The organism is Methylophilus sp. 14 (assembly GCF_015354345.1).
GTDB lineage: Bacteria > Pseudomonadota > Gammaproteobacteria > Burkholderiales > Methylophilaceae > Methylophilus.
Genome location: NZ_JADKYS010000003.1, coordinates 288357 through 403699, shown reverse-complemented (window position 1 = coordinate 403699; position 115343 = coordinate 288357). Strand labels below are relative to the sequence as shown.

99 protein-coding genes, 1 tRNA gene and 1 pseudogene (2 of these 101 cut by a window edge) are annotated in these 115343 nt (G+C 48.9%); 77 read left to right on the top strand and 24 right to left on the bottom strand.

Annotation, left to right across the window (positions count from 1 at the left end; all coding sequences use genetic code 11):
• Positions 1-84 (bottom strand) — tRNA-Leu (locus INP78_RS10200); it reaches 1 nt to the left of the window's first position.
• 35 nt (positions 85-119) lie between these two features.
• On the opposite strand from INP78_RS10200, the gene rnr reads away from it, so the two are divergent.
• The 3 genes from rnr (at position 120) to INP78_RS10185 (ending at position 5328) form a co-directional block, all read left to right on the top strand.
• Complete coding sequence (gene rnr, locus INP78_RS10195; RefSeq protein ID WP_194742073.1) at positions 120-2636, top strand: ribonuclease R; 2517 nt, start codon at positions 120-122, stop codon at positions 2634-2636.
• Positions 2637-2784: 148 nt separating this feature from the next.
• Positions 2785-3546 (top strand): 23S rRNA (guanosine(2251)-2'-O)-methyltransferase RlmB, encoded by a 762-nt coding sequence (gene rlmB, locus INP78_RS10190; protein WP_194742072.1) that lies wholly within the window; start codon positions 2785-2787, stop codon positions 3544-3546.
• Positions 3547-3555: 9 nt separating this feature from the next.
• Positions 3556-5328 carry an ABC transporter ATP-binding protein gene (locus INP78_RS10185; protein ID WP_194742071.1) on the top strand — a complete coding sequence of 591 codons (1773 nt, stop codon included), beginning with the start codon at positions 3556-3558 and terminating at the stop codon, positions 5326-5328.
• A gap of 76 nt (positions 5329-5404) precedes the next feature.
• Here INP78_RS10185 and INP78_RS10180 read toward each other — a convergent pair whose 3' ends face one another.
• The 3 genes from INP78_RS10180 to mqo all read right to left on the bottom strand — a co-directional run bounded on the left by INP78_RS10180 (position 5405) and on the right by mqo (position 9997).
• Positions 5405-6331, bottom strand: a complete 927-nt coding sequence (locus INP78_RS10180) for a hypothetical protein (RefSeq protein WP_194742070.1) — start codon at positions 6329-6331, stop codon at positions 5405-5407.
• Positions 6332-6575: 244 nt separating this feature from the next.
• Entirely contained in the window at positions 6576-8321 is a 1746-nt protein-coding gene (locus INP78_RS10175; RefSeq protein ID WP_228522801.1) for an adenylyl cyclase, read from the bottom strand.
• Between the two features lie 122 nt (positions 8322-8443).
• Positions 8444-9997, bottom strand: coding sequence for a malate dehydrogenase (quinone) (gene mqo / locus INP78_RS10170; RefSeq protein WP_194742068.1), 1554 nt, complete (start codon positions 9995-9997; stop codon positions 8444-8446).
• 364 nt (positions 9998-10361) lie between these two features.
• Between mqo and INP78_RS10165 the strand changes: the two genes are divergently transcribed.
• From INP78_RS10165 to cimA, 5 genes are all read left to right on the top strand, one after another.
• The gene (locus tag INP78_RS10165) at positions 10362-10853 is read left to right on the top strand and encodes a urate hydroxylase PuuD (protein WP_194742067.1); all 492 of its coding nucleotides are present in this window, start codon (positions 10362-10364) and stop codon (positions 10851-10853) included.
• Between the two features lie 62 nt (positions 10854-10915).
• Positions 10916-12106 carry an aspartate aminotransferase family protein gene (locus INP78_RS10160; protein WP_194742066.1) on the top strand — a complete coding sequence of 397 codons (1191 nt, stop codon included), beginning with the start codon at positions 10916-10918 and terminating at the stop codon, positions 12104-12106.
• 22 nt (positions 12107-12128) lie between these two features.
• Complete coding sequence (gene argF, locus INP78_RS10155) at positions 12129-13043, top strand: ornithine carbamoyltransferase (RefSeq protein ID WP_194742065.1); 915 nt, start codon at positions 12129-12131, stop codon at positions 13041-13043.
• A 267-nt stretch (positions 13044-13310) separates the two neighbouring features.
• Positions 13311-14534: an argininosuccinate synthase gene (locus INP78_RS10150; protein WP_194742064.1), complete on the top strand. Its 1224-nt coding sequence runs from the start codon at positions 13311-13313 to the stop codon at positions 14532-14534.
• Positions 14535-14539: 5 nt separating this feature from the next.
• On the top strand, positions 14540-16108 hold the full coding sequence (cimA, locus tag INP78_RS10145) for a citramalate synthase (RefSeq protein WP_194742063.1): 1569 nt from the start codon (positions 14540-14542) through the stop codon (positions 16106-16108).
• A gap of 37 nt (positions 16109-16145) precedes the next feature.
• On the opposite strand, the gene pagP is transcribed toward cimA, so the two are convergent.
• Together pagP and INP78_RS10135 are read right to left on the bottom strand one after the other, a co-directional pair.
• On the bottom strand, positions 16146-16703 hold the full coding sequence (pagP, locus tag INP78_RS10140) for a lipid IV(A) palmitoyltransferase PagP (RefSeq protein ID WP_228522800.1): 558 nt from the start codon (positions 16701-16703) through the stop codon (positions 16146-16148).
• A gap of 35 nt (positions 16704-16738) precedes the next feature.
• Positions 16739-17539 carry a helix-turn-helix transcriptional regulator gene (locus INP78_RS10135; protein ID WP_194742062.1) on the bottom strand — a complete coding sequence of 267 codons (801 nt, stop codon included), beginning with the start codon at positions 17537-17539 and terminating at the stop codon, positions 16739-16741.
• 119 nt (positions 17540-17658) lie between these two features.
• On the opposite strand from INP78_RS10135, the gene leuC reads away from it, so the two are divergent.
• The 29 genes from leuC to INP78_RS09990 all read left to right on the top strand — a co-directional run bounded on the left by leuC (position 17659) and on the right by INP78_RS09990 (position 49284).
• Positions 17659-19065 carry a 3-isopropylmalate dehydratase large subunit gene (gene leuC / locus INP78_RS10130; RefSeq protein WP_194742061.1) on the top strand — a complete coding sequence of 469 codons (1407 nt, stop codon included), beginning with the start codon at positions 17659-17661 and terminating at the stop codon, positions 19063-19065.
• Positions 19066-19077: 12 nt separating this feature from the next.
• Positions 19078-19716: a 3-isopropylmalate dehydratase small subunit gene (gene leuD, locus INP78_RS10125; protein WP_194742060.1), complete on the top strand. Its 639-nt coding sequence runs from the start codon at positions 19078-19080 to the stop codon at positions 19714-19716.
• A gap of 91 nt (positions 19717-19807) precedes the next feature.
• Positions 19808-20878: a 3-isopropylmalate dehydrogenase gene (gene leuB, locus INP78_RS10120; RefSeq protein ID WP_194742059.1), complete on the top strand. Its 1071-nt coding sequence runs from the start codon at positions 19808-19810 to the stop codon at positions 20876-20878.
• 100 nt (positions 20879-20978) lie between these two features.
• Positions 20979-21290 (top strand): pyrimidine/purine nucleoside phosphorylase, encoded by a 312-nt coding sequence (locus INP78_RS10115; protein WP_194742058.1) that lies wholly within the window; start codon positions 20979-20981, stop codon positions 21288-21290.
• A 121-nt stretch (positions 21291-21411) separates the two neighbouring features.
• Positions 21412-21906, top strand: coding sequence for a YajQ family cyclic di-GMP-binding protein (locus tag INP78_RS10110; RefSeq protein ID WP_194742057.1), 495 nt, complete (start codon positions 21412-21414; stop codon positions 21904-21906).
• Positions 21907-21922: 16 nt separating this feature from the next.
• A complete protein-coding gene (locus INP78_RS10105; protein WP_194742056.1) occupies positions 21923-22042 on the top strand; it encodes an entericidin A/B family lipoprotein in 120 nt (39 codons plus the stop codon).
• Between the two features lie 43 nt (positions 22043-22085).
• Entirely contained in the window at positions 22086-23198 is a 1113-nt protein-coding gene (gene asd, locus INP78_RS10100; protein ID WP_194742055.1) for an aspartate-semialdehyde dehydrogenase, read from the top strand.
• A 208-nt stretch (positions 23199-23406) separates the two neighbouring features.
• Positions 23407-26334 (top strand): FimV/HubP family polar landmark protein, encoded by a 2928-nt coding sequence (locus INP78_RS10095; protein WP_194742054.1) that lies wholly within the window; start codon positions 23407-23409, stop codon positions 26332-26334.
• A 98-nt stretch (positions 26335-26432) separates the two neighbouring features.
• Positions 26433-27206 carry a tRNA pseudouridine(38-40) synthase TruA gene (gene truA / locus INP78_RS10090; RefSeq protein ID WP_194742053.1) on the top strand — a complete coding sequence of 258 codons (774 nt, stop codon included), beginning with the start codon at positions 26433-26435 and terminating at the stop codon, positions 27204-27206.
• Complete coding sequence (locus INP78_RS10085; protein ID WP_368667982.1) at positions 27133-27873, top strand: phosphoribosylanthranilate isomerase; 741 nt, start codon at positions 27133-27135, stop codon at positions 27871-27873. Before truA ends, INP78_RS10085 begins: the two co-directional genes overlap by 74 nt.
• A gap of 22 nt (positions 27874-27895) precedes the next feature.
• Positions 27896-29098, top strand: coding sequence for a tryptophan synthase subunit beta (gene trpB / locus INP78_RS10080; protein WP_194742051.1), 1203 nt, complete (start codon positions 27896-27898; stop codon positions 29096-29098).
• Positions 29099-29199: 101 nt separating this feature from the next.
• Positions 29200-30000: a tryptophan synthase subunit alpha gene (gene trpA, locus INP78_RS10075; protein WP_194742050.1), complete on the top strand. Its 801-nt coding sequence runs from the start codon at positions 29200-29202 to the stop codon at positions 29998-30000.
• 51 nt (positions 30001-30051) lie between these two features.
• On the top strand, positions 30052-30918 hold the full coding sequence (accD, locus tag INP78_RS10070; RefSeq protein ID WP_194742049.1) for an acetyl-CoA carboxylase, carboxyltransferase subunit beta: 867 nt from the start codon (positions 30052-30054) through the stop codon (positions 30916-30918).
• The gene (gene folC / locus INP78_RS10065; protein ID WP_194742048.1) at positions 30918-32213 is read left to right on the top strand and encodes a bifunctional tetrahydrofolate synthase/dihydrofolate synthase; all 1296 of its coding nucleotides are present in this window, start codon (positions 30918-30920) and stop codon (positions 32211-32213) included. The genes accD and folC overlap by 1 nt, the downstream gene beginning before the upstream one ends.
• 63 nt (positions 32214-32276) lie before the next feature.
• Positions 32277-33014 carry an SPOR domain-containing protein gene (locus tag INP78_RS10060; protein WP_228522799.1) on the top strand — a complete coding sequence of 246 codons (738 nt, stop codon included), beginning with the start codon at positions 32277-32279 and terminating at the stop codon, positions 33012-33014.
• A gap of 8 nt (positions 33015-33022) precedes the next feature.
• Entirely contained in the window at positions 33023-33547 is a 525-nt protein-coding gene (locus tag INP78_RS10055) for a CvpA family protein (protein WP_194742046.1), read from the top strand.
• Positions 33548-33571: 24 nt separating this feature from the next.
• Positions 33572-35107 (top strand): amidophosphoribosyltransferase, encoded by a 1536-nt coding sequence (purF, locus tag INP78_RS10050; RefSeq protein ID WP_194742045.1) that lies wholly within the window; start codon positions 33572-33574, stop codon positions 35105-35107.
• A 195-nt stretch (positions 35108-35302) separates the two neighbouring features.
• Positions 35303-36490 (top strand): O-succinylhomoserine sulfhydrylase, encoded by a 1188-nt coding sequence (locus tag INP78_RS10045; RefSeq protein WP_194742044.1) that lies wholly within the window; start codon positions 35303-35305, stop codon positions 36488-36490.
• Between the two features lie 183 nt (positions 36491-36673).
• Complete coding sequence (gyrA, locus tag INP78_RS10040) at positions 36674-39244, top strand: DNA gyrase subunit A (protein WP_194742043.1); 2571 nt, start codon at positions 36674-36676, stop codon at positions 39242-39244.
• 24 nt (positions 39245-39268) lie between these two features.
• Positions 39269-40348, top strand: a complete 1080-nt coding sequence (gene serC / locus INP78_RS10035; RefSeq protein ID WP_194742042.1) for a 3-phosphoserine/phosphohydroxythreonine transaminase — start codon at positions 39269-39271, stop codon at positions 40346-40348.
• Between the two features lie 23 nt (positions 40349-40371).
• Entirely contained in the window at positions 40372-41454 is a 1083-nt protein-coding gene (pheA, locus tag INP78_RS10030; protein ID WP_194742041.1) for a prephenate dehydratase, read from the top strand.
• Between the two features lie 8 nt (positions 41455-41462).
• On the top strand, positions 41463-42575 hold the full coding sequence (gene hisC, locus INP78_RS10025; protein ID WP_194742040.1) for a histidinol-phosphate transaminase: 1113 nt from the start codon (positions 41463-41465) through the stop codon (positions 42573-42575).
• Entirely contained in the window at positions 42572-43654 is a 1083-nt protein-coding gene (locus INP78_RS10020) for a 3-deoxy-7-phosphoheptulonate synthase (RefSeq protein WP_194742039.1), read from the top strand. The genes hisC and INP78_RS10020 overlap by 4 nt, the downstream gene beginning before the upstream one ends.
• A gap of 280 nt (positions 43655-43934) precedes the next feature.
• Positions 43935-44876 carry a pyrroloquinoline quinone biosynthesis protein PqqB gene (pqqB, locus tag INP78_RS10015; RefSeq protein ID WP_194742038.1) on the top strand — a complete coding sequence of 314 codons (942 nt, stop codon included), beginning with the start codon at positions 43935-43937 and terminating at the stop codon, positions 44874-44876.
• A 9-nt stretch (positions 44877-44885) separates the two neighbouring features.
• On the top strand, positions 44886-45650 hold the full coding sequence (pqqC, locus tag INP78_RS10010; protein ID WP_194742037.1) for a pyrroloquinoline-quinone synthase PqqC: 765 nt from the start codon (positions 44886-44888) through the stop codon (positions 45648-45650).
• Positions 45651-45685: 35 nt separating this feature from the next.
• On the top strand, positions 45686-45970 hold the full coding sequence (gene pqqD, locus INP78_RS10005; protein WP_194742036.1) for a pyrroloquinoline quinone biosynthesis peptide chaperone PqqD: 285 nt from the start codon (positions 45686-45688) through the stop codon (positions 45968-45970).
• Positions 45971-45987: 17 nt separating this feature from the next.
• Positions 45988-47169: a pyrroloquinoline quinone biosynthesis protein PqqE gene (gene pqqE, locus INP78_RS10000; RefSeq protein ID WP_194742035.1), complete on the top strand. Its 1182-nt coding sequence runs from the start codon at positions 45988-45990 to the stop codon at positions 47167-47169.
• Between the two features lie 80 nt (positions 47170-47249).
• On the top strand, positions 47250-48440 hold the full coding sequence (locus INP78_RS09995; protein WP_194742034.1) for a multidrug effflux MFS transporter: 1191 nt from the start codon (positions 47250-47252) through the stop codon (positions 48438-48440).
• A gap of 157 nt (positions 48441-48597) precedes the next feature.
• Positions 48598-49284: a hypothetical protein gene (locus INP78_RS09990; protein ID WP_194742033.1), complete on the top strand. Its 687-nt coding sequence runs from the start codon at positions 48598-48600 to the stop codon at positions 49282-49284.
• Positions 49285-49322: 38 nt separating this feature from the next.
• Here INP78_RS09990 and INP78_RS09985 read toward each other — a convergent pair whose 3' ends face one another.
• Positions 49323-50126 carry a pyruvate, water dikinase regulatory protein gene (locus INP78_RS09985; RefSeq protein ID WP_194742032.1) on the bottom strand — a complete coding sequence of 268 codons (804 nt, stop codon included), beginning with the start codon at positions 50124-50126 and terminating at the stop codon, positions 49323-49325.
• Between the two features lie 37 nt (positions 50127-50163).
• Complete coding sequence (ppsA, locus tag INP78_RS09980) at positions 50164-52536, bottom strand: phosphoenolpyruvate synthase (protein WP_194742031.1); 2373 nt, start codon at positions 52534-52536, stop codon at positions 50164-50166.
• Between the two features lie 204 nt (positions 52537-52740).
• Between ppsA and INP78_RS09975 the strand changes: the two genes are divergently transcribed.
• From INP78_RS09975 to miaA, 8 genes are all read left to right on the top strand, one after another.
• Positions 52741-53715 (top strand): hypothetical protein, encoded by a 975-nt coding sequence (locus tag INP78_RS09975; protein ID WP_194742030.1) that lies wholly within the window; start codon positions 52741-52743, stop codon positions 53713-53715.
• A 119-nt stretch (positions 53716-53834) separates the two neighbouring features.
• The gene (locus INP78_RS09970) at positions 53835-54728 is read left to right on the top strand and encodes an NAD(P)-dependent methylenetetrahydromethanopterin dehydrogenase (protein ID WP_194742029.1); all 894 of its coding nucleotides are present in this window, start codon (positions 53835-53837) and stop codon (positions 54726-54728) included.
• 23 nt (positions 54729-54751) lie between these two features.
• Positions 54752-55834: an ATP-grasp domain-containing protein gene (locus INP78_RS09965; protein ID WP_228522797.1), complete on the top strand. Its 1083-nt coding sequence runs from the start codon at positions 54752-54754 to the stop codon at positions 55832-55834.
• Positions 55800-56774: a methenyltetrahydromethanopterin cyclohydrolase gene (gene mch / locus INP78_RS09960; protein ID WP_194742028.1), complete on the top strand. Its 975-nt coding sequence runs from the start codon at positions 55800-55802 to the stop codon at positions 56772-56774. Before INP78_RS09965 ends, mch begins: the two co-directional genes overlap by 35 nt.
• A gap of 83 nt (positions 56775-56857) precedes the next feature.
• Positions 56858-57769, top strand: a complete 912-nt coding sequence (locus tag INP78_RS09955; RefSeq protein WP_194742027.1) for a RimK family alpha-L-glutamate ligase — start codon at positions 56858-56860, stop codon at positions 57767-57769.
• Complete coding sequence (locus tag INP78_RS09950; protein ID WP_194742026.1) at positions 57766-58629, top strand: triphosphoribosyl-dephospho-CoA synthase; 864 nt, start codon at positions 57766-57768, stop codon at positions 58627-58629. Before INP78_RS09955 ends, INP78_RS09950 begins: the two co-directional genes overlap by 4 nt.
• A 62-nt stretch (positions 58630-58691) precedes the next feature.
• Entirely contained in the window at positions 58692-59063 is a 372-nt protein-coding gene (locus INP78_RS09945; protein WP_194742025.1) for a 4a-hydroxytetrahydrobiopterin dehydratase, read from the top strand.
• Positions 59064-59099: 36 nt separating this feature from the next.
• Positions 59100-60047, top strand: coding sequence for a tRNA (adenosine(37)-N6)-dimethylallyltransferase MiaA (gene miaA / locus INP78_RS09940; RefSeq protein WP_194742024.1), 948 nt, complete (start codon positions 59100-59102; stop codon positions 60045-60047).
• 32 nt (positions 60048-60079) lie between these two features.
• Here the strand turns inward: miaA and INP78_RS09935 are convergent, their stop codons facing one another.
• Positions 60080-61375 carry an undecaprenyl-phosphate glucose phosphotransferase gene (locus INP78_RS09935; RefSeq protein ID WP_194742023.1) on the bottom strand — a complete coding sequence of 432 codons (1296 nt, stop codon included), beginning with the start codon at positions 61373-61375 and terminating at the stop codon, positions 60080-60082.
• Positions 61376-61691: 316 nt separating this feature from the next.
• On the opposite strand from INP78_RS09935, the gene epsL reads away from it, so the two are divergent.
• The 23 genes and pseudogenes from epsL (at position 61692) to INP78_RS09820 (ending at position 88584) form a co-directional block, all read left to right on the top strand.
• On the top strand, positions 61692-62930 hold the full coding sequence (gene epsL, locus INP78_RS09930) for an XrtB/PEP-CTERM-associated polysaccharide biosynthesis outer membrane protein EpsL (protein WP_228522796.1): 1239 nt from the start codon (positions 61692-61694) through the stop codon (positions 62928-62930).
• A gap of 44 nt (positions 62931-62974) precedes the next feature.
• A complete protein-coding gene (locus INP78_RS09925) occupies positions 62975-63790 on the top strand; it encodes an EpsD family peptidyl-prolyl cis-trans isomerase (RefSeq protein ID WP_194742022.1) in 816 nt (271 codons plus the stop codon).
• A 103-nt stretch (positions 63791-63893) separates the two neighbouring features.
• Positions 63894-64922 (top strand): SLBB domain-containing protein, encoded by a 1029-nt coding sequence (locus INP78_RS09920; RefSeq protein WP_194742021.1) that lies wholly within the window; start codon positions 63894-63896, stop codon positions 64920-64922.
• A 15-nt stretch (positions 64923-64937) separates the two neighbouring features.
• The gene (gene epsF / locus INP78_RS09915) at positions 64938-66287 is read left to right on the top strand and encodes a chain length determinant protein EpsF (RefSeq protein WP_194742020.1); all 1350 of its coding nucleotides are present in this window, start codon (positions 64938-64940) and stop codon (positions 66285-66287) included.
• A 49-nt stretch (positions 66288-66336) separates the two neighbouring features.
• Positions 66337-67203 carry a chain length determinant protein tyrosine kinase EpsG gene (gene epsG / locus INP78_RS09910; protein WP_194742019.1) on the top strand — a complete coding sequence of 289 codons (867 nt, stop codon included), beginning with the start codon at positions 66337-66339 and terminating at the stop codon, positions 67201-67203.
• Between the two features lies 1 nt (position 67204).
• Positions 67205-68091, top strand: a pseudogene (xrtB, locus tag INP78_RS09905) (exosortase B).
• A gap of 8 nt (positions 68092-68099) precedes the next feature.
• Positions 68100-68834 (top strand): exosortase C-terminal domain/associated protein EpsI, encoded by a 735-nt coding sequence (locus INP78_RS09900; protein WP_194742203.1) that lies wholly within the window; start codon positions 68100-68102, stop codon positions 68832-68834.
• Between the two features lie 6 nt (positions 68835-68840).
• Positions 68841-70277 (top strand): lipopolysaccharide biosynthesis protein, encoded by a 1437-nt coding sequence (locus tag INP78_RS09895; RefSeq protein ID WP_194742018.1) that lies wholly within the window; start codon positions 68841-68843, stop codon positions 70275-70277.
• Positions 70278-70310: 33 nt separating this feature from the next.
• Entirely contained in the window at positions 70311-71279 is a 969-nt protein-coding gene (locus INP78_RS09890; RefSeq protein ID WP_194742017.1) for a glycosyltransferase family 52, read from the top strand.
• Positions 71280-71300: 21 nt separating this feature from the next.
• Positions 71301-73283 (top strand): acyltransferase family protein, encoded by a 1983-nt coding sequence (locus tag INP78_RS09885; RefSeq protein WP_194742016.1) that lies wholly within the window; start codon positions 71301-71303, stop codon positions 73281-73283.
• A gap of 36 nt (positions 73284-73319) precedes the next feature.
• Positions 73320-74165: a 3-deoxy-8-phosphooctulonate synthase gene (gene kdsA, locus INP78_RS09880; RefSeq protein WP_194742015.1), complete on the top strand. Its 846-nt coding sequence runs from the start codon at positions 73320-73322 to the stop codon at positions 74163-74165.
• A gap of 13 nt (positions 74166-74178) precedes the next feature.
• Positions 74179-75456 (top strand): 3-deoxy-manno-octulosonate cytidylyltransferase, encoded by a 1278-nt coding sequence (gene kdsB / locus INP78_RS09875; RefSeq protein ID WP_228522794.1) that lies wholly within the window; start codon positions 74179-74181, stop codon positions 75454-75456.
• A 39-nt stretch (positions 75457-75495) separates the two neighbouring features.
• Positions 75496-76470 (top strand): SIS domain-containing protein, encoded by a 975-nt coding sequence (locus INP78_RS09870; RefSeq protein ID WP_194742013.1) that lies wholly within the window; start codon positions 75496-75498, stop codon positions 76468-76470.
• A 76-nt stretch (positions 76471-76546) separates the two neighbouring features.
• The gene (locus INP78_RS09865) at positions 76547-77929 is read left to right on the top strand and encodes an O-antigen ligase (protein WP_194742012.1); all 1383 of its coding nucleotides are present in this window, start codon (positions 76547-76549) and stop codon (positions 77927-77929) included.
• A gap of 29 nt (positions 77930-77958) precedes the next feature.
• A complete protein-coding gene (locus INP78_RS14725; RefSeq protein ID WP_194742011.1) occupies positions 77959-78465 on the top strand; it encodes a serine acetyltransferase in 507 nt (168 codons plus the stop codon).
• A gap of 45 nt (positions 78466-78510) precedes the next feature.
• Positions 78511-79728 (top strand): glycosyltransferase family 4 protein, encoded by a 1218-nt coding sequence (locus tag INP78_RS09855; RefSeq protein ID WP_194742010.1) that lies wholly within the window; start codon positions 78511-78513, stop codon positions 79726-79728.
• Position 79729: 1 nt separating this feature from the next.
• Entirely contained in the window at positions 79730-81373 is a 1644-nt protein-coding gene (locus INP78_RS09850; RefSeq protein ID WP_194742009.1) for a GMC oxidoreductase, read from the top strand.
• A gap of 43 nt (positions 81374-81416) precedes the next feature.
• Complete coding sequence (locus INP78_RS09845; protein WP_194742008.1) at positions 81417-82820, top strand: Atrophin-1 multi-domain protein; 1404 nt, start codon at positions 81417-81419, stop codon at positions 82818-82820.
• Positions 82821-82848: 28 nt separating this feature from the next.
• Positions 82849-84036, top strand: a complete 1188-nt coding sequence (locus INP78_RS09840; protein WP_194742007.1) for a glycosyltransferase family 2 protein — start codon at positions 82849-82851, stop codon at positions 84034-84036.
• A gap of 679 nt (positions 84037-84715) precedes the next feature.
• The gene (locus INP78_RS09835) at positions 84716-86191 is read left to right on the top strand and encodes an Atrophin-1 multi-domain protein (RefSeq protein ID WP_228522792.1); all 1476 of its coding nucleotides are present in this window, start codon (positions 84716-84718) and stop codon (positions 86189-86191) included.
• A 97-nt stretch (positions 86192-86288) separates the two neighbouring features.
• Positions 86289-86540: an antitoxin gene (locus INP78_RS09830; RefSeq protein ID WP_194742006.1), complete on the top strand. Its 252-nt coding sequence runs from the start codon at positions 86289-86291 to the stop codon at positions 86538-86540.
• Positions 86537-86815 carry a type II toxin-antitoxin system RelE/ParE family toxin gene (locus tag INP78_RS09825; RefSeq protein WP_228522791.1) on the top strand — a complete coding sequence of 93 codons (279 nt, stop codon included), beginning with the start codon at positions 86537-86539 and terminating at the stop codon, positions 86813-86815. Before INP78_RS09830 ends, INP78_RS09825 begins: the two co-directional genes overlap by 4 nt.
• Positions 86816-87165: 350 nt before the next feature.
• Positions 87166-88584, top strand: a complete 1419-nt coding sequence (locus tag INP78_RS09820; RefSeq protein WP_194742005.1) for a hypothetical protein — start codon at positions 87166-87168, stop codon at positions 88582-88584.
• A gap of 16 nt (positions 88585-88600) precedes the next feature.
• On the opposite strand, the gene INP78_RS09815 is transcribed toward INP78_RS09820, so the two are convergent.
• From INP78_RS09815 to INP78_RS09805, 3 genes are all read right to left on the bottom strand, one after another.
• The gene (locus INP78_RS09815; RefSeq protein WP_368667986.1) at positions 88601-89377 is read right to left on the bottom strand and encodes an acyltransferase family protein; all 777 of its coding nucleotides are present in this window, start codon (positions 89375-89377) and stop codon (positions 88601-88603) included.
• A 200-nt stretch (positions 89378-89577) separates the two neighbouring features.
• Positions 89578-90549 (bottom strand): NAD(P)-dependent oxidoreductase, encoded by a 972-nt coding sequence (locus INP78_RS09810; RefSeq protein WP_194742003.1) that lies wholly within the window; start codon positions 90547-90549, stop codon positions 89578-89580.
• 13 nt (positions 90550-90562) lie between these two features.
• Entirely contained in the window at positions 90563-92242 is a 1680-nt protein-coding gene (locus INP78_RS09805; protein ID WP_194742002.1) for an FAD-dependent oxidoreductase, read from the bottom strand.
• A 248-nt stretch (positions 92243-92490) separates the two neighbouring features.
• Here INP78_RS09805 and INP78_RS09800 point away from each other — a divergent pair, with 248 nt between their 5' ends.
• From INP78_RS09800 to INP78_RS09770, 7 genes are all read left to right on the top strand, one after another.
• Positions 92491-93252, top strand: coding sequence for a WecB/TagA/CpsF family glycosyltransferase (locus tag INP78_RS09800; protein ID WP_194742001.1), 762 nt, complete (start codon positions 92491-92493; stop codon positions 93250-93252).
• A gap of 46 nt (positions 93253-93298) precedes the next feature.
• Complete coding sequence (locus tag INP78_RS09795) at positions 93299-94465, top strand: nucleotide sugar dehydrogenase (RefSeq protein WP_194742000.1); 1167 nt, start codon at positions 93299-93301, stop codon at positions 94463-94465.
• 18 nt (positions 94466-94483) lie between these two features.
• Positions 94484-95458, top strand: a complete 975-nt coding sequence (gene galE, locus INP78_RS09790; RefSeq protein ID WP_194741999.1) for a UDP-glucose 4-epimerase GalE — start codon at positions 94484-94486, stop codon at positions 95456-95458.
• Positions 95459-95491: 33 nt separating this feature from the next.
• Positions 95492-96904 (top strand): mannose-1-phosphate guanylyltransferase/mannose-6-phosphate isomerase, encoded by a 1413-nt coding sequence (locus tag INP78_RS09785; RefSeq protein ID WP_194741998.1) that lies wholly within the window; start codon positions 95492-95494, stop codon positions 96902-96904.
• Complete coding sequence (locus tag INP78_RS09780) at positions 96891-98336, top strand: phosphomannomutase (RefSeq protein ID WP_228522790.1); 1446 nt, start codon at positions 96891-96893, stop codon at positions 98334-98336. Before INP78_RS09785 ends, INP78_RS09780 begins: the two co-directional genes overlap by 14 nt.
• Before the next feature lie 340 nt (positions 98337-98676).
• On the top strand, positions 98677-99165 hold the full coding sequence (locus INP78_RS09775) for a hypothetical protein (RefSeq protein ID WP_194741997.1): 489 nt from the start codon (positions 98677-98679) through the stop codon (positions 99163-99165).
• A gap of 36 nt (positions 99166-99201) precedes the next feature.
• Positions 99202-99717, top strand: coding sequence for a PEP-CTERM sorting domain-containing protein (locus tag INP78_RS09770; RefSeq protein ID WP_194741996.1), 516 nt, complete (start codon positions 99202-99204; stop codon positions 99715-99717).
• A gap of 64 nt (positions 99718-99781) precedes the next feature.
• On the opposite strand, the gene dapC is transcribed toward INP78_RS09770, so the two are convergent.
• Entirely contained in the window at positions 99782-100972 is a 1191-nt protein-coding gene (gene dapC, locus INP78_RS09765) for a succinyldiaminopimelate transaminase (protein ID WP_194741995.1), read from the bottom strand.
• Positions 100973-100987: 15 nt separating this feature from the next.
• On the opposite strand from dapC, the gene INP78_RS09760 reads away from it, so the two are divergent.
• Positions 100988-101899 (top strand): DMT family transporter, encoded by a 912-nt coding sequence (locus INP78_RS09760; RefSeq protein WP_194741994.1) that lies wholly within the window; start codon positions 100988-100990, stop codon positions 101897-101899.
• On the opposite strand, the gene INP78_RS09755 is transcribed toward INP78_RS09760, so the two are convergent.
• From INP78_RS09755 to INP78_RS09705, 11 genes are read right to left on the bottom strand one after another with little or no spacing between them, the layout of a single operon-like run.
• The gene (locus tag INP78_RS09755; protein ID WP_194741993.1) at positions 101896-103674 is read right to left on the bottom strand and encodes a tetratricopeptide repeat protein; all 1779 of its coding nucleotides are present in this window, start codon (positions 103672-103674) and stop codon (positions 101896-101898) included. The genes INP78_RS09760 and INP78_RS09755 overlap by 4 nt on opposite strands.
• Positions 103671-105635, bottom strand: coding sequence for a bifunctional tRNA (5-methylaminomethyl-2-thiouridine)(34)-methyltransferase MnmD/FAD-dependent 5-carboxymethylaminomethyl-2-thiouridine(34) oxidoreductase MnmC (gene mnmC / locus INP78_RS09750; protein ID WP_194741992.1), 1965 nt, complete (start codon positions 105633-105635; stop codon positions 103671-103673). Before mnmC ends, INP78_RS09755 begins: the two co-directional genes overlap by 4 nt.
• Before the next feature lie 36 nt (positions 105636-105671).
• Positions 105672-106973 carry a cyclopropane-fatty-acyl-phospholipid synthase family protein gene (locus tag INP78_RS09745; RefSeq protein WP_194741991.1) on the bottom strand — a complete coding sequence of 434 codons (1302 nt, stop codon included), beginning with the start codon at positions 106971-106973 and terminating at the stop codon, positions 105672-105674.
• 2 nt (positions 106974-106975) lie between these two features.
• Positions 106976-107749, bottom strand: coding sequence for a DUF1365 domain-containing protein (locus INP78_RS09740; protein ID WP_194741990.1), 774 nt, complete (start codon positions 107747-107749; stop codon positions 106976-106978).
• Positions 107746-108993 carry an NAD(P)/FAD-dependent oxidoreductase gene (locus tag INP78_RS09735; RefSeq protein WP_194742200.1) on the bottom strand — a complete coding sequence of 416 codons (1248 nt, stop codon included), beginning with the start codon at positions 108991-108993 and terminating at the stop codon, positions 107746-107748. Before INP78_RS09735 ends, INP78_RS09740 begins: the two co-directional genes overlap by 4 nt.
• A gap of 9 nt (positions 108994-109002) precedes the next feature.
• Positions 109003-109944 carry an acyl-CoA desaturase gene (locus tag INP78_RS09730; RefSeq protein ID WP_194741989.1) on the bottom strand — a complete coding sequence of 314 codons (942 nt, stop codon included), beginning with the start codon at positions 109942-109944 and terminating at the stop codon, positions 109003-109005.
• A 44-nt stretch (positions 109945-109988) separates the two neighbouring features.
• Positions 109989-110498, bottom strand: coding sequence for a lipocalin family protein (locus INP78_RS09725; RefSeq protein ID WP_228522789.1), 510 nt, complete (start codon positions 110496-110498; stop codon positions 109989-109991).
• A 35-nt stretch (positions 110499-110533) separates the two neighbouring features.
• A complete protein-coding gene (locus tag INP78_RS09720) occupies positions 110534-111166 on the bottom strand; it encodes a DUF6134 family protein (RefSeq protein ID WP_194741987.1) in 633 nt (210 codons plus the stop codon).
• The gene (locus tag INP78_RS09715) at positions 111166-111933 is read right to left on the bottom strand and encodes a DUF1295 domain-containing protein (RefSeq protein WP_194741986.1); all 768 of its coding nucleotides are present in this window, start codon (positions 111931-111933) and stop codon (positions 111166-111168) included. The genes INP78_RS09720 and INP78_RS09715 overlap by 1 nt, the downstream gene beginning before the upstream one ends.
• A complete protein-coding gene (locus INP78_RS09710) occupies positions 111930-112466 on the bottom strand; it encodes a DUF2878 domain-containing protein (protein ID WP_194741985.1) in 537 nt (178 codons plus the stop codon). The genes INP78_RS09715 and INP78_RS09710 overlap by 4 nt, the downstream gene beginning before the upstream one ends.
• A gap of 8 nt (positions 112467-112474) precedes the next feature.
• Positions 112475-113518 (bottom strand): cyclopropane-fatty-acyl-phospholipid synthase family protein, encoded by a 1044-nt coding sequence (locus tag INP78_RS09705; protein ID WP_194741984.1) that lies wholly within the window; start codon positions 113516-113518, stop codon positions 112475-112477.
• A gap of 294 nt (positions 113519-113812) precedes the next feature.
• On the opposite strand from INP78_RS09705, the gene INP78_RS09700 reads away from it, so the two are divergent.
• Positions 113813-115343 carry the 5' portion of a PQQ-binding-like beta-propeller repeat protein gene (locus INP78_RS09700; protein WP_228522825.1) on the top strand. The gene runs 164 nt beyond the window's last position, so the window shows 1531 of its 1695 coding nt (coding positions 1-1531); the start codon lies at positions 113813-113815; its stop codon lies beyond the right edge, outside the window.

Sequence of the window (115343 nt, the reverse complement as noted above, 5' to 3'; positions counted from 1 at the left end):
GGTGCCCAGAAGAGGACTCGAACCTCCACGTCGTTAAACACTAGTACCTGAAACTAGCGCGTCTACCAATTTCGCCATCTGGGCTAAAGAAGCTGTGCATTTTAAAGGAAGAATAAATATTGTCAACCAGAAAAACGAAAAAATCCCTGCGTGCAAATGACCCGCAGGCCCAGCGTGAAGCTGAGTTATACCAAACACCATTGCCAAGTCGCGAGTTGGTGTTGCAGTTGTTGTCAGATCAGGGGGTGCCCCTGAGTGCTGACCAGATTTATGTGTTGCTCGACATCAGCCATGATGAGCGAGACATTTTTAACCGCAGGCTGGGTGCCATGGAGCGCGATGGCCAGCTCATGCGTAACCGTAAGGGTGCATTTTGCCTGCCGGATAAGATTCACCTGATTGCAGGCACCGTGTTTGGCCATACCGATGGTTATGGTTTTTTAGTCCCTGACGATAAAACCAAGAATCCTGAAGATATTTTCCTCGGCCCCAAAGAAATGACCATGGTCATGCATGGTGACCGTGCCATGGTGCGACTGGCGGGCGTGGACCGTAAGGGTCGCCCAGAAGGCAAGCTGGTTGAGGTGCTGGAGCGTGCCAACAAGACATTGGTCGGTCGCGTGATTCGCGCACAGGGCGTGACGATCGTCGCTGCTGAAGACAAGCGTATCAGCCAGGATGTGCTGATTCCTTATCACCTGGATATGGACGCGCAGGTCGGGCAGATTGTGACTGTCGAATTGACGGAGTATCCCTCTTCGCATTCCAGCCCGATGGGCAAGATTGTAGAGATTTTGGGTAACTATGCTGACAGTGGCATGGAGATTGAGATTGCTTTGCGCAAGCATCATTTGCCGCATCAATTCAACCCGGCAGCGGTCAAGCAGGCTGAAGACTTCCCTAGAACCGTGCAGGCCAAGGATTACAAAGGCCGCAAGGATTTGCGTGATCTGGCCTTGATTACCATTGACGGTGAAACGGCGCGTGACTTTGATGATGCCGTGTTTGCCGAACCGCAGGGCAAAGGCTGGCGCCTGGTAGTGGCGATTGCCGATGTGAGTTTTTATGTGCAGCCTGGCGATGCGCTGGATAAAGAGGCGTACGACCGTGGCAACTCGGTGTATTTTCCTCGCCGCGTGATCCCTATGCTGCCAGAGGCCTTGTCTAATGGCCTGTGTTCACTGAACCCGGATGTTGAGCGCTTGTGCATGGTGTGCGATATGCAGATCGATGGCCAGGGCGTGGTCAAGCAATACCAGTTTTATCCTTCTGTGATGCTGTCTAAGGCGCGCATGACCTATACCAAGGTCGCGGCCTTGTTGCAGGGCGAAGATCCAGCCTTGTCGGAAGAATACGCCTGGCTGTTGCCGCATGTGCAAAATTTAAACAGCTTGTTCAGGTTGATGCTGACCCAGCGCGAAAAACGCGGTGCGGTGGAGTTTGAATCGACCGAAACCATGATGGTGTTTAACGATAACGGCAAGATCGACAAGATTGTGCCTGTGGTGCGTAATGACGCGCACAAGCTGATTGAAGAGTGCATGTTGGCGGCGAACGTCTGTGCTGCAGACTTTTTGCTCAAAAACGAACAAACCTGTTTATTCCGTATCCACGAAGGTCCGACGCCTGAGAAACTGGAGGCCTTGCGCCTGTTTATGGGCGAGTTTGGTTTTGGTGTCGGCGGCGGTGAAAATCCAAGCGCCAAAGATTATGCCAAGCTGATGCAGCGCATTAAAGCGCGGCCAGATGCGCAATTGCTGCAAACCGTGATGCTGCGCTCTATGCAGCAAGCGGTGTATAGCCCGGATAACGTTGGCCACTTCGGGCTGGCGTATGAGGCCTATACACACTTCACCTCGCCTATCCGCCGTTATCCGGACTTGCTGGTGCACCGCGCCATCAAGGCGGTGGTCGAAGGCAAGCGTTACCAGGCCAAAGACTGGCATCAGTTAGGTGTGCATTGTTCAATGACTGAGCGCCGCGCTGATGATGCCACGCGTGATGTGACCAACTGGCTCAAATGCTTTTATATGCAAGACAAGGTTGGCGAAGTGTTTAGCGGCACCGTTGCCGGGGTCACCAGCTTTGGGTTGTTTGTGGCGCTGGACGAAGTCTACGTTGAGGGCTTGTTGCACGTGACTGATCTGGGCAATGACTACTTCATTCACGATAAGGCGCGTCATGAGATGGTGGGTGAGCGCACCGGTGTACGTTATCGCCTGGGCGACCGCTTGACGGTGAAAGTGGTGCGGGTGGACTTGGAAACTTCACGCATAGACTTCACGCTGGTTGCAGCCGCAGAAGGGGCGGCTGACGTGCAGGGCGGGCTCTCTGATGAAGGGGCCGCAGTTGTCAGCACAAAAGGGCGTGCGACCAAATCGGCTGGGTTAAATGCGCCAGTGAAAACTGCGCCTGCAGCCTGGGCCAAGGCCGCAGCACCAAAAACAGCGGCGCCCAAATCTGCTGCTAAATCGACAAGCGTCAAGGCAGCTGCTGCAGGTGCCAAATCTGCCAGACGTCAGGATGATCAGCCAGCCACAGGCAAGGCGGCGGTAGGTAAGCCGCGTTCGGCCAAAGACAAAGGTCGCCATTCGGCACAAAAAAATAAAGGCAAACCCAAGGCAAAAGCACGATAATAGCGTCTTGAGTTAATTTGTCATCTATTCGCGCAGTGCACAGCATGCCAACACTTGCTGGGCCTGCGCGATTCGTGTTTTATCTTTTGCACGGTTTATCTTTTGCAGATAGCCTGGCAAAAGTCACCAAGAAAAATTAGGAGTCACTATGTCGGAAACCCGCATTCTGTTCGGTTTTCATGCGGTGTTGAGTCGCATGCGTCAGCATGGCAGCAGCATTCAGGAAATTATTATTGATCAAGACCGTGTCGATGCGCGCATGCGCGATTTACTCGATATGGCCAAATCGCAAAATATTCGCGTGATCCAGGCCGAGCGTCATCGCCTGGATGGTTTTATTGGCGCCCATGGCCGCCACCAGGGCGTGATTGCCCGCGTGGTTGAAACGCCTATGCCTTACAAGGATATTCACGATGTGCTGGAGTCTGACCTGGATGAGCCGCCATTTTTCCTGATTCTGGATGGCGTGCAGGATCCGCATAACCTGGGCGCCTGTTTGCGCGTGGCCGATGCCATGGGCGTACACGCAATTATTGCGCCTAAAGACCGTTCTGTCGGCTTAAACGGTACGGTACGTAAAGTCGCCAGTGGCGCGGCAGAGACTGTGCCGTTTATCTCGGTAACCAATCTGGCCCGTACCATTCGTGAGTTGAAAGAAGCCGGTGTGCATATCGTTGGCACTACCATGGATGCGCCAAGCTCATTGCATAACACCAAGCTAGAAGGCCCGATTGCACTGGTCATGGGCGCAGAGGGTGATGGCATGCGTCGTTTAACCCAAGAAACCTGTGATGCGCTAATCACCATCCCGATGTTCGGCTCGGTGCAAAGCTTGAATGTGAGCGTGGCTAGCGGCATTGCGCTCTACGAGATTCGCCGTCAGCGCGTGCTGGCAGGCGGCAAAGCCTAGTTTTAACCGATGTTGACCTTGCACGATTTATGGCTGCAATTGCGCCAACGCGCCCGGCGTTTGTGGCTGGGCCAGTCGCTGGCGTTTTTAGGCGCCATTGTCGCGGTGCCTATCCCTTTGCTGATGCCCTTGCTGGTAGATGAAGTGCTGTTGCATCAACCAGGCAAGCTCACGCAACTCATGCGCTGGTTATTGCCTGCGGATTGGCTGGGGCCGATTGCCATTATCCTGTGTGTGACATTGCTGACCATGAGTTTACGTCTGTCCAGCGTGTTGCTGGGGGTCGCCACCACGCGTATTTTTGTCGGCTTATCCAAGCAGGTGACGCTGGGTGTGCGCCAGACCTTGCTCGACAAACTCGCCCGCATTCGCATGCAGGTTTATGAAAGCCTGGGCGCAGGCCAGATCACCGCGCGTCTGCTCACCGATATTGAAACGCTGGACAAGTTTCTCGGTGAAACCATCGCCAAAGTGATCGTCGCCGTGCTGAGTGTCATCGGTGTCGCGGCGGTTTTACTGTGGATGCACTGGCAACTGGCGTTGATTATCTTGCTGCTAAACCCATTTGTCATCGGGCTGACCATGGTGCTGGGTAAAAAGGTTAAAGTGTGGAAGCAACGCGAAAACAGTGCCTTTGAACTGTTATCGCAATCCGTCACCGAAACCCTCGAAGTCATGCAACAGTTGCGTGCCAGCAACAGCGATAAACGCTTTTTAGATAAAGCCAAGCAAGCTGCCGAAGCCGTGCGTGCCGCGGCCACAGCATCTGGGTGGAAGTCTGACGCCTTATCGCGCTTGTCGTTTGGTATCTTTCTGTTTGGCTTTGAAATCTTCCGCGCCGTTGCCATGCTGATGGTGGTGTTCTCCAACTTGTCTGTCGGGCAAATGATCGCCGTGTTTGGCTACTTGTGGTTCATGATGGGGCCAGTGCAAGAGCTGTTATCGGTGCAGGTGTCTTATTACGCCGCCAAAGCCGCATTGGGGCGGATTAATCAGGTGCTGGATGCGGATGAAGAGCCGCATTACCCCGCACAAGTGCAAGGTTTTTCTGCGCAAAGCCCAGCGGCCATTCGCTTGCAAAATGTCTCTTTTGCTTATGGTGAAGGCAGTGCCATCCTCGATGACGTCACCCTCAACATTGCCCCTGGCGAGCAAGTGGCGCTGGTTGGTGTCTCAGGCGCAGGCAAATCCACGCTAGTGCAATTACTGCTTGGCTTGTATGCCCCCAGCAGTGGTCACATTTTGTTTAACGGGCAAGCCATTGAGCAACTGGGCTACGCCCAGATTCGCGAGCATTTAGGTGTGGTGTTGCAACAGCCCATGCTGTTTAACGATAGCGTGCGGCAAAACCTGAGCTTAGATCAACCCTATGCCGACGCGGCACTTTGGCAGGCGTTAGAAGTAGCTCAACTGGCGCAGTTCGTTCGAGACCTGCCGGAGGGCTTGGACACACAATTAGGCCGAAGCGGTGTGCGGCTGTCGGGTGGGCAGCGCCAGCGTCTGGCGATTGCCCGTATGATGCTCAAACAGCCACAAATCGTCATTCTGGATGAAGCGACCTCTATGCTGGATACCCACACCGAAGCCTTGCTGCATCAAGCCATGCGCACATTTTTGCGCGGCCGTACCACTATCGTGATTGCCCACCGATTGTCAGCAGTGAAAGAGGCTGACCGAGTATTGGTATTTGACGGTGGTAGGATTATTGAAGAAGGTCAGCACGAGACGCTGGTCCAGCAGGCGGGTAGTGTGTATCAGCGGTTGTATGGACAGCAGGGGTAGTGTTGCTAATTCAAGCTTGCACTAACGAACTGACTTTTACCTAGCAACAGCAAGGTTTCGCTAGAAATTTACGTTTCTATCTATGCGGACGATGGTTTGATTGGTATACGGTTGGGGTGCCAACGATTTCGAGTGCAACATACCTTTCCACCAAATCCTCTAGAGTTCTTGTGTTGTGCTCAAAGTCAATGTGAGTGCTAAGTCGCCTGTTACCCTTGTGCAATAGAAGGTTGCGCATTCTGTTGAATTTCTTGAATGCCTCTACGTCAAGCTCCCATCCGGGTAGTGAGTGCTTTTTTGCAAGCTCTTCAAATCGAGCGTTTAGTGTTGGATTAAACTTTGTTTTGGTTCGCTCAATGAAGTGTATTAACTCTATTTTTTCCTTGCTTTCCGATTGTTCGACAATTTCTTTGATCGCGTTTAGTTCACGTACTGCTTCAGCTGCTAACTCCGGAGTTGATTGAATCACAGCTTCTAAGGGGATGAACAGGTACATGAATTTTGTTATATGATCCCGCTCTCTCCATGCTTTGAGCAGCCAATGCAAAACCGCACCGGCCTTAGTCGAAGCCTTTTCGGGGGCTTGGCCAATGCTGCCTAACAAGTTGGAAACTGTTGATTTGCCATCTTCTGATAATCCAATGTTGTCTAAGCGCTCCCAAGTCGGGCCATGGAACGAGCTAACGGGCTGAGGACCCCCAGTAAAGAAGAGGTGCTCGATAAGTGGCTTTAGGACTAGTTGCCGGTGAATTGCCAAGCCAAGTGCTCCAGCAGTGGTGTCTAGTATGTTTTCTGGCTCGCTGAATGATTCTCTCGCTTCGGCAAGTATTTGGTGGTAGAAGGTGTTGTCTGCTATTGCTACAAGCTTCTCTTCTTCAGCATTCAAATTTCTTTGCCATGTAACGGATATCTCGCAGAAACAGTCGGCCTTGTAGTCTGAGTCGGTTTTTAGAATATCGACTTTATGACCTGGAATTAGGTAGCCGCCTTCGTTTACAGACATGACTCCTATGGGGGGCTCAAGCCCTAGGTAGAAATTTATTTGCCGCCCATCGCATGTATTGGCGGAAGCAGTTATGGGTCCGGTGTGTTTAATAGAAAAACCGAGTGCGTCATATAGGCGACGCCAGCCAAGTGTTAGGGTTGTCATCAATTGGACTTCTATGAGGTCTAACTATTAGTAACCATCTCAATGATGGTGTGTAAGCGAATGTTGAATTTTTCTATATAGTATCGCAAGGTCAACTTTATGGCATGCGCGATACTTCGTGCCCCGGTTTTGCCGTTTCGCCTAATGCATTCAGCACATGCGTAATTTCCCCCGTACCGCCCAGTGAAACGCTGGTGACGTGGCTAAAATGAATGTTCTCGCCTGCTGGTGCTTCAATCGCACTATTGAGTTTGACCTCAGGGTTTTCGTTAAAGAAGCAATAAACCCCCATGCCGATGGCGGTGTGATGTTTGACCTGATCGCCCACTTTATAAGAAGCAAACCCGTTGACGCTGCCATTCATCCAGCTTTGCTGGTTAGGCACATCATAAGGGGCTTCGCTCTGGTAAAAATAGACCGCGCCATTTTCACCGTTCCACAACGTTTGGTAGTCGTGAAAGTGCTCTACAAACAAGCCATACATGGTGACGTCATCGCCATTGATGACGATGCCGTGTTTGGTTTTATTGAGCGCCCAGCCGATGCCATTGCCGTGGTCACCACGCCACACCCACAGGTTGTCGCCGATGACGTGGTTGCTGTTAATGATGACGCTGTGTGTGGCATTGCCGACCGCTGCGCCGCCGACACGGAAAAATACATCATGTAGCGTCACTGGATTGTTTGCATGACTCACTGTGTTTTTGCGGTCACCTACTTGCAGTAGGACCTCGGAATTCTTTTCCCCGGCATCAAACAACACGCCGCCCAGTTTGACACCATCGACATCTGCAATAGTCATGGCGGCATTGCCTGCTACGGGCTGCAAGGTTGCAATGCCCAGGCCGAGAATGATGGTGTTTGCATGGCTGACCTGCAACGGTTTGTCCAGCAGGTAGATGCCTGGGGTGAGTAGCAGGTGTTTACCCTGGCTAAGGGCGTTGTTAATGGTATCTGCCGTATCGGTGGCTGCTTTGGCGATATAAAACTGCGTCAGTGGCACGTTTTCACCCTGTGGGTGGGTTTCTTGCCAGGAGATACCTTGGGTATTGGTGTGCAGGGCAGGGACAAATACCTGGTAAGCACCAGTGCTGTCCAGGGTTAAAAAGGGTTTTTCACGCACGACTGGGGTTTGTTCGACCACGGTGTAAGGTGGCGTTGGCCAGTGCTCGGCATTGGGCGCATTTTTAACGCCGACGAACACCATGTTCCAGTTGGCGTTGGTCCAGCTGCCTAGCGTTGAGTTCCTGGTCAGCCATTGTTGCTGGGTGCCGGAGTTGACTTGTTGGTCTATCAGGCTATCGGCAATAAAGCCGCCGCTGGACCAGCCGCCATTGTCATCGAGCAGCATGTTGCCGCGCACGTGGATGCGGCGTAGCGGTGCGGCTTGTGATACCGCCCATTGCATGGTGCCGTTTTCAGGCGTGACTGACAGGTTTTCCACGCTACGCCAGAAGTTTTGCGTGGCATCTTCTTCATGCCAGGCGGCTTCTACCTGTATGCCACCTTGCAACATGACATCGTCTGGAAACTGCCCCAAGCCCAGCAGTTGCGTATAAAAGCCGAGTTTTACTTTGTTGTGGTAAACGCCAGGTTTAAACAGTACGGCATAGCGCTCTGGGCCAAACTGGTTAGCTTCCTGCTGCTTGAACAGACTGTCCAGTTTGTTTTGGATCGCGTCCGGCGACATGCCGGGATCCAGAATAATGACATTGGCACCAAAGTCGGGTATCAGCGGCTGCGCTTTTTTGGCATCGGTCGCCTGGCAGCCAAGTAACAAGAGGGCGGCAAAACCGGCGCCGAGCGTTTTAAATGTTAAAGAGTCTGGCAAAAAAGAACGCATAAACTGGGGACTTTCAATTGAAATCATTTCATACATGACCGCAACACGGCGTATGAAATTCCATTTTTTTCATTTTCTATACATTGCCGAGGGTGTGTGGCAATACGATGATATGCCATGATTTATCCCAGGTTCAGGGTGCTCAATGTGTCGCTGCGCACGCGGGTGAGTAAGCTGGCATCGTCAATCAGTGATTCACCAAAAGAGGGAATCAGTGCTTTCAGAGAGTTTTGCCATTCGCTGCTTTGCATGCGGCTGGCAAAACAGCGTTGCAGCACATCCAACATGGCTTTGACACTGACGGAAGCCCCTGGTGAGGCGCCTAACAGGGCTGCCAGCGTGCCGTCGCTGCTGGCGACAATCTCTGTGCCAAACTCCAGTTTTCCCCAATGTTGGTGACAGCGTTTGATAATTTGTACGCGTTGCCCGGCATGTGCGAGTTGCCAGTCATCGCCGTGGGCGTCTGGTAAAAAGACGCGCAAAGACTCCATGCGCTGCTCATGGCTTTGGAAAACTTCTTTGATCAGGTATTTGGTCAGGTCCAAGTTGTGGCGGCCAGCGCCCAGCAAGCTTTTAATATTCTTGAATTTAACTGATTTGGCCAAATCGAAGCGCGAGCCCTGTTTGAGGAAGCGGGTAGTAAATCCGGCATAAGGACCAAACAGCAAGGCGGGTTTGCCTTGTATCATGCGGGTGTCCAGGTGTGGCACAGACATGGGCGGTGCGCCGACGGCTGCCTGGCTGTAGACTTTTGCATGATGGGTGTTAATTAGCTTGCTGTTGTTGCAGATCAGCCATTGGCCGCTCACCGGGAAGCCGCCGTAACCATGGGCTTCAGGAATGCCAGACTGTTGCAGCAACGGCAAGGCGCCACCGCCTGCGCCTAAAAACACAAATTTGGAGTGATAGGTCTGCGACTGGCCTGAAGGCAGGTGTTGTATATGCACGTGCCAGCTATTTTGTTCACGCTGTTGTGCTTGCTTGAGTTTGGTCACGCGCGATTGCGTGAGCAGGGTAAAGTTGGGGCGTGTTTTTAAGTAGCTGACCAGTTGGCGCGTCAGGGCGCCAAAGTTCACATCCGAGCCATGGGCGACACGCGTGGCAGACATTTTGTCTGAAGTCTGGCGGCCTGCCATCATCAGTGGCATCCAGTCATTGAGTGTCGTCGCCTGGTCTGCCCATTGCATCTCGGCAAACAGCGGGTGCGCCTGTAATAAGGCGTGGCGCTGGCGTAAAAATGCGGCATCTTCTTCGCCCCATACCGCACTCAGGTGTGGCACGCGCTGAATAAAGTCAGCCGCGTTTAAGACGCCTTCTTTCACCAGGGTAGACCAGCATTGCAGGGAAACCTCAAATGCTGCATTGATTTCCAGCGCACGGCGGATCTGGATGTCACCATTTTTGGCTTTGGGGGTGTAGTTGAGCTCACAATAACCAGCGTGCCCGGTGCCTGCATTGTTTAATGCATCAGAGCTTTCGAGGGCAACATCGTCCAGTTGTTCTACCATGCAAATATGTAGAGTTGGGTCGAGCCGATGTAGCAGAACTGCCAGCGTAGCGCTCATAATGCCGCCACCGACCAGCAATACATCGAGATCAGTTGTTGCCATGGTATGTGATTCCCCCGTTTTGAGGCGTCTGGATGTCAAACGCACAATCATAATGCCGCCGCGCATTATAATATAAATCGAAAAACACGCCGCATTGCGCTTACCTACGCCCCTGTCAGCTTGCCGTGATGGTGATGCTGCGAACTTGTCAACAAAAGGCTTTTGCGGTAATCTCTAGCATTAACCAGAAATGGTTTAAAACTAGAAAAAAACGAATCCTGACTTGAAGTTAGGCCAAACACTTCGCGAGGCGGAGAGTATGCTGCGCGGACTGTTTGCCAGATGGTCAGGGTGCTTAAGGGACACGTGATTGGGGGTGCGTATGAAAAATCCGCTGGAATCTGTTGCAGGGTCCATCATTTCGGGGTTGCTACTCACCCTGGCACTGGTTTTTTTCCTGAAAAATTTTATTGTGGCTGGAGGCTGATCCATGGAACTGGTACCGGCACTGGCACGATGGATTCATTTTCTGGCAGGCATTACCTGGGTAGGCTTGCTCTATTACTTTAATCTGGTACAAATGGCAGGCCTCAAGGCTGCCGCGGCAGATGGCACAGCAGCTGGCATTAACAAGCATATTGCACCACGCGCACTGTTATGGTTTCGCTGGTCTGCTGTCGTCACCTGGTTGGCTGGCGCGGCATTGCTGGGGCCGCATTTTCCTGATGCCTTTGCATTGCGCAATGGATTTGAATTGATAGGTGTGGGTGCCTGGCTGGGCACGATTATGCTGATCAACGTCTGGGTGTTGATTTGGCCCAATCAGAAAAAGATTCTGGGCATGGTGGCTGCCGATGATGCAGCCAAGAATAAAGCGCGACGCGTGGCCATGCTGGCATCGCGTACCAACTTGATGCTCTCTCTGCCCATGTTGTTTTTCATGGCCAATGGATTGAGTCATCGTGCGGTATTAGGTTTTTAGCGGGTTTAAGGCGTTTACGGCGGCTTAAGCCGCCGTTTTTGTTTTTTGAAAAAGGGTTTGAAATGCATTCGGAACACTTAATGAACACCTATGGCAGGCAGCCTGTGACTTTTGTCAAAGGCGAGGGCGTCTGGCTGACAGACACTGCCGGTGATCGCTATCTGGATGCGCTGTCCGGCGTGGCAGTGAATGGCTTGGGCCACGCCCATCCAAAATTTGTAGCTGCACTTAATGCGCAAATTGCCAGATTGATCCATGTTTCCAATATCTACCAGATTGCCGAGCAGTCAGCCTTGGCTGACAAGTTGGCAGAACTGTCAGGCATGGACCGCGTGTTCTTCTGTAACTCCGGCTGTGAAGCCAACGAGGCCGCCATCAAGCTGGCGCGTCTGTATGGCCACAACAAGGGCATAGACTATCCTGAAATCATTGTCATGGATCAAAGCTTCCACGGCAGAACCATGGCAACCTTGTCAGCCACTGGCAACCGCAAAGTGCAAGCGGGTTTTGAACCACTGGTGAGTGGTTTCCTGCGTGTGCCATTTGATGACCTGGAAGCGGTGAAAACCATCGCTTCACACAAAAATAACGTGGTGGCTATTTTGGTCGAGCCGGTGCAAGGCGAAGGCGGCGTGCATATCCCGGCCAGCCTTAAAGCTTATTTGCAAGGCCTGCGTGAAATTTGTGATGCCAACGGCTGGCTGTTGATGCTGGACGAAGTGCAATCCGGCATTGCCAGAACCGGCACCTGGTTTGCTTTTCAGCATACCGGCATCGTACCGGACGTGATGACCTTGGCTAAAGGCCTGGGTTCAGGCGTACCGATTGGTGCCTGTGTCGCACGTGGCGTCGCCGCTGAAACGTTTACCCCCGGCAAACATGGCTCTACCTTTGGTGGCAACCCTTTGGCGACAGCGGCTGGTTTAGCCACGCTGGACATCATTGCCGAAGAAAAACTGCGTGAAAATGCCGACACGGTGGGTGATTACATCCGTGAGCAATTCACGGCTGCGCTTAAAGGTGAAGCGGGTGTGGTTAATGTCCGCAATGCCGGCATGATGATAGGTATTGAGCTGGATAGACCATGCGCCGATTTGGTCAAGCAGGCATTGGCGGCCAAATTGCTGATCAACGTGACCTCAGAAAAAGTGATTCGTTTGCTGCCATCTTTGGTGATGAACAAGCAGGAAGCCGATGAACTGGTGAGCAGACTAACGCCACTGATATTGAATTTTTTAAAGGCAAGCGCTTGATTTAACAGGTGCCCAACACATTATGAGTATCAAACACTTTTTGCAATTTAATGACCTGACCCGCGACGAGATCGAACATATTTTTGCGCGCGCCAAATGGATTAAATCGCAGTTTAAAGACTACAAACAATACTGGCCACTGGTAGACCGCACGCTGGTCATGATTTTTGAAAAAGCCAGCACACGTACGCGTTTGTCATTTGAGGCGGGCATGCAGCAATTGGGTGGTTCGGCCATTTACCTCAATACCCGTGACTCACAATTAGGTCGCGGCGAGCCAGTAGAAGACGCGGCGCAAGTGATTTCGCGCATGAGTGACATTGTCATGATCCGTACCTTTGAGCAAAGCATTATCGAGCGTTTTGCGCAAAACTCGCGTGTGCCGGTGATTAATGGCCTGACCAATGAATATCACCCGTGCCAGATCCTGGCCGATATTTTCACCTTTATTGAGCACCGTGGTTCAATTCAAGGCAAAACCGTGGCCTGGATTGGCGACAGCAATAATGTCTGCAACACCTGGCTGCAAGCCGCAGAGGTGCTGGACTTTAATGTACATGTGTCGACGCCGCCTGGCTATGAAGTCGAGCCTGAGCGTGCCAACTTGTATGGTACTTCTCACTTCGAGTCGTTTGCTGACCCGATGGAAGCCGCGCGTGGCGCAGACCTGGTCACCACCGATGTGTGGACGTCCATGGGCTTTGAAGCCGAAAACGAAGAGCGCCGTAAAGACTTTGCCGACTGGCAAGTCGATGCAGACATGATGAAAGTGGCGAAAGCCGATGCGGTATTTATGCATTGCCTGCCTGCGCACCGCGGCGAAGAAGTATCTGCCGAGGTGATTGATGGCAAGCAAAGCGTGGTGTGGGATGAAGCAGAAAACAGATTGCACACGCAAAAAGCGCTGATGGAATATTTGTTGTTAGGCAAGGTTTGATTTTTCACCACAGAGACACAGAGCGTTTCAAGGTGCTTTTCTCCTTGACCTCTGTGATCTCTGTGGCCAAAAAAAATTGTTTTTTAGTTTTACTCTGACACGAAATTCAAGTCACGCGTGTCAGTCTGGCGTCACAACAAATGTTACGCCAATAACATGAGTTAGCCACAGAGAACACAGAGGTCACAGAGAAAGGCTTTTTTATAGACTTTCTTTTTCCTCTCGTTAGCTGTGAGGTAAAAATTTTTTTATGGAAATACAACTTCAATGAGCGATATTAAAAAAGCCGTATTGGCCTATTCCGGTGGTCTGGACACTTCCGTGATCCTGAAATGGTTGCAAGACACTTATCAATGTGAGGTGGTGACGTTTACCGCTGATCTCGGCCAAGGCGAAGAGCTGGAGCCTGCACGTGAAAAAGCCAAGAAATTTGGCGTCAGCGAGATTTACATTGATGACCTGCGTGAAGAGTTTGTGCGTGACTTTGTGTTCCCAATGTTCCGCGCCAACACTGTCTATGAAGGTGAATACCTGCTGGGTACCTCCATTGCACGTCCATTGATTGCCAAGCGCCTGATTGAAATTGCCAACGAGACCAAAGCCGATGCTATTTCACACGGCGCGACTGGTAAAGGTAACGACCAGGTGCGTTTTGAGTTAGGTGCTTATGCGCTCAACCCAAACATCCAGATTATTGCCCCGTGGCGTGAGTGGGATTTGTTGTCCCGTGAAAAACTGCTGGCTTATGCCGAAAAACACGGCATTCCCGTCGAGATGAAACATAAGCAAGGCGGTAGCCCATACTCTATGGATGCCAACTTGTTGCATATCTCTTACGAAGGCCGTCATTTGGAAGACCCTTCTGCCGAAGCGGAAGAAGATATGTGGCGCTGGACCGTGTCACCGGAAAAAGCACCAGATGCGCCTGAGTACCTGGATATCGAGTTCAAGAATGGTGACATCGTTGCCTTGAATGGCAAAGCCATGAAAGCGCATGAGATTCTGGCTGAATTGAACCGCATTGGTGGTAAACACGGTGTCGGTCGCCTGGACCTGGTGGAAAACCGTTATGTGGGCATGAAGTCACGTGGCTGCTACGAAACGCCTGGCGGCACCATTATTCTCAAAGCCCACCGTGCGATTGAAAGCATCACGCTGGACCGTGAAGTGGCGCATCTGAAAGATGACCTGATGCCACGTTACGCCAGCCTGATTTACAACGGTTACTGGTGGAGCCCGGAGCGTGTGGCATTGCAAACGTTGATCGACCATACACAAGCCACCGTGAATGGCTGGGTGCGCGTTAAGCTTTACAAAGGCAATGTCATTGTCGTTGGTCGTGACAGCAAAACAGATTCACTGTTTGACTCAACCATTGCGACGTTTGAAGATGATAAAGGCGCTTACGATCAAAAAGATGCAGGCGGCTTTATCAAGCTGAATGCCTTGCGTATGCGTATCGCAGCGAACCTGCATAACCGTAAAAAATAATTTTTATGGCCAGTCGACGCGTCATCGCCTATGACTCCACCCTGCGTGATGGCGCGCAGGCGCAAGGGGTCTCTTTCTCGGTGGAAGACAAACTCAAAGTGGTCCAGCGTCTGGACCAGTTGGGCATTGGCTATATTGAGGCAGGCAATCCGGGCTCTAATCCCAAAGACCTGGAGTTCTTTGCCCGCGTCGGCGAGTTGCAGTTACAACATGCCAAAATCATTGCGTTTGGCAGCACGCGTCGCATTGGTATCACGGCGGCTGAAGACAAAAACTTGCAGTCACTGCTGTCTGCCAATACACAGGCGGTGGCCATTTTCGGCAAAAGCTGGGATTATCAGGTCACGGATATTCTGCGTACCACCTTGCCAGAAAACCTGGCCATGATAAGCGACACCATTGCCTATTTAAAAGCACAAGGCAAAGAAGTGGTGTTTGACGCCGAGCATTTTTACGATGGCTATAAAGCTAACGCTGATTACGCCATGCAAACCTTGCAAGCGGCGGTGGATGCCGGTGCGGATGTGCTGGCATTGTGTGATACCAATGGCGGCACGTTCCCGAACGAAGTGTTTGCCATCACCGAGACGGTGGTCAAACAGTTCCCATCCGTGCAAATTGGGATACATTGCCACAACGATTGTGAAATGGCGGTGGCAAACTCCGTCGCAGCCGTGCAAGCGGGCGCAACGCAGGTGCAGGGCACAATCAATGGCATCGGTGAGCGCTGTGGCAATGCCAACCTGGTTTCTATCATCCCCAATGTGCAGTTAAAGCTTGGGCTAGAATGTATTTCGGATGCACAGCTGACTGCGTTAACTGCAGCAGCACGGTTTGTCAGTGAAGTGGCGAATGTGGCTTTTAATGACAAGGCGCCTTACGTGGGGCACGATGCGTTTGCCCACAAAGGCGGCATGCATATTGATGCGGTGAATAAAAATCCCAAGTCCTACGAGCATATCAACCCAGGCATGGTGGGTAATGAGCGCCAGATTCTGGTGTCTGAGGTAGCGGGGCGCGGCGCGATTTTGCGCAAGTTGCAGCAAATTGATCCTAGCCTGACCAAAGAGTCTGACGCTGCCGTCAATATATTGGAACAGTTGAAAGCGCTGGAGCATGAAGGCTACCAGTTTGAAAATGCTGAAAGCTCGTTTGATTTGCTCATGCAAAAGCTGCTGGGCAAGTTCCAGCCGTTTTTCAGCCTCAAGCATTACAACGTCAATATCGACGAGCCTTCGGCCAACGGTCAGAACTCGACCGCGACCATTCAGATTTGTGTGAATGACCAGGAGTCCAGTGCGACTGCCCAAGGTGACGGGCCGGTGAATGCGCTGGATAAGGCCATGCGGCAAGCGCTGGAACAATTTTACCCGGTAATCAAAGAGATCAAGCTGGTGGATTACAAGGTGCGTGTGCTCGATTCTAACCAGGCGACGGCGGCCAAGGTGCGGGTGCTGATTGAATCGACCGATCAGCAAAGCAACTGGACAACCATAGGTGTGTCATCCGATATTATTGAGGCGTCATGGCTGGCTTTGAAAGATGCACTGGAATATAAGCTGATTCGTGCCTGATCACGTGTTAGTTTGCGCTGGCGTTAGAAACCGTTTGCTAGAACGCCACGGTTGACCACATAAACAGCACATTGCCATTGCCTTTGGTGCCCGGCACATAAGTCGCATTCACAATCACTTTATCGTAGCCCATGGCTGCAATCGGTAGCAAAACAGGGAGCGGCTTGTAGTTGTAATCACTTCTGGCGGTGAACCCTGCTGTTAATCCCACCCCGGCATTCAAGCCACTGGCCTGACCAACCAGGTTTTTAACGTGTCCGTAGCCGACAATTGGTTCCCAGTCATCGTGCGAATCTTTAAACGCCATCACATAATAGCCGTCCCAGTTACTGTCAGCATCGCGCATTGACTTGCCGATACCCAAGCCCCACGGCCGCTCGTTAAAAGAGTCGATTTTCTCTCTGGAGTACATGCTTCTGTTATGGTAGGTCACCAGCGGCACATATAAATCAGTTTGATCAGACTTTTGCCACACCTCAGTCAGATGATTTTTGAGCTGAGCATACCAGCCGCTTTGGCTGTCTGCGCCCGAATCTTCAGCATTTGCACAAAGGCTGAGTGTGCTGATCAATAAGAGTATGGTTATTTTCATCATATTTCTAAGTGCTTGAACGTTAACTTAACATTTTCTCACGAAATGGCAGTGCTTGCTGGCTGTAACAGCACCAACTTCAATTGTTCTTGCTCGACCGGTTTTAATGTCACCTGTTGAAAATGAATGAGTCCTTCGACGGGGTGTTGGAACTCCCGTTGCCCGCCTTGCCGTTCCAATACGTCATGTTGTTTCCAGAACTGTGTAAACTCCACGCTGGCGGTACTTAATTCACTGACCAGTTGCTTGACCTCAGGTTCCTCTAATCGTGAGCGGCAATCTGCACGGAACTCCGCGACCAGGCGTCGTGCGCGCATCTCCCAATTGACCACAAACTGTCGGGCTTGCGGGTTGGCAAACACAAAACGCAACAGGTTAGGGCGCTGGGATGTCGGCCACGGCACATCCAGCAGGCCGGTGAACAGCTTACCCGCTGGCTGGTTCCAGGCCAGGATATCCCAGGTGCGACCCATCACATAGGCGGGAATCTGCATCTGATCCAGCATGGCGACCAGTGTTTCCGGCGCGGTGTCGACTTCGCTCTGATGGGCTTGCGGGTCGCGTCTGTCTGCCATATCAAATAAATAGTTGCGTTCAGACTTGCTCAACTTTAAGGCTGTGGCCAGCCTGTCCAGTGCTTCGGCTGAGACATTGACTTCGCGCGCCTGCTCAATCCAGGTATACCAGGTCGCGCTGATGCTCGCCAGTTGTGCGACTTCTTCACGCCTTAATCCTTGTGTGCGGCGGCGCGAACCGGATGGGAATCCGAATTCTTCCGGGGTGCCGCGCTGACGCATAGCTTGTAGAAATTCAGCGAGTTCCTGTCGTCTCGTATCCATTTGATTTGTTTATCCTATTAGTGTTAATACTAGTATAAACTATCTTCTTGTAAGGGTATTGAAACTTAGGTATTCTGCGCAAGTTTTATAAATATTTGCGTGGTAAGAAAGGAACTGTCATGGCTGGTAAAACGCTGTACGACAAATTGTGGGAATCGCACGTGGTGCATGAAGAAGCGGATGGCACCTGCTTGATTTACATTGACCGCCATCTGGTACACGAAGTCACCAGCCCGCAGGCTTTTGAGGGGCTGCGACTGGCTGGCCGCAAGCCATGGCGTAACTCCAGTATTGTGGCTAACCCAGACCATAATACACCGACCAAGGATTGGGATAAGGGCATTGAAGACCCGATCTCTCGCCTGCAAGTGGAAACGCTGGACAACAACATCAAAGAGTTTGGTGCGTTGGTGTATTTCCCGTTTAAAAATAAAGACCAGGGCATTATCCATGTCATCGGGCCTGAAAATGGCACCACGCTGCCTGGCATGACCGTGGTCTGTGGTGATAGCCACACTTCTACGCATGGTGCGTTTGGCGCCTTGGCGCATGGTATTGGTACCTCTGAAGTTGAACATGTATTGGCAACACAAACGCTGGTGGCTAAAAAGTCCAAAAGCATGCTGGTGCGTGTGGATGGCCAGTTAGGGAAAGGCGTGACAGCGAAAGACGTCGCGCTGGCGATTATCGGCAAAATCGGTACCGCTGGCGGCACCGGCTATGCGATTGAGTTTGGTGGTGAAGTGATCCGTGGCCTGTCCATGGAAGGCCGTATGACGTTGTGCAACATGGCGATTGAAGCCGGTGCACGCGCAGGCCTGGTGGCGCCGGATGAAAAAACAGCGGCTTATCTTGAGGGCCGCCTGCATGCGCCTAAAGGTGACAACTGGACCAAAGCCGTGGCTTACTGGAGCACACTGAAGTCAGAAGCGGATGCTACATTTGACACAGTGGTGGTATTGAATGGTGCTGAGATCGCCCCGCAAGTGACTTGGGGCACTTCACCTGAGCAAGTGCTGCCGATTGGTTCTACTGTGCCTGATCCGGCACAAGAAGCCGATGCGACCAAGCGTACCAGCATCGAAAACGCCTTGAAATATATGGGCCTGACTGCCAATACGCCGATTGACCAGATCCAACTGGATAAAATCTTTATTGGCTCATGCACTAACTCACGTATTGAAGACTTGCGCGCTGCAGCTGGTGTCGCTAAAGGCAAAAAAGTCGCTAGCAATATCAAGCTGGCAATGGTGGTGCCGGGCTCTGGCCAGGTCAAGCGCCAGGCTGAGGCTGAAGGTTTGGACAAGATTTTTATTGAAGCTGGTTTTGAATGGCGTGAACCAGGCTGCTCTATGTGCCTGGCCATGAACTCAGACCGCCTGAGTCCAGGTGAGCGCTGTGCTTCAACCTCCAACCGTAACTTTGAAGGCCGTCAGGGCCCAGGCGGTCGTACCCACCTGGTCAGCCCGGAGATGGCTGCTGCTGCTGCGATTGCCGGTCACTTTGTGGACGTGCGTAGCGCATAAGAGGAGAACACTATGAAAGCATTTACTACCTTGAATGGCCTGGTTTGTCCGCTTGACCGCGCTAATGTCGATACCGACGCGATTATTCCCAAGCAGTTTTTAAAGTCGATCAAGCGTTCCGGTTTTGGCCCTTACCTGTTTGATGAGTGGCGTTACACCAACTATGGTGAGCCAGGCATGGATTGCAGCACACGTCCATTGAATAAGGACTTCGTGCTCAACCAGCCGCGTTACCAAGGTGCGCAAGTATTGCTGGCCCGTGATAACTTCGGCTGTGGTTCCTCACGTGAACATGCGCCATGGGCGATTGAGGACCAAGGCTTCCGCGTGATCATTGCGCCTAGCTTTGCAGATATTTTCTTTAATAACTGCTACAAAAATGGCATTTTGCCGATTGTGGCCTCTGCTGAACAAGTCGATAGCCTGTTTAAAGAGTGCCTGGCGAATGAAGGCTACACGCTGAACGTTGATTTGGAAGCACAAACCGTGACCACGCCGTCTGGCCAGTCATTCAGCTTTGAAATCACACCCACCCGTAAGCACAACCTGCTGAACGGCCTGGACGAAATCGGCTTAACCTTGCAGCATGCCGACGCGATCAAAGCCTTTGAGCAAAAACATCAAGCGGCACAACCTTGGTTGTTTGCTTAACCCCTGGTTGTTTGTTTAAACCTAGGTTATTTGCTTAATTGAACTAATCTCCCATGCATGGGCGTGGGTTTTAAAATAAAGGAATTCTACAATGGCGTTAAATATCGCTGTGTTGCCTGGTGATGGCATCGGCCCGGAAATTATTGCGCAAGCGTTGCGCGTGCTCGAAGTATTGAAAAAAGAAGGTCTGGACATGACCTTTACGGAAGCGCCACTCGGTGGCCAGGCGTATGATCAATACGGTCATCCATACCCTGAGTTCACGCAGGACATCTGTCGCAAAGCGGACGCCGTATTATTAGGTGCCGTTGGCGGCCCGCAGTACGACACCCTGGATCGCCCATTGCGCCCTGAGCGCGGCTTGCTGGCGATTCGTAAAGATTTAGGCTTGTTCGCTAACTTGCGTCCAGCGGTGCTGTTCCCTGAACTGGCAAACGCTTCAACCTTAAAACCAGAAGTGGTGGCAGGCTTGGATATCATGATCGTACGCGAGTTGACCGGCGACGTGTACTTTGGCCAGCCTCGTGGCATGCGTACCAACGAGCAGGGTGTACGCGAAGGCTTTAACACCATGATTTACAGCGAGCCTGAAGTGCGCCGTATTGCGCATGTGGCGTTTGAGATCGCCATGAAACGTGGCAAGAAATTGTGTTCTGTGGACAAGGCCAACGTGCTGGAAACCACCGAGTTCTGGAAAGAAATTGTCATTGATGTGGCCAAAGAGTACCCGGAAGTCGAACTTAGCCATATGTATGTCGACAATGCCGCCATGCAGCTGATCCGTAATCCAAAACAATTTGACGTGATGGTGACCGGTAACATCTTCGGCGACATCTTGTCTGACGAAGCTTCCATGTTGACCGGCTCTATTGGCATGCTGGCATCTGCCTCATTGAATGAAAGCAAAAAAGGCCTGTACGAGCCATCACACGGCTCTGCACCTGATATCGCTGGTAAAAACCTGGCGAACCCGATTGCGACCATTTTGTCTGCTGCCATGATGTTGCGTTACAGCTTTGACAACGAAGCAGCCGCCACCCGCATTGAAAACGCAGTCAAAAAAGTATTGGCTGCTGGCTACCGTACGGGTGACATCTATGAAGAGGGCACGAAGAAAGTTTCTTGCTCTGAAATGGGTGACCAGATCGTCGCTGCTATGTAGCACTGGCTGTGCGGGCGGATGACTGTGCATGCCGTCCGCCTGGTTTTAAGATATAGTCGTCACTATGATTGTAGTAACTGGAATTAATTAGGAATTTAAAATGGCACAATTTGATAATGTCAGCGTAAAAAAGAAAGCCAACGTCTACTTTGATGGCAAGTGTGTGAGTCATACCGTGTTGTTTCCGAACGGCACACGCTGTACCGTGGGCGTGATTTTTCCTAGCACATTGACGTTTAACACCGGCTCACCAGAGTTGATGGAAATCAATGACGGCCTGTGCAAGGTACGTCAAAAAGGCGAAGAACACTGGACCACTTACAAAGGCGGTGAAAAGTTTACGGTGCCTGGTAATTCCAGTTTTGATATTGAGGTTGTAGAAACAGTAGACTACGTCTGCCACTTCGAATAAGACCAACCGAACTTGCTTGCTTGAGCGGTGTTATACGCCCTTGTCGTACTTAATGTACTGCCTGCGGGCGTATGCCTTGCTCAAGCTGCGCAATTTCTAGTTGGTGTAGGAGAGAGTATATATGCCAAGCTTTGATATTACGTCTGAAGTCGATATGGTGAACTTGAAGAACTCGATTGATGCTGCCAGCAAGCAGATCACCAATCGTTATGACTTCAAAGGCACGTCGGCCAAAATAGATTTCAACGAAAAAGACAAAGTCATCACCTTGTTTGGTGATAACGATTTCCAGCTGGATCAGGTGAAAGATATTCTGTTGCCATCCATGGAAAAAAAAGAACCTGAGTCTTCCAAACGTCTGGAACACAAGGATGTGCAGAAGGTCTCTGGTAATAAGGTGAAGCAGGATTTGCGCGTGCAGGATGGCATTGATAGCGACCTGGCCAAGAAGATCACCAAGCTGATTAAAGATAGCGGTATGAAGGTGCAGGCGACGATTCAGGGCGACACCGTGCGTGTGAATGGCGCCAAGCGCGATGTGCTGCAAGAGGCGATAGCGTTTGTGAAAAAAAGTATTACCGATTTTCCTTTAAAATTCGGTAATTTCAGAGATTAGTCATTGGGAGAATAAGATGGCGAAGTGGGTGACATTAGTATTGACGGTGTTAGTGTTGGCAGGTTGCAACACCATTAATGGTATGGGTAAAGACATTGAACAAGCGGGTGAAGCTGTTCAAAAATCTTCCAAATAATCAATTTTAATGCCGGGGATACCGGCTGAAATATCGAGTCACTATGTTAAAAGTAGGGTTTGTAGGCTGGCGTGGCATGGTTGGGTCCGTGCTGATGCAGCGCATGATGCAGGAAAATGATTTTGCGGATATCGAGCCGCAGTTTTTCACCACCTCGCAAACAGGTGGCGCTGCGCCTCAAGTAGGCAAGGATTCTCCTGCACTGAAAGATGCCAAAAATATTGATGCATTGCGTCAGATGGATGTCATTGTCACCTGTCAGGGCGGTGATTACACCAGTGAAGTGTTTCCGCAATTGCGCACAACCGGCTGGAACGGCCACTGGATTGATGCGGCCTCTACCTTGCGCATGGAACAAGACTCCGTGATCATTTTGGATCCGGTGAATATGCACGTGATTAAGGATGCCTTGGCCAATGGTGGCAAGAACTGGATAGGCGGCAACTGTACCGTGTCATTGATGCTGATGGCGCTCAATGGCCTGTTTAAAGCTGACTTGGTTGAGTGGGCAACGTCCATGACTTACCAGGCCGCTTCAGGCGCAGGCGCGCAGAATATGCGTGAGTTGATTAGCCAGATGGGTGTGATCAATGCTTCTGTCGCTGGTTTGTTGGCGGATCCGGCTTCTGCGATTTTGCAGATTGATAAAACAGTTGCGGATACCATCCGTAGCGATGATTTACCGCAGTCCAATTTTGGCGTGCCACTGGCTGGCAGCCTGATCCCATGGATTGATAAAGACCTGGGCAATGGCCAAAGCAAGGAAGAGTGGAAGGGCGGCGTTGAGACCAACAAGATTTTAGGTCGTGAAGCGAATCCGATCGTGATTGATGGTCTGTGTGTGCGTATCGGCGCCATGCGCTGTCATTCACAGGCGCTAACCATCAAGCTGCGCAAGGATGTGCCTTTGGACGAAATCAACCAAATGTTGGCTGAAGCCAACGAGTGGGCCAAAGTGGTGCCTAACGAACGTGAAATCAGTATGAGTGAGCTCACACCGGCGGCGATTACTGGCACATTGACGACCCCGGTTGGTCGTTTGCGCAAGTTGGCCATGGGGGGTGAATACCTGTCGGCCTTCACTGTTGGTGATCAGTTGTTGTGGGGCGCGGCAGAACCTTTGCGCCGTATGTTGAGAATTTTAGTCGAAGCTTAAGTAATGGATTAAATAGCGGCCCGTAAAGCCATGATTTATTAATGAAATCATGGTCTTTTCGGGCTTTTGCTTTTTATATAATCCTGTTTAATGGTTACTATAGCTTCAAAACGGTGTATTTATTGCTCACAAGCCGCCTGGGCGCGCTTGCGTGGCTGTCTGAATGATGCTATTTTGACAAACGCCATGAATGAATAAGGGTTAATCGGTGAGTAAATTTCAATTAAAAAAAATAGCCTTTGCCTTGAGTTTGAGTACTGCCCTTTCGGCGCATGCCGCTGGTTTGGGGGGCATGGTTTCAAGCTCAAAACTGGGGGAACCGCTCAATGCGGAAATTGAGTTGCTGGCGGTCACGCCAAGTGAACTCAATAGCATCCAGGCAGCATTGGCGAGCGAGCAGGTCTATCAGGACCAAATGCTGGAAAAGCCTGCGTCTTACCCATTTATTAAAATTGAAGTTGGCAATAACATCAAAGGTCAGCCCATCCTCAAGCTGACCAGCTCCCAGCCGATTACCGAAGCCTTCCTGGATATGCTGATCCAGGTCGATTGGCCGACTGGCCGACTGGTCAAAGAATATACCCTGTTGCTGGATCCGCCTGGGTTTAACTCTAATTATGTATCCGAGTCTGCTGGTTTGCCCGTCAATGGTCAGGCAGCACCTGCGCCTAGTACACCTCCAGCAGCAGTGGTGCCCGAACCTAGCCAGGCTGTTGTGCCAGAGGCCAAGAAGCCTGCGTCATTCAGACCAGCCGCTGCAAAACCTGCGACTAAAACTGAAACGAAACCTGAGCTTGCCGAAGAAACAAACGCAGAAAATGCGTTGACCACCGAGCGTGGCGATACCCTTTATGCCATTGCCAGACAAATGAAACCTGACAATGTAAGTGTTGAACAAATGCTCGCTGCGCTCTACCAAACAAACCAGCAGGCGTTTGATGGTAAAAACATGAACCGCCTCAAGGTCGGCAAGATTATGCGTATGCCAGACCAGGCAACCCTGGATAGCATTAGCCGCCCACAGGCGAAAAGCCTGATCGCAGAACATGCGACCAACTGGCAAGCCTATAAAAATTCACTGGCTAAAGTCGTCCAGGAAAGTGCAGCCAGCCAAAGTGGCGGCAATACACAGCAATCCGCGGGCAAAATTGGTGCCGCAGGGGCGAAACCCGCGCCGCAAGCCAAGCCAGGGAAAGATGTATTGAAACTGTCGGCTGGTGATGAGAAGTCAACAACGCTAGCTGATAAGTCAGCAGCCAAAACATCCGCAACCGCAGCGCAAGAAGATGCGACTGCCAAGGCAAACGCCATCAAAGAAGAACAGTCTCGTGCAGCCGCGCTTGAAAAACAAGTCGCGGACATGAAAAAACTGATGGAAATGAAGAACAATGCGATGGCGCTGGCAGAGAAGAATGCGGCACAAGCAGCTGCCGAGCCTAAAGCCGAAGCGAAAGTAGAATCTAAAGTTGAGCCTGCGCCTGCAGTAGAAAAACCTGTTGAGGCTGCTCCTGTTGAAGCTGCCAAGGTGCCGCCTGCACCAGTGGCTGCAGAGAAGCCTGCGGCAGAGCCTGCCAAGCCGGTGGCGCCAGTAGAAACGCCTGCCGCTGATGAGCCTGTGCAGCAGCCTTCCTTTATGCATGTGTTGTTTGAGCGCCTGAAAAATATCAGCCCGGTGTTGCCACTGGCGCTGATTGCTTTGCCGGTGCTGCTGTGTGTCTGGGCATTGATTCGTATCCGTCGCAAAAAACAGATTGATACGTTTGAAGATGCGATCGTGACCTCGCCGGCGACCGAAATGCAGAATAACACTGTGTTCGGTGATACGCAGGCTGCGGCTTCTGGCGACACCTCCTTTTTGACCGACTTCTCGCAGAGTGGCGTCGGTGGCATGATCGATTCGCATGATGTGGATCCGATTGCTGAGGCCGAGGTGTATATGGCGTATGGCCGTGATGCCCAGGCTGAGGAAATCCTCAAAGATGCGATTCAAAAAGATCCTGAGCGCCAGGAACTCAAAGTGAAGTTGCTGGAAATTTATCAGACCACCGGTAATAAGGTTGCGTTTGAGTCGCTGGCTGGTGAGGTGTATGCCAAAGCTGGTCCGGCAGATGCGACCTGGTCAAAAGTCAGTGCCATGGGGCAAAAGCTGGATCCGGATAATGCGCTTTACCAAGGCACGCCAGTTGCTGCCAATGAGGTTACGGCTGCAGCCGAGTCAAGCGTATTGCCAGTGACAGAAACGCAGAATGAAGAGGATGCCTATCACTTTAACTTTGAAGCGCCGGCATTGGAGTTTGACGGTGCGTCTGAAGCGATGGCAGCGGCGAGTAGCGAGCCTGTAGCGTCTACTGAAAGCTCGGCGCGTACCGCCACAGAGGAAATTACAATTGAATCCAGTGCGGATGTGTCGCCTGTGATCAGCGATTCTGATACATTGCAGATAGATACCCCAGTCGCTGAGTCAACGCTGCCAGAGGTGGATGACACTAGCCTTGCATTTTCTGCAGAGCCAGTGACCAATGCGGATAGCTTGCGTTTTGAGGTGGAGCCAGCCTCTGTGGTAGAGCCCGACTCCGTGGACGATCTGGGCGGTGATGCTTTAAATGAAGATGCTGATCTTGCATTGACCCCTAAAGCATTGGATTTGCCATCGCTAAATTTGGATGAGGGCGCGCAAGGGCTGGATGTTGCCAGCAATAAACCTTTGTCAACAACGACCGGTGAGCAAACCTTATCCAGCGAGGATGCTGTGTTTGAGTCATTGCCTGAGTTGTCACTGGAATTGGGTGGTCCGAATGATGCGATTGCTGAACAAGCGGCAGATGATGCGCTGGAAATCGAAGAAATCAGCCTGGGCGCTGCTGACACGGCATTGAATGAAGCACCAGTGGTAGACGCGGCGGGCGATAATGTTGCTTTCCCTGAAATCTCCCTGGATATGGCCGATAGTGCCTCAGTCAGTACCGAGGCGATCACAGATGAGCCGGAAGAAGTGAATACCAAGCTCGACCTGATCCAAGCGTATATCGATATGGAAGATGTGGTAGGCGCTAAGGAGTTGATCGATGAGGTGATCGCAGAAGGTGGCGAGCGTCAGCGGCAACGTGCCAGTGAACTACTGGCGAAACTAGCGTAAATCAAGGCCGGGTTCCCGGCCTTGTTCATTTTAGTGGCCATTCACGGGCTGTGTGCCCTGATTTGGTGTAATCAACGACAGCCCTTATACTAGGCGCCATGAAAATTGCGATTGGCATTGAATATCACGGCGCCTATTTTCAAGGGTGGCAAAGTCAGCCAAATGCCGCAGGCGTACAAGATGCCATTGAACGAGCCGTTGAACAGGTGGGCGGTGAAAAAGTCCGCTTGCATGCTGCCGGGCGTACCGATTCAGGCGTGCATGCGCTGATGCAGGTGGCACATTTTGAAACGTCTGCTGTCAGACCATTGAGTGCCTGGGTGCGTGGCACCAATGCGCACTTGCCTGCCTGGGTACGCGTCTTGTGGGCCACTGAGGTGGCGGCAGACTTTCACGCCAGATTCAGTGCACGCGCGCGCAGCTATCAATATGTGTTGCATAACCACGCGGTGGCCCCAGCCAGCCAGCACGGGCGCGTTGGTTGGTATCACCGGCCGTTGGATATTAGCCTGATGCAGCAGGCCATGCCATGCTTAATCGGCGAACATGATTTCAGTGCTTTTCGGGCCAGTGAGTGTCAGGCCAGTACGCCGATACGGACCATGCATAGGGCCGACCTGAGGCAGCAAGGGCGATATATTATTTTCAGCTTTAAGGCGAATGCCTTTTTGCAGCACCAGATTCGCAATATGGTGGGCGCCTTGGTGTATGTTGGGCAGGGTAAATTGAGTCCGGCCGCATTTGCCGATTTATTGCAACATCAAGACCGGCGCCTTGCACCGCCCACCTTTATGCCAGATGGATTGTATTTTACCGGTGTGGAGTATGACGCCAGCTGGCAATTGCCGGTGTGTGAGGCACATTGGGACTAAAGAGAACGAATCAATCATGATGACCAGAACCAGGGTAAAAATTTGCGGGATCACCCGCCTGGAAGATGCGCTGACAGCGATTGCCGCAGGTGCGGATGCGTTGGGTTTTGTGTTTTATGCCCCTAGCCCGCGTGCGGTAACGGCGACACAGGCGCAAGCAATTATGGCGGCACTGCCGCCCTTTGTGAGCAAGGTCGGCCTGTTTGTGAATGCGTCGGCTGAAGAAGTGCAGCAAGTGATCACAAGCACAGACCTGGATTGCCTGCAGTTTCATGGCGATGAGTCAGCAGACTATTGCGCGCAATTTAATCTGCCATATTACAAAGCAATCCGCGTCAAACCAGGGGTAAATTTGGTACAATGCGAGCTTGATTTTGCGTCAGCTTCAGCCTTGCTACTGGATACTTACTCTGAAAAAGCAGTGGGTGGGACCGGCGAGGCATTTGACTGGTCGCTGATCCCCGCCGATTTGCAAAAGCCGGTGATATTGGCCGGTGGTTTGAATCCGGAAAATGTCGCGCAAGCCACGCATCAGGTACGCCCTTATGCACTGGATGTGAGTGGCGGGGTAGAAGCACAAAAGGGGATTAAGTCCCCGCAAAAGATAGCTGCATTCATGCAGCAGGTGGTGCAGTGTGATGCTGCACGTCGTGGGCGGTTAGAGTAACAAACGAGATACGGAGTAACGCATGCAAATGTATGACATGCCAGATGAGCGCGGTCATTTTGGCCCTTTTGGTGGCGTTTTTGTCGCAGAAACCCTGGTGGAAGCACTGGAAGAGCTGAGAGTGATGTATGAGAAATACCGTCACGATCCTGAGTTCCTGGCTGAATTTGCTTATGACCTGAAGCACTTCGTTGGCCGTCCCAGCCCGATTTATCATGCTAAACGCCTGTCTGACAAAGTCGGTGGCGCACAAATTTATCTCAAGCGCGAAGATTTAAACCACACTGGCGCGCACAAAATCAACAACACCATCGGCCAGGCATTGCTGGCCAAGCGCATGGGTAAGCCACGCGTGATTGCGGAAACCGGTGCCGGGCAGCATGGCGTGGCGACCGCCACCATCGCGGCGCGCCTGGGTCTAGAGTGTGTGGTCTACATGGGCGCTGAGGATGTAAAACGCCAGGCGCCAAACGTGTTCCGCATGAAGTTACTGGGTGCAACCGTGGTGCCTGTTGAGAGCGGTTCAAAAACCCTCAAAGACGCATTGAATGAAGCCATGCGTGACTGGGTGACCAATATCTCCAATACTTTCTACATTATCGGCACCGTGGCCGGCCCACATCCTTACCCAATGATGGTGCGTGATTTCCAGGCAGTTATCGGTATCGAAGCAAAAGAGCAGATGCAGGAAATGATCGGTCGCCAGCCAGATGCGGTTGTCGCCTGTGTCGGTGGCGGCTCCAATGCCATGGGCATTTTCTACCCATACATCGACGTTGAAGGTGTGCGCCTGATTGGCGTTGAAGCGGGCGGTCACGGTTTGAGCACTGGCCAGCATGCGGCCCCCTTAACGGCAAATAGCCCGATTGGCGTACTGCACGGCAACCGTACTTACCTGATGCAAGATGAAGATGGCAATATCATTGAAACCCACTCTATCTCTGCAGGCCTGGATTACCCAGGCGTGGGCCCTGAGCATGCCTGGTTAAAAGACATCAAGCGCGCGGAATATGTGGCAATCACAGATGAGGAGGCCATGACTGCTTTCCATAACCTGTGCCGTACTGAAGGCATTATTCCGGCAATGGAGTCCAGTCACGCCCTGGCGCATGCAGAAAAACTGGCTAAAACCATGTCTCCGGACCAGGTCGTGCTGGTGAATCTCTCTGGCCGTGGTGATAAAGATATTAACACCGTGGCACGGTTGGCGAATATTACCCTGTGACCTTGGCTAGCATGACTGCGCTTGTCTACTTTATATTTATACGCACAGTCATGCCTTGCAAATCCACTGTCATTATTTGAATTAATTAAAAAAGCATTCTTATGTCCCGCATTCAATCTGTATTCGCCACACTCAAGGCGCAAGGTAAAAAGGCACTGATTCCCTACATTACAGCCGGTGATCCGCATCCTGACCACACCGTGCCTTTGTTGCATGCCTTGGTTGAGGCCGGTGCCGACATGATTGAACTGGGTGTGCCGTTTTCTGACCCGATGGCGGATGGTCCGGTCATTCAGCGCGCCAGTGAGCGTGCGCTGGTACACAAAATGGGTCTGCGCAAAGTACTTGGCATGGTTAAAGAGTTTCGCGCTAGCAATCAAACAACGCCTATCGTACTCATGGGCTATGCCAACCCGATTGAAGCCATGGGTAGCAGCCAATTTGTTGCTTTGGCGAAAGAGGCAGGGGTCGATGGCGTGCTGACTGTGGATTATCCACCTGAGGAGTGCGAACGCTTTAACCAGGAGCTGGCCAGCGCCGATATCGACAGTATTTTTCTGTTGTCACCAACCACCGAGCCTTCACGTACCGAGTTGATCGTGAAGCAGGCAACAGGCTTTCTGTATTATGTGTCGCTCAAAGGCGTGACAGGCGCGGCCAACCTGGATATTGTCGAGGTCAAAAAACGCGTGGCAGAGATACGTCAACAAACCAGCTTGCCGATTGGTGTTGGCTTTGGCGTGAAGGATGCTGCTACAGCGCGTGAAGTGGCGGCGATTGCAGATGCTGTTGTGGTCGGTAGCCGCATGGTATTGGCAATTGAAAACTCTGACGCCACTCACCTGATTACCAATGTGCAGGCATTAACCAAAGAATTACGTACTGCGATTGACTCTGTATAGGACTGTTTATTCATGTCTTCAGAATATCGCAATATAAAAGCAGGAGAAACTATGAGCTGGTTAGACAAGATTCCACAAAAAATTAAACGTGCTGTTGGCTCAGTACAAAAGCGCAATGTGCCAGAAGGCCTGTGGCACAAATGCGATGCCTGCCAGACGGTACTATACCGTACTGACCTGGATGCCAACCTGGAGGTTTGTCCGCAATGCGGCCATCATCACCGTTTGGGCGCGCGTGACCGCCTGAATGTGTTGCTGGATGCAGAAGGCCGCGTTGAAATTGGCGCCGATGTCACGCCAGTGGATGCGTTGAAATTTAAAGACAGCAAAACTTACGCCGAGCGCATGAAATCTGCCCAGCGTGACGTTAAGGAAAAAGATGCGCTGATTGTGATGCGCGGTGCGATTGAAGGTGTGCCGGTCGTGGCGGCCGTGTTTGAATTCAAGTTTATGGGCGGTTCCATGGGCTCAGTGGTTGGCGAGCGTTTTGTGCGCGGTGTACAAGATGCCATCCAGCACAAAGCTGCTTTTATCTGTATCTCTGCCAGCGGTGGTGCACGTATGCAAGAAGGCTTGCTGTCCTTGATGCAAATGGCTAAAACCAGTGCTGCCTTGACCAAGCTGTCTGAAGCGGGCTTGCCATATGTTTCTGTGTTGACGGATCCGACCATGGGTGGGGTATCTGCCAGCTTTGCCATGCTGGGTGATGTGATTGTGGCTGAGCCGAATGCCTTGATCGGTTTTGCCGGTCCGCGCGTGATTGAGCAGACCGTACGCGAGACCTTGCCTGAGGGCTTCCAGCGCGCAGAGTTTTTGCTGACGCACGGTGCCATTGATATGATTATTGACCGTCGTGAAATGCGCGCCAAGCTGAGCCAGTTGTTGTCCAATTTCCTGCATATTACCAAAGCTGCCTGATGCCGCCTGTGATACCCGAGCTTCCCCAAACTGTTGAGGATTGGCTCGGCTACATTGAATCCCTGCACCCCAAATCCATCGAGATGGGCTTGGGTAGGGTGCAAACAGTGGCTGCTCGTCTGCAGCTACAATTTCCGTTTACCGTTATCACCGTCGGCGGCACCAATGGCAAAGGGTCTACCTGTGCCATGCTGGAGCGTATCTACAGCACTGCCGGTTATCAGGTTGGCTGTTACACTTCGCCGCATCTGGTGCACTACCAGGAGCGTGTGCGCTTCAATGCCAATGTGATTGCCGATGCTATGCTCTGTGACGCCTTTGCTGCTGTGGAGCAGGCGCGCGGTGATATCACGCTGACCTATTTTGAAATGGGCACGTTGGCAGCATTGTGGGCATTTGAGCAGCAACCGCTGGACGTCGTCATTCTTGAGGTTGGCTTGGGTGGCCGCCTGGATGCGGTAAATATTGTCGATGCCGATTGTGCCATCGTGACCAATGTCGACCTCGACCATATGGAGTTTCTTGGCGATACCCGTGAGTTAATTGGCCACGAAAAAGCCGGTATTTATCGCCAGCCGCAGATTGCCATTTGCGGCGATGTTGCTCCGCCAGCCTCCTTGCTGGCCTATGCCGCATCGCTGGGCGTTAAGTTAAACCGTTTTGGCGTGGACTACCAGATGGATGTTTCCGATGCGCAACACGCGCACTACCGGGATAGTCTGGGGCAGTTGGATATTGGCACCTTGCGCCTGTTCGGCCATTACCAGTGGAATAATGCCGCCAGCGTTATCTTTGCCGTACGTGCCTTACAGGCAATATTGCCAGTCACTGAAGATCAGCTATTGCAGGCATTAACCGGGACAGAAGTCACTGGTCGCTTTCAATATATACAGCAAGCGCCTGATGTGATTCTGGATGTCGCGCATAACCCACATGCCGCACGTGCACTACGCGATAATTTGCAACGCCTGAGTGCCGATGGTAGCCAGGTGATTGCCGTCTTCTCCATGCTGTCTGATAAAGATATTGCCAGTGTGGTTGATATCCTGCACCCCGTGATTGATACCTGGCATATTGCCCCTATCCAGCATCCGCGGGCAGCAGCGCTTGATTATTTGCATACCTGTTTAAGCCAGAAAGTGCCGCAGACAGATATTCACCTGCATGCAGATTTGCCAACCGCATTGCGGACAGCTTATAAAAAAGCAGCAAAAAATGATAAAATTATTGTGTTCGGCTCATTCTTCACTGTAGCTGCGATACTGGAATTAACGCCTGATCAATGGGCTGCGTAACTGCGCTCCTGGCGTATACATAGAACTGAGTGAGAACTTCAAAACATTATGGCGAGAGATGCTTTGACAGACAACGAACTGTTGCTCAAGAAAACGGCCCGCAGACGGTTGGTCGGTGCGATCACGCTGGTGGTGTTGATGTTAATCATATTGCCCTTTGTGCTCAAGGATCGGGTAGTCGAATCCAGCCACGATAACGTAGAAATTACAGTCGTCAACCGCCAGGCCAATCGCGAGCCTATTCTTGAATTGCCTGACGATGAAGTAGTGTTGGACAACGAGGCCGCTCCGGCTGCCAATACCCCAGAAACCAACGCCCAGGAAGTGCCTGAGGCTAACATTGAAGAGGCCCTGGCTACCGCCCCCGCAGCCCCTGTCGCACCGCAAAAATTGGCCAAGGCAGAACCTGCCAAGCCTGTTGTCGTGCCAGCTCCCGTGAAACCAGTTGAACCCAAAGTTGAACCCAAAGTTGAACCCAAAGTTGAACCCAAAGTTGAACCCAAAGTTGAACCCAAAGTTGCGGCAGCCAAGGCTGAGGCTAAAGAAGAGGCTGTAGCATCCGATAAAAAAACGGGTAAGTTCTTTGTGCAGTTTGGTGTGTTTTCTGATCCTAAAAACCTTGAAAACCTGCAAAGCAAGCTGAAGCAGGCTGGGTTTGAATCTGCCACTGAAAAAGTGGATGCCGCTGGCCAGAAATTACGCTTGCGCACACGTACTTATGCCACACGTAATGATGCCGCTGCCGCATTGAAAAAACTGGAAGCAGCCGGGTTTAGCGGTATTGTCGCCAGCAAGTCCTGATGTCGGCCATGACGGTTTTTGATTATCTGGTACTGGGCATTATCGGCTTTTCCATTTTGGTCGGGCTGATGCGTGGCGCCATCCGTGAGTTGTTTTCTGTGCTGGGCTGGGTGCTGGCTTTTTACCTGGCTAACCGCTTTAATGGCGAAGTCATCAGTTATATGCCTGAGCAGATTCCTGGCGATGCAGTGAAAGCCCTGGCGGCTTTTTTAGTGGTTTTTTTACTGGTACTGTTCGTGAGCACCTTGCTGGCCTTGTTGCTGACCACTTTAATCAAGGCTGTGGGCTTGGGTGGGCTTAACCGGGTGTTGGGCGGTTTGGCCGGGATTGTGAAAGGGGTGTTGGTCGTGTGTATCCTAGTGATGCTGGCTGCCATGACTGATTTACCCAAGGATCCGCGCTGGACGAACGCAACATTCAGTGCGCCAGTAGAAGCGTTGGTCTTGAAATTATTGCCGTGGATGCCATCTAGTATTGCAAGGCACGTGCATTTGGATCATCAGCGGGTAGATGAGTCTGCCTTTAATTTGTAATCAAGTGTTTGATAGGATGTCGCTATGTGTGGAATTATCGGTATTGTAGGCAAGAACCCGGTGAATCAGTTGTTGTATGACGGATTGCTGGTATTACAGCACCGTGGTCAGGATGCCGCTGGTATCGTCACTTGTGATGGCAACACTTTCCACATGCATAAAAACAATGGCCTGGTGAAAGATGTATTTCACACCCGCCATATGCGCAACCTGATCGGCAACGTGGGGATTGCCCATGTACGTTATCCGACCGCAGGCTCCTCAAGTGCGGCTGAAGCGCAGCCATTCTATGTAAACTCACCATTTGGTATTGTGTTGGGCCATAACGGCAACCTGACCAACTCCGAGCAACTCAAGTCTGAAATGTTCAGGCAAGATTTACGTCACATCAATACCAACTCTGACTCCGAAGTGTTGTTGAACGTGCTGGCGCATGAAATCGAAAGCACGTCTAAAAACGCCTTGCTTAACAGTGACATGGTGTTTGATGCCGTGGCTGGTGTGCACAGACGTTGTAAAGGTGCTTATGCCGTGGTGGCGATGATCGCCAACTTTGGTTTGCTGGCCTTCCGTGATCCACATGGTATTCGTCCTTTGGTGATCGGCAAGCAGGAGACTGACAAGGGCACCGAATATATTGTCGCTTCTGAAAGCGTGGCGCTGGATGTGTTGGGCTTTACCATGTTGCGTGATGTGGAGCCTGGTGAAGCGGTGTTTATTGACATGGACGGCAACCTGTTCAGCCGTCAATGTGCGACTAATCCAAAACTGACTTCCTGTATTTTTGAATACGTTTACCTGGCACGTCCTGACTCTGTGATTGATGGCGTGTCTGTGTATCAGACCCGTCTGGATATGGGCACATTGCTGGCTGAAAAAATCAAGCGTGAATGGGCTGATAAGCAGATTGATGTGGTGATTCCTATCCCGGATACCAGCCGCCCAAGTGCATTGCAGTTAGGTATTGCTTTGGGCCTGGATTACCGTGAAGGCTTTATCAAAAACCGTTATATCGGCCGTACTTTTATTATGCCTGGTCAGGCATTGCGCAAAAAATCCGTGCGCCAGAAGCTGAACCCGATTGGCATTGAGTTCAAGGGCAAGAATGTGCTGCTGGTCGATGACTCGATTGTGCGTGGCACGACTTCGCAACAAATCGTGCAAATGGCGCGTGATGCAGGTGCGAACAAGGTTTACTTCGCTTCTGCGGCGCCACCGGTGCGTTACCCGAATGTGTACGGTATTGATATGCCTAGCCGCCATGAGTTGCTGGCGACCAATCGTACCGATGAAGAAATTTGTGCTGAAATTGGTGCCGATGCGCTGATTTACCAGGACCTGGATGCTTTGCGTGAAAGCATCACCAAGTCTAATCCGCACATGACTGAGTTTGACTGCAGCTGCTTTGATGGCAAATATGTCACCGGCGATATTGATGCGGCTTATTTGAACCGCATCGAGTCTGCGCGCAGTGATATGAATAAAAAGCAATTGCCACCAAACTCGACCACGCAGTTGGATTTAAACCTGCTATCTACAGACCTGGTAGGGGCCGATTAGAAGTTGACAGGCGCCAGCAAAAGGCGTTTAATGAAATTGCGCTGATTTGAGTGGCGAACTTTAAACGAAGCCAAACTCAGCTTGCGAGCGCATTATAAATACCGCTAAAGCGAGAGCCCCAAAGACCCGTTTTAGCGCAATGCTGAAACGGGTTTTTTATTGCCGTCCGTCTCCCGGACAGAAGATTGAGGAAACATGAACGACCAATACCATTTGGAAACGCTGGCGGTGCGCGCTGGCACACTCACCACCGAGTTTGGTGAAAACTCTGAAGCCTTGTTTTTAAATTCCAGTTTCCGTTTTAATAGTGCGGCTCAAGCGGCGGCCCGTTTTGGTGGCACAGAGCCAGGTAATATTTACTCGCGTTTTACTAACCCAACGGTCACCATGTTTCAGGATAAGCTGGCTGCCTTAGAAGGCGCCGAGCAGTGCGTGGCGACGGCCAGTGGCATGTCTGCGATATTGGCTTGCATTATGGGCATTTGCAGCGCAGGCGACCATATCGTAGCCTCACGCAGCATTTTTGGCACCACGGTGCAGCTGTTTACCAATATTCTCAAGCGCTGGGGACTGGAAGTGACCCTGGTGTCACTCACCGATGTGGAGGCATGGAAAGCCGCTGCCAAACCAAATACAAAATTGTTTTTTGCAGAAACCCCTTCTAACCCACTGACTGAAGTGGGCGATATTGCCAGGCTTTCAGAAGTGGCGCATGCCGCAGGCGCTTACCTGGCGGTGGATAACTGCTTTTGTACACCGGCCTTGCAACAGCCGCTCAAACTGGGGGCGGACATTGTGATTCACTCTGCGACCAAGTATATCGATGGCCAGGGCAGGGTGCTGGGCGGCGCTGTGCTGGGTAACAAAGTTTTAATTGAGCCGGTCTATGCCTTTTTGCGTACTGCAGGCGTCACCATGAGTGCATTTAATGCCTGGGTGTTTGTCAAAGGCTTAGAAACCCTACAGGTGCGTATGGAAGCCCATGCTGCACGTGCGCTGGCATTGGCGCAGTGGCTGGAGCAGCAGCCTGGCGTTGAACGTGTGTATTACCCTGGTTTACCATCACATCCGCAATATGCGCTGGCACAAAAACAGCAGCGCTTGGGTGGCGGCATTGTGACCTTTGAGGTGAAGCCAAAAGCAGACCAAACAGCACAAGAAGCCGCGTGGGCGTTAATTGATGCTACGCGCCTGATCTCGATCACGGCCAACCTGGGTGATGCCAAATCGACCATCACGCATCCGGCAACGACCACGCATAGTCGCGTGAGCGCTGAAGCCCGGGCCGAGGCGGGCATTAAAGATAACCTGGTCAGGATTGCCGTTGGCCTGGAGCATGTGGATGACTTGAAAGCAGATTTGCAGTTGTTGACGCGCACTTAATGCCACATCGTTGACGGCAATCAGCACTGCATGGGGAGCAATTTTGCTCCCCATTGTTTTTTCTGGCGGCCAAGATGTTGGCGCTGTGTGCTTAATTGGCCTGGCAGCCGCGATTTGGCAAGCCAGATTACGCTAGATATGCTAAAATCGCGTGATAACTTTTAACTATAAATTGGGTCAAGAATGAGTCAGTCTCCAGATCAATTTGCTAAAGAAACCCTGCCTATCAGCTTAGAAGACGAGATGCGTCGTAGCTACCTCGATTACGCCATGAGCGTGATTGTGGGGCGTGCGCTTCCCGATGTGCGTGATGGTTTAAAGCCTGTGCACAGACGCGTACTGTTCGCCATGCACGAGCTGTCCAATGACTACAACAAGCCTTATAAAAAATCTGCCCGTATTGTCGGTGACGTAATCGGTAAGTACCATCCGCACGGCGATACCGCGGTGTATGACACGATTGTGCGTATGGCGCAGGACTTCTCACTGCGCTACATGCTGGTCGACGGCCAGGGTAACTTCGGTTCTGTGGATGGCGACAATGCGGCGGCGATGCGGTATACAGAAATCCGTATGTCCAAAATTGCGCATGAATTGCTGGCGGATATCGAAAAAGAAACCGTTGATTTTGGCCCTAACTACGACGGCAGCGAGCAAGAGCCGCTGATTATGCCAACGCGTATTCCTAACCTGCTGATTAACGGCAGCTCAGGCATCGCGGTGGGGATGGCGACTAACATTCCACCACACAACCTCAATGAAGTGCTCAACGCCTGTTTTGCACTGCTGAAAAATCCTGAAATCAGTGTGGATGAGCTGATTGAGTTTATCCCGGCGCCAGACTTTCCGACAGCGGGCATTATTTATGGCACGGTGGGCGTGAAAGAAGGCTACCGTACGGGCCGTGGCCGTGTTGTCATGCGTGGCCGTACCCACTTTGAAGACCTGGAAAAAGGTGGTCGTCAGTCCATCATTATTGATGAATTGCCATACCAGGTTAACAAGAAAACACTGATTGAGAAAATTGCCGAGCTGGTAAACGAGAAAAAAATCGAAGGTATTTCTGACCTGCGTGACGAGTCCGACAAGTCAGGCATGCGAGTGGTCATCGAGCTCAAGCGCGGCGAAGTGCCAGAGGTGATTTTAAACAACCTCTACAAACAAACACAGTTGCAAGATACCTTCGGTATGAACATGGTGGCGCTGATGGATGGCCAGCCACGTTTGCTCAACCTGAAACAGATGCTGGAAGCCTTCTTGCGCCATCGCCGCGAAGTGGTGACGCGTCGTACCGTGTTCGAACTGCGCAAAGCGCGTGATCGCGGTCATGTGCTGGAAGGTCTGGCTGTGGCACTGGCCAACGTGGACGAGATGATTGCGATCATCAAAGCTGCGCCAACGCCGCCAGAAGCGAAAAAAGAATTGATGGCACGCAGCTGGAACTCACCAGTGGTCGAGGAAATGCTTAAACGTGCGGCCATGGAGGCCTCGCGTCCAGAAGGCTTGTCGGTAGACTTTGGTATGACGCCAAAAGGCTACAAGCTGTCTGATGTGCAGGCGCAGGAAATTCTGCAAATGCGCTTGCAACGCCTGACTGGCCTGGAACAAGACAAGATCGTCAATGAGTACAAAGAAGTGATGGATATCATCGCTGACTTGCTGGATATCCTGGCCAAGCCAGAGCGCGTGACGGCGATTATTGTCGAAGAGTTGAACGAGATCCAGAAACAGTTTGGTGACAAACGTCGTTCCGAGATTGAGCAAAATACGCAGGACTTGTCACTGGAAGACCTGATTACGCCGCAAGATGTCGTGGTGACTTTATCGCACACCGGCTATGTCAAATCCCAGCCGTTGGATGAATACCGCGCACAGCGTCGTGGTGGCCGTGGCAAACAGGCCGCTGCGACTAAAGAAGATGACTTTATCGACAAGATGTTTGTGGCGAATACCCATGATTACATCCTGTGCTTTAGCAGCCGCGGCCGTGTTTACTGGCTGAAGGTATACGAAGTGCCACAAGGCAGCCGTGTCAGCCGTGGTAAGCCGATTGTGAACCTGTTCCCGTTGGAAGAGGGCGAAAAAATCAACGCCATCCTGCCAGTGAAAGAGTTTGACGAGAATCACTACGTGTTTATGGCGACCGCCAAGGGCACCGTGAAGAAAACTGCACTGACTGAGTTCGCTAACCCACGTAAGTCCGGCATTATCGCGATTAACCTGGATGAAGGGGATTACCTGATTGGTGCTGAAGTGACCAATGGCCAGAACGACATTGTGCTGGTATCTAATGGCGGTAAAGCGGTGTGGTTTACTGAGGATGATGTACGTCCGATGGGTCGTGCAACGCGTGGTGTACGTGGCATGAAACTGGCCGCTAAACAGCAGGTGCTGTCCTTGCTGATTGCTGAAAATGACCAGCAGTCGGTGTTAGTTGCTACCGAGAACGGTTACGGTAAGCGCACAGTGTTGTCAGAGTTCCGTCACTCTGGCCGTGGTACCCAAGGCGTGAAAGCGATTGCCATCAGTGAGCGTAACGGCTTGGCCGTGGCGGCTAGACTGGTGACGGCAGAAGACGAAATCATGCTGATTACCACCGGTGGTGTATTGATCCGCACCCGCGTGAAGGAAATCCGCGATATGGGCCGTGCAGCACAAGGCGTGACCTTGATTAACCTCGGTGAAGGTGAGAAGTTGTCCGGTCTGGAGAAAATTGTCGAGACCGACGATGATGGTGACGAGACTGAAGAATAAGCATAGCGAAAAATAAATACACGCATGAAGAAAATCTTTAATTTTTCTGCCGGTCCGGCAGTGCTGCCTAAACCTGTGTTGGAGCGCGCGCAAGCTGAAATGCTAGACTGGCATGGCTCCGGCATGAGCGTGATGGAAATGTCGCATCGCGGCAAGGAATTCACCAGCATCCTGGAAAAAACCGAAGCTGATTTGCGCAAGCTGCTGGCTATTCCAGCCAATTACAAAGTGTTGTTCTTGCAGGGGGGGGCGATTGCCGAAAATGCCATCATCCCCATGAACCTGCTGAATGGCAAGTCTGCGGATTATGTGGTCACTGGCTCCTGGAGCAAGCGTAGCGTAGAAGACGCAAAAGCCTACGGTCAGATTAATATCGTTGCCAGCGCGGAAGCAGGTGGCTTTACCACCGTACCCGCTTTTACCGACTGGAAGCTGAACAAAGACGCGGCTTACGTGCACTATTGCACCAACGAAACCATCAACGGCGTTGAGTTTCTGGAGGTGCCCGACACGCATGGTGTGCCAATTGTGGCGGATATGTCGTCACATATCCTGTCGCGCCCGATTGATGTTTCAAAATATGGTGTGATTTATGGCGGTGCACAAAAAAATATCGGCCCGGCTGGCTTGTGCCTGGTGATTGTGCGTGAAGACTTGCTTGAACAGGCGTCACCACTGACCCCGGCGGTATTCCATTGGAAAACCCAGGCCGATAACCAGAGCATGATTAACACGCCACCCACCTATAGCATTTATATTGCTGGTCTGGTATTCGAGTGGTTGCTGGCGCAAGGCGGTGTGGAAGCCATTGAGCAAATCAATATCGCCAAAGCCAATTTGTTATATAACTGCCTGGATCAAACCGAGTTTTATAGCAATGACATTGAACCCGCTTACCGCTCACGCATGAATATCCCGTTCCGTTTACGTGACGAAAGCCTTAATGACGCCTTTTTGAAGGCTGCTGATACGCGTGGCTTACTGCAATTAAAAGGCCATCGTTCCGTCGGTGGCATGCGTGCCAGCATTTACAACGCCATGCCGATTGAAGGCGTGCAGGCATTGGTCGAATTCATGCAGGAATTCGAAAAAAGTCACTCATAAAACACTTTAAATACTCATTTTAAATGTCTGATTTATTAAAACAATTTAGAGATAAAATTGATGCGATTGATACGCAGGTGCTGACGCTCGTCAATGAGCGCGCAGCGCTTGCACGCGAGATCGGGCATTTGAAAGATGATGGTGTCATTTATCGACCTGAGCGCGAAGCGCAAGTCATACGGCGCCTGCAGTCTGAAAACCAGGGCCCCTTGTCATCTGAGGCGGTGAGCCATCTTTTCCGTGCCGTCATGTCCAATTGCCGTGCCCTTGAAAAAGAACTTTCTATTGCCTTCTTGGGACCGTTAGGCACCTACAGTGAAGAAGCAGCGCTCAAGCAGTTTGGCGAGGGCCGCCAGGCCGTGGTATGTGCAAGTATTGATGAAGTATTCCGTACCGTAGAAGCGGGACAGGCTGATTATGGCGTGGTGCCGGTTGAAAACTCCACCGAGGGTGCCGTGGGCATTACTCTGGATTTGCTACTATCTAGCCCCTTGCAGGTGATCGGTGAAATCACTTTACCTGTGCATCACTGCCTGTTATCTGCGCAGCAGGATATCCGTCAGATCAGCCATGTGTTTTCGCATGCGCAATCTTTGTCGCAATGCCATGAGTGGTTAAACAAACACTTACCGAATGCGGCACGTGAAGCGGTCACCAGCAATGCGCGTGCCGCCCAGATGATTCATGAGCTAGTCGCCAGTGAAGGCACGTTTGCGGCGGCCATTGCCAGCAAGCGTGCAGCTGAACTGTTTGATTTGCATATCCTTGCTGAAAATATCGAGGATGACCCGAAAAATACCACACGCTTCTTAGTTGTGGGCAATCACGCTGTTGCCCCTTCCGGCCAGGACAAAACGTCACTGGTTATGAGCGCACACAACAAGCCCGGTGCCGTGTTGCAGTTGCTCGAGCCATTTTCACGCCATGGCGTCAGCATGACCAAGCTGGAGTCACGCCCATCGCGTCAAAACTTGTGGAATTACGTGTTCTTTGTGGATATTGAAGGCCATCAGCAACAGCCTGCCGTACAGGCGGCACTGAAAGATCTTGCTGAGCGCGCCACTTTACTCAAAGTGTTGGGCTCTTACCCAACCGCTATTATTTAAAGCACTCTATGTCGTCATCCGTCTCTTTAGCAGCGTTAGCTCCAGCCAATATTCGTGCCATTGCGCCATATCAAGGTGGCAAGCCTATCAGTGAATTAGCCCGTGAAATGGGCCTCAATGAAACCGATATCGTCAAGCTGGCGTCTAATGAAAACCCCTTGGGCATGAGTCCCAAAGCACAAATGGCGCTAGAAGAGGCCATTTATGAGATTGCGCGTTATCCGGATGGCAACAGCTTTGCCTTGCGTGATGCCGTGAGCCACAAATACGGCGTGCAACCGGCACAAATTGTGTTTGGCAATGGTTCCAATGACATACTGGAGCTGGCAGCACGTGCTTTCCTGACGGCAGGTGATGAAGCGATTTATTCCCAGCATGCGTTTGCCGTATATCCCTTGGTGACACAAGCGGTAGGCGCGCAAGGTGTGGTAGTGCCTGCAGTAGACTTTGGCCATGACTTACCTGGTTTTTTAAAGGCAATTACGCCTAAAACCAAATTGATTTTTGTGGCCAATCCGAATAATCCAACCGGCACACTGATTAGCAAAACCGATTTGAAAGCCTTTTTACAGCAAGTGCCCAAACACATTCTGGTCGTGCTGGATGAAGCTTACGATGAATATTTGTCTTCAGTCGATAAGTCTGAGGCGATATGCTGGCTGACTGAGTTTGAAAATCTGATTATTTCACGTACGTTCTCGAAAGCTTATGGCCTGGCTGGCTTACGCGTGGGGTTTGGCCTGATGCATGCCACGCTGGCTGACTTGATGAACCGCGTGCGCCAGCCATTCAATGTGAATAGCCTGGCGCAGGTGGCCGCAACCGTCTCATTGCAAGATGAGGACTTTGTGGCACGCAGTTATGCTGCTAATCAAGCTGGCATGACGCAGATCACGCAGGGGCTGGAGCAACTGGGCCTTAGCTATATTCCGTCTTATGGCAACTTTGTCAGTTTTAAAGTGACCAACGCCAGTGCCGTCAATCAGGCTTTGCTCAAGCAAGGCGTGATCGTACGCCCGGTGGCCAATTATGAGATGCCGGATTATTTGCGCGTCAGTATTGGTTTATTTAGCGAAAACGCACGCTTCCTCGAAGTGCTGGAAAAGATTTTGAAGTCATGACTGTATACGAAAAATTAGCCACTGATGATGTACGGGTGCTGGAGATCAAGCCACTGGTAAAACCGGCGGAATTGTTGTCGCGCCTGCAGGAAAGTACGGTCAGCACACAAAACATCCTCAAAACACGCACTGCGATTCACCATATTTTGCATCAAGGTGATGATCGCTTGCTGGTGATTGTCGGACCATGCTCGATTCACGATACTGACGCTGGTATGGAATATGCCAAACGCTTGCTGGACGTGCGTACACGGCTGGCCGGTGAGTTGCTGATTGTCATGCGTGTCTACTTCGAGAAACCACGCACCACCGTGGGCTGGAAGGGCTTGATCAACGATCCGCATCTGGATGGCACTTACGACATTAACCAGGGCCTGGAAAAAGCACGCCGCTTTTTGCTGGATGTGAATGAGATTGGCATGCCGGCAGCAACCGAGTTCCTGGATGTGGTATCGCCGCAATACACGGCAGACTTGGTCAGCTGGGGCGCCATTGGTGCGCGCACCACTGAGTCACAGATTCACCGTGAACTGGCATCTGGATTATCCTGCCCCGTGGGCTTTAAAAACGGTACTGACGGTGGTGCCAAAGTGGCGATAGACGCGATTAAAACCGCAGCCAGCCCGCACCACTTTTTGTCGATGACCAAAGAAGGTGAATCGGCCATTTTTGCGACCAAAGGCAATGAAGACTGCCATGTGATATTGCGTGGTGGTAAAGCCCCTAATTATGATGCGCAAAGCGTGGCCGCCGTGTGCGACCAGTTAGCCGATGCAGGCCTGGCGCCGGTGCTGATGGTCGATTGCAGTCACGGCAATAGCCAGAAACAATATAAAAACCAAATCGCCGTGGTGGATGATGTGGCTGCGCAAGTCTCTGCTGGCGATGCGCGCATTATCGGCGTGATGCTGGAGTCGCACCTGAATGAAGGCCGCCAGGACCATTCACCAGGCTGTAGCCTGAATTATGGCCAGTCGATTACCGATGCCTGCCTAGGCTGGGATGACTCTGTGACTGTACTGGAAACACTGGCTGCAGCAGTCAAAACACGCCGCGAAAAGCATGCTTCAGAAGAGTAATCCATCGTTTTAATCAAAGCCGCGCCAGTGAGCGCGGCTTTTTTATGGGGGTTATCTCGCAAACAAGCATGCGCTCATGAAAATCATGAGCAGGGAATCATTGTCAGTTGCAGGCTGTTCATGCAACGCATGCGTATGATGCCAGTCTTACTTAACAGACATTGCAGGCCAGCGTTGCGCCAGGTTTGCGATGGATGCAGTAGTCACAAACAATTGTTGTATGATGAGGCTTGGTACTCTCTTACAACCATGAATTAACAGAATTGAATAACGAGCGATTATGCATATACACGTATTAGGGGCTGGGGCAGGCGGTGGCTTTCCACAGTGGAACTGTAATTGTCCAAATTGTGACGGTTTGCGCAAAGGCACCATCAAGGCCAAACGCCGCACTCAGTCATCGATTTGTGTTTCCAGCAATGGCGTAGATTGGGTGTTGTTTAATGCGTCCCCCGATGTGTTGCAGCAAATCCAAGAGTTTGCACCCTTGCAACCAGGCCGTGCCGTGCGTGATAGCGGTATTCAGGGCATTGTGCTGATTGACGCGCAAATTGACCATACTACCGGCTTGTTTATGCTGCGCGAAGGCCAAGTCAAACGTGAGATTTACTGCACGAAAATGGTCTATGAGGACCTCACCACCGGTAACCAGATCCTGAATATCCTGGGCCATTATTGCGGTGTCAATCACCACGAAATCGCGATTGATGCCAACGATGTGAGCAATGCGCACAGCTTTGAGATCCCCGGAGTACCTAACCTGCGCTTTACCGCGGTGGCATTAAAGAGTGCCGCACCGCCGTATTCCCCACACCGTAACGACCCGCATCCGGGTGACACCATAGGCGTGCTGATTGAAGAAATTTCTACCGGCAAAAAATGCTGGTATTCACCTGGCCTCGCAGAAATTGAGCCGCATTTGCCACCATTAATGCATCAGGCCGATTGCATTATGGTGGATGGCACATTCTGGACCAATACCGAAATGCTGGATATGGGCTTAATGACCAAAACTGCGCGCAGTATCGGCCATAACCCACAATCTGGCCCGGGCGGCATGATAGAAGAGTTGGACAAGTTTGGTATGGATAAAGCAGTGCGTAAAGTGCTGATTCATATCAATAATACCAACCCGATTTTAAGGGAAGATTCCGCCGAGCGTGCAACTCTCAATGATCACAAGATCGAGGTGGCGTACGACGGCATGGACATCATTCTATAGGAGAACAAAATGAACGCAGTGACTCAGGCACAGTTGCCATGGACCCGTGAAGAATTTGAGGCCAAGCTTCGCGAAAAAGGGCAGGGGTACCATATTTATCATCCGTTTCACGTGATGATGTATGAAGGCAAACTGACTAAAGAACAATTGCAATGCTGGGTCGCTAACCGTTTTTATTACCAGATCGCGATTCCGATGAAGGATGCGGCGATTTTATCCAATTGCCCGGACAAAGAAGTGCGTAAACAATGGATAGTGCGTATTACTGATCATGATGGCGTAGATGACCAGATTGGCGGTATTGAAGCCTGGATTAAGCTCGGCGAAGCTGTTGGCCTGACCCGTGAGCAAGTGACCAGCCTGGAGCTGGTGTCACCAGGCGTGCGTTTTGCGGTGGATGCCTATATCAATTTTGCCAAACAGCGCCCCTGGCAAGAGAGCGTTTGCTCCAGCCTGACCGAGTTGTTTGCGCCACACATCCATCAGCAACGTATCAGCTCCTGGCCGAGCATGTATCCATGGGTTAAGGAAGAAGGCCTGATGTACTTTAAAAAACGCCTGACCGAAGCGCGCCGCGATGTCGAGCAAGGCTTAAGCGTCACGCTGGATTACTTCAGTACCTCACGCGAGATGCAGATGAAGGCATTGGAAATTTTGCAATTTAAACTGAATGTACTGTGGGTGATTGCAGACTCCATTATGCTGGCTTCGACCGAGATTAAAACCGAAGGGCGTGATTATCTGCGTCAGCCGGTCATCAACATTGAAAATTAAATGACCGACAAGTCAGCGCATTAGAAAGTAGACATATGGAAAACAATATTCAACACGCGGACATTTACGCGATTGCCTTACACCATCGCTTTCAATGGGAAGAGGCGCAGCAAAGCTATGTCATCCTGTTTCCGGAAGGCATGGTCAAGTTGCATGGTGGCGCTGGCGAGATTCTCAAGCGCGTGGATGGCAAAGCGAGTGTTGGCGATATTGTGGCTGATTTGAAAACAACCTTTCCGGATGCCGAAGACATTGAGAGTGATATTTTAGGCATGTTTGACCTGGCCGTTGGTAAAGCCTGGTTGCGCAAGCTGAATTAATCCGCAAGGAGGGCATCATGGCACAGTTAAATAATGGTGTAGCAGCAAGCGTCACACAAAAGCAGCCTTTGTGGTTATTGGCTGAGGTGACTTATCGTTGTCCGCTGCATTGTGCGTTTTGTTATAACCCAACCGATTATGACAAACACACCAAAAATGAATTAACGACCGAGCAATGGATCAGCGCCTTGCGTGACGCCCGTAAAATGGGCGCCATCCAGTTGGGCATTTCAGGCGGCGAGCCCCTGCTGCGTGATGACATTGAAGAGATTGTCGCTGAAGCACACAAGCTGGGCTATTACAGCAACCTGATCACTTCTGGCGTGGGCCTGACTGAAAAGCGTATCCAGGCCTTTAAAGAAGGTGGCCTGGATCACATCCAGCTTTCCATGCACGATGTGACTGAAGACATCAGCAACTTTATTACCAATACGCGTACCTTTGAGCTCAAGAAAAAGGTCGCAGCCATGATCAAATCGCATGGCTATCCCATGGTGCTCAATGTGGTGATACACCGTTACAACATTGACCAGGTTGGCAAGATCCTGGAAATGGCAGAAGCATTAGGCGCGGATTATGTCGAGCTAGCCAATACGCAGTATTACGGCTGGAGCCTGGTGAATCGTGATCAATTGATGCCTACGCGTGAGCAGTTAGATCGCGCAGAAGCAGCGACCAATGCGTTCAGGGAGCGCGTGGGCAATAAAATGAAGGTATTCTTTGTGGTGCCTGATTACTTTGCTGACCGGCCCAAAAAATGCATGAATGGCTGGGGCGAAGTGTTCATGATCGTGACTGCCAATGGCGATGTATTGCCCTGTCATTCAGCCCGTGTGTTACCAGGCATGACGTTCCCCAATGTGCGCGAAAATGGCCTGGAATGGGCCTGGAAAGAGTCGCCAGCGTTTACTAAATATCGTGGCATGGAGTGGATGAAAGAGCCTTGCCGTAGCTGCGATGAAAAAGAGAATGATTTGGGCGGCTGCCGTTGCCAATCCTACTTGCTCAGTGGGGATGCAGAAATGGCAGATCCGGTATGTACCAAGTCCCCCAACCGTCATTTGATTGATGAAGCCTTGGTAAATTCACAAAACCCCTTGGTCCGTGAGCAGCCCATCATTTTCAGAACGGACAAGAACTCCAAAAAATATGTCGAGGGTGACAAGGAAAGAATCGCGCAATTTCATGCCTTGCCTTAAGGCTGCTCATAGCGCAGGTATTGTGGCTTATAATCTTAAAGGTGCCTGAGGGCACCTTTGCTTTTTTTACAAGGTTGTTCATGTTGATATCCCGTTCTTCTACCCTGGTGCTGGTTTTGGCTGGGCTGGCTGCTTTAGCACCGTTTGCGATTGACACCTATCTGCCTGCTTTCCACGTGATGGCCGCTGAGTTTGGCACCGATGAACTGGCCATCCAGCAAAGCCTGACCTTGTATTTATTGCCTTATGCCGTGATGACTTTATGCCACGGCACCATTTCAGATGCTATTGGACGCATCACCACCATTAAATGGGGATTGGCTATTTTTGCACTGGCGAGCCTGGGCTGTGCGTTTGCGCCGAATGTGCAGACCTTATGGTTATTCCGTGCATTACAAGGCGTGAGCGGCGGGGCAGGGAATACGGTGGCGCGCGCCATGGTGCGCGATCTGTTTTCGGGCGCGCAGGCACAGCGGGTGATGGCGACCGTGCAACTGTTGTTCGGCATCGCGCCAGCCGTCGCGCCGATTTTAGGTGGCGTGTTGTTGGGCATACACTGGCAGGCGATATTTATCTTCTTATCTGTTTATGCGGCGATTGCACTATGGATGGCGGTGCGCTATCTGCCAGAAACCATGACGCCGGAAAAGCGTATTGTTTTTTCTGTGCAAGGCATCATCGCTACCTACGGCAAGATGCTTAAGCACAAGGTATTTCTAGGCCTGATCGCTTGCCTGGGCTTGAACTTTTCCGCATTTTTTATTTATGTGCTGGCCAGTCCGGTGTTTTTGGTCAAACATTTGCATTTAAACAGCCAGCAGTTCGGTTACCTGTTTATTCCCACGGTGACGGGCATGATGCTAGGCTCCTGGATCTCACGGCATACTGCGGGCAAAGTGGCGCCCGCGCGTATTTTATACTGGGCATTTGCCTGGATGGTATTGATTGCCAGTTGTAATGTGGGCTTGCAGTGGTGGGCTAGCACTAGCGTGCACATTGCCTGGTGGCTGGCCATTATCCCAATTGCCTTGTTTAATGTGGGGATGGCCGCGGCCATGCCTGTATTGTCGATTGCCGCGCTTGATTGCTATCCAGCATTACGCGGCACGGCCGCCTCAGCGCAGGCCTTTATGCAAATGCTATGCTCAACCTTGAGCTCGGCACTGATTGTGCCTTTGGTCTGGCATTCCACACTAACATTAGCGGCTGCCATGCTGGCGATGACCTTGCTGAGTAGCCTGTTGTTATTGCTGGCGCGCCAGCCCAAGTAGCCCGTTGTGGTAAACACACACTAAGCGCAAGCGCGGAAATGTGGGGGATTTACCAATTTCATTACATGTTTGATCGACGATCACCTGATTTAAGATGAAACTGTCAATGCCCGTTAAATAATCAGGCATTATTCAGAATCAATCAGGGGAGTGAATCATGGAAATGACCAGAGAAGAAGAAGCTCGTAAAGCTTACGTCAAATTGCTGACCGGACAGGGTGTGAGTGAGCGTGTGCTGGTACAACGCGAGTTCATTATTATTCGAGTCAGTGCTTTTCTAAAAGATATCCCTTGTGATGGCAGCCATTACCGACATGCCGTCGACCGTTTTATTGCCAGCATAGACCCTGCTGAAATTCCAAGCATCCTGCCGGTCATTCGCGAGTTTTTCTCATTCTGGGTGCGTGATATCAAAGCCATTGCGGCGATGAGCCAGGCCAAAGTATTCAATGGCAGTACGCCGGTGGCAATGGTGACACAGGATGAATTATTCAAGCATTGGTATGACCTGGATAAAACAGCCATGACCAGCCATGAAACACAAGTCATGGACGCTTTTGAGCAAGTCACGCTGGTGCGGGGCTTTGAGCCTGCGGTGTTTAAAGAGCGTATGCGCATGGCAAAATGCCTGTTGCTGTCTTTGCGCCACATTTCACACAAACAATCCCATAGCTACCGCCAGATGGTGGACAGAAACCTGCCATTGTTTAATGCGCTGGGTTCGCAGCACACATTCCTCAGTGTCTCTCGTGAGTTTTATTATTTTTGGCGTGGCGACATGTTGAAGCCACAAGCTGAACGCGTTCATACATCGCCAGCCCGTGAAATGGCAATGGCTGCCTAAGCAGCCATTGTGTCAACAACAAAACCTAGCCGCCAGCCTTAGCGCTGGCGAATTTTTTGCAGGATCAAGGCAGATAACTCTTCAATCGAACGGCTAGTCGAGTCTGCCCAGGGGATGCCTGCACTGCGCATCATGCCTTCAGCAATTTCAATTTCCTTGCGGCAGTTATCCAGTGAGGCATAAAAACTGTCCGGGCGACGCTCATTGCGTACAGAGTGCAAGCGCTCAGGCTTAATGGTCAGGCCGAAAATCTTGTCGATATTCTTTTGCAGGGCGGCAGGTAAAGCGCCACGCTCAAAGTCTTCTGGAATCAACGGGTAGTTGGCCGCCTTGATGCCAAACTGCATGGCCAGGTAAATGCTGGTCGGCGTTTTGCCGCAACGGGAGACACCAATCAGGATTACTTCAGCTTCATCGAGGCCGGTATTGGTCATCCCGTCATCATGGTTCAGCGTGAAATTAATCGCTTCCATACGCTCTGAGTAGCTGTTGCCCATGGCGCTGTAAGCGATACTGGCGCCAGTGAGAGGCTCCTGGTTAAGCTCTGAGCCCAGCGGGTAAATAAAACGGTGGAATAAATCAATAAAGTAGGCGTTGGCCTGCTTAAGGTGATTGCGGTGTTCGCCATTGCCGACGGACATAATCACAATCGGGCGAATACCATCCTGGTCTGCAATTTTCTGGATATGCTCGAAAGCAGCTTGCACCTTCTCGTCATTGTCAGTAAAGGGCAGGCGAGTGGTGGTGAATTTGGTATTCGGAAAATGTTCCAGCAATTTGCTTAAGGCACCTGCCGTAATCCCCGTACCATCAGAAATAATAAACACAGAACGGTGATTCATACAGATGCCTCAAGTAATTGCTAATCAAGCCTAACGCTTATTTCTTTGTCAGACGCTGCCAGGTCGCGACCACAGTGTCAGGATTCAGGGAAACAGACTGAATCCCTTCTGCGACCAGCCACTCAGCAAAGTCTTCATGGTCAGAAGGACCCTGACCACAAATACCAACGTATTTGCCTAAACGGTTACAGGTGTTGATTGCCATTTTCAGCAATACTTTCACCGCATCGTTACGCTCGTCAAAACCGTCAGCCAGGATACCCGAGTCACGGTCCATCCCTAATGTCAGCTGTGTCAGGTCGTTAGAGCCGATAGAGAAACCATCGAAATACTCCAGGAACTGCTCAGCCAGCAACGCGTTGGCCGGGATTTCACACATCATGATCAGGCGCAGGCCATTTTCGCCGCGCTTGAGGCCGTTGGCAGCCATGATTTCAGTCACGGCACGTGCTTCTTCCAGGGTACGTACGAATGGGATCATCAACTCAACGTTGACCAGGCCCAGTTCATCACGGACTTTTTTCATGGCCTGGCATTCCATGGCAAAGCACTCTTTAAAGTCTTCTGCCATATAACGTGCCGCGCCGCGGAAACCGATCATTGGGTTTTCTTCGTCTGGCTCGTAAATGTCACCACCAACCAGTTTTTTATACTCGTTAGACTTGAAGTCTGAAGTACGTACAATCACTGGTTTTGGATAGAATGCTGCCGCAATGGTGGCAACACCTTCAGCCACTTTATCAATGTAGAACTGTTTCGGGCTGGCATAGCCACGCGCACGGTTCTTGATGGTGGCCTGCATGGCTGCTGGCATGGCATCCACATTGAGGATAGCTTTCGGGTGTATGCCTACCATGTTGTTAATCACGAACTCCAGGCGCGCCAGGCCAACACCGTCGTTTGGTGTCTGGGCAAAGGTGAATGCCATGTCCGGGTTGCCCACGTTCATCATGATCTTGCAAGGTGGTTTTGCCAGTGCGCTGTTCGATTGTGTAGACACTTCGAAGTCCAATGCGCCGTGGTAAACAAAACCGGTTTCGCCTTCAGCACAAGAAACTGTGACCATTTCGCCATCACGCAGCAGGTCAGTCGCATTGACAGAACCTACAATCGCCGGGATACCCAGTTCACGCGCAATAATCGCAGCGTGGCAAGTACGGCCGCCACGGTTGGTCACCAATGCGCTGGCACGTTTCATCACTGGCTCCCAGTTAGGATCAGTCATGTCGGCCACCAGCACGTCACCTGGTTGTACTTCATGCATCTCTGCCGGATCCAGCACGATACGCACCGGGCCCACGCCTACTTTTTGTGTCACGGCACGGCCAGCCACCACAGGCACTGAAGAGTGCTTTTGCAGCTTGAAGGTTTCTGTCACGTTTTTCGCCGCTTCTTGAGACTTCACAGTCTCAGGACGTGCTTGCAGAATGTACAGTTTGTTATCCAGGCCGTTTTTGCCCCACTCGATATCCATAGGGCAACCATAGTGTTGCTCAATGGTCATGGCGTAACCGGCTAATTCCAGAATATCGGCATCGGTCAGGGAGTAGCGGTTGCTTTCTGCCGCATCTACATCCACCGTGTGGGTAGATTTACCCGCTTGGGTGGCGTCAGAAAACACCATTTTGATCAATTTGGAGCCCATGGTGCGACGCACGATGGCTGGCTTCCCTTGTGCCAGCAATGGCTTGTGTACATAGAACTCATCCGGGTTCACAGCACCTTGCACCACAGTTTCACCCAGGCCATAGGATGAAGTAATAAAGGCAACATCACGGTGACCAGATTCAGTGTCAATGGTAAACATCACACCGGCACAGCCAATGTCTGAACGCACCATTTGTTGTACGCCTGCAGACAGGGCCACATCTGCGTGTACAAAGCCTTTGTGTACACGGTAGGAGATTGCACGGTCGTTATACAAAGAAGCAAATACTTCTTTAATCGCATGGTTAATGTTGTCCAGACCATGGATATTCAGGAAAGACTCTTGCTGGCCAGCGAAAGACGCATCTGGCAAGTCTTCTGCCGTGGCAGAAGAACGCACCGCAAAGGTAGTGCCTTGTGCTGATCGTTCAATCAGTTTGGCATAGTTTTCAGCAATCGCTGTCTGCAGTGCTGGTGGAAACTCGGCTTCCATGATCCACTGGCGGATCTGTGAACCAACGCGGGCCAGCTCTTGAGTATCGTCTGCGTTCAGCTTGTCCAGCAAGTCATTGATTTTGTTGTTTAATCCACCTTGCGCCAAAAACTCACGATAAGCATCCGCCGTGGTCGCAAAACCGGTAGGTACGCGTACGCCTTTGGCGGTGAGTTGAGAGATCATTTCGCCTAGAGAAGCGTTTTTGCCGCCTACAGACGGCACATCAGTGTTTCGTAGATTCTCAAATGGAATAACATGACTTACCATATAAAACCCTTAATTATTTTAAAACTGGTGATAATCTATCGCGGAGTGCAATGGATTGAATTCGATAAATAGAGGCTGTCTACCGGACATCGTCTGATTACAGAATGACTTTTATATCGGGCATTATGCCAAAATCATGTTTTAATGTCACGTCGCCGTGAGGGTGGCATTTCATTTTTTTTAGCATCCCTATAATAAAACGCCATGAATGCAGTTATTCCCGCAGAGCGCACGGTCAGTGTCACCACTTACGGTCGCTTACATCTCGGTTTTTTTAACCTGAATCAGCAGACGCAGCGCCAGTTCGGCAGTGTCGGTGTTGCCATTGATGCATTTCAAACTTCTCTTAGCCTCACCCCTGGTATTCAGTCGTCACCATTGGACCCTTGGGCTGCCGCCATTTTGCGGCGACATCTGGATGCACACCAGCTTGCAATAGACCTGAATGTCAGCATACATCAGGCCATCCCACGTCATGGCGGCTTGGGATCGGGCACGCAAATGGCCTTGGCGCTGGGCGCGGCGGTGAATAGTTTACTCGGGCAACCAGTCGATGCAGCGCGGATTGCAGCCGTTCATCAGCGTGGCGCACGCTCAGGCATCGGTATTGCAACCTTTGAGCATGGTGGACTGGTTGTCGATGGCGGACGCGGACCAAATACTGTAGTACCGCCCATGCTGGTGCAGCAGGCGTTTCCTGCGGATTGGCACTTTTTACTGATCATTGATAATTGCCGTGATGGCTTGCACGGGCAGGGCGAGAAAACAGCTTTTAAAGAACTGGTGCCGCCCACACTGGCGGCGACGCAGGCAATTCAGCAGCAATTGTTAAGTGAGGGGCTACCTGCCTTAATGGAGCAGGACTTTGCAGGATTCAGTGCGTTTTTAGGGGATTTGCAATCATATAATGCGGATTACTTTGGCCCCGCACAGGGCGGCGCCTATGCCAGCCAGGCGGTGGGCAATATTTTACAGTCGCTCAAACAGCAGGGATATACCGGCATCGGCCAAACCTCATGGGGCCCGACCGGTTTTGTGCTGTTGCCATCGCGTGCGGAAGCGGTGGCCATGCAAATGCAATTGCTTGAAACTTATGCCGGGGAACCTGCCTTGGGTTTCCTGGTGACCGCTGCCGTCAACCAGCCAGCCAGCATCACGATAGAAGATGTGGCAAATTAAAACTTTTTAAGATAATTTTGAAAAGTTATGATTTTCACGGTCTACTCTTTATTTTGAACTGGTCTGGAAATGTGTATATTGGCAGAAGGTATTGTTAACACACTGTTCCGGGGGGAAGAATGAAAAAAACCAGTATTATGCATTTGTTCACTGCAGCTAAAAACGCCAGTCCATTCGATGTGAATATGGCGTTTGATGCGGGCTATGAAAAAATCATCTCCTACACTGATGTCACCTTGAATGAAATTGTCGCGCTGACACAAGATGCGATCTTTTCACGTAGTCCTAGCGGTTTAAAGCAGCAGGCCTTATTCTTTGGCGGCCGCGATATCCAGGTTGCGCTGGAAATGCAAAAACAGGCACGCAGTGCCATGTTCAAACCATTTGAGTGCCATACGTTCTCTGATCCTTCAGGTGCTTTTACCACCGCCGCGGCCATGCTGGCCAAAGTTGACTTTTACCTGCAAAAATCCGGGAGCGGCTTGGGCAAGGAAAAAGTAGCCATTTTTGGTGCCAGTGGTACGGTCGGCTCTACCGCCGCCCTCATCGCCGCACGCCAGGGAGCGACAGTATTCATGGTTGCACACGCGGGTGTGGAAAGCATGCAGGCTTATGTAGATAAATTATCCTCCAGTTATGACGTCAGTCTGCAAGTGGTAGATGGTAGCAGCGAGGCCGCAAAAATTGCCGTATTGAATGAGGCAACGGTTGCTTTGTGTGCGACACCGGCCGGGATTCGCGTATTGGAAGTAAAACAGTTTGCCAACTCCAAATCATTAAAAGTGGTTGCTGACGTCAACGCGGTACCACCGTCTGGGATTGAAGGGGTGGATACCTTTTCTAATGGTGGCCTGATTGAAGGCACACAGGTGGCCGGGTTTGGCGCCTTGGCGATTGGTCAACTGAAATATGTGACACAAAACAAATTGCTGGAGCAAATGTTGCAAAGCGAAAGCCCGATGCACATTGATTACCACCAGGCTTATGAGTATGCCTGTGCTCACGTAGAATAAGGTCATTCTTGCGGCTGGTCATTTTGTCTCATAGTGCGCGTATCTATAGCCAGATCGCGCAACAAGAGGGATGGCGTGTACTGGCCGTGGATGCATTTGCGGATAGCGATACACGGCTAGCCGCAGAAGCGGTATATCAATGGCCAGGGCTGTACGGGCAACATGACGGCGATGCATTGACCGCGTTATTTAAGGTGCTGGACGCATATCAACCGGAAGCCGTACTAGTGGGCTCTGGCTTTGAAGCCAACCAGGCGGCGTATGCCGCCTTGTTTGCACGCTACAATGTTGCTGGAAATACGCCTGACACGGTTGGTCGTGTCAAACATCCGCAATGGTTAAAAGCTTGTTGCGATAGGCAAGGCGTGCAATCGCCGCTGATCGCTGAAAGCAAGCCTGTAGCTGGGCGGTGGCTGTACAAGCAGGCCGGGCAATGTGGCGGCAGCCATGTGCAAGATTGGCAGGCGGTGAGTCATGCAGATGCATCAGGCTACTGGCAAGCATTTCAGCCAGGGCAGGCAGTGGGAATATTATTTGCGGCACAAGGGCAGGCAGCGACATTGATTGGTGTGCATGCGCTCAAGCAACATGTGAATAGCTATGCTTATGCCGGTGCAACGCGCTTACATGAGGCTGCGTTGTATGCTGCTGCAAACACGCTGTTACAGGCGTTAGTGCCAGCGTTGGGCTTGGTGGGCATTAATAGTATTGATGCCATTTGGCATGAAGGCACTTTGCATGTCATAGAGGTCAACCCAAGGTTGAGTGCCAGTATGCGCTTGTACAGGCATCTGCCATTGATACAAATGCATATGGCCAGTTGCCAGCATCAAACCATGCCGGTATTGCAATCGCAAACGACGCATGCGAGTCATTGCATTGCGTATGCGCGAAAAGAGATTGATTTAAGCCAGTTTAGTTTACCTGACTGGCTGGAAGACCGGCCCAGCGGCGGTATGATCGCTGCCGGGCAGCCCGTTTGCAGCCTCTATGCAGAAGGGCACTCAGACAGCGAAGTGCTACAGGCTTTGCAGGACAGAAAAACACGATTAGAAACATTATGGGGGACTTATGTCTGTGACAGCATCGAATTCAACATCCATTAGCGTTCAACAATACAGCGCACCGTTGGTCGCACATTTGATCGCCAACGCACCAGCCCTGGGCTGTGCGGTATCTACCCACGAAAGCGGTGCGACCATTATCGACGCCGGTATTCAGGTGCCAGGTGGGTTAGAGGCGGGGCGTATTATTGCCGAAATCTGCATGGGCGGACTAGGGAGTGTCACTTTGCAACAAGTGCCTCAGTTTGCCAATTGGCCACTGAGCGTTGTCGTGACGGCCAAACAGCCAGTGATTGCGTGTTTAGGTAGCCAGTATGCCGGCTGGGCATTGTCACACGAGAAGTTTTTCTCACTGGGTAGCGGCCCGGCACGCTCGATTGCGCAGCGCGAAGAAGTGTTTAAAGACATTCACTATAGCGACAAAGGCGAACAAACCGTCTTGGTGCTCGAAACTGATAAAGTGCCGCCGGTGCAAGTCATTGAGAAAGTGGCCAGGGATACCGGTTTGCCAGCCGATAAGTTGACCTTTATCCTGACACCGACACGCAGTGTTGCAGGCTCTTTGCAGGTGACTGCGCGCGTACTCGAAGTGGCGCTGCACAAATGCCATACCCTGCATTTTGACCTGGATGCGATTGTTGATGGTTATGGCGTTGCGCCAGTGCCTGCCCCCTCACCAGACTTTATTGTCGGCATGGGGCGCACCAATGATGCCATCCTGTTTGGCGGCTTCGTGCAGTTGTTCGTCAATGCTGACGATGCAGCAGCAGAGCAACTGGCCAAACAATTACCTTCTTCTGCGTCTAAAGACTATGGCCGTCCATTTGCTGAAGTGTTTAAAGCCGTGAACATGGACTTCTACCAGATAGACCCAATGTTATTCTCGCCAGCCAAAGTCAGCGTGACCAACCTCAAGTCCGGCAAGACATTCTTTGCTGGTAAATTTAATGAAGACCTTTTGAATCAGTCATTTGGCGGTTAAACTTAAAGTCTTATAAAAATCATTTTCACGCGGGAATCAATGCATGCCATGCACTGTTCCCGCGTGATTTCTTTAGAGCTGACATGAAGGTTGTTCCTATTTTCACCGACGAAGTCGCCCAAGCAGGCGGCTGGCACGGACAGTCATTGGCGCAGGCATTTGCGCGGCGTGGCTGGCAAGCGTTGATGGTCTCCTTGGATAGCTGTTACGTCAGCATCGTCAATCAGTCGGTGCAAGTGCATATTCCCGGATTAACGCAAGCAGCGCCTATGGCGTTTGTACGTGGGGTCGCTGCCGGCTCCACGCAGCAAATCATTACGCGCATGAATCTGTTGCATACCTTGCAACGGCAAGGCATGACGATTTACAACCATGCCAGAGCCATTGAAACGACCGTCGATAAAGGCCTGACCAGCCAGTTGCTGGCAGAGCAGGGCGTCGCAACACCGACGACCTGGGTGTGCGAGCACCGGCACATTGCGCATGCGCTCATGCAGCAGGCGCTGGATAATGGAAAAACACTGGTGATCAAGCCGCTGTTTGGCTCACAGGGCAAAGGCGTGCGATTAATTGAACAGCGCGCGCAATTTGCGCTACCGCAAGATATGTTTGTCGATGGCGTTTATTATCTGCAAGAGAAAATTGATTGCGGTGCCTACCAGCATGATTACCGGGTATTTGTGGTGCGTGGCGAACCGATTGCCGTGATGAAGCGGCAAGGGGATAGCTGGTTGCACAATGTGGCGCGTGGTGCGCGCTGCACGGCCTGTGATGAGCTGGATGTGGCTGACATTGGCGTCCTGGCTGCCAAGGCAATAGGGATTGATTATGCTGGCGTGGATGTGATGCGTGACCGCGATGGCAAACTGTGGGTGATCGAAGTGAACAGTATTCCGGCCTGGCGCGGCCTGCAAACAGTGACCAGCGTAGAAATTGCCGATGTGTTGGTGAATGATTTATTGCTGCAGGCGGATACAGCTAGGACCTTGGTATGACGACTTTACTACAACAGGCCTACCAGCAAGCGTGCTTAGCGGAGCTGGAAGCATTAAAACCCGGCAATGTACATATTTTTGCCGACGGCCATGGCATGCAGGTGCAGGACTTTATTAGCAGTGCCGAGGTGTCGGCGCCAGCCTTATGTGATGACACTATATTTGGTGTACGCAGCTTGGGTCAGCGCATTTTGCACGCCTTGCAAGCCACCCACGCAAAAGTGGGATGTAATACCAATTTGGGAATCATCCTGCTTGCTGCGCCAGCCGTACAGGCCAGTTTGCAATATCCCGGGATGGCACTGCAAGCAAGCTTGCAGCAAGTGTTGCAACAAACAACGGTGGATGATGCGGCCCTGGTATATGAAGGTATCCGGCTGGTCAGCCCAGCGGGCATGGGCCAGCGCGATGAGCACGATGTGGCACAGGCACCCCAAATCACCTTGCTGGAGGCCATGCAATTGGCCAGCGGGAGCGACATGGTGGCGCGCCAGTATGTAGATGGCTATGTCCAGATTTTTTCAGCCGCCATACCTCTTTACCATGCGCTGTGTCAGCGCTGGCAGCGGCCAGCCTGGGCACTGACGGCGGTTTACTTGTATTGGCTGGCCAGCGTGCCGGACAGCCATATTGCCCGCAAGTATGGGGCGGCGACAGCCGCAGAGGTCCAACAGCTTGCTACCACGCATTACCAGGCTTTTCAGGCGCTGGAGAATCCCAAACACTACATGCCGGACTTGCTGCAATGGGATGCGGTGCTCAAGCAGAATAAGCTCAATCCGGGTACCAGTGCCGATCTCACTGTGATCACGGCCATGCTCTCACAGCTGGCAACAAGCAATCCTGCCGGTTTCTCTTAAGTCAGTCGGCATAGCTGAGGTATACTGCATGGTTTTAATGCACGTATTATCAGGAGGATGCCATGACCGACCAAGTGCTCACAGAACAGGAACTGCAACAGCATTTAACTGAGTCTTTACCCCATTGGGTCTTTGAAGACGGCTGGATACGCCGCAAATACAAAACCAATAGCTGGAAAGGCACACTGATGGTCGTCAATACCGTCGGTCACCTGGCTGAAGCCGCCTGGCACCATCCTGATTTAACCGTTTCTTATGCCTTTGTCATCGTCAAACTGTGCACGCACAGCGCCAAAGGCATCACCATGAAAGACATCGAACTCGCCCGTAAAATTGAAGAAGTCGTGCAATGGCAACCACAATTACAAGCCGGATCAGCCCTGGAAGGCACGCCGCAGAGTGACTTACGCTTTAGCTACGTTAAATACGATTAATCCAGTTGATACCTGCTTGTTGATGCTCCACGCTGTATGACCGCCACCCATTTGCCGCCAGCCATCTTCTTAATGGGCCCCACCGCCAGCGGCAAAACGGCGGCCACCATTGCCTTGTGTGAACGCTTTCCCGTCGACATCATCAGTGTCGATTCGGCATTGGTCTATCGCGATATGGATATCGGCACCGCCAAACCGGATGCCGACACATTACGCCTGGCGCCGCATCACTTAATAGACCTGATTTCGCCGCTAGAACAGTATTCTGCCGCGCAATTTGCTAAAGACGCCTTGGCGCTGATGCACACGGCGACGGCAAACGGTCGTATCCCGGTGCTGGTCGGCGGCACCATGCTGTATTTCAACGCTTTGCAGCATGGCCTCAGCGATTTGCCAGAAGCCGATGTCGCTATCCGCGCTCAGATTGAAGCTGAGGCAAATGCCTTAGGCTGGCCTGCGATGCATGCGCAATTGGCCAGCATCGACCCGGCCGTGGCGGCGAAGATACATACCACCGACTCGCAGCGTATTGAGCGTGCATTAGAGGTCTACCGCATTAGTGGCAAACCCATGAGCGTATTACGCGCCCAATCGCAAAAAATCTCACTGCCTTTTAATATCCTTAAACTCGCCTTGATGCCCAGCGAGCGCAGCGTGTTGCACCAACGGATTGCGCAACGTTTTCAAAGCATGCTAGAGCAGGGCTTTGTCGATGAAGTAAAACACCTGTTGATTAAATATCCGCAATTAACCGTAGATAGCCCCAGTATGCGCTGCGTCGGCTACCGCCAGGCGTTACAATATTTAAACGGCGACATCGACTTACCCACTTTGGGAGAGCATGGCGTCTACGCCACGCGCCAACTTGCCAAACGCCAGCTTACCTGGCTACGCGGCATGGACGATGTGCAGGTGCTGGATTGCTTGCGTGAGGATTGGGTAGCGCAGGGATTAATAATGATACAGCAGCATACGCCGTCATAAAAAAACCGGACATTGTCCGGTTTTTTTATTATCTAGTAAGCGCCATCTTGGCCGACGATGGTTAACCAGGCCGTTTTTGCCACGATGAGCATATCCAGACGAGGACTCCAGTTACGCAGGTACTCAAGGTCATAGTGAACGCGCTGTTCCATTTTCTCTAAAGTATCCGTCTCACCACGGAAGCCGTTGACCTGTGCCCAGCCAGTAATTCCTGGTTTCACTTTATGCCGCACCATATAGCCTTTAATCAGCTTGCGGTATTCTTCGTTATGGGCAACCGCATGCGGGCGCGGGCCCACCACACTCATACGGCCTTGCAGCACGTTAATGAACTGCGGCAGCTCATCCAATGACGACTTGCGTAAAAATGCGCCCAACGGCGTAATACGCTGATCATTCCTGGTCGCTTGAGTCACGGTGCCGCCATCTTCCGTCACAGTCATCGAGCGGAACTTGTAGACAAGAATTTGTTGCCCATCCAGGCCATAGCGGCGCTGCTTGAAAATGATAGGGCCGGGAGAGGTGAGTTTTACTGCCGCGGCAATCCCTAACAAAATCGGCGAAATCAGAATCAGCACAAACAGCGAGAACAAGATGTCTGCTGTACGCTTAATCAGGCCATCTACACCAGTAAAAGGCGTTTCACATACCGAAACTACAGGAATACCATTCACATCAGAGACTCTGCCTTGAATCAGGTCGGTGACAAAAATATCCGGTACAAAGTAAATAGAGGCCGTCGTGTCTTTCAAATCATCCAGCAACTTCAAGATGCGAGGATGGCTGGACATTGGCAGCGCAATATAAATAGTATGAATTTGATGATCTTTGCAGTAGGCCGGGATATCTGTCAACGCTCCCAGAATGTCAAAGCCGTGGTCTTGCGGCGTACGCTCGGGTGCCCGGTCTTCAAAGAAGCCCAATACATTTACACGGCTATACTCGTCTGCCAGCAAGTTATTGGCAACTGCCAGACCCTGCTCATTGAGGCCGATAATCACAGCATTTTTGGTTGGGCCCTGCAGGCTGATAAAAAATGGTGACAACTCCTTGAGCGCGGTCAGTGCCAGAATTTGTGCAATCGGCGTACCGATTAACCAGGTATATATGATTTCAGGGGTGTAAAGCGTGATATAGCCTGTGATGCGGGCAAAAATAAGGACCATGCCAGCCAGTAACAGCCATTGAAAAATGACATCCCTGACCATCTTCCAGAAGCCGAGGCGAATTTTTGCACCACTGGGAAAGGTGACTGAAAATAACAGGATGGAGGTAAAAAAGATGGAGATAGGGATTCTATCTTCAAAATAAATAAAAATGCCCCACATGAAAAATACTAAAACGAGAGGCTCTACAATAGATTCAACGAAGTAAAGCGGGCTTCTGGGCCCTGAGGATAACCCTGAGATGGTTCTGATTGGCGGCCTGATAGTTTTTTTCATAATTATTTAATTCAAAATAGCACTCTGAGTGTAACTAAATTCAGCCTTAACGGCAATCAGCGAATGGCCATTAAAAATCAGTGCCGATGTCATATAAATGTCTTGGTCGTCAAGGTAAACTAAGTAGTCGCTTTTGCTGATTATGCAAGTATTACTAAAAAGTTAAATTTCTCTAGCATTAAATGTATGTTTACGGGTTAGAATGTATCCAAACATCAATTTACTGTTGCTTAAACAAATGTCATCCTGCAAGCAATCTCCCAAAGTAAAAATTAAACGCTCCATCCATTACTGGCTTACACTTAGCCTGAGTGCACTGCCATTAACAGTCACCGCTGATGAGTTTGATACGATACAATTTAGCACTTCCATCAACAGAGCTTATGATGACAACCTGTTTAGGGTTAAGAATAATCAAAGTTCTGACCAGATTACAACCTCTACAGCAGGTGTTAAGCTAGATAAAACATATTCATTACAAAGATTTATTGTGGATGTGTCCTACGTTGACTATAAATATCAAACCAACGACTTTTTGGACTTTGAAGCTTTAAACTATGATGCAAAATGGCTATGGTCTTTAACGCCCTCTCTAACAGGTAGCTTGACCACCAGCCGCAATAAAACGTTAAATGGATTTAGTGACTTTCGATCGTTCACGCAAAACATCAGAACAATAGATATTAGTCAATTTAGAGCGGAATATTCACCATATAAAGTTTGGGCTTTGATTGGTGGTTTAACAGAGACTGATGTGACAAACAGTCAAACTTTTAATGCAATTGCTGAATATAACTCAACGGCTTTTGATTATGGCGCTCGTTACAGTTTTGCATCTGGGAGTAATTTAAGTTTTCTTGGGCACAAGCGAAATGGTCAATTTGATCGAGCATTGAACTCATTCTCACTATTCGATAATGGCTTCAGTGAAAATGAGTATGAGCTGGATTTTGTTTTAAAAGCTACAGGCAAAAGTAACTTGAGCAGTAAGTTGGCACATCTATCACGTGATTATGACAACTTTACCGTTAGAAATTATGATGTGTGGATCGGATACATAAAGTATGACTTACTTCTGACTGGAAAAATCAGAGCTAATCTTGACCTTACTAGAACTGCGAGCCCATTTGAAACAAACTACAGCACTTACAGTGTTACAGATTCCGCAAATATCGGTTTAAGCTATTTATTTTCAGATAAAATTACTTTTATGCTGAATGGCCGGTTGGCTCAGAGAGACTTTAGGCAAGGCATCACTCCTGGTTTGGCAAACAGGAGTGATGATGAACAGAGTGTGTCGGGTTCGGTGACATGGAGGCCAATAAAGAATATCGGCTTTACTCTCAGTTCTATCAAGTCAAGTAGAAACGCAAGTTCTGCTTTTAACAATTTTGATTACGACGATTTGACGACCAGTTTGATGGTTGATTTGAAGATTTAAACTGAAAATCTATTGGTAGCATTTGAATAGATAATCACTTCAGAATGAAAAAAATAATTACAAATTTCTGTCTTTTGATGCTGGCAAGTTGTTCCGGGCAAAATAATCCTAATCATGGCTCTCAAGTGTTAGCCACGGTGAATGGTGATGAAGTCACTGCGTTTGCCTTGCAAAGCGAACTTAAAGGCGCGCAGCAACATGAGAATGATCAGGATGCCGCCCGGAAGTTACTGGCGGGTTTAATCGATCGCCAATTGCTGGTGCAGGAAGCGATAAAGCTTGATCTGGAAAGAACGCCTGAAGTAGTGCAGGCGGTAGAGTCTGCAAAAGCAAAAATTTACGCTCAGGCCTATTTGTCCAAAAAGCTGGCGAAAATCGCAACAGCATCTGAAAGCGATATCAACACATATATTGACTCGCATCCTGAAAAGTTCAGGCATCGCAAGGTGTTCAAAATGCAAGATGTGGTTTTCTCAAACGATGTTGCATCGCTTGATTTGGCTTCGCTGGAAAAAGACGCTGTCACTCTGCAGGATGTACAGGCCGCATTAGACACCAAAGGTATTCATTACGAAACCGGGGCTAGTCAGTTCGTGACGGATAGATTGCCAGAGCCAGTGCTCAGTAAAATAAAGTCTATGAAAAAAGGTGATTTACTTTTTTTGCACAATCACAATAATATTATTGTAAAGTCAATCGACGATATTACTGAGCAGCCAATGTCAGCAGAGCATGCACATTTGCTGGCGGAGAGATTGCTTAACCAGCAAAAACAGCAGGCATTTATTGCCAAGGAAGTTGCCAGACTAAAAGCGCTTTCCAGTATCGAAGTCGTGGATGCCAAACTGAATAAGCAATGACACGTAGCGAATCATTTAAGTTATAGTGTGCTGTAGGTCCGTTCAGTAATGCATTATTATCGCCGTAATACATAGATTTAATTACCACAAAGAGTGTTCACTTATGATGAATTTTAGAAATTACTTCGCTGCTATATTTTTATTTCTGATCAGTATGGTTGCCCATGCCGACTACACCTTGGGGGCAGGTGACTATGTCAGGGTGGTGGTTTATGGGGATGCTGAACTGACCAGGGAAACCAGGGTTTCTGAGGACGGTGTACTGACGATGCCGCTCATCGGCGAAGTAAAAGTAGGCGGCCTCACTACCATCGAAAGTGAAAAACGCATTGCTGAGCAGTTGAAACGTGGTGGATTTATTGCGAATCCTCAGGTATCTGTGTTGGTGCTTGAGTTTATGAGTAAGTCGGTTTCTGTCCTGGGCGGTGTGCCCAAGCCAGGACGCTATCCGGTGACCAGGCCAACCGATGTAAAAGATATTTTGGCTGAGGCTGGTGGTTTAGTACCAGATGCCTCAGAGATTATCACGGTGGTGCGCGGTGACAAACGTAGCGAATATGATTTAAATGAAGTCATCGAGCGTCGCAACGTCAACGATCAGGATGTTCGCCTGACTGGTGGGGAAACCATCTATATCAGTACACGTGATGTCGCTGTTGTTGGTCAGGTGTTACGCCCGGGCAAATACGGTATTCAGGGTGGCACGCGCAAAATCAGCGATTTCGTCGCATTAGCTGGCGGCGCCACTGAAAATGCGGGCGAGACCCTGTTTTTTACATCAGCACGATCCGGTACGCCTGTCACACAGGAAATCAATATTGATGAACTATTTAGATCCCCATCCAACGCATTGAATAAAGACCTTCAGCCAGGCGATGTCGTGTACGTGCCTAAAGCGCCGCAAGTCTATGTTTATGGCGAAGTGCAACGTCCGGGCATGTACAAAATTGATAAAAACATGACTGTGATGCAAGGCATTGCTAAAGCGGGTGGTTTGACCGTACGTGGTACCCAGCGCTCAGTCAAGTTGCATAGAAAAAATGCCGAAGGCTCCACTGTGAAACAAAGCCCTGAACTCACCGCAACTTTACAAGATGAAGATGTGTTGTTTATTGAAGAAAGTCTGTTGTAAATTTAAAGGTTGACTATGAACTTATCTCAGTTGGTGCTGATTTTAAAGGCACGCTATAAAATGATTTTGCTGGTAGCTGTGATTACCTTGTTGACAGCCAGCCTGGTCAGCTTGTTATTCCCTAAAAGCTATAAAGCAGCGACGACAGTCATTTTGAATTATAAAGGGGTTGATCCAGTGACCGGCATGGCTATGCCAGCGCAATTAATGCCTGGCTACATGGCTACACAAGTAGAGATCATTCAGAGTAAAAATGTGACTCTGGATGTGATTAAGCGTTTGCGTTTGGCAGAAGTTAAATCGCTCCAAGAGCAATTTGCACATGCCACAGAGGGTAAACAAGCTGACATCAATGAGTGGTTGGCGGATTTGTTACAGCAAAAACTGACTATTTTGCCTTCCAAGGAAAGCAGTGTCATCAGCATAGGCTATAAAGGTGTGGATCCGGTATTTGCGGCGACGATGGCGAATGCATTTGCGGAGTCTTATATCAATTTGAGCTTGAAGCTTAAAATCGACCCAGCGATCAAAGCCTCACAATATTTATCTCAACAAACAAAGGCCTTACGTGAAAACGTGCAACAGGCACAGGACAAACTGGCCGAGTATCAGCAAAAACATGGTCTTACCAGCATTCAAGATTCATTCGACGTTGAAAGCTCTAAGCTGAGAGATTTGTCCACGCAATACAGCATGGCACAGTCACAATCGATAGATGCTAACTCTCGTCGTAATGATGCTTCAAAAAACATGAGTGACTCACCAGATGTTGTTCAGAATCCTGTGATTCAGAATATGCGTATGAGCTTAATCACTGCTGAATCAAAACTTGCGGAAATGGGGCAGCGTTATAGTAAAAACCACCCGATGTATATTGCAGCGGAAGCTGAGGTTAATAAAATCAAGAGTCAGTTGAATACTGAAATTGACCGCACAGTGGTGAGCTTAGGCAACAGTGCCAGCATCAATTCAAACCGCTTAAGTGATTTGAAGTTCCAGCTCGAAAAGCAAAAGCAAAAAGTGCTTGATCTGAATCGTTTTAGATCCGATTTGAGCATTTTGGAGAAAGAAGTACAAATTGCGCAGAATGCACTGGAGTCTGTGAACAACCGTTTTAGCCAGACTGCGCTAGAGGGTCAATCTAATCAAGGCGATATCTCGGTACTTGAGACAGCGGTTCCACCATTAGAACCAAGCAATCCCAGCCTGTTTTTAATCGCACCATTCTCAATGGTTATCGGCGTACTGCTGGGTTGCTTATTTGCTCTGTTAGCAGAAATGCTGGATCGCCGTGTTCGCAGCAGGGATGATCTTTTGACGCTGGGTGAGATTCCAGTGTTTGAATACACCATCAAGTCAGCCTAGTTTTAGCTGATGTTTTAAAAACAATTTATCAGGCACAAAGTGATTGCGTATGAATATTATTGAAACAGAGAACAAAGCGCCCTTGAAAACCGTCTCTTCCAGTATCGGGCATTTGTTACTTGATATGGGGAAAATCACTGATAAAGATGCCGAGCGCATTCTGAAATTTCAAAAAGAAAAGTCCATGCGCTTTGGTGAGGCTGCCCTGGCACTCGGTTTTGTTTCGATAGAAGACATTAATCAGGCGCTGTCCTATCAGTTTGATTACCCTTACATCACCCCGGACAAAGCCTCGTTTAATACAGGACTGGTTGCCGCATTTGATCCATTCTCAAAACAGGTTGAGTCACTGCGTTCGCTGCGTACGCAATTAATTTTACGCTGGTTCGAGCGCGGATTTAAAACCATCGCAGTTTCATCAGCCAAAGAGGCCGATGGCGCAAGTTTACTCGCTTCCAATCTGGCAGTGGTGTTCTCTCAACTAGGTGAGCGTACCTTATTGATTGATGCCAACCTCAGAGACCCTTCACAGCACAAGCTGTTTAAGTTAAATAATCACCATGGCTTATCAGATATTCTGGTTGGCCGCGCCACAACCGACGTTGTGGTCAGAATCCCATCCTTGCTCAACCTGAGCATTTTGACAGCAGGCGCAACGCCACCTAATCCGCAAGAGCTGCTGAACAAAGAAGCGCTCGATGAGTTGTTGCAAGGTTTTGCCGACCACTATGATGTCATCATTATCGATACGTCGCCATTGTTGCAATCTTCAGATGCACAGATTGTGGCGAAAAAGGTCGGTGGTGTACTGATTTCCACACAGCAAAACAAAACAGCGCTTAAAGATACTCAAGAGGCTTACGAGGCTTGCCGTAGCCTGGGCATTGATGTGCAAATTGCTTTGAATACAAACTAAGATGTCAGTGTCTCAAGCCACAAGTCCATCAGGGGCAAACCAGAAGCTCTTCGGCTATATCGCCGTATTGCTGTCGCTATTGGTGTTATATGTACCAGTATTCCATGATTTGTTTGTGACCGTCTGGAACTCGGACACACAGTCCCATGGTCCGATTGTATTGGGTATTGGCCTCTGGTTTTTTTATTTTAAAACCAGACAAATTCTAGAGAAACCGCAAACCTTTAAACCAGCGCCTTTACTTGGCTGGCCGATGATTATATTAGGGGCAAGCTTATATCTTATAGGCTACTCACAGAGTGTTTACATCATCTCTATTTTGTCTCTGGTGTTTATCCTCTGCGGCTTGATTTGCATTGTATTTGGCGCTCACATTGCTGTTAAATACTGGTTTGCACTGTTCTTTTTTGTATTCCTTATTCCTTGGCCAGCGTCAGTGATTGACACATTGACCCAACCAATGAAGATAGCCGTTTCCTTTGCAGCTGATCATCTGTTGTATGCGTTGGATTACCCGATTGCACGTTCAGGCGTTATTTTGCAGATAGGCCAATACAAGTTGCTGGTGGCCGATGCGTGTGCTGGCCTCAACTCCCTGTTTACGCTGGATTGCTCTATATCAATGTGATTAATCATCAGGCTTTTTGGCGCAATGTGCTGCTTGCCGTACTCATCGTACCGATTTCTTTCACCTCTAATGTATTACGGGTGTGTACTTTGGCGTTAATTACGTTTCATATGGGGGATGAAGCAGGGCAGGGCTTTTTGCATAATTTCTCTGGCATGATTCTTTTCCTGACAGCACTTATTTTGATTATTGTGATTGACTCACTGATTCAGAAAATTGCCGAAAAATTCAAACTTAACAGCTTGCTAAGCCAAGACTAGCCTTCGTGATGAAAGACTTATACTTAAAACTGCCTTCGGTAAAACTTGCAACAGGCTTGCAGCTATTGTTGTTAAGTATTGTTTTTTGGGGCCTAGCCACCATTCTCAAGCCTCACGAGCATTATGCAAAGTCAGAAAGCAACTTCGAGAAAAATATCCCCAGAGTCATTAATGGATGGGTAGAGGTGCAACAGTCGACACCGCAGGTAAGCATGGTTAGCGATGAAAAAAGCCTCATTAATCAGTTATATGATGACACCCTGATGCGGACTTATGCTGATGCCGACGGTCATCAGGTCATGGTTGCGCTCGCATATGCCAGGGAGCAACGTCAGGATGTGAAAATTCATCAGCCGGATATCTGCTACCCGGCTCAGGGCTATCAAATGCAAAAAACATCGACTGTTACATTTGATGCATTGCAGCGTAGTGGTAGCGCTGCTGTCATCGGTAAACGTCAGCTTTACTATGGCCAAAACCACCTTGAAGCTGTGAGCTACTGGATTCGCGTCGGTGACCGCACCTTGACCTCTGGCTTGCAAATGCGCCTGAAAATCATCGAGGATGGGCTTCTTGAACGGCGTCTGGATGACGGTATTTTGGTGCGTGTATCATCAGTGATCCCAGACGAGAGTAAACAGTCGGAAGCGTATGCTCTGCAAGAGGCGTTTCTGAAAGAGTTTGTTGATACCATAGAACAGCAAACGCCAGGCTTACTCGTTCCCAATCAAATAAAGTCTTAAGTTTCAATGTCAGCCATTTCCAATGCTAAATGGAACCTTATCTCCCAACTGGCCAAGTTAAGTTCCCAATTCATCAATTTATTTGTGTTATCCAGAATATTAGCGCCATCTGACTATGGGCTAATGGGATTGGTTTATGTAGTCACAAACTTTGGCCTCTTGCTTAAAGACATGGGGACCACTGCGGCAATCATTCAGGATAAGCAAATTACCGCCTCTAAAATTGAAGCCGTGTTCTGGTTCAATATTTTTGTCGGCATGTTTTTATTTTTAATCGTCACTTTATCCTCTTCCTTTATTGCGGCATTTTTCTCTCAGCCTGCGCTCAAAGAATTTTTGATCATTTCGGCACTCATCTTCCCAATTTCCAGCTTAACCGCAATACATCAGGCGCTTCTAGAAAAAGAATCTAAATTTAATATTGTCGCCAGAATAGAGTTAATTTCTATCCTTGTAGCCGTAATAGTCGCTGTTGCCATGGCACTCAATGGCTATGGGGTTTACAGCCTAGTCATACAAGCTATTTTGACTGTATTGCTCACCTCATTGCAGTTATTGTTCAGCTTTAAGTGGAAACCTGTATTTAGTTTTAATTACAGTGAGTTTAAAACTCTTTTTATTTTCTCTTCAAACATGACAGGCTTTCAGATAGTGACTTATGCGTTTCGCAATCTTGACACCGTCATTATTGGAAAATTCTTTGGGCCTGCAACACTAGGTTTTTACTCCATTGCCTCAAAAATCATGCTGCTACCGATTCAGAACATCTCCTGGATTGCAGCAAGATCGCTTTATCCAGTCATGAGTAAATCGCAAGAAGATAATGAGTACCTAAAGAGCTTATTTTTAAAGACACTAGGATTTATTGCTTTTTTTACAGCGCCAACAATGGTTGGTATCTTCGTACTTAAAGAAGAGTTCATTAATCTCATACTAGGGTCGAAATGGGCACCTGTTGCCGAGATGCTAGGTTATTTAGCACCCGTAGGGTTTTTCATGTCTATTTTAGGCATATTAACCACTGTGCTCATGGCAAAAGGCAAAGCTAACTTTTTGCTATTAACATCATCACTCGCTGCGGTGATTCATTTTATATGCTTCTATTTTGGCATGCGTCTTGCTGGAATCAACGGACTGATCTGCGGCTATCTCCTTGCAACACTGCTATCAGCCTTATTGCCGTTGTCATTGGTCTTCAAACTGCTCGATATTAAACCGGCTGAATGGTTAATTATTGTGATGCGTGTAATCGCAATTGCACTATTTATGGGCATAGTAGTGCGTGTCGCAGATCAATTCCTAATTAAACAGATTGTTAATAATCAGATCATTATTTTAATAACAGATGCTTTTGTGGGTATTTCTATCTACTTCTTGCTTGTCAGGTTATTTATCAACCAAAAGCTAGAGTATCTAAAAAAAATGATTAAAAGAAATCCTTGAATAAGATTTATAGATTTTAGGCACTTCATCGATATGGCAAAACCTTCAAATCAACATGATTCATTGTGTATCTGCTTAACCCCTTTGCATGTTCTAATTACCGAAAAGGTGTCTGAAGCCACGGGTCAGCATTTTGATAAAGGTGTTTATTTTTCGTATAACAGTGACTCAAAAACAGAGCATTACTACAATAAGATGGCTAGTTTTTGCAAAGAGTCTGAGTTTGTATTGTTGCCCAATGACCACATCAACAGCCCAATCAAACATATAAAAATATTAATACAACGCTGGAAGTTTTTTTTCAGATTTGCCTATTTTTCCAAGTTTAAGGATGTCTACTTCCCCACGTCCTATAATACCTATTTAATGATTTTGCTGGCCATCACTCGCCGGAGCAAAACGCATACTTTTGATGATGGAATCCTAAATATTGCATATGAAGAGATCATCTCTCCACATAGAGCTAAGAGTGTTTTTGCCAAAGTGTATGAGAAGCTGACTGGCGTTTTTTACTCTATTGATGACCTGGTTAAGCGCTCTAAAGAGCATTACTCCATTTACCCGGCTAGTCAAAATGTATGTGCCAATGTTAAAGAGGTCAGCCTTTTGAGGCCTTCAGCCATACATCAGGGGGAGCATGAGAATATCAAGCGAATATTTATCGGGCCTGCACCGGAGGCTGATGAAGAGGTATGGCGTAAAGTGAATAATAAAATTCAAGAAGTCATGCCTGATGAATTCTTACCACACCCGAGAGACGTTCATCAAAAAGCAAAAAATGTTCACTACACTCAAACACATTTGATCGCGGAAGACTATGTGATTAGAGAGTTAGAACAAAATCCTAACAGTGCAATTGAGGTATATGGTTTGCAAAGTTCTGCACTAATACACTTGGCAAAGTTGCCGAATGTGGTTGTATTTAGCTTTATTGACAATAATCCAGGGAATTCTTTATTGATTCGCCTGATGTCAATCTATGGCGTAAATTGTATTAATTAAAAAATATCTTGGGATAATCTTTTGAATTATAGAGCAGATCTAGATGGAATAAGGGCACTGGCAATTATTCCGGTTTTAATTTTTCATGCAGAATTACCTTTTTTACCTCAAGGGTATTTGGGCGTTGATATTTTTTTTGTGCTAAGCGGATTTCTGATTAGCTCATACTTGTTAGATGAAATTCAGGCCAATGGGCAAGTTAGCTTTTCAAGCTTTTATGAAAGGCGAGTGAGACGCATTTTTCCGGCATTATTTTTTATGATGCTGGTTGTAACTTTCGCCTCTATGTTACTTCTTGCTCCTCGAGATTTAGTTGAGTATTGTAAGTCTCAAATTTCTGCCTTATTCTCTGTATCAAATATATATTTTTGGCAGCAATCTAGTTACTTTGATACATCCAACAATTTAAAGCCTCTGTTACATACATGGAGTTTATCTGTAGAAGAGCAGTTCTATCTTTTTTTTCCTTGGCTTTTATTCTTCCTGAGATTTAAAAATAACAAAACAAAACTGAAAACTATCTTTTTGCTAATTTTTCTGTCGCTTGCATTTGCTCAAACATTATCATTTATAAAACCTGTCGCTAGCTTTTACTTATTACCGACAAGAGCATTTGAGTTGTTACTAGGAGTATCAGCGACTCTTGCTCTAACAATGCCTAGTGTTACCAATAGGGTCTTAGGTATGACTCAATATGCCATTAATATGCTCTCAGTTTCTGCTGTCTTGCTTATTGTGATATTGATGGCCATTCCAGTTGAGGCAGTTTCTTTGCCATCACCCGGTTTATATTCTTTTGCTATTAGTTTTCTAGTTTCTTTGTTGTGTGTATCCGGTATCAGAGAATCACTTACAACGCGCGTGTTGTCATTAAAGCCAATAATCTTTATTGGTCTGCTTTCTTATAGCCTGTATTTATGGCATCAACCAATCTTTGCTTTAGCTAGGTACATTTCTCCACTACAACTGACTTCAATCAACTATTTATTACTAATTGTATTAACTAGTATTTGTTCTTACCTAAGCTGGAAGTTTGTCGAAACACCATTCAGGAATAGAAAAAAAGTCCCTCAATCATTCATTTGGATATTTGCAGCAATCTCCACCTTACTGATTTTATTAGTTTCAGGATACATTTACCAAACCCAAGGAATGCCAACTAGATTTTCAAAAGAAAATTTACGACTAATGAGCATGTCCTACGATGGTCGTAAAAAAGCTGAAGTTTGCTCTGCAAGCAAAGACAAACAATTTGAGTTAAAGAGGATGTGTGTTTTAGGGAGCAGTTCCAATATTAATTCACCAAGCTATATTTTATTCGGAGATAGTCATGCATCAGCAATTTCCCCAGCAATTTCTGATGCACTGAATAAAAGAAATTTGAAAGCATACCAAGCAACATATCTCGGATGTCCCCCTGGCATTGGAGTCGAAAGAGTTGATAATAACTTCAGTTGTAACACCTTTAACGACCAAGTTCTCAAGTTTATTTTGGAAAGTCCATCAATTAAAAATGTGATTATTTCCGCTCGATGGACATTACAGGTTAACCAAAGTGAGTTTAATAATGGTGAGGGGGGCGTCGAGGCTCCTGAGCGCCCTCAATACAAAACCTTATCAGGCCTCACTCCAATTGACACGAGTGTGCAACTAATAAATTACCTTTTGAATCACAATAAAAATGTAATTTTGGTTTATCCTATTCCGGAAGTTGGATTAAATGTTCCAATGACGTTATATCGGCTAAATCATGATATATCGACTGATTATATGCAATTTCAGGCGAGAACTATCGATATTTATCGCAAATTCGACTTATTAACGAATGAGCGATTATTTAAAATCTATCCATCTAAGAAGTTATGTCCTGCAAGTGGCACTCGCTGTTTAGCTTCTATGGACAATCACCCTCTTTATTATGACGATGACCATCTCTCACCACTTGGTGCTAAATTGGCACTAGAAGAGTTAGATCAAGCTCTTGAAAAAATTGAGGGCTTATGACCTCCCCTGCCTTTTGAACTTTTAACACAATTAGGAATGTTGATGAAAATTAACCAAAATATACAATTAGAAAATGATCAGCCATTTGTCCTGTTTGGTGGCATAAACGTGCTTGAAGATTTGGATTCAACACTTGATGCATGTAACCACTATGTCAATATCACTAAAAAGCTTGATATTCCTTTAGTGTTTAAAGCCTCTTTCGACAAAGCGAACCGTTCCTCTATTAAATCTTTCCGCGGCACAGGATTAGAAGAGGGCATGAAGATATTTCAGGCCGTTAAAAAAGAATTCAATGTGCCGGTGATTACTGATGTACATGAGCCATGGCAAGCGGCACCAGTGGCTGAAGTATGTGACGTATTGCAGCTGCCAGCTTTCCTGGCACGCCAAACTGATTTGGTGGTTGCATTAGCCAAAACAGGTAAGCCGATCAATATTAAAAAACCACAATTTCTGAGCCCACATCAGATGGTTAATATCGTCGACAAATTCAAAGAGGGCGGTAATGAGAATGTGATTTTATGTGAGCGCGGCACGGCCTTTGGTTACGATAATCTGGTGGTCGATATGCTGGGCTTCGGGGTGATGAAAAAAGTATGCCCGAATGTGCCGATTATTTTTGATGTGACGCATGCACTTCAACAACGCGATTCATTAGGCGCAGCTTCTGGCGGTCGCCGTCAGCAGGTGGTTGATCTTGCTTTGTCTGGCATGTCGACAAAGCTGGCTGGCTTATTCCTGGAGGCGCACCCTAATCCGAACGAAGCAAAATGCGATGGCCCAAGTGCGTTGCCAATTGCTTTGCTTGAAGAGTTCTTGTCTCAGGTGAAACAGATTGACCAGTTGGTTAAATCATTCCCAGTTTTGAATATCGATTAAGTAGCTAATGAGTATGCAACAGAAGATTATCATTGTCATACCAGCGAGGTATGCATCTACACGTTTTCCGGCCAAACCGTTGGCAATGTTATTGGGCAAGCCTATGGTTCAGCATGTATATGAGCGTGCTAAGCAGGTGCAAGGCATTGCTGACGTTGTCGTGGCTACTGACGATGCTCGCATTCTTGAAGCTGTAGAGCAATTTGGCGGTAAAGCAATGATGACTTCTGAGCATCACCAATCAGGCACCGACCGTTTAATCGAGGTTATGAAAGCATACCCTGCAGATGCTTATATTAATGTGCAAGGGGATGAGCCACTGATTCGCCCAGAGGATATTGCCTTGCTGGTGGCTCAACTTGGCCTGCCTGAAACGCAAGTGGCAACGTTATGTCATGCCATTCATGCAGAAGAGGCAAAAAATCCAAATTTTGTGAAAGTGGTTTTAAATCAGCACAAGCAAGCATTGTATTTTAGCCGCTCACCAATCCCATATCCGCGTCATGCAGAGCACGCCACTTATTACAAACATGTCGGGGTTTATGCTTATAAAAAACAGGTGCTTGAGCATTTTTATGAGCTACCGTTCTCCGGCCTGGAAAATGCAGAGTCATTAGAGCAATTACGCTTGCTTGAAGCGGGCATCCCCATACAGGCATTGACGGTAGAGGAAACTGGCCCTGGTGTCGACACTCCCCAAGATCTCAAGATGGTTGAAGCAATGCTTACCGGGCAAAGTGTAGCTCCTCCAGAAAACCCATTGGCAAAAATCAAATTGGTGATTACCGATGTCGATGGGGTGCTCACTGACGGCGGGCTGTACTACAACCAGGATGGTGAGTTTATCAAACGCTTCCATGTACGTGATGGCCTAGGCATTCGTATGTTGATCGAATTAGGGGTTCAGGTAGCTGTGGTTTCTGGACGCGATTCTGCCGTGCTGAGAAAACGGATTGCAGACCTTGGCATTACACGTTTCAAACTTGGGGTAAAGGACAAGTTCCAGGTGTGTAACGACCTGATGCAAGACTGTGGTGTCACCAAGCAAGAGACGGCCACATTGGGCGATGACTCGATAGATTTACCTGCCTTTAAGGCCTGTGGCGTCTGTTTTGCAGTAGGGGATGCAGCCGAATATGTGAAACAGCATGCAACCCATGTATTGAAGTTAAACGGTGGTCACGGTGCATTCAGGGAGGCCAGCGATGCAATATTGGTCGCCAAAGGGCTCTATGAGGTGCTTTCCACGACAGATGGTTATGCGAAAATCATGGACATGATGGTGCAATAAGCCAAGCGTAATTTTCAACTTTAGAAGCCGATCGTTAGTATGAATAAATTATTACCCAAAGCCGCCAGCGAGTCCCATATCTTGGAAATCGCTAAAACGGTCTTTAACACAGAGATCGAAAGCTTGCAGCAGATCGCCAGCGAACTGGATGCCGAGTTTGCCAAAGCCGTGCAATTGGTGCTGGAAAGCAGTGGTCGATTCATTATTATCGGCATGGGTAAGTCTGGCATTATTGGCAAAAAAATTGCAGCGACACTGGCATCCACTGGTACTGCTTCTTTTTATGTGCACCCTGGTGAAGCGTTTCATGGGGATTTAGGCATGATCCAGCCAGGCGATGTGACATTATTAATTTCTAATAGTGGCGAGACAGAAGAGCTGATTAGAATCATCCCGTTTTTAACTTGGCAAAAAAACAAAATAATTGCCCTCACCGGTAATCCGCAATCTACGCTGGCACGTAATGCACACGCTGTTTTAAACATTGCCGTTGCGAAAGAGGCTTGCAATAACAACCTGGCCCCTACAAGCTCGACGACAGCGACACTCGTTATGGGCGATGCGTTAGCGGTCACATTATCGACCCTTAAACAATTTATGCCAGAAGACTTTGCCCGGTTTCACCCGGGCGGTAGCTTGGGCAGGAAACTCCTTACCAAGGTGCATGAGGTGATGCGTAGCAAAGATTTGCCAGTTTGCGGGTCCCATGCAAGCTTCCGGGATGTGGTAAGTGTCATGAATCAGGGCAGGCTTGGTCTTGCGATTATTATTGATAATGATCAGTTAAGCGGTATTATTACTGATGGTGACCTGCGTAGAGCGCTCAATAACTTTGAGAATCCAATCGCATTAAAAGCCTCTGAATTCATGACGCTATCACCGAAAACAATCCACCAGGATGAAATGTTTTCAGCTGCAGAAGAAATTATGCAGGCCCACAAAATCAACTCTATGGTGGTGGTTGATGAAGCCAAGTCAGTAGTTGGTGTATTGCAAATATACAATAACGGTTAATTGCATTGAGCTTATTTTCAACAATTGTTGATGTTCAATTTCAAAGAGAATATTCATTAAGAATGTTACAAATTAAATGACAAATAAATCTAAAATTGTATTCTTTTTGCTGGCTGCTCTATCAGCTGTTTTCTTCGGATTGACGTCCTTAGCACTGATTAATTTGATTGGTGAACACTACACATATTTATTAGCTCTCCCTATATTGTTTATTATTGGACTCTTTTTTCTTGCGGACCGTCATCTTTTCTTTGCGTTTGTTGTATTAATACGGGCATCACTTGATGCACCTTTTGATGCAATGAAATTAGGTAACTTTGGTTTAGGGGCTGTTCTTAATGCTCTCGTTATTTTTATTGCTCTTTTGACTTTTTTAGATAAGCCGGTAAAGTTAGATGTAAATTTAAATCGCATGCAAAAGTCATGGCTGATTTATTTATCACTCGCATTTTTTTCCCTTTTTTACTCTCCTGTATTCTTAGCAAGCTTTAAGGTTTTTCTCATCATAGTTTCCTATGGCTCCATGTTATACATGGGCCTTTCGTCAACAAAAAATGAAGGCGATTTAGGTAAATGGCTGACAATTATTATTTATTCGTCGATCATACCTGTTGCTTATGGTTTATTTAGCCTCCTGGTTGGTGGAGGTGGGGCTAGATTTAGTATTGAAGAAGGCTTAAGAGTTCAGGCTACTTTTAAACATCCTAACTCTTTGGCATTTTATTTAGCTCTGGCGATTACGGTTTCTTTTTATACTCTAAAAGCTAAACCATTTAATGTATCGGCCAAGCTTATAAAATTACTACCGTTCTACATTCTTGTTCTTTTAGGTATGTTAGTGATGACAAAGACGCGAGCCGCTTGGGTCGCGACTTATTTATTTTTCTTTGTGTATGCTTTCTTCTACGACAGAAAGTTTTTAATTGTAGTAATTGCAGCGCCGTTTCTTGCTTTACTTATTCCTGATGTTCAGGATAGGTTGTTAGACTTACAAAAAGGTAATGATTACGGCGGTGGATACCAGCGTCTAAACTCTTTTGCTTGGAGAACTAGCACTTGGAAAAACGCTATACATTGGATGTCTGAGAGCCATTATTTAACAGGTTACGGAATAGCATCATTCGTACATTTTTCTCCCAAATTTGTTATGGCGAATGCTTTTGAACTATTTCAAACTGAAATTAATGCTCATAGCGTGTACGTTCAAATGTTTTTTGAGTTGGGGGTATTGGGCTTATTGGCTTTTCTATTTCTAATTTATACAAACTTAAAAACAATTGTCAGCCTTTACGCAAGGGACAAGCTATTAATATTTACCTTGGTTGTTCTGCTGGTGGAATTTATGTTTGAATGCTTCTCAGACAATATGTTGGATTACTCGGTTTATGAGTGGTATATGTGGTTTTTCATAGGCGTTGCTATTAGCCATGCCACAAACTCAAAAGCAAATAAGTCTTAGCATTAGTTAAAATTAAGAGGCCTCTTTTCGTGAAAGATTTATTCTTTGAAGAAGATTTAAATAGATATCCACCAAGGCCATTTCTCAAGGAGCAATCAATTTGGGCAATTAAACTATATCGATGGGGCAGGCAAATTGACTCCCAAAGTAATGGAATTATTAAGCCCTTGCAACTAAGCCTCTATTGGTTTTTATTTCGGGCAATAGAGACGCTCACTGGTATTAGTTTACCGAAAGGGGCCAATGTTGGGCCTGGTTTAAGAATATGGCATTTCGGTAATATTTTCATTAACTCGGGTGCAATTATTGGTAAAAACTGCACCCTGAGACAGGGCGTGACAATTGGTAATAGACATGAAGATGGTGCATTGCCAGTCATAGGTGATAACGTGGATATTGGTGCATATGCCCAGATACTAGGTGGGGTTCGAATCGGTAACAATGTGAAAATTGGAGCCATGTCCGTAGTACTCGAAGACATTCCTGCCAATTCTACTGCGGTGGGCATTCCAGCAAAAGTCATCAAGACTAACTGAAGTATAAGCAAGCCCAGAAATTTTTTATCTTTTAAGAATAAAGAAATGCGAATTAGTTATTTTACAAGTAGTTATCCACGAGCTACAGATACCTTCATTCAACGAGAGGTAATAGGATTAAGAGCCGCTAGATTAGATGTTTTTACCTCCGCCTTGCGTCAGCCTGAGGACGCTAATAATGTTAGTCCATTAATATTAAGTGAGCGGAAGAAAACGACATATCTCTTACCGACGAACATCATCAAGTTACTGACACTCAATTTAAAGCGTTTGCTAACTGCACCAGCATCTTACTTTAGAGCTCTCAAACTAGCATTTAACACATGCCGACCAGGCATTAAAGGCACACTCTATCAGCTATTCTATTTTCAAGAAGCCTTGTTGCTTGCAAGTTACCTCGAAGAAAATAAAGTAGAGCACCTACATAATCATTTTGGTGACAGCAGTGGTATGGTAACCATGCTTGCGAGTCAACTGAGTGGTGTAGGTTATAGCATCACATTTCATGGGCCGCATATCTTTTTTGATCCAACATTGCTAGCACTGCGTGAGAAAGTTAAATATGCAAAGTTTATTGTTTGCATTAGTAACTATTGTAAAAGCCAAATGATGCTTTTTTCAGATACTGAGGATTGGCATAAGTTACAGATTGTTCATTGCGGGATAGACATTAACAGTTACACCATCTCTCAACAACCAGAGAAGCAAGCTGACAGCCCGGTAAAGTTACTCTATGTCGGCAGGTTGGCAGCAGAAAAAGGCGTTCCTGTCTTGCTGCGTAGTTTAATTGCTCTTAAAAATGAAGGTCATGAATTTCATTTAACATTATTAGGGGATGGTCCTGAGCGAGCAGCTTTGGAAGCCGAAGTGAAAGCGCAGGGTTTAGAGCAGATGGTTCATTTCGGCGGCTTTGCTAGCCAGGAAACCGTAAGGTCGACATTACAGGCAAGTGACGTATTTATTCTGCCAAGCTTTGCTGAAGGAGTACCTGTGTCATTAATGGAGGCGATGGCTTGTGGTGTTCCTGTCATTGGTACGAATGTTGGCGGAGTAACAGAACTCATAGAACATGGCGTTTCTGGCTTGGTTGTTGCGCCATCAGATGAAGTTGCATTAAAAAATGCCATCTTTAGTTATTTAAGTAATCCTGAGTTGCGCGAAAGCGTAAAGCGGGCAGCAAGAAAAGTGGTTGAGTCACAATTTAACTTAGAGCTTGAAGTAAACAAACTTGAGCAATTGATCACAACATATCAAAAGAGCTGACATGATTGGGTATCTCAATAGTAGTGATAAATCGGCTCTTGAAACCTTCTCTATTTGCATTATTGGTGCAGGTGCTGCTGGTATCAGTCTAGCTATTAGCCTTTCTCGGCAGGGGAAACGTGTCTTGCTTATAGAGGGCGGCGACTGGAATGAAACGCCTGATATTGTCGACGCATATGTAGGGCAGGCAACGGCACCACACCCGCAAACCACTGAGTTCCGGTATCAACGTTTTGGTGGCACCACACATTTATGGGGTGGGCGCTGCGTACCTCTGGATAAGCATGATTTTGAGAAAAGGGCACACGTTCCAGAAAGTGGCTGGCCTGCAGGTGCAGCAGAAATTGCTGACTATTATCCGCAGGCCTTGGAGTATTGTGATTCAGGTAAAAACGATTTTACAATTTCTTCATTTGGCCCGAATGCGAAACCTATTTTCAGTGAGGCGCCACTATTGGCACCTGACCTTAACGAGTATATTGAACGCTACAGCCTGCCAACAGATTTTGGTCAAAAGTTTCGTCGTGAGCTGACTGAATCGAGCAATGTCTATGTATTGCTACGTACACGCTGTATCGGCTTAAATGCTACCAATGCAGGCGATGTTGTTAGCTCAGTTACATTGCATGACGGCAAACAGTCTATTGACGTTAAGGTCAAGCAAGTGGTGTTGGCGGGTGGGGGCATTGAAACCACACGGCTAATGTTGGTTAGTCAGCAGAAAATACCTGCCTGGAGTGATCTGGATAATTCGTTAGGCAAATACTATGCCTGCCACTATGACCTGATTTTTGGGGCATTGCGGTTTAGTGGTGAGCGGCCGGTGTTCGACTTTCAGAAAACCACAGAAGGCATTTATGCGCGGCGTAAGCTGCAATTTTCTGCTGAATTTCAAGCTGAGCACGGATTGCTTAACTCGGCTTTTAGATTGCATTTTCCGGCGTATGCAGATCCTTCGCATGGCAGTGGTGTGATGTCGACCATTTTTCTTGCTAAGTCGATTTTAAAACCTGAGTATCAGGCGATTCTAAATCATGGCGTGAACCAAACTGCAGTACGCGGTCAATCATTCAAGCATGTGATGAATGTTGTCATGGATATAGGCTCCGTGGTTGGTTTTGCATTTAACTGGCTGTTTAAAATTAAACTGGCTAAGCGGCGTATTCCATATACGTTAGTTGCTAACCGTAATGGTACTTACCCTATTGAGTTTAATAGTGAGCAGGTCTCAGACGCCAATAACCGTATTGAGTTGCTAAACGAGCATGATCGTTTTGGTATGCCTAGAGTGAGTGTGCATTGGAAGTTGACTGCACAGGATATTACTTCTGGTATTAAATCTTTTAATCTATTAAAAAAACAGTTTGAGAAAACAAAAGCTTGCAGGCTTGAATTTGAGCCAAAAGAGTTAGAAAAGGCAATGGAGAACGCTTTACCCGTTGGCGGCCATCATATGGGAACAACCCGTATGGGAATCGATCCTAATGACAGTGTGGTTGATGTGAATTGTAAAGTGCATGGCGTAAAAAACCTGTATATAGCCAGCGCATCAGTGTTTACCACCAATAGCCATGCCAACCCGACATTAACGATTGTTGCATTAGCCTTAAGACTATCTGAGCATTTAGCCAGCGCAAAGTTATGAACACAATAGGTGCTTTTAATTTGTACTAGCAAGGAGTTTCAAAATGAGTTTCATCAATATAAGTTTGATTGCTCCTGTTCTCTCTTGCACACTAATCTCCATAACCTTGCAAGCAAATGCTGCAGATTTTGGAACATTCGAGAAACCCTTTTCGGCAACATCTCTATGGAATAGCAAACCAGTAGCACCAGTTTTTGATGACTTTGTAATTCCAACATCAAAATTCTTTCCGGCAGTGCAAGATGGAAAATACTCTACGCATTGCTATCTTGCTAAAGCAAGTGATGGGCCAATGATTGTTAAGGGCACTATAGGTAAAAAAGGGATCTATGATGCCGATGCAGAAAACTTTAGTGAGCAAATTACAATTCCACATTGGCCGTCTGAACTATTACCAGCAGAAGGTACAGATGGCCATGCAGATATCTTTGATACAACTTCTGGAATTATCTATTCATTTTGGCAATTAAGGAAGGTGGATAGCGTTTGGCGTGCTACTCATTATGGCTGGATGTCAATGAGTGGCTCAGGCTGGGGCGATCCTGCTCACTACCATCAAGGCTCTAGAGCAACAGGGGTTGCCTCCTGCGCAGGCATTATTCGGAGCTTTGAACTACATGATGGACAAGATATGTATAACCATGCACTTGCAATATCATTGACTGACAGTGCGCTATCCCACATTCCATCTTATGCATACCCAGCGACAGTATCAGATGGTAATACATCAATGAATACAGGTTTAATTCCTGAAGGCGCATTACTGATGTTGCCACCTGAGTTTGATACTGCTTTGTTAAACACACCAGAGCTTAAAAAAATTGCAAATACATTAAAAGTATATGGTGCCTATGTTGTAGATAAAAATTATGGCACGCCTTATCTCATTTACGCAGAAATTGGATCTGGACTAAAAATGCATAAAGGTATTTGGGATGTAAGGGCTGCCCAAGAGCTTCAGAATATAAGGCAAAGTTTACGTATGGTTCGATCCACAAGTGGATGGATTGATGGTAATGGTAAATCTTTTACACCCAATAAAAATTTAAATATATTATCAATGCGAGGGCCTTGGCTACCATTAAATGGTAAACCTGTTGGCAAGTTTGTTTCAGTTCAACAAGCGGTCGTTTTCGATCAAACGGAAACCAAAGTAGTTCAAGCTAACTACTCACCACGCTCAATACCTTTGATCGACTGGGCCAAGCCTGAAAAAGGGAAGCGCTATACTTTAAAAGCGGTGACAACTGGCGGTGCCAGCTTACGGTTCAAGATCATTGACAAAGAGACTAAGAAGCAAGTTTACGACAGCCGCGATCTTCAAAATAATGAGTCGGTGACTTTTGAGTGGCCTGTTGATAGTTTTTACCCTCTGCTCACTGTCACGAGTGGGGTAGGCGGCGCTTCATCAGCGCGAGGTATACTGCTCCGTGCCGCAGACAAATGATTGAAATTTACTTTAATAGGCCTTCGCTATGATTTATGACGCACTTATCGCACTTTTTTATCTTGTATTGTTGCTACTGGCGATTCCGGTCTTAACCTTTGCATTCCAAATTCTCATAGCCATCCTGCCTGGTTATCGCAGAGCAGTGATCGTGCCTAGTCAGGAGCGTATTGCTATCCTGATCCCAGCACACAATGAGTCTGCAGGTATCGAGCATACCTTGCAATCAATTAAACAACAGGCAACTACCAATACAAGAATTGTGGTCGTGGCTGATAACTGTACGGACAACACTGCTGAAGTTGCCAGAAAAGCAGACGTAGAAGCCATTGAGCGGTTTGATCAGGAAAAAAGAGGGAAGGGCTACGCACTGGATTTTGGCCTGCAGTTCCTGAAGCAATCGCCACCAGACATTGTCATGGTATTTGATGCTGATTGCGAAATTGATACTGGCACCATAGATGCATTAGCCAATGCCGTGGTTACCAGACAAAGTGCCATCCAGGCGCTTTATTTGATTCAGTCAAATCCCAATGGCGATATCAAGTCCAAAATAGCCGAGTTTGCCTATGTTGTGAAGAGTTGGACCAGGCCATTGGGTTTTCATCGTCTTGGCTTACCAATGCAACTGATGGGCTCTGGCATGGCATTCCCTTGGCAACAAATTGAAAATGCTAACCTGGTGCATGGCAGTATTGTCGAGGATATGAAGCTGGGCATCGATCTAACGATCGCTTATCGCGCTCCTGGCTTTTGTCCTGAAGCATATGTCGCCAGCTTGTTTCCAGAACACGATGCAGGAACAGAGTCTCAAAGAAAGCGTTGGGAACATGGCCACATCAGCATGATTGTCAAAGAGGGTATTCCATTGCTACTTAAAGGCATCACCTCCTTTAACTTCTCAATCATTGCCATGGCGCTGGACTTGATCGTGCCGCCACTGGCATTGCTCTTTTTACTGTCCGCCTTATTAGCATTTGTATCGGCGGCAGCATGGATACTCACTGGTGATGCACAGCCATGGTCATTGGGGGTAGGGGTGTTTGTAATATTGACAGGCTTTGTTTTAATTGCCTGGTTCAAACATGGTAGAAATATCTTATCTATCATGTCCTTATTTGCATATGCGCCTGTCTATGCGTTGAGTAAAATCAAGCTGTACTTGAATTTCTTCAAGAATCGCCAGGTTGAATGGGTTAAGTCAAGAAAAGACTAGTTAACTTGATTTTTCACGATCAAGCTCCCGAGGCTCTCCAGAATTTTGTGTAAACGGCGATTAATTACTGCCGAGGCGCTCTATCATCGAATTTTATGGTAAACCAGTTTAACGCAGGTTTTCAATCTCTCAGCGGCATAGAACACTTCTCACTGGAGTTTTACAATAGCAGCTTTCTACAAACTGACTGTCTAGACAAAATTATTTACCCCCTCTCTTTAGTTGGCACAACCTTTGCTTTTTACTCTTATGCGTTGATATATGCATTAAATTTAAAAGCTATTTGATCCACTAGTCACATGTAATCTCCAATTATGGTCACTTTGAACAATTTTTTTTAATTGAGTGACCAATTTTGGCTGTTTTAAGATAACCGGAGATTAATCAATGCTGATTGTATTCTCATAGTCAATCTTGATGCGTATTAACAAATCAAAATCCACTAGTCGCATTTATTTAAATGAGTTAGACGTACTAATCGAAAGTGTTTAGTTGTTATTAGCATAAACATGCCTGAGATGTCTCAAAGTTGACTGCTCAGAACCAAGGTGCGCTAATGAGCGCTAAATTGTTTGCAAAGAGTTTTGCTTATTGGGATACCTGTGCAGCTTAGCCATGACTGGTTGGATTGCAAACTGCTGATAATTTAAATCATGACCTTCCCATGTAGGAGTACACGATGAAAGCATCCATGAAAGTTTATTTTACTGCCCATTATTTGCTCAGTGCAGCTTTTGCTTTATTAAGCATCAAAGCTATCGCGGCGATAGACCCTAACACAACTGGCTTATCCATTGAGGCAACAAGTTCAGCTAAAACTTCAAATACACAATTCTACACTGAACCGTTTAGAAAAAACTCTCTTTGGAAAAGTCGTCCGATCTCCCCAACTTTCTCTAACTTTGTAATTCCACTTGCAAAATTCAATCCCTTAATAGATTCAGGTAATTACTCATCGGGCTGTTTTTATGTAGACGATAAAAGTGGGCCTATGATTATTAAACCAAGCCCAGATCAAAAAGGTGTATATGATGCTGATGCTGAAACTTTTCAGCCCCAAATTGAGATACCACATTGGCCCGCCAACTTGGAGGCTGCAGCTGGGACAGATGGTCATGCGGATGTTTATGATGTTTCATCAGGAGTAATACATTCATTTTGGAAACTAAAAAAAATCAATGGTTTATGGACAGCTAATTTATATGCATGGTCGCCAATGAACGGCTCAGGTTGGGCCGATCCCGCCCATTATTACCACGGTGCGAGGGCCGTTGGGGTTGGTGCCTGTCCTGGAATGATCCGTAAGCATGAGTTTTTAAGTACCGATACTTCATTATACCCACACGCACTAGCCATGTCTCTTGATAAGACTGGAGCTGCACCCGGATACGTTTTCCCTGCAACATCTGCAGATCGTTTAAGCTCGATCAATACAGGTCAAATACCTGAGGGCGCATTAGTTATGCTGCCCACAGATTTTGATACTTCTAAAATTAAGACACCAGAATTAATTAAGATCGTGAACACATTAAAAATTTATGGTGCCTATGTTGTTGATGGTAATTATGGCACCCCTTTCGTAATTTACGCAGAAGCTGGCTCAGGGCTTAATTTACATAAGAACGGCTATAACATAAAAGCGGCGAACGAGTTGCATTTGATTCGCCAATCTTTGCGTATGGTCACTAACGTTAAGTATTGGATAGATGCGAATGGCACTCCGTTTGTACCAGAAAAAAATTTAAACGTTTTATCTATGCGTGGGCCATGGGGTGTAATAAAAGGAAAGGGGTGGTACAAGACTGACCCAGCAGTTGGTCAGTTTGACACATGGAAGCAAGCAGTGGTCTTTGGTCCAACTACATCACCCATCGTGCAGTCCAATCCAACCAATCGTTTTATAAGCCAGGTGACATGGGCCAAACCTAATTCTGGACAGAGATATAAGTTGACAGCTAGAACTACGGGGGGGGGGAAGTTGAGACTAATCATTTATGATCAAAACTGGAATAAAAGGGTTGATACGTATGATCTGATAAATGGTCAATCGGTAACTTTCAATTGGCCTGCTGGTGATTTAAAGTTTGATCTATTTGCGACGAGTGGAATAGGTAAAGGATCCACCGTCAGCGGCACATTATTGCGCGTTAAGTAGTTGATACGACAACCAGTAACCATCTAGTCATGTACAACCGCCTGTTACATTCCCACATATAATATAATGTGGGAATGTGCAACTGCGGAGATATATTATGAGTCGCCTAACCATCGATATCACAGACCAGCAACACCAAAGCCTGAAAGCTCTGGCTGCCTTGCAAGGCAAAACCATCAAGCAATACGCCCTGGAAAGGCTGTTTCCAGGCGATGCTGATGCCAATCAGGCATGGACGGAGCTGACAATCCTGCTCAGCTCCCGCGTCCACGAAGGACTTGCTGGCAATGTGTCTACCAAGAGCATCAACGAAATTCTTAATGAAGAGCTAATCGAGGGCAAGGCTTGACCGGCTACGTTCTCACTGCAGCGGCAGAGTCGGACTTGCGCAGCATCGTGCGCTATACTCGCAAGCAATGGGGCAATGCGCAGGTGCGGCACTACATTGCTACGTTGGAGCGCGGTATCGCCAGTCTCGCCGATGGCGAGGGGGCATTCAAAGACATGGATGCGCTTTTTCCGGCTTTGCGGATGGGGCTCTACGAACATCATTACGTATCTGCTTGCCGCGTGAGGAAGCGCCTGCTCTTATCGTGGCTATTTTCCATCAGCGCATGGATCTGATGGCAAGACTGGCTGATCGACTTAAAGAGTGATGGCTTTTTAATATCATTACTGGTCAGTTGCCAGATGAATATTCAGTTATATGTTCCATTTGCGTTGCTTGAACATGACCGCCAGCTGTGACTACTCATGCAAAATCATGAAATCCTTGCGCATTCGGCAAGCCAGTGCTGGATGATTTGTCTTTTTTATACTTTTATCACATTAAATCATTTGACTGCAGATTAACAGCGCTTGAGAACAGTCTGGCCTTATATCGCAATTTAAATTAAATTTACATTTGTGGTGTATAGTTTAAATTTGTAATTTAACCGTTAGTCGGTTAGACAAATTGATGCTAAGGAGCCTAAATGATAAATGTAAAAGGAATCAGCAAAAAAGCACTGCTATTCGTGATCGTGTTATCAAGCTTTAACGCTGGTGCAATTGAGTTTAGTAGTTATGCTCGGCCTTTCACTGCAGATTCGTTATGGAACAGTGTTCCGGTGTCACCCACATTCTCAAACTACATCATTCCTGATTCTCTATACAATCCAACAGCAAATACGCCAGCGTTTTCTGCTTCATGCTTTTATGCCGATGCCTCTGACGCAGCCATGACAATTAAGGTTGGTCCAGGCTATGGTGGGATTCACGACCGGGATGCTGAGAAGATGGTTTCAGAACTGACTATTCCCCATTGGCCAGCCAATGTGATACCTGCCACGGGTTCTGATGGTCACGCAGACGTCATAGATGTCGATAATAAAGTCATTCACTCGTTTTATAAGCTAAAACTAATTAATGGCGAGTGGACATCACTTTTATATGCATGGGCACCCTTGGATGGGCGTGGCTGGGGTGATCCTGCCCACTTTTACCAAGGGGGGCGGGCGGTTGGTATACCTGCATGTGCTGGGATGATACGTGTTCATGAAGTGAATGACGGGGATGTTATGTTTAGACATGCATTATCAATGTCTTTAACTTATAACGGGTTGTCATCGAGCCCTGGCTATACTTATCCATCAACTGCAGCAGATCTGAATCTAGCATCAAACACAGGGCAAATTCCTGAAGGGGCTTTATTGATGCTGCCTGCAAACTTTGATCTGTCAAAAATTAGAACCCCCTTTTTGAAGAAAATTGCAAATACATTAAAGACTTATGGTGCATATGTTGTGGATAGAAACTACGGAACCCCTTATGTCATTTATTCTGAAATTGGAGCGGCTACACAATCTACGGGTTCCGCATATTATGAACATACACTTATTCAAAAGGCATTACGCATGGTGACTTCTGTGCAAAGCTGGGTAGATGGGAATGGCAATAACTTTACAGATAAACGAAATTTGAATGTTTTGTCAATGCGAGGACCTTGGGCAAGGGGGTTTAATTATCAGGCAGATAGTGATGCCTGTATAAACTCTTGCGGAATGCTTGGTAACTTCAATAGCTATCAGCAGGCAGTTGTTTTTGAAAGTAGTGATGAAACAATTATCCAATCCAACTATTCAGGACGCTCTATTACACATGTTTCATGGGCTAGACCTAAAAAAGGAGAAAACTTCAAGCTTAGCGCAAATACAACAGGGGGCGGGAAATTACGTTTGACTATTCGCGATCCCCAAAAGAATGACTTAATTGTTTATGACTCAGGCTATTTAAGTGATGGACAATCAGCTATTTTCTCATGGCCAATTGATGACTTTGAAATCACAACGATTATATCAAGCGGGGTGGGAGAGCCCTCTAGCGTATCGGGCTCTCTGGTGCGTATTGAGTAGCTAACAAGGCAATCACCTAAGCTCTACTAGCCCCCAACTCATTTAGAAACTTTCTGACAGGCACTTCTATAAAGTGGTAGCTAAAGGCAGCGATGATGAAGGCTGCGGCTACCAGGAAGACCCTGGAGTGTCCTTGATGAATCATTTTGTAACAAGGTTGTTGCCATAGGTAGAGCGAAAATGAAATCAGCCCGATTCTGGTTAACAAAGGGTGGCATAAAAATCTCATCACGTAATCGGGTAACGCTTTGATCGTGCAAATGGCAGTCGCGACACAAATGGTTCGCAGGCTATATTTGATCGGGTCCGCGATAGGGTTCAGGTTGAATGCGACTGCCAGCGCAAGCAGGGCGATAGAGGTGAGAGGATGCACCTTTTTATCTGACTGGTTAAACAGCAGAAAGCTGATCACACCAATCAAAATTGAAGCACTCCTGGTATCTGATCGCCAATACACATTGTAATACTCCAGGTGCTGGCCGAAAGTAAGTAGCGCGCCATTCACCAGAAAAACCAAGCATAGTGCAATGAGCGGTTTTGTTGGATCGAATTGATATTTTCTCGATAAAAAGGCGATCAATGCCAGCAATATATAAGTGTGCTCTTCAATGCAGAGTGACCAAATGTGATCCAGCACTGGCGTGTGTGCTACATAAATGCTGTAGTAGTTATAGGTGAACGTCAGTGTTTCCAACACACTTTGATAGCCAACATGCAAGCCATTTTCTGTTCTGCCAAAAATAACCCACATAGCAATAATGAATACAAACAGCGTAGGCCATACGCGTGAGATTCGTCTTTAAAAAAAGCTGGGCAAAGGCGTATGCTTTATAAATAAAATCTCCGCCATGAGGCGCCCGCTTAATACAAAAAACATCTCCCCCCCCAAATCTGCCAGCATTGAAGCCATGGATGTTTAGAAAGTGGCCGATAAGCACAGCCAGGATTGAGAGCCCGCGCCAGCCATCGAGGTAGGCGTAGCGTGTCAGATGATTAACGTTGCTCATTTTTCAACCATTCAACAGAACTTAATAAACTTTGCTCATAAGTCATGAATGAAAGGTTGGCCGAGATTTTTTGCGCATCCAGAAAAATATGTTGCTTGAACAGCCGAACCAAAGAGGGGGGCAGTGGCTCTGGCAACCGGCTGGCCAAATGACCTTGCTTTGCCTTGCTGAGCAGTTTTTGAGAGATTTTGACTGCAGGACTGAATGCTTTGGAATCCAGCTTGAGTTGTAGCGGGTGAATACGTTTGACCGGCGTTGCATCAATCGCCTGCGCCAGGTCAATAAAATATTGGTTCCATCTTGGACTATCTGGCGCAGACAGGTTGAAGTGCTGAATTTCCCCTGCTGTCAATGGCATCTCAAGTCCGAAATGAATGGCTTTGACGACATCATCAACATGCACCAGGTTACTCCAGCCATCTCCAGCACTACCCAAGTCGCCTAGGCGGTAAGCTTTAAGCAAGTTGGCAATCCGCTCTACCCATTGCACACTGCCTGGACCATGAATGCAGCCCGGGCGAAAAACAACGACTTTGCCACCCGCCTGCGCATAAGCTTGCATGTGATTTTCAGCCTCGCATTTGGCAGCGGCATACCAGTTGTAATCTGGATCAAAAGGGGAGTCTTCGGTAATCACGCCTTCACTGGCACCATATACTGACATGGTGCTTAAATGCACGATCGTCGGCTTGCCTGCGGCCAGCGCGGCTTGGGTCAATATTTGTGCACCAGTACCTATCGAATTTTTATCCCCGGCGACGCAATTAACAACGGCATCCACACTTTGCAACTGCTTGGTCAACGCGGACAGATTCATGCTATCAAGAATAACGTGGTTATCTAGATTGTTACGCATCCTGCCCCTGGAAGCAGCAATAGATGTCATGTTTGCATTTTGCAAATGCGTGTGCAGGCGACTGCCCACGTGACCGGTGGCGCCAAGGATTAAGACTTTCATACGTACTTCCTAACTAGATGATTGAATACGATGCTTTGCCAGCGTGCAACGTGTCTGCAATGTGATCTGCCAGGCGTAAGCTCATGGCGACAATGGTCAGGGTAGGGTTAGCCTGACTGCTGGTTGGAAACACAGATGCACTGGCGATATATAAATTATCTACATTGTGGATTTTGCAATTTGCATCCACAACAGAGGTTGCCGGGGTATTGCCCATTCTGGTGGTGCCAATATGGTGGCCACCATAGGCACCAAACCGGGTTAAATCTTCTTCAAGTTGCTCGTCGTTGAATTCAAATGTGGCCAAACCGCTTTGATTGATCTCTTGTACAAACAGCTTGAGCGAGCGACGGATAGACTCTATGTCTTCCGGCAGGTATTTCCAGTCGACTTTCACCTTGCGCATGCCAAACACATCTTTTTCATCAATTAATGTAATTCGACTGTTTGGGTTAGGATATTGTTCACCATGAATTTCAAACGTGAACTGGTTACTTTTGTTATTTAAAATAACCGAAGGAAATTTACGTTTGGCCAAGGTCCTCTTGGTCACCCAGTGAACTAAAAACTTAACAGTATCAACAGGATCAAGAATGATGTTGGCAAAGTGCTTTAGGTATATACCCAGGCTGGATTGTCCATCTTTTAGGCGCTTGCCATATTCATAACTGATAAAGTTTTTGGCCAGGAACAAGCCAGATAACACGCCAATTTTGTGTGATGGATCGACGATTTTAGGGAAGTGCAGCCTGGCGACCATATTACCCGCGCCGATTTTTCGCTGGGTCTCTGCCGTGAGGGCAAAACGGCGGCGGCAATAAATCCCCTCTGGCGAGACTTCATAACCATGGCGCACATTGCTGGTTGCCCCTGCCACGGTTAACTTGCCGAGATTGCCGGCGATATGGCACTGATAGTAACGACCGACCAGATCATGCTGGTTACCAATCCCATTGGGACAGACATCATTGGAGGCGAGCAGTAAGCGAGTTGTTTCAATCCCGCCCGTGGCCAGAATCACTCTTTTTGCGACAACGGTGGCCTTGGCGCCTGCAAGACTCTGAATGTCCAGTTGTTGCACATGCTCACCTGCGGCTGCGAGACGGATGGCTGTACAGTTGGCGCCCAACAGCACTTCTACATCTTTTGCTAATGCGAGCCTGTGCTGGTAGCGATCACCGACATTGGTCGGGCAAGAGAACCGCTCCAGATTGTTGGTTTTAAGGATGTCGCTTTTAAATCCTTTGATTGCCGCCTGTTGCTCCTGGTCAAAGACTTGGTCAGCATCGTATTCATAGCGACCAGCTTCCAGCAATTTGTTTGCCGTCACGTAATAAGGCGCGAGATCCTGGTAACTGATAGGCCAGCCGCTGTGGGGCACATATTCACGTTGCTCAAAGTCAATCGGATCAAACGGCATGCAGCGACCACCCCAAATCGTCGTTGAGCCACCAAATCTGCGTTGCCTATATTTGTCAGGCGGACTGTGCAACTTTTCGTCTGCCACTTCTCCGGCATACAGGTCTTGCGTCTTGTCATCAGCAAATTCAAAGCCTGATTCCAGCAACAGGATTTTCAAACCCCGTCCAGACAAGGAGAGTGCAAGGGATACGCCTGCTGCGCCTGCCCCGACAATACAGACATCAGCTTCAATCGTTGAACCGGAGGGCAGGTTATTTAAATTGCTAATCATATTTTTGTTAAATCACTTAAAAAAATTCACAAATAAGCGTTATTATTGAAACTGTAGATGAGGTGTAAGCAGTGATGCTGCTTTCGGAATAGGTTAAATGTCTTATATCGCATAATCCTGATGGGTTATACCATATCACACAGGTTCTTTTTTATTCACGTGCGACTGAAAAAATAATCATAAATTTTTACGTAATCCTACGCAATTGTTCACCAACATAATTAACCGTGTCGAGTCTCAGGCTGTTTATGTCAAATACCATAGAAATGTTTGGAATCACCATTCACAAGTTCTCGATGAATGGCGCTATTGATGTGTTACAGGAGTGGCTGCAGTTTGGGGACAACGACTGTAAATATGTGGTTACCCCTAACGTCGACCACGTTGTGCTGCTTGAAAAAAATCCCGCGTTTAAACAGGCTTATGACCATGCTGCCATGGTAGTTGCAGACGGCCGCCCAGTAGTGCTGGCCTCCAGAATTCTGGGAAAAGCACTGCCTGAAACGGTTCCTGGCAGTGACCTTGTCCCGAATATTTTTGAACGCTTTCAACAGCAGCAACTGCCCTTGAGGATTTACCTGCTCGGTGCCATGCCAGGCGTGGGTGAGGTGGCTGCAGCGAATATCAAATCACAATGGCCTGTGGTCGAAGTGGTGGGTATCCTGAGCCCGGATTTTGGCTTTGAAAAAGATCCCGCCTATTGTGATCGTATCTGCCAATCTGTTGCAGAGGCGAAAGCCGACTTACTGGTGATTGGCCTGGGCGCACCCAAGCAAGAGATTTGGGTAGACAAACATGCACACAAACTCCCTGTTAAAGTAGCACTCTGCGTAGGTGCCACCATTGACTTTCTGGCTGGCAATAAACCAAGAGCGCCAATGTGGATGCGCAAGACTGGCCTCGAGTGGCTGCACAGAATGTGTTCCGAGCCCAAACGCCTGGTCAAAAGATATGCCGTAGATGCCATTATTTTCCCACGGCTGTTTATCCGTGAGTGGATGAAAAAATAACGGTGTCACAAAAAGAATTTAGTTTAGAAATATTGAAGGAGCCACTGTGAAAATTGCAATTGCGGGTAGTGGTTATGTAGGGTTGTCGTTGGCCGTTTTATTGGCTCAAAAAAATGAAGTGGTTGCGCTGGACATTGTGCCGAAAAAAGTGGCACTGCTGAATCAGAAAAAGTCACCGATTGTTGACCGTGAGATTGAGGATTTTTTAGCAAATAAGCAGCTAAACTTTAAAGCGACCACCGATAAAAACGAGGCTTATAAAAATGCTGAGTTTGTGGTGATTGCGACTCCAACAGACTACGATGCTGAGACCAATTACTTCAACACTAAGTCAGTAGAAGCGGTGATTAAAGATGTGATGGCGATTAACCCGGATGCGGTGATGGTCATTAAATCCACCATTCCCGTGGGCTATACGGAAAAAATCCGCGCTGAACTCAATTGCAACAACCTGATTTTCTCGCCTGAGTTTTTACGCGAAGGCAAAGCGCTTTACGATAACTTGTATCCATCGCGGATTGTCGTCGGTGAGGTGTCTGACCGTGCGCAAAAATTTGCCAATTTGCTCAAAGGCAATTGCCTGAAGCCAGATGCAGCTATTTTATTAACCAATAGCTCAGAAGCTGAAGCGATCAAGCTGTTTGCCAATACCTTCCTGGCCATGCGTGTCGCTTATTTTAATGAACTGGACACTTATGCTGAGACGCACGGCCTGAATACGCGCCAGATTATTGAGGGTGTGTGTATGGATCCGCGCATTGGCAATCATTACAACAACCCATCCTTTGGTTATGGCGGTTACTGCTTGCCTAAAGATACCAAGCAGTTGCTGGCCAACTATTCACAAGTGCCTCAAAACCTGATCAACGCCATTGTTGATGCAAACACGACACGTAAAGACTTTGTGGCGATGAGCGTAATCAAGAGAAGTCCCAAAGTTGTTGGTATCTTCCGTTTAATCATGAAGGCCGGTTCAGATAATTTCAGGGCATCTTCCATTCAGGGCATTATGAAACGGATTAAGGCACGCGGTATTGAAGTGGTGGTCTACGAACCAGTGCTGGAAGAAGCTGAGTTCTTTAATTCTAAGGTTATTAAAGATCTTGACCAGTTCAAGCAGATGTCGGATGTGATTATTGCCAACAGGCAAGCCAAGGAATTGGCTGATGTTGTAGGCAAAGTATATACCCGTGACCTGTTTGGCAGCGATTAATCATTTCTGGATAGAACTATGCGTGTGTTAGTGGTTGGCGGGGCAGGTTATATTGGCTCCCATATGGTAAAAATGTTGCTGGGTGCAGGCCATGAGGTCATCACACTGGATAATTTATCCAGTGGCCATCGGGATGCGGTACTGGGCGGTACGTTTGTTGAAGGCGACCTGGCAGATACGCAGGGCTTGCATCAGGTATTTGAACAGTATCAGCCTGAGGCAGTGATGCACTTTGCCTCTTATATCCAGGTAGGCGAATCTGTGCGCAAGCCGGACATTTATTACCGCAATAATGTCACCAACACTTTGAACCTGCTGGATGTCATGCTCGAGTTTGAAGTGAAGAAGTTTATTTTTTCTTCGACTGCCGCAGTGTTTGGCGAGCCTGATTATGTGCCTATTGATGAAGCACATCCTAACCGTCCACTCAACCCTTATGGCCGCTCGAAATGGATGATTGAACAGGTGCTGGCAGATTATGACAAGGCATTCGACCTACGTTCAGTCTGCCTACGTTATTTTAATGCAGCAGGCGCTGATCCTGAAGGGCAGCTGGGTGAGCGCCATGATCCGGAAACACACCTGATTCCATTAATCTTGCAAGCCGCCTCCGGCCGCCGTGACAATATTCAGGTATTTGGCCGCGATTATGATACGCCAGATGGCACCTGCATTCGCGACTACATCCACATTGTCGATTTGTGTTCTGCCCACCTGGCCGCGCTGGAGTATTTAACCAAAGGTGGTAGCAGTGACCGCTTTAACTTGGGTAACGGCTCAGGATTCTCGGTGCAGGAGGTGATTGATGCTGTTCAGAAAGTGTCAGGAAAGCAGGTGACCGTGATTAACGGTCCGCGACGCGAGGGCGATCCGGCTCGACTGGTAGCAGATGCCAAGCGTGCAAGAAGCATTTTGGCTTGGCAACCGACCTATACCGCATTGGATACCATCGTCTCACATGCCTGGCAGTGGGAACGCAAACAGTCAAATTAACGCATTCAAAATACAGCTATAAGGTTGATAAAGATGAAAATTGTTCCAGTGATTCTTTCTGGTGGTTCCGGGACGCGATTGTGGCCATTGTCCCGCGCAGTGTTGCCTAAGCAGCTCTTGCCATTGGTCAGCGAAAACACCATGCTACAAGAGACATTATTGCGTTTATCCAGTTGGGCTGAAATTGAGCCACCGATTGTTGTTTGTGGTAACGACCACCGCTTTTTAGTCGCGGAGCAACTGCGTCAGGTTAATTTAAATCCTGAAGCGATTGTACTGGAGCCCGTGGCACGCAACACGGCACCAGCCATCGCTGCGGCAGCCATTGCTTTAAAAGATAAAGATGTCTTGATGCTGGTATTGCCTGCCGACCATGTCATTACAGATGTGGCGGCCTTTGAAGCCGCCGTGCGCCGTGCCAGCGTTGCTGCCGAGCAGGGCAAACTGGTGACGTTTGGTATTGAGCCGACGCAGCCTGAAACGGGGTATGGCTACATTCAGTCCGGCAATGCCCTGACTACTGCGGATGGCTGTTTTGAGGTGGCGCGCTTTGTAGAGAAACCAGATGCTGCCACCGCACAGCAATATCTGGACGCTGGCAACTTCAACTGGAACAGCGGTATGTTTTTGTTTAAACCAACTGTATTCCTGGCTGAGTTACAACAATACGCTCCTGCCATGGTGAGCGCTGTGACTCAAGCGGTTGAGCAAAGCTACAAGGATCTTGATTTTGTGCGCTTGCACGAAGCTTCATTTGCTGAGTCACCTTCAGATTCGATTGACTACGCAGTCATGGAAAAAACCAAGTTGGCGGCGGTTGTCCCGGCAAGTATGGGTTGGAATGATGTCGGCTCTTGGACTGCCTTAAAAGACGTACAGCCCAATGATGCGTCTGGTAACGCAATACGTGGCGATGTGTTTCTTAAAAATGTGACGAATACGCTAATACGCGCTGAACACAGATTTGTCGCAGCTGTTGGCGTGGAGGACTTGCTGATTGTAGAAACCGGAGATGCCGTGCTGGTTGCGCATAGGGACTGTGCGCAGGATGTGAAAAATATTGTCGACCACCTTAAGGCCAGTGGCCGTACTGAGCATCAAATGCATCCACGCGTTTATCGCCCATGGGGCTGGTACGAAGGCATTGATGTTGGCGAGCGCTTCCAGGTGAAGCGGATTATGGTCAAACCTGGCGAGAAACTGTCGCTGCAAATGCACCATCATCGCGCCGAGCACTGGGTGGTCGTGAGTGGCTCGGCCATGATTACCGTCGATGGCCAGACCAAGCTGTTCACCGAAAATGAATCGACTTACATCCCGATTGGCTCCACGCACCGCTTGGAAAACCCAGGCAAATTACCATTGCATTTGATTGAAGTGCAATCCGGCAGCTATTTGGGCGAGGATGATATTGTCCGTTATGAAGACACCTATGGCCGCAACTAAGATGCAAGGTACTCATGTGTTACAAGCAGTGATGCAGCAAAGCGGTGTGGCCTTTGGCACCAGTGGTGCCAGGGGTTTGGTGACTGCCATGACAGACGAAGTGTGTGCCGCTTACACGCAAGCGTTTATCCAGACACTCAAGCAGTCTTTTAACTTTAAGCAGGTGGCAATTGCCATTGACTTGCGTCCTAGCAGCCCCCAAATTGCTACGGCTTGTGCCAACATGCTCGAACAACTCGGCCTGGAAGTGATTTTTTGCGGGGCGATTCCTACCCCTGCATTGGCTTTGTTTGCACAAAGCAGCCAGATACCAGGCATCATGGTCACTGGCAGCCATATCCCGTTTGACCGCAATGGCCTCAAGTTCTACCGTCCCGACGGTGAAATCAGCAAGGCAGACGAAAGTGCCATGCTGGCCTCTGAGTTACAGCCGTTTGCTGGAGTATCGTCCGCGTTGCCTGCAGAAAACCCTGTGGCCAGAAATGCGTATATGCAGCGCTATAAAGACTTGCTGGGCGAGGGCGCACTCGCAGGCCAAAAGCTGGCAGTGTACCAACACTCCAGCGTTGGTCGCGATTTGATGCCGCAACTGCTGCGCGAATTGGGCGCCGAAGTTATTTGCCTGGCGCGCTCGGATACCTTTGTCCCCATTGATACCGAGGCGGTTTCTGCTGAAGATATGCAGAAAGGGTTGGACTGGGCCAGTGAATACGACATAGATGCGATTATCTCTACCGATGGCGATGGTGACCGGCCTTTGATGAGTGATGAGAAAGGGCAGTGGTTACGCGGCGATATTGTTGGACTGCTGACAGCAAGGGCACTCAATATCACCCATTTGGCGGTGCCTGTCAGTTGTAACACGGCCATCGAGGCCAGTGGTGCATTTAAGCAAGTCTCCCGCACACGCATAGGTTCGCCTTATGTGATTGCAGGCATGGAAACCTTGCAAAAAACCGGCGCCAGCAGCGTCGCCGGTTTTGAAGCGAACGGTGGCTTTCTGTTAGGATCAACCGTTCCTGCTTATCCAACATTAGCACCCCTGCCAACCCGCGATGCGGTATTGCCTGTGGTCTGCCTGCTGGCACAATCAAAACGCCAAAACCAACCGCTTTCTGCGTTGGTGGCTGCATTGCCGCAACGTTATACGGCCAGCGATCGACTGCAAAACTTTGCAACAGAAAAAAGTAAGGCCTTGCTTGAAAACTGGTCCAGTTCAGCACAACAAATGTTGCAAGCGCTAAATCTGGATGAAACGGTTTCCGGCGTTGACACCACAGATGGCCTCAGAGTGACCTGTCAGTCTGGCAACATCGTTCATTTACGTCCGTCTGGCAATGCACCTGAGTTACGCTGTTATGCCGAAAGCGATTCCGTCATCGCCGCGCAAGCCTTGGTCAAACAGGCATTACAGCAACTTGCATCTCTGTAAATCACTTCACAGGTCAGAAATATCGGCATCTTTGTCATATTTCTGACAAATTCTTTTGCTACTTTTTGTAAAGACGCTGTAAAATACTGTGCATTGAAATGGTGCATAGCACGCATCCGGCTCTGAGAAGTGGTGCAAAACAAACACATCGCGACATCACTTAAATAGCTGCCACATAAATATATAAATAAAATCATGTGGTTACGTGATATTTTACACTTGGCCTCATTTTTGCTTATATAGCAATAAAATAAAAAATGATTGGCCAAGATGGGCTATATAAATCAGCCCCACGACATAATAAGATGGCTAATAATTAACTGTACTGAGGAGAAATACCATGTTTATGCATTGGTTTAAAAAGTTATCAATTGTTTCTGCAGCTTTGTTTGCATTTGCTGGTCATGCCAACGCCACCAGCCTCGCTTTAAGCTATGGCACCACGGATTACCTGGCGACTGTTAACCGCGATGCAGGCGTCGAAGATGCTTTCACATTCAGCGATATCTATGACCTGGATATGCAAGTGGCAGGTAATTTTTCTTTTCTGATTACAGAAATCGAAGATCTCTCATACAACATCATCGATGAAGGCTTCAGCTATGGTCTCTATGATGTGGACAACAATTTGGTGACTACACCCTCCATCCTGACGCCAGGCCTCTACCAGTTGCGTGTGACTGGCTCAGCAGATGGTTTTAGCGGCGGTCAATATTATTTGAGCTTTAATGTGACTACCCCAGTACCAGAGCCGGATTTGGGCCTGTTGATGCTGGCTGGCCTGACCATGATGGGTCTGGTGTCATTGCGTAAATCACATGCTGCTTAATTAAAGGTTTATTGTTTTTTTAATTGAGGAGAGGGTATGAAAGTATCTAATATTTTGGGGTCTATGGCGCTGGTGTCCGCCATCAGTTTCTCCCAGCAGGCGTTTGCAACAACAAACGTGACTGACTTGGGTGACCTGAACGCAGGCCCGGTTGTTGAACAATCTTTGCTACAAATTGGTGCATTCTGGTTGCCTGACGTTTATACGTTTGACCTGAGCTCTGACTCTACAGTGACTGTAGATTTTAAAGCGTTGCTGGGTATTGGCATCGGCTCTAGTTTCAGCCTGTATGATTCAACAAGTACGCTGATTACATCCTATAACATTCCGGCGTTGTCTTTGGGTTCAACAACAACGTTTACCTTTGTTGACCTGATGGCTGGCAATGACTATCAGTTTAAATTTAATCCGGGTGCGTTGAATGTGACATTGTCAAACAAATTGACATTTACTGCGCACGAAGTTGTGCCAGTCCCAGAGCCAGAAAGCAACGCTTTGATGCTGGTTGGTTTGGGTATCATTGGTTTGATCGCGCGCAGAAAATTTGCTTAATTTTTGCACGTAGTAAAAAGCCGGTTTGCAGTTGCAACCGGCTTTTTTATTTTTAACGCGTGCGCTACTTAAAGTGGTCTTGAATTCTTTGTGCCGCGGTAATGGTTTCTTCCGTCGACGCCACCAGCGCCATGCGAATAAAGCCCTGGCCAGGGTTCAAACCATGCGCCTCACGGGCCAGGAAAGAGCCTGGCAACACGGTGATATTTAATTCCTGATATAGCTGCCGTGCAACCGCCGTATCGTCTTGTTGCGTATTAATCCATAGATAAAACGCAGCATCCGGCAATTGTGTGTGTGGCCATACCTGTTGCAACAAGGGCGTGACTGCGCTGAATTTCTCACTATATAACGCACGGTTATGAATCACATGCGCCTCGTCATTCCAGGCCACCACACTAGCGGCTTGCACGGCGGGGTTCATGGCGCAACCATGGTAGGTGCGATACAAGGCAAATTTTTCAACAATATCAGCATCGCCCGCCACAAAGCCCGAGCGCATGCCTGGTACGTTTGATCGTTTGGAAAGCGAGCTGAACATGACGACACGGCTAAAATCGCGCCCAAGCTGATGCGCAGCCTGCAATGCACCTACTGGTGGGTTGTTTTCATCAAAATAGATTTCTGAATAACACTCATCCGACGCAATGACAAACCCATATTGATCAGATAACTCAAACAATGTTTTCCAGGCCTCAATATCCATGACCTTGCCGGATGGGTTACCCGGGCTGCAGACAAACACTAGTTGTGTACGCTTGAGGATATCCACCGGCACTTGGGTCAGGTCCATGACAAAGTCATTGTCTGGCGTGGTGTTGATAAAGTAGGGTTGCGCACCGGCCAAAAAGGCGGCACCTTCATAAATCTGGTAAAACGGGTTAGGCGAAATCACGACAGGTTGCTGGGCAACACTGGTGTCCACCACGGCTTGCGCAAACGCAAACAAGGCTTCGCGGCTACCATTGACTGGCAAAATCGCTTTATCGATATTGAGTGCCGGAATGCTATAGCGACGTTGTAACCACTGATTAATCGCTTCCCGCAGGGCAGGGATGCCGATTGTGGTAGGATAGCTGGCCAATCCGCTCAGGTTGTTTGCCAATGCGGCTGTGATAATAGCAGGCGTGGCATGCTTGGGTTCCCCGATCGACAGATTGACGTGGCTGAATGCCGGGTTAGGTGTCAGGCCCTGAAACAGATCACGCAGGCGTTGAAAAGGATAGGGCTGGAGTAGGTTTAAATTTGGATTCATAGGTGTGTATTATAAGTGAGCCTGTCACATAAACAAAAAGCTTCCGGGCAAAAATATACGGCCTCAGCGGCATTGATCTATGGCGCATTGTGCTGGGGCGTCATCTGGTATCCCTACCGTCTGCTCAATGATATTGGCCTGTCTGGCGTGCAATCCAGTTTGTTGAGCTATAGCTTGGCACTATTAATCGGCAGCATGCTGTTCTGGCGACGATTCACATACATCCTTCATGTCCCGGCCTCCGCCTATTGGCTGAGCCTGATTGCCGGCTGGACCAACCTGACCTATGTGCTGGCGATTATTGACGGTGAAGTCATGCGCGTCATGCTGCTGTTTTACTTGTCGCCACTGTGGACCTTGTTACTGGCGAGAGTTTGGCTGCATGAGCCCTGGCATCAACCGCAACTGCTGGCCATTGCATTATCACTAATGGGCGCGGTCTTAATGCTGACCAACGGACAATGGATGTGGCCCTGGCCGCAATCCAACTCGGACTGGCTGGCGTTATCTGCCGGGATAGGGTTTTCTTTGACCAATGTCATGACCCGCTTTTCCACACATTTAACCCTTGCTGCCAAAGGCATGCTGGTGTGGCTGGGAGTCTTTGGCTTATCCCTATTGGTATTATTCTGGCAATCTGGCATCGCTGGCCTTGCATTTGTCACGGCATCAATCTTCACTTCACAGGTAGCCATCACGCTATTGATCATTGCCTTATTGCTGGTTTCAGCGACCTTGCTAGTGCAGTATGGCGTGACTAAAATTCCGGCGATTCAGGCATCCGTCTTGTTTATGAGTGAGTTGATTGTTGCCGCGGTTGCCGCCTATTTCCTGGCGCACGAAACCATGTCGGTAATGGAAATGATAGGCGGCTGTTGCATTATTGCCGCGGGCATACTATCCGTCAGCGTCGGCGAATCTGACTAAACTCCAGGCAATAGCTGCCGGTAAGCCCGCTCCAGTTGGCGGCAAAAAACAGACGGCTCAAACAGCACACGAGCCTGTTTTTTTAGCGCGGACTTGAGCGATGCCAGGGCTGTGGCATCCTGCGCCAGGCTGATCGCGCGCTGTTCCAGCGCCGCCCAATCATCACAGATACATTCATCCAGCCCGATATGCCTGAGCAAACTGGCAGTGACCCTGGCCGGGAACGTGTCGCCAGCCACCGTGAGCAGGGGAATCCCTTGCCATAAAGCATCACTGGCGGTGGTATGCGCGTTATATGGCGCAGTATCCAGCATCAGGTCGGCATGTTGCTGCCTGGCAATATGCTGCGCAATGCTGGTGCGTGGCGCAAACACCAGTCGATTGGCAGCAATGCCCGCAGCTTGCGCCTGCTCTTGCAAATGCCATGTGGCCCACTGGTTGCATTGCAATAGCCACAAAACACTGTCTGGCACTTGCTGCAGAATACGCATCCAGCCAGCAAACACATCCGGTGTGATTTTAAAGCTCTGGTTTAGGCAGCAAAATACAAACCCCTGCTCAGGCAGACCGTGCTGCATGCGTGTGCCAGCCTCGGCAGCAGGGCGTTGAGCATTGTTAGGTTGGTAGCAAGGCAAGACAATCGTCTGTTCTACTAACGCCAGTTGGCTTAACGTTGCATCGACAATGATAGCATCGAATAAAGGGCGATCATTGACCTTGCCCATACTGCCAGGATAACCCAACCAGTTGATGTGGCTGCGGGCAGGGCGGTAGGCCGCAACTCCGCTGCGACTGTGTTGCGTATAGCCGGTTAAATCTACCAGAATATCGATCTCCGCTTCGCGCATCTGCATGGCGACCTCGGCGTCTGTCATGCTGCAAATATCTACCCAGTGGTCAGCCGCTGCCACAAATGCCTGCCGCTCAGCAGAGTGGTCGTCTCTTGCATTGCTATATAAAAACACCTCAAACTGTTGCCTGTCGTGTGCCGCGATCACATCGGTGACCAAATAAGCCAATGGATGCCGCCGGAAATCTGAAGAGACATAAGCCAGTTTGATACGCTGACTGCTGGGCTTGGGTGCACACGCAGGCAGCGCTTGAATATGCCCGTAACGCTGTTGCGCCCAGACACTGGCGCAAGCCAGTTGCTCGTGAGCATCAGTGCCCGGCATTGCTAAAAAGGCAAACGGCGGAATCAGCGCCTGTGGATGCTGTTTAAGCGCCTGGCGCACCTCAGTAATCGCGGCATCCAGCCCCTGCCAGTCAGCCATATGCTGCTTTTGATGAATCCAGTGCACTTTTGCATGCAGCAGTTTTGGATCAAGCTTGATCGCCCGTGCATAGGCAGCGACTGCCAAGTCTAATTGGCCTTGCTCACGGTAAGCATTCCCTAAATTGTTATGGCACTCGGCATCTTGCGGCGCAAGTTGTAGCGACTGCTGATAATGTTTGATGGCAGCCGCATTGTCACCCAACTGACGCAGGCTATTGGCCAGGTTAAAATGCACATCGGCCTGATTTGGATCTTGAGCCAACGACAACCTGAAATACTGCGCCGCGCCTGATTCATCCGCCCGCAAACTGGCCACATTGCCTAGCTGCATCAATATTTGCGGATGATCTGGTGCCAGGTTCAGCGCCTGCACAAATGCCTGCTCAGCATGGTCAGCTTGCTTAAGCAGCAGGTAGTGCCGCCCCAGCTCGTAATACAGCTCCGGGTCTTGTGGCGTGCGCGCCAATTGCTGCTTTAACTGCTGGATGCTGTCATTCATGCTGATGCCTGATCCTTGAAAGGATGGAGCAATGACTTCCAACCCAGTTGCTTGAATAAATGACGCTGCGGATGCAAACCCGCCCAAAAACTGTCTTCTGTCAGTTGCGGCAACTGGGTGCTAAAATCGCTTAGCAAGCGCCTGGCCAGCAGGGCGCCACAATAAGGCGCGGTCATCAGGCCTTTGCTACCATGCGCGACATGCACATATAACCCTTGCGGCGCAGGTAACGCTGCAAAATCGCTAATAGCCGCCTCCTGTGCATTCAAGGTCGCTGTCGGCAGCACGGGCCCGACATAAGGCAAATAGTCCGGCGAACCACATCTGGACGATGCGCGCGCATAAGTCACATCTGCGGCGCTGACATGATCAAATTGCGGACTTAACTTGCCCACCATATCAAGGTTACTCAAGTTATCCTGCTCGCGCACCTCGGTGCTACGATCACCCGGGGCAAAAGTAGCCCCCATCGCATGCTGGCCTTTAAACAAGGGCGTCAAGTAACCATCGCCGCATAACACGACCTTGAGGGCCTGCATAGAGGGTTGCCCGGCAATCATGCCCATCTGTCCGCGCACCGGATTCAGCCACATGCCACTTTCTGGCAATAGCTTGGCCGCTTCAGCCGCATTGCAGACAATCAGGGCATCAAAGTAATCATTGATTTCGCCTGCCTGATGAGCCAACTGCCAACCTTGTTTTTGTAGAGACAATTGACGAATATCTTGCTGCAGATGCAGCGTAATATTGGCATGGTCCATCATACGCGCACAGGCTGTGGCGGGATTCACCCAAGCACCAGAATCAAAATACAGGCAATCGTGTATCAGCGCGACCCCAGCCTGCTCACTGGCCTGGGCCGCATCTAGCTGCTGCAACAAGCCCAGGTTTGCATAACGGCTGGCCACTTTTTGTACCCGCTTATGCTCACGAGGATTGCTGCCCAGCTGTAACAAACCACAGACTTGAAAAGCTTCTTCCCCCAAATCAAGGCTGGCATAATGCCGCACACTAAAACTATAGCTGCGCCATGCCAATTGATCATTTTGCGGTTTTTCGGCATTGAGCCTGGGATAAAGCATGCCTCGGGGATTGCCGGAAGCACCACTGGCAATCTGCGCGGCACGTTCAAACACATGCACCTCGCAGCCTAAACCGGCTAACTGCCAGGCGGTACTACATCCAGCAATACCCGCCCCAATAATCGCCACTTTAGGCAATGCCGCAGCGGACTGTTCTGATAACGGCCATGCGCCGCATAACATTTCACGTTTTTTGCCAAATCCGCGTGTTTTTTCAACCTGAAAGCCAACCGCTTGCAAACCCCGCTTGACCAGTCCCGCACTGGTAAACGTGGCAAATGTGGTCCCGGCATGGGCGCATCTGGCCATACATTCAAATAAATAAGGCTGCCACATTTGTGGATTCTTCGCTGGGGCAAAGCCATCCAGAAACCAGGCATCAGCCTGCAGTTTTAGCTGCGGTAATATCTGCTGGCTATCGCCGATATGCAAAGTCAAACTGGCGGAGAATGCAGGTAATTCCAGCTGATTAATGCCAGGTTGCAGCAAATGATATTGCTGGCATAAAGCCTGGCTCATGGCAGCGAGTTCTGGGAAATGTGCATGTGCCGTCTGCAGATCTTGCAAGGTAAATGGCGCAATTTCAATGCTGACAAAATGCAGGCGTGCATTCGCCGGGGCGGTTTCCTGCCACAGTTGCAGGGCCGCTAAAAAGTTAAGGCCGCTGCCAAAGCCAGTTTCAACAATCACAAAATGGCTGGGGCGATCCGTCGGCAATTGCTGCCATCTTGCTTGCAACTGGTTGTGTTGCAGAAAAACATGACGGGTTTCAGCCAGCCCATGCTGTGGATGATCTGGGTTGACTGAGAAATAAACATCATCGAATTGTGTGGAGTAGGGCAGACCGTTGCGCCACTCTAAAACTGCGTGCGTGCTCATGCCGCCCAGTTTACCATGCTTGCTCGCGCGACGTATTTACTGGCGCCGCGTTTGCAGGCGACCTAAAGCACGGTATCCGGGTTTGGCAAGCAGCAGATGCACATCGCCTAAAGCGCACTCGGCAAAACCACCTTCACAATAGCTCAGGTAAAAGTCCCACATGCGGATAAATGCTTCGCTATAGCCTAGTTTTTTCACCGCCTCTATCTGGTCAAAAAAGTTCGTCCGCCAGTGACGCAAAGTGGTGGCGTAGTGCAAACCAATATCCTGTAAATCCACCAGACGCAGATCAGAAGCGCGAGTCATGCTGGTGAGCATCGCGGTATTAGAAGGGATATTAGAGCCCGGAAAAATATAGCGCTGAATAAAATCAACCGAGCGAATAGCGCTGTCATAGCGCTGGTCTGCAATCGTAATGGCCTGAATCAGGGCAACCCCATCAGGCTTGAGCAACTGACTCACTTTATTAAAGTAAACGTTGTAATACTGGTAACCCACCGCTTCAATCATCTCAATCGAGACCAGCTTATCGTATTGGCCGTCCAGATGACGGTAATCCTGTTTGAGCAGCGTAATTTGTTCTTGCAGCCCTGCGGCTGCGATCCGCTCTTTGGCTAAACGGTATTGTTGCTCTGAGATTGTGGTGGTGGTCACGCGGCATCCATAATGCTTGGCGGCATACATCGCAAAGCCACCCCAGCCGGTGCCGATTTCAATCACATGGTCCGCTGGCGTCAGTTGCAACTTGTCGCAGATGACCTGTAACTTACGCTCAGAAGCCGCTTGCAGGCTGGTGGTATCCTCATCGAATATGGCAGAGGAGTACATCATGGTCGGATCCAGAAACAACTGGAACAAATCATTGCCCAGATCATAATGCGCCGCAATATTTTTCTGGCTGCCAGCTTCGCTGTTACTGTTGAGCCAATGCAGTATTTTGAGTAACGGCTTGCTCAACCACGCATAGCCCCCCTCCAGCGTATCCATCACAGACTGATTAAGCACCATTAAACGAACCACATCGGTGAGCGTGTCTGCCTGCCAGTATCCCAGCATGTAAGCCTCACCCGCGCCTATACTGCCACCAAAAGCAATTTCGCCATAAAAGCGTGGATCAGTGACGGTAATAGTTGCTGCAGGCGCTTGTGGCACCAACTGTCCAAACACATAGCTATCAGGTCCGTCGATAATCGTTAATTGCCCGACGGCTAGCTTAGATAGCCGTTTTAACACCTGCGATTTAGCGAGTGTCGCGACCCATTTTGCGCGGCTTTTGGCTTTGAGTGGTTTAGTGAGTGTATCGACCACTAAAGGAGTCGATGAAGGGCTGGACGACATGTTCAATCTCCGAAACGCGAATGCTGGTCAGGATGGGAATAAAAAGGAATTTTTTTGAGCCACAAGCGTAGGGCTTGCCAGTAAATGGCAACGACGACCTTGGCGGTCATCCATGGATAACTCAGTAGCAGGCGGTTGAGTGTATTGGCTTGCCAGGGTTGGCGCTGTAGCTTGAGGGTGGCGTAAAACATAGCCTGCGACTGTTGCCAGTTCTGCATATGCACGCTTAACGCGTCCGCTGGCAGCGAGAATTGCCATTGGTATTCGATATCCATGGGCATAAAGGGCGAGACATGGAAGTCTTTTTTTAATTTGAATAGCAGGGCAGTGTCATCTTTTACCGCATGCACATAGGCAAACTTTTCTTTCCATGGCGTATTAGTAATGTGGCTCACAATCGCCTGTAACTTGCCGGATTGGTCATGACAGTAGTAAAAACTCACCGGGTTAAAGCACATGCCCCAGTAGCGGCAATGCGTCAGCAGGCCGATCCGGCCCAACGGCCGCGAACCCGTCTGTTGCTCGACCAAGTCGCGCACACAGACATCCAGTGGTTGATCCGCAGGCCCCAGATAATCCTGCCGTCTGAAATAGGCAAGATTGGGTTTAAGATAAGACCATAAGCGATTGTTTTTAAATAACCTTGGCAGCTCTTCGAGATCGAGATAAAGCATGAACAAGCGGTATTTAAAGCCATGTAGTTTAGGCTGCAAGCGCTGATGACTGACCCAGCCGGTATAAATGGCGCTCTGCAATGGCGGTGGCGATATGGTCATAACATCGCCACATTGAAATGTGAGATAGCAGCCAGCGCACTGACAACGCCATCCTCATGAAAGCCGTTTCGCCAGTAAGCGCCAGCATAACCGGTGCGGTGATGGCCGCTGATGTCCGCGTGCCTGGCCTGCGCGTTAGCGCCCGCGGCCGTATAGAGGGGATGCCGGTAAGACAGTTTTTTGATGATCTTGGCTGGGTCAATCACGTCTGTGTAATTCAAGGTCACCAACAATGGCTCTGTAGAGCGGATGCCTTGCAGGATATTCATATTGTAGGTGACCTGCACTTTATCGCTGGGCTGGGCGGTGACATGGTAGTTCCAGGCCGCCCAGGCCAATTGACATTTGGGCATCAGCGTGCGATCGGTGTGCAAATACACGGTATTATCCTGATAGGGGATTGCACCCAATATTTCAGTTTCAGCTTCAGTGGCTTCGGCGCCCAGAATTTTGAGTGCTTCGTCACTATGGCAGGCAAAAAACACATAATCAAAGGTGCTGGTTGTGCCGTCTTGTGTGGTCAAGGACACGCCTTGTGCATGGCGCTTGACTGCGATGACTGAGGCGTTTAATCGAATATTGTCACGGTAGCCTGCGGTCACTTTTTGTAGATAAGCGGCAGACCCGCCAACGATAGTGCGCCATTGGGGGCGCTGATCGATAGTGAGCATGCCATGGTGGTGAAAAAATCGCACAAAAAAGCGCGCAGGAAATTGCAGCATTTGCTCGGCATCGGTAGACCAGATGGCCGCGCCCATTGGGATAATGTAATCGCGAATAAACTGTTGTGAATAGCCCTGTTGTTGCAGGTAATCGCCGAGTGGAATCTCAGCGCCTGGTGCCAACAGCGCCAGGCATTCTTTGTTAAAACGCAAAATATCACGCACCATGCGGTAAAACGCAGGCGACAGCAAATTGCGCCGTTGTGCGAACAAACTATTGAGCGAGGTGCCATTGTATTCGAGACCTGTAGCTTCGTTGCGCACGCTAAAGCTCATCTCGCTATTACGCCAGGCCACGCCTGTTTCGCGCAATATGCGTTCAAACTCAGGATAGGTTTTATCGTTGAATACAATAAAGCCGGTATCAACGGCGTGGGTTTCACCGCCTATCGTCACCTGGTGAGTATGCGTATGGCCGCCGATATAATCATTGGCTTCAAACAACGTGATCTGATGTTGGCGGTGCAGTGAGTAGGCGAGCGTATTGCCAGCGATGCCGCCGCCGATAATGGCGATATTCAACCTCATGCTTTAATGCCTTTCTTGCAGATGCTGATTGCGCACAGCGAGTGGCACTTGTTTGAGGTTCCAGATTAAGCCGGTTGCCTCTAAAAGCTTTAAGCCGTAATAAGTCACATCCAGTTCCCACCAATAAAAGCCTTGTTTAGCCGAGCCAGGGAAGTGATGGTGATTGTTATGCCAGCCTTCTCCCAAGGTCAGCAGCGCAATCAGCAAGTTATTCCGGCTGTGGTCACGTGTGGCGTAGCGACGGCTGCCCCAGACATGGGCCAGCGAGTTGACACAAAAGGTGGCGTGATACAGGGCAATGGTCGATACCGCAAAGCCCCAGACCAGCAATTGCCAACCGTTGGTATGCCATTCCGGCACTTGGATGCGCAGAAACTCGCCCAGGGCAAACAAGGCGCAGGCGAGGGCGAGCGGCACCAGGCTATCAAAACGATCCAGCCAGCAAAGCTCTTTGAACCGCGTCAACTCACGGACACGATCCACCTGCGTTTTAAAGTTGGCATGACTCAAAAACCAGCCCAGATGACTCCATAAGAAGCCGTGCTGATGTGGTGAATGGATGTCCTGCGGCTGATCTGCATGCACATGATGGGTGCGATGGTGGGCGGCCCACCACAGCGGACCCCGTTGCACTGCCGTTGCGCCAATGAAAGCGAATATAAACTGGGCAGGCCGCGAGGTTTGAAACGTTTTGTGGGCGAAATAACGGTGGTAAAAGCCAGTAATCGCAAACATGCGCAATAGATACATCAGCAATGCACAAATCACAGCCGCCGGACTCCAGCCCACCCAAAACAGGGCGACGAGTGCAACGTGCAGGGCCACAAAAGGTAACACGCGCCACCAGTCTATGGTTTCATCACTGGCATGCAGCGGTGGCTGGTAGCGCTGATTATCCAGCCAGCCAATCAATCGCCAAAACAGGCCCTGCGCTCTATGCTGCATCGTACACCCTCTCTACAAAACATTATCTGTTTATTGTGATCTGTTTATTTTGGACGCTTGTGTTCATGGGGAAACCTGCGTAACTGGCTTGTGTCATAGCCCATGGCCTTAATTTTTGACACCAGTTCGCTGTAGGTTTGTGCGTCCATCTCTGGCGTGCGCGACATTAGCCACACATAATCGCGCTTGTTTCTGGCAATAATCGTATGCTGGTAATCGTCACTCAGATATGCAATCAAATACTCAGATTTAAACGGCCACAGAAACTGCATTTTCCATTCAGCATTGCCAGTACCAGAAACCACATAACCGGTGGGGTGATATTGCTTCAATGGCCCATCAAAGCCGCCTTGGTAAAAAGTAAAAGTAGTGGCTATGCTGCCATCCGCATCCTGCTGATATTGCTCGACAGGATTATGAGGCGCTTTTTCGATGAAGGTCGGAATCGCCGCGATCACATACCACTTACCCATAAACCGTGGCAGGTCAACATGAGGCACCGTTTGTACAGGTGGAAGGTTTTGGCAGGCCGTCAGCACAGAGAACATCATCATACAAATCACTTTTAAAAAATTATTCAACATATTGATTAAATGAGTTTATAAACAATTTTGTAACCTTCTGGCGTGATGGATTCCAACGCAACCCAGTCTTGCTGCTGGTCATACCAGAGTGTGATTTTCAACTTCACCTTTCCCGCCAGGCTGCCCAACAGCTGATATTGATGTGCCGCCACCGTGTTGCCTTTAACTTCTATATTTTTCATGCCCTGATCCGTCATCGCGACATCCAGGTATTCCGCATTTTGTGGATTTAGCAGCCGCGATTGCTTGAGGATTTCAGGATTCCAATAGGCAAACGTCATCACACAGGCAGGCAGTGCTTGTGGTCGTTGGTTTTTTTCAACCACAAACTGACCCTCTTGCAAGCGACCTGCCACCTCTGTGATGACTTTATTTTCTTCGGTATGAGCAACAAGCTGTTGCAAACATTGCCCTTGCCAGACTTCATCGGCCTGATGCTGATAACGGTAAGCATTGATGAACAGCACTTTCACCTTAAAATCGGCGCGACTTTGCAAGCGGTTCTGCGTCAGACTAAAGGTGTGTGTACCAATATTTTGCTTATCCAGAAACACGGCAAACGACCAATCTTTTGCATGCGCTGCAGGGGCTAGCATAAGCAAAGCGGCCAAGCTGTAGAACAGACGTTTAGACATCATCAGTGATCTCTCTTCTTCGGCAAGCCGGGGATAAAGGCATTGGTCGTCGCAACATAATCGCGGTATGCCGGGCGGCGGCTGTGGATGGTCTTTTCCATCAAGCCCACACCACTAAATTTAAGCAGCAAAAATGTCATCAACAGTGGCGATAGCCAAATCCAAACATAACCATCTGTCGCTGCCAATAACCCAAACCCCCACCAGATCAGGGCTTCTCCAAAGTAATTAGGATGACGGCTATACCGCCACAACCCATGTTTCAATACCGCATTCTCATGCTCGGGTTGCGCTCGAAATCGCATCAATTGCCAGTCAGCGACCACCTCCCAGTAAAAGCCAATCGCCAATAGCGTCAATCCGGCATAGTCCAGCCAACCGAGCGGCGCATCACTGCTCACTGCTACATGAATCGGATAAGCAATCAACCACGCCAACACGGCTTGAAAGATGAAAATGATATAGAGACTTTTAAACCAGAAATGAGGTTCGTTATTTTGTCGGATGGTGTCATAGCGATGGTCTTCTTTGCCCCAATTCCGCCAACACAAAAAAATACTGAGTCGCAATGCCCAAATAGTCACTGCCGCCAGAACCAGCATGGCGCGTGGCGATAAATCAGTGATAAACATGGCGGTCACGTAGCCGGTGATGGCCATGAACAGACTCCACATGCTGTCAACGTGGCTGTAGTGCCTGGTCACAAAACTGAGTAACCATCCAGTCAAGGCAAATAGCAGGATGGCAATCAAGGCATAGCAATAGATCATGGTCGGGCGGCCTCCACTGGTTGATCAAATCTGCGCCGAATAAGCAGCAGCAAGGGCAGGGCAAGTCCCCACTCAATCGCGATGCAAACCAGACTTTCCAAGGGATGCGTAAGCGTCACCGCCTCCAATTGTTGTGCACCCAGGTAAGCGAGTGGACCAAACACGGCGCCAAGCGAGGCGGCCAATCGCAGCCTGTGTTGTAACCAGTGCAGGCTGATATTGAGCGTGGTGGCAAAGCCCAACCAAAGCGCAATCATCCATAGCGGTATGTAGGCAGAGATAGCGGGGTGGTGATTGAATCTAATCCAATCCATCATGAATAAATATTGATCAAACACGCAGCCGATGATGGCCGTCAATATGAACGGCCACAATTGTTGTTTGGGCTCTATCCAGCAAAAATGGACAAATATATATGCCAGCGTCACAATCAATACCAGCCAGTCCAACCCGTGCTTGGCCGATAATACGCAGGTCCACCACAACAATTGAAATGCAACAATATTAAATATAATCAGCCGATTAGAGATCATTTTTAATCTCATTTTTTGCTAAACAAATAGTGGCTTACCCACCAGGTTTGACCTTCGTCATAACCAAACAACTCAGCACAGGCCATAAAAAATATGCGCCAGCGCTGACGCCACATTTCAGCCTCTGCTTGACCGTAAATCGATTGCAACACCGGCGTCAGCGCATCGTGGTGATGGTCCATGTTGGCAAGCCATGCGTTTGCTGTTTTTTCATAATGACGGCCATCCCAGCGCCACTTATCAATCAATTTCAAATCATCCTGAAAATAAAGCGGCAAATCATCACTCGGCATCATGCCACCACTAAAGAAATACTGACTCATCCAGTCATCTTCAGCCTTGACATCAAAAGGATAGGCTGCGTTACGATGCACAAAAATATGCTTGAAGAATAAACCGCCTGGGGATAACCATTGGGCGACTTTTGCATAGAGCTGCTGATAATTGCGCATATGTTCAAACATTTCTACAGACACAATACGGTCAAAACGCTTCGTTGTATCAAACACGTTCATATCAGCCGTGATGACCTCAATATTGGTCAGCCCACGCAACATTGCTTGTTCCATAATATAGCTGCGTTGTGACGCAGAGTTAGACACTGCCGTAATCTGGGAACGGGGATAGTGGCTGGCCATCCACAATGTCAATGAGCCCCAGCCACAGCCCAATTCAAGCACCCGCTGGCCATCTTGCAATCTGGCGTGTGCAGCGGTTTGCGACAGCGCAAGGTCCTCGGCATCTTCCAGCGTATTGGTTTCGCTCATCCAGTAACAGCTGCTGTATTTACGCTGTTTACCCAGGCAATATTGATAAAACTGTGCCGGAATCTCGTAATGCTGGGCATTGGCCTTCTCAGGCAACGGCGCAATGTCTGAAACTGCCATGCTTTGTATAAAGCTTATCAGGGACAACTGTGCAAGCTCACAGTCTGCTGCGTTAATGTCACGCAAGCGCTCTGCACACAAGCGACGTATGCCGTGACGAATCATAGTGTCTGGCAACAAGGCCTTTTCTGCCAGCCCAAGTGCAAAAGTGGTGAAGGTTTTCATGATGATGTTTAGTGTGACAATTTATTGTTGCAGTATATGTCCATCTGCCCGTCTGTTTAGTTTCATCCAGAAATTATTTTTTTATCGTTTGCTCGACAAGCCTATGACAGCACTATGGTAGCGCTATGGCAGGTGATGGTTGGGATTTGGGTGTATACTCATCTGTATAGTCTTTAAAAAACCAGAGAACACTCCATGTCTACATCCTCTGTATCGCTTTTTGCATGTCTGATTGCCAGCAGTCTCGTGGCAGGCTGTACGCAGAATATCCAGCCTCTCGCTCAAGCCAGCGCAATGACAGACTGGCCAAGCTATGGTCTGAATATGGCTGCCCAGCGTTTTTCGGGGCTCACGCAAATCAATCAGCAAAATGTCGGCCAACTAGCGCCCGCCTGGACAGTTGAAACGGGCGTGAAAGCCACGTTTCAAGCAACGCCTATTGTCGTCAATGGCATTATGTATCTGAGCTTGCCGTTTAATCATGTGTTGGCGCTAGATGCGGCAACTGGCAAGCAACTGTGGAAATATACACATGAACGCAAAGCGGACTGGCCGATGTGTTGCGGCCCTGCCAACCGGGGAGTGGCTGTCGCGGAGGGCAAAGTGTTTATGGGCACCGTCGATGCCCGTTTGATTGCCCTGGATGCGCAAAGCGGGCAAAAGTTGTGGGATATTGATGTTGCAGGCAATCAGGTCAATACCGAACATCAGGATGCGCTAAGCGGCAATGATCCGAATAAAACTCGTAAAGTCACTGGCGGCACTGGCGTTGGCATTGCGATGGCACCCGTCGTCTACCAGCATAAAGTGATCATAGGCATCACGGGGGTGGGTTATGGCCTGCATATCGATAACCCGCGCAGCGATGCACCATTAGGCGCCGTGATCGGCGTGACCGGCCGTTATGGTCGCCCTGGCTTTCTGGCTGCATTTGATGTCAATGACGGACATCAGGTGTGGCAGTTTGATACCATCCCCCAACAGGGCTGGGAAGGGCGTTTTACTACCAAAACCGCCGATGGCAATGAATTTGAGCGTGACATTGCATCAGAGCAAGCAGCAATGAAAGAATACCCGGATGCTGCCCGCTTCGGCGGCGGCTCGGCCTGGAGCACGCCTGCCATTGATACCGACACCCATACCCTGTACTTTGGCACTGGCAATCCATCCCCGCAAATGAATGATGTCTCCAGACCCGGTGATAATCTGTACACCGTCTCCCTGGTGGCACTGGATACCGAGACCGGCAAATACAAATGGCACTACCAGCAAGTCCCGCACGATTTATGGGGATACGACCTGGCCAGTCCGCCGGTGCTATTTGATTATCAATATCAAGGCAAAAAAATAGCGGCCGTGGGGCAGGCCAGTAAAACAGGGTGGTTTTATATCCACAACCGCATGACAGGGGAATTCATTAAAAAGTCTGAGCCTTTTGTGCCGCAGAGCAATTTATTTAAAAAACCAAGCGAACAAGGTACGGTCATTTATCCGGGCATACTGGGCGGTGCCAACTGGTCCCCAGTCAGTCTCAATCAGGCACAGCAAATGGTCTATGTGGCGGCGATGCATAGTCCAATCAAATACACCGTGCATGAAACAGCAGTCAAAACCGGAGACAAGCCCATGCGCTATGCTGCCAGCGAACCTACGGCTGATGCGCGCTGGGGATTGTTAAGCGCCATTGACCTGTCATCCGGACAAATTGCCTGGCAACACAAAACCAGCCAACCTTTGGTCGGCGGTGTACTCGCCACCGCTGGCGGACTGCTTTTTTGTGGTGAAGGCGACGGCAAGTTCGTCGCCTACCACAGCCAGACCGGCC

What these genes read in the sequence shown, in the direction of transcription:
- rlmB (WP_194742072.1), top strand. Translation starts at nt 2,785, where the DNA reads ATGTCGGAAACCCGCATTCTGTTCGGTTTTCATGCGGTGTTGAGTCGC.
- INP78_RS10185 (WP_194742071.1), top strand. Translation starts at nt 3,556, where the DNA reads ATGTTGACCTTGCACGATTTATGGCTGCAATTGCGCCAACGCGCCCGG.
- INP78_RS10180 (WP_194742070.1), bottom strand. Translation starts at nt 6,331, where the DNA reads ATGTCTGTAAACGAAGGCGGCTACCTAATTCCAGGTCATAAAGTCGAT.
- INP78_RS10175 (WP_228522801.1), bottom strand. Translation starts at nt 8,321, where the DNA reads ATGCGTTCTTTTTTGCCAGACTCTTTAACATTTAAAACGCTCGGCGCC.
- mqo (WP_194742068.1), bottom strand. Translation starts at nt 9,997, where the DNA reads ATGCGCGGCGGCATTATGATTGTGCGTTTGACATCCAGACGCCTCAAA.
- INP78_RS10165 (WP_194742067.1), top strand. Translation starts at nt 10,362, where the DNA reads ATGGAACTGGTACCGGCACTGGCACGATGGATTCATTTTCTGGCAGGC.
- INP78_RS10160 (WP_194742066.1), top strand. Translation starts at nt 10,916, where the DNA reads ATGCATTCGGAACACTTAATGAACACCTATGGCAGGCAGCCTGTGACT.
- argF (WP_194742065.1), top strand. Translation starts at nt 12,129, where the DNA reads ATGAGTATCAAACACTTTTTGCAATTTAATGACCTGACCCGCGACGAG.
- INP78_RS10150 (WP_194742064.1), top strand. Translation starts at nt 13,311, where the DNA reads ATGAGCGATATTAAAAAAGCCGTATTGGCCTATTCCGGTGGTCTGGAC.
- cimA (WP_194742063.1), top strand. Translation starts at nt 14,540, where the DNA reads ATGGCCAGTCGACGCGTCATCGCCTATGACTCCACCCTGCGTGATGGC.
- pagP (WP_228522800.1), bottom strand. Translation starts at nt 16,703, where the DNA reads ATGATGAAAATAACCATACTCTTATTGATCAGCACACTCAGCCTTTGT.
- INP78_RS10135 (WP_194742062.1), bottom strand. Translation starts at nt 17,539, where the DNA reads ATGGATACGAGACGACAGGAACTCGCTGAATTTCTACAAGCTATGCGT.
- leuC (WP_194742061.1), top strand. Translation starts at nt 17,659, where the DNA reads ATGGCTGGTAAAACGCTGTACGACAAATTGTGGGAATCGCACGTGGTG.
- leuD (WP_194742060.1), top strand. Translation starts at nt 19,078, where the DNA reads ATGAAAGCATTTACTACCTTGAATGGCCTGGTTTGTCCGCTTGACCGC.
- leuB (WP_194742059.1), top strand. Translation starts at nt 19,808, where the DNA reads ATGGCGTTAAATATCGCTGTGTTGCCTGGTGATGGCATCGGCCCGGAA.
- INP78_RS10115 (WP_194742058.1), top strand. Translation starts at nt 20,979, where the DNA reads ATGGCACAATTTGATAATGTCAGCGTAAAAAAGAAAGCCAACGTCTAC.
- INP78_RS10110 (WP_194742057.1), top strand. Translation starts at nt 21,412, where the DNA reads ATGCCAAGCTTTGATATTACGTCTGAAGTCGATATGGTGAACTTGAAG.
- INP78_RS10105 (WP_194742056.1), top strand. Translation starts at nt 21,923, where the DNA reads ATGGCGAAGTGGGTGACATTAGTATTGACGGTGTTAGTGTTGGCAGGT.
- asd (WP_194742055.1), top strand. Translation starts at nt 22,086, where the DNA reads ATGTTAAAAGTAGGGTTTGTAGGCTGGCGTGGCATGGTTGGGTCCGTG.
- truA (WP_194742053.1), top strand. Translation starts at nt 26,433, where the DNA reads ATGAAAATTGCGATTGGCATTGAATATCACGGCGCCTATTTTCAAGGG.
- INP78_RS10085 (WP_368667982.1), top strand. Translation starts at nt 27,133, where the DNA reads ATGGATTGTATTTTACCGGTGTGGAGTATGACGCCAGCTGGCAATTGC.
- trpB (WP_194742051.1), top strand. Translation starts at nt 27,896, where the DNA reads ATGCAAATGTATGACATGCCAGATGAGCGCGGTCATTTTGGCCCTTTT.
- trpA (WP_194742050.1), top strand. Translation starts at nt 29,200, where the DNA reads ATGTCCCGCATTCAATCTGTATTCGCCACACTCAAGGCGCAAGGTAAA.
- accD (WP_194742049.1), top strand. Translation starts at nt 30,052, where the DNA reads ATGAGCTGGTTAGACAAGATTCCACAAAAAATTAAACGTGCTGTTGGC.
- folC (WP_194742048.1), top strand. Translation starts at nt 30,918, where the DNA reads ATGCCGCCTGTGATACCCGAGCTTCCCCAAACTGTTGAGGATTGGCTC.
- INP78_RS10055 (WP_194742046.1), top strand. Translation starts at nt 33,023, where the DNA reads ATGACGGTTTTTGATTATCTGGTACTGGGCATTATCGGCTTTTCCATT.
- purF (WP_194742045.1), top strand. Translation starts at nt 33,572, where the DNA reads ATGTGTGGAATTATCGGTATTGTAGGCAAGAACCCGGTGAATCAGTTG.
- INP78_RS10045 (WP_194742044.1), top strand. Translation starts at nt 35,303, where the DNA reads ATGAACGACCAATACCATTTGGAAACGCTGGCGGTGCGCGCTGGCACA.
- gyrA (WP_194742043.1), top strand. Translation starts at nt 36,674, where the DNA reads ATGAGTCAGTCTCCAGATCAATTTGCTAAAGAAACCCTGCCTATCAGC.
- serC (WP_194742042.1), top strand. Translation starts at nt 39,269, where the DNA reads ATGAAGAAAATCTTTAATTTTTCTGCCGGTCCGGCAGTGCTGCCTAAA.
- pheA (WP_194742041.1), top strand. Translation starts at nt 40,372, where the DNA reads ATGTCTGATTTATTAAAACAATTTAGAGATAAAATTGATGCGATTGAT.
- hisC (WP_194742040.1), top strand. Translation starts at nt 41,463, where the DNA reads ATGTCGTCATCCGTCTCTTTAGCAGCGTTAGCTCCAGCCAATATTCGT.
- INP78_RS10020 (WP_194742039.1), top strand. Translation starts at nt 42,572, where the DNA reads ATGACTGTATACGAAAAATTAGCCACTGATGATGTACGGGTGCTGGAG.
- pqqB (WP_194742038.1), top strand. Translation starts at nt 43,935, where the DNA reads ATGCATATACACGTATTAGGGGCTGGGGCAGGCGGTGGCTTTCCACAG.
- pqqC (WP_194742037.1), top strand. Translation starts at nt 44,886, where the DNA reads ATGAACGCAGTGACTCAGGCACAGTTGCCATGGACCCGTGAAGAATTT.
- pqqD (WP_194742036.1), top strand. Translation starts at nt 45,686, where the DNA reads ATGGAAAACAATATTCAACACGCGGACATTTACGCGATTGCCTTACAC.
- pqqE (WP_194742035.1), top strand. Translation starts at nt 45,988, where the DNA reads ATGGCACAGTTAAATAATGGTGTAGCAGCAAGCGTCACACAAAAGCAG.
- INP78_RS09995 (WP_194742034.1), top strand. Translation starts at nt 47,250, where the DNA reads ATGTTGATATCCCGTTCTTCTACCCTGGTGCTGGTTTTGGCTGGGCTG.
- INP78_RS09990 (WP_194742033.1), top strand. Translation starts at nt 48,598, where the DNA reads ATGGAAATGACCAGAGAAGAAGAAGCTCGTAAAGCTTACGTCAAATTG.
- INP78_RS09985 (WP_194742032.1), bottom strand. Translation starts at nt 50,126, where the DNA reads ATGAATCACCGTTCTGTGTTTATTATTTCTGATGGTACGGGGATTACG.
- ppsA (WP_194742031.1), bottom strand. Translation starts at nt 52,536, where the DNA reads ATGGTAAGTCATGTTATTCCATTTGAGAATCTACGAAACACTGATGTG.
- INP78_RS09975 (WP_194742030.1), top strand. Translation starts at nt 52,741, where the DNA reads ATGAATGCAGTTATTCCCGCAGAGCGCACGGTCAGTGTCACCACTTAC.
- INP78_RS09970 (WP_194742029.1), top strand. Translation starts at nt 53,835, where the DNA reads ATGAAAAAAACCAGTATTATGCATTTGTTCACTGCAGCTAAAAACGCC.
- mch (WP_194742028.1), top strand. Translation starts at nt 55,800, where the DNA reads ATGTCTGTGACAGCATCGAATTCAACATCCATTAGCGTTCAACAATAC.
- INP78_RS09955 (WP_194742027.1), top strand. Translation starts at nt 56,858, where the DNA reads ATGAAGGTTGTTCCTATTTTCACCGACGAAGTCGCCCAAGCAGGCGGC.
- INP78_RS09950 (WP_194742026.1), top strand. Translation starts at nt 57,766, where the DNA reads ATGACGACTTTACTACAACAGGCCTACCAGCAAGCGTGCTTAGCGGAG.
- INP78_RS09945 (WP_194742025.1), top strand. Translation starts at nt 58,692, where the DNA reads ATGACCGACCAAGTGCTCACAGAACAGGAACTGCAACAGCATTTAACT.
- miaA (WP_194742024.1), top strand. Translation starts at nt 59,100, where the DNA reads ATGACCGCCACCCATTTGCCGCCAGCCATCTTCTTAATGGGCCCCACC.
- INP78_RS09935 (WP_194742023.1), bottom strand. Translation starts at nt 61,375, where the DNA reads ATGTGGGGCATTTTTATTTATTTTGAAGATAGAATCCCTATCTCCATC.
- epsL (WP_228522796.1), top strand. Translation starts at nt 61,692, where the DNA reads ATGTATCCAAACATCAATTTACTGTTGCTTAAACAAATGTCATCCTGC.
- INP78_RS09925 (WP_194742022.1), top strand. Translation starts at nt 62,975, where the DNA reads ATGAAAAAAATAATTACAAATTTCTGTCTTTTGATGCTGGCAAGTTGT.
- INP78_RS09920 (WP_194742021.1), top strand. Translation starts at nt 63,894, where the DNA reads ATGATGAATTTTAGAAATTACTTCGCTGCTATATTTTTATTTCTGATC.
- epsF (WP_194742020.1), top strand. Translation starts at nt 64,938, where the DNA reads ATGAACTTATCTCAGTTGGTGCTGATTTTAAAGGCACGCTATAAAATG.
- epsG (WP_194742019.1), top strand. Translation starts at nt 66,337, where the DNA reads ATGAATATTATTGAAACAGAGAACAAAGCGCCCTTGAAAACCGTCTCT.
- INP78_RS09900 (WP_194742203.1), top strand. Translation starts at nt 68,100, where the DNA reads ATGAAAGACTTATACTTAAAACTGCCTTCGGTAAAACTTGCAACAGGC.
- INP78_RS09895 (WP_194742018.1), top strand. Translation starts at nt 68,841, where the DNA reads ATGTCAGCCATTTCCAATGCTAAATGGAACCTTATCTCCCAACTGGCC.
- INP78_RS09890 (WP_194742017.1), top strand. Translation starts at nt 70,311, where the DNA reads ATGGCAAAACCTTCAAATCAACATGATTCATTGTGTATCTGCTTAACC.
- kdsA (WP_194742015.1), top strand. Translation starts at nt 73,320, where the DNA reads ATGTTGATGAAAATTAACCAAAATATACAATTAGAAAATGATCAGCCA.
- kdsB (WP_228522794.1), top strand. Translation starts at nt 74,179, where the DNA reads ATGCAACAGAAGATTATCATTGTCATACCAGCGAGGTATGCATCTACA.
- INP78_RS09870 (WP_194742013.1), top strand. Translation starts at nt 75,496, where the DNA reads ATGAATAAATTATTACCCAAAGCCGCCAGCGAGTCCCATATCTTGGAA.
- INP78_RS09865 (WP_194742012.1), top strand. Translation starts at nt 76,547, where the DNA reads ATGACAAATAAATCTAAAATTGTATTCTTTTTGCTGGCTGCTCTATCA.
- INP78_RS09855 (WP_194742010.1), top strand. Translation starts at nt 78,511, where the DNA reads ATGCGAATTAGTTATTTTACAAGTAGTTATCCACGAGCTACAGATACC.
- INP78_RS09850 (WP_194742009.1), top strand. Translation starts at nt 79,730, where the DNA reads ATGATTGGGTATCTCAATAGTAGTGATAAATCGGCTCTTGAAACCTTC.
- INP78_RS09845 (WP_194742008.1), top strand. Translation starts at nt 81,417, where the DNA reads ATGAGTTTCATCAATATAAGTTTGATTGCTCCTGTTCTCTCTTGCACA.
- INP78_RS09840 (WP_194742007.1), top strand. Translation starts at nt 82,849, where the DNA reads ATGATTTATGACGCACTTATCGCACTTTTTTATCTTGTATTGTTGCTA.
- INP78_RS09835 (WP_228522792.1), top strand. Translation starts at nt 84,716, where the DNA reads ATGAAAGCATCCATGAAAGTTTATTTTACTGCCCATTATTTGCTCAGT.
- INP78_RS09830 (WP_194742006.1), top strand. Translation starts at nt 86,289, where the DNA reads ATGAGTCGCCTAACCATCGATATCACAGACCAGCAACACCAAAGCCTG.
- INP78_RS09820 (WP_194742005.1), top strand. Translation starts at nt 87,166, where the DNA reads ATGATAAATGTAAAAGGAATCAGCAAAAAAGCACTGCTATTCGTGATC.
- INP78_RS09810 (WP_194742003.1), bottom strand. Translation starts at nt 90,549, where the DNA reads ATGAAAGTCTTAATCCTTGGCGCCACCGGTCACGTGGGCAGTCGCCTG.
- INP78_RS09805 (WP_194742002.1), bottom strand. Translation starts at nt 92,242, where the DNA reads ATGATTAGCAATTTAAATAACCTGCCCTCCGGTTCAACGATTGAAGCT.
- INP78_RS09800 (WP_194742001.1), top strand. Translation starts at nt 92,491, where the DNA reads ATGTCAAATACCATAGAAATGTTTGGAATCACCATTCACAAGTTCTCG.
- galE (WP_194741999.1), top strand. Translation starts at nt 94,484, where the DNA reads ATGCGTGTGTTAGTGGTTGGCGGGGCAGGTTATATTGGCTCCCATATG.
- INP78_RS09785 (WP_194741998.1), top strand. Translation starts at nt 95,492, where the DNA reads ATGAAAATTGTTCCAGTGATTCTTTCTGGTGGTTCCGGGACGCGATTG.
- INP78_RS09780 (WP_228522790.1), top strand. Translation starts at nt 96,891, where the DNA reads ATGGCCGCAACTAAGATGCAAGGTACTCATGTGTTACAAGCAGTGATG.
- INP78_RS09775 (WP_194741997.1), top strand. Translation starts at nt 98,677, where the DNA reads ATGTTTATGCATTGGTTTAAAAAGTTATCAATTGTTTCTGCAGCTTTG.
- INP78_RS09770 (WP_194741996.1), top strand. Translation starts at nt 99,202, where the DNA reads ATGAAAGTATCTAATATTTTGGGGTCTATGGCGCTGGTGTCCGCCATC.
- dapC (WP_194741995.1), bottom strand. Translation starts at nt 100,972, where the DNA reads ATGAATCCAAATTTAAACCTACTCCAGCCCTATCCTTTTCAACGCCTG.
- INP78_RS09755 (WP_194741993.1), bottom strand. Translation starts at nt 103,674, where the DNA reads ATGAATGACAGCATCCAGCAGTTAAAGCAGCAATTGGCGCGCACGCCA.
- mnmC (WP_194741992.1), bottom strand. Translation starts at nt 105,635, where the DNA reads ATGAGCACGCACGCAGTTTTAGAGTGGCGCAACGGTCTGCCCTACTCC.
- INP78_RS09745 (WP_194741991.1), bottom strand. Translation starts at nt 106,973, where the DNA reads ATGTCGTCCAGCCCTTCATCGACTCCTTTAGTGGTCGATACACTCACT.
- INP78_RS09740 (WP_194741990.1), bottom strand. Translation starts at nt 107,749, where the DNA reads ATGACCATATCGCCACCGCCATTGCAGAGCGCCATTTATACCGGCTGG.
- INP78_RS09730 (WP_194741989.1), bottom strand. Translation starts at nt 109,944, where the DNA reads ATGCAGCATAGAGCGCAGGGCCTGTTTTGGCGATTGATTGGCTGGCTG.
- INP78_RS09725 (WP_228522789.1), bottom strand. Translation starts at nt 110,498, where the DNA reads ATGATGATGTTCTCTGTGCTGACGGCCTGCCAAAACCTTCCACCTGTA.
- INP78_RS09720 (WP_194741987.1), bottom strand. Translation starts at nt 111,166, where the DNA reads ATGATGTCTAAACGTCTGTTCTACAGCTTGGCCGCTTTGCTTATGCTA.
- INP78_RS09715 (WP_194741986.1), bottom strand. Translation starts at nt 111,933, where the DNA reads ATGATCTATTGCTATGCCTTGATTGCCATCCTGCTATTTGCCTTGACT.
- INP78_RS09710 (WP_194741985.1), bottom strand. Translation starts at nt 112,466, where the DNA reads ATGATCTCTAATCGGCTGATTATATTTAATATTGTTGCATTTCAATTG.
- INP78_RS09705 (WP_194741984.1), bottom strand. Translation starts at nt 113,518, where the DNA reads ATGAAAACCTTCACCACTTTTGCACTTGGGCTGGCAGAAAAGGCCTTG.